The organism is Alteromonas sp. RKMC-009, assembly GCF_003584565.2.
GTDB lineage: Bacteria > Pseudomonadota > Gammaproteobacteria > Enterobacterales > Alteromonadaceae > Alteromonas.
Map to the genome: position 1 here is coordinate 2825903 of NZ_CP031010.1, position 115343 is coordinate 2941245.

Below are 115343 nucleotides of genomic sequence, written 5' to 3' on the forward strand. Positions count from 1 at the left end.
AGCCGGCCAGGTTCACCACCAGACTATTACTGATATCCCGCTGGGTAATGCCGGACAGCGCTGCCTGTTCACGGTTAATATCTATCTTGATTGCCGGTGCCTGCCGCGACTGATGAATACGGGCATCAACAACACCGGGCACAGCGCGGATATCTTTCAACATATCGTTTGCAAAGTCGAAGCTGGCATTCAGATCCCTGCCCCGTATCTGAATATCAATGGGTGACGGTGCACCAAAATTGAGGATCTGGCTGACGATGTCAGCGGGTAAAAATGAAAACGTCATATCAGGAAAGCGTTCCGGCAACACTTCTCTGAGTGTTTTGATGTACTCCGCGGTGGGCGCATGCTCCTGTGTCAGCGAAATATTGATATCGCCGTCTGAAGAACCAATCATGCCGGTATTGGCGTAAATGGTATTCATACTGGAAATATAGGTACCCACGTTATCAACCATGGCCGCCAGCTCTTCAGGCGGAATCACTTCTCTGATCACATCCTGGATCTCAGCAAACCTTGCAGCGGTTTCTTCTACCCGCATACCCACCGGGCCTCTTGCGTGCAGGGCTATTTGTCCGCTGTCCACATCAGGAAAGAAATTACGGCCGATGAAAGGCAACAACGCAAACGACAGCATGACGGCGAGCATGAACAAGGTAATGAACCGTTTTCTGCTTACGAGTGCACGGTGCAGTGCAGACTGATAGCGGTGCCTGAACCGGTGAAAACCCCGCTCGAAACCTTGTTGAAACCTGGCAAAAAATGAAGACGACAAATTGGCATCATCGTGTGGCTTTAACATGTACTTTGCCAGCGTAGGCACCAGCGTGCGCGACAGCAGGAAAGAAAACAGCATGGACAACATCACCGCTTCTGCCATCGGCACAAACAGATACCGTGGTACCCCTTCCAGGAAGTACATAGGTACAAAAACCACGCAGATACACAACAGTGAAACAAACGCCGGCACAGCTATCTGCCCTGCACCGTCTAAAATGGCTTTTTCTACCGGCTTGCCCTGTTCCAGGTGGTAATTAATGCTTTCAATGGTCACTGTGGCCTCATCAACCAGGATCCCTACGGCAAGTGCCAGTCCTCCTAATGTCATGATATTCAGGGTGTGACCCAGTAAGGACATCACCAGAATCGCACCGAGAATCGACAGCGGAATGGACAACGTCACAATCAGTGTAGAGCGCCAGCTACCGAGGAAAAGCAAAATCATCAAACTGGTCAACAGCGCCGCAATCACGCCTTCCACCACTACGCCATGCACAGCATTAAGCACGAACATTGACTGATCGCCAATTTGCTTAACTTCTAACGCTTCAGGCAACGCATCTTTGACTTCTTCGATACGCTGCTTAATGCCATTGATCACATCCAGCGTTGAGGTATTACCGGATTTAAATATGCTCATTAATACCGAGCGTCCGCCGTCCACATGCACGATATTCGTTTGTACCGCACTGCCGTCATAAACATGGGCAACGTCGCGGATGTAAACAATGGTGTCATTAATGGTACGAATGGGTAAATCACCAATCTCTTCGATGGTGGCAGGCGCGTTATTGATTTGAATGGCGTATTCATATTCGCCAATTTTTTGCGTGCCGGCAGGAATGATCACGTTCTGATCGGCCAGAGCATTGGCCACATCCTGACCTGAAAGCCCTCTTGCGCGAAGTGCGTCCGGGTCTAGATCTATCTGAATTTGCCGCGACTTCCCGCCAAAGGGCCAGGGAATTGATGCGCCCTGAACGGTAACCAGCCGTGAGCGGAGCTGATTCATGCCCAGATCGGCCAGTTGCTGTTCTGTGAGTCCTTTACCCGATAACGCAAGCTGAAGCACCGGTACAGTAGAGGCATTGTAGTTCATGATCAGGGGCGGCGCGGTGCCCTGTGGCATCTGGCGCAGCAACGTTTGCGCCACGCCTGTCACCTGAGCGTTGGCCATGTTGATATCCACAGTATCGTGGAAGAATATCTTAACAATGCCGAATCCCGTGTACGACGTGGCTTCAATATGCTCCACATCATTCACAATACTGTTCAGCGCCCGCTCGAAAGGCGTAGTAATACGGCCGGCCATTTCATCAGGCGGCAAGCCCCGCCACTGCCAGGCAACCGCAATCACCGGAATATCCACATTCGGAAAAATATCCGTCGGCGTCCGCATGGCCGACAACGGCCCCAAAATAAGAATAAGTAACGCCAGCACCACGAAGGTGTAGGGTTTACTTAAGGCAATTCTAACCAGTGCAAGCATCATATCCAGCCACTCAATGTGAATAATGACACTTTATCAGTGAGCACAATTCATGATTAGTAGGGTAAATCTGCATGTACTTATGAAGGTAATTAATGAATGGCTAGCTTTACGGAAACTCTACCGGGGTACGGTTGGTATATTCCCTGATTCATTTAGCATTAACCTGTTGTTCGCGGTCGAGCATTCATTTATATTCATATTGAATATAAATGAATGCATAACGGGAATTCTGATGGCAAATACAAGTTTAACGTTGGGTAAACATTGGGAATTATTCATTAAGGAAGAAGTAAAAAGTGGCAGATATGCGTCAGCCAGTGAGGTTGTCAGAGATGCTTTGCGTACATTGGAAGCAAAGAAAAATTATCAGCAGACCGTTCGGGAGCATCTCATTGAAGCTGAAAAAAGCGGTTTCAGTGAGTTGGATCGCGATAGTCTTCTCAAAGAGATAAAACAAACATTACAACGGAATGACAAATTATAAGATTTCAAATAAAGCAGAAAAGGATATCCGGGGCATATATTTATACGGATTTCAGCGATTTGGTGAAGCCAGAGCCGATGCTTACTACAAAGCCTTGTTTGAACGCATAGAGCAAATTGCAACACATCCCTACCGGTATCCGAAGGCGACGAATATAAGACAAGGCTACCGTAAGTCGGTTATTGCTAGTGAAACCATCTATTACCGCATTGCCGGAAATGATACAGTTGAAATTATGGCTGTGCTGAGGCGACAAAATATCCGGGATAATCTAGATGGACAGTAGAAATTGAATTTAAAGTTGGTGCCTGGATATTTGGTGCGTCTACCCTGACTCGAACAGGGGACCTCTACCATGTCAAGGTTATTTCAATGATTAACCATATAAACAACTAAAAACATAGGGAAACCACAAAACCAACAAAAACAACAACTTAAATATTAACCTTAGACCTCTACATGTTTTAGGTAGTATTTGATTGTATTTAGTTATTCATCCATAATGTTCCCACTTCGTTCCCACTTTTGGAAAAGTTAGCGATATGGCGAAAACTAGTGACACCTCAATCTCTAAAACATCCGCTGCCAAATTCATAAGTTCAGCAGTTAAAGACGCAGAACTCAGCTGTGAGAAGATCAAGGGATTCCATCTAAGGAAAACACAAAGGGGCGGTACCTGGCGCATTCGCTATACAGACTTTTCTGGCAAGGTTAGAAAACTCAGTTTAGGAAAATATGTTGATGGCACTACTGATCGTATTAGTGCCACGCAGGAAGCACTGAATTACCGAAATGAACTTAACAAAGGCTTCGACCCTAAACAGGAAATTGATGCTCGGAAAAAAGCATTTGTAGAAGAAGATTCTAGCCGTGACAGTAGATTAGTTGGAACTTATCTGAATGGGCCATACACGCGACACCAGGCTACTAAAGAGAACGGCGGCAAGCACACACTAGATATTATCAAAAGAGCTTTCACCAGCTTTCTTGATAAACCTATGAATGAAATTTCCAAGGTCGACATTCACCAATGGCAGGAAGATTACACAAATAGCCGAATTGACAAACAAACCAAGGAAGTTCAGCCGCGGTCTTACGAAACTGTTAGCCGGGCTTACTCAGCATTTAAGACAATGCTACGCCACGCCTACAAAAATAAAGTGATCGACGCTTTCCCTTTGGCAGAAGTTAGCCTTATAGAAATGAGTGCTTCAGAGAAAGAGGCCCTTCACAATAAAGAGTCGGTCAAGCGAAGAATGCTGACCGAATCAGAGATAAAAGGTCTTAACCGGGGCTTAGAGGTTTACAAGCAGCAGCTTATCGACGGAAGAGAGAATAGCCGTAATCACGGCAAGTCTCACCTACCCTCTTTTAAAGATGTAGCATATCCAAACTGGTTCTTCCCGTTCTTCAGGCTTGCGGCATACACCGGAATGAGACCCGGTGATCTTTATTCTCTTCAATGGCACCAGCTTAACCTTCAATTCAAACGGCTTGTGAAAGTGCCAAACAAGACACGCCATCACAAAAGCCCAGCCAAATTGGATATACCTCTTAACGAAGGAATCGTAAATGTAATGCTTGCATGGAAAGAGCAGATCCGGCCAAACGCAGAAAACGCCCTAGTATTTCCTTCTCCGGTAACTGGCAACGCTTTGTCTAAGGACGCACACGAAAAGCCTTGGGCTAATGTCTTGCGACTTGGCGAAGTAGAAGCAAAGCTGGACTTTTATTCATTAAGGCATCACTACATCAGCAAGCTTGTATCTAACGGCACCCCGCTTTTTACTGTTGCCAGGCTAGCCGGTCACAAGTCCACAAAGATGATTGAAGAGCATTACGGCCACCTTTCGCCACATCACGCAGCTGAAGCGCTGGATTCGATTTCAGCAGACTTTCAAGAGGCCGCATTATGAGCTTTAAAATTCCCGAAGTTCTGAACTGGTCCTTAACCAATCATAGTTACGACCTGATGGATTATTTAGATAAGCCGCAAATAATCTATCCTGATTTGTGGAGGAAATTTACAAGCCAAAATCCTCTTACAGAGAAATTTTGGCGGTTAGCTGAAGCGTTCGTGACAACAGGTAACTTTGTTCACCCAAATTTTGGTTGGAAGCTGTTTTTGCAACAAATTGAGATTGGATACACCGGGCTAGACCACTGGAGCCAAAAAACACCAGATGAGCGAAATTCGCATTTGAACGAGTTAGCCACGCTCAGCAAAACTCTAGCAAAAAAGATTGCAGTTACTCCGTTAAATCACGAGACACTGAAACTTTTTAATCATGAAGTTTATTACGCTGAAGCGGCCAGAAGGCAAAACACAAAATTACTTGAAGCTGAGCTGCCACATGACCGAAAAATAGAAACTCTAGGCTTTCATGCGCCAACTCTGGAACACTTCTTATCAGACTTAGCTGAATTGCTCAAAAGCTATTCTGAACGAGAACATGTGAGCGTTTCCAAAGTAAATGCTGATGATTCTAACGTAACCTATTTCGTGAGAAGCATTTCGGACTTCCTAGTCACAACTGGTGAGAAGCCTAGGCATGAGCTTGTAGCACTGAGTGCCGGCATAGCATTCGATTTGGATTTCGACACAGAAAATGTGCGAACGAAGTTAAAGAGATACTCAAGATCTGACCGGCTCCAGGAAAACGAAAAATACAACAAACTAATCTTCCAGGCATACAATCCAGTGACATAGATGGGACAAAACCCACCATTTAATTAAATTTTGTCCCTCTCCTATCGTTTGAAGTTTTTGGTTTACTTAAACCGTCAAAACGCAGGAGATACAAAAATGACACCAAACGATACAAATACCGAGTTAAAGCTTTTACTAAGCAACAATGAGGCAGCTACTGCTTTAAATATTGCCCCTATTACTTTAAGAATTTCAAGAAGCACTGGTTCACTTCTTGGGGTGCCCGCTCCGAAACACATCAAGTTTGCTAAGGCCGTACGTTACCGATTAAAAGACATACAAGAATGGCTAGACGCCTTAGACACAGATGGAAAGGAGGGTATGTGATGGAGAACGTTATCCCAAACTTTATCCGCAATGCGAGAAAGCGTTTTGAAATTTTTGGCGCCGGCCTATCACCTAATGATCTGAAAATGGTCGCAGAGAAGAACCATGAAGATGCTTTAAATCACATAAAAGCAGAAGCAGCCAACTACAAATTACTTACTCAGGAGCTGGAAAACTCTGAACAGCGTCTAACGGCTTTACGGCTATTTATAGCTGAGAACTTCGAGCAACTTATTGAAGCAGAAAACCAGATGGCAGAACGGGAGCAATAACATGAAAAATGAAGCCACCCCTAAGAGCGGCAACACTGAAATGAGCACTTCAGATAATACCGCAATCAAACCACCAATCAAGAAAGAACTTTGTTTGGCTCTGCTTATTCAGCGAGGCCAAAAAGGTATCACACAACCAGAGGCATACACTGCCTATCATGAGTCATGTCTTCATACGTCGATAAGCACCCTACAGCAACAGCATGGCCTGCAGATTAACCGGCTACCAGATAAGGAAACCATTGTTCACTACAGGCAGAAAGCTTTCAGCCGCTATTGGCTGGCTGATAACAATCAGATTGAGAAGGCTACTAACCTGCTTAATTACTATCGTTCTAAGCGTGGTTTAGCACCAATTACCCAGGATGCAGCGTAGCCCTTCGGGGCTACTTGAGGGGGCATTATGTGCGTTGAATTAGTTATAAGGGCGCTTCATACACAGATTCCTAAACCAGCAGGATCATCTGTTCAATCGCTTAAATTGATTCTCACCTTATTGTGTGAACATGCGAACAGCGATGGTGGCTCTTGCTTCCCTTCTCACAAGCGTTTAAAGCAATTTTCAGGTATGGGAAATGATGCCGTTAATAATGCGCTGAAGGCCCTGCAGGAACTTGGATTCATAAAAAAGAAGAGGACACAGTCCTCAAATCAGTATTTGATTTGCGTTGAAAAGCTAACTGCAGAAATTCCCAGAATCCTAAGAGCGGAATCCCATACTCCGGTAACCGGAATCTCAGAATCCGATAACCGGAATTCCAGATTCCCGAATTCAGGAAACGAACCTGTCATTAAACCTGTCATTAAACCTGTCATTAAACCTGTCATTAAACCTGTCATTAAACCTGTCAAGGAACCTGTCAAGGAACCTGTCATAAAGAATCACTCCATACCTGATGATTTTACTGTAACTGATGAAATGAAAAGTTGGTTTGCAGAAAAAGGGTTCACCTTGGATATACAGGAAGAGACAGAGGAGTTTATTGAATACTGGAAATCAGAAGGCGGCAAAAAGAAAAACTGGCAATTGACCTGGAAGAACCGCATGAGGGATCAGCAAAAAAGATATGGCACCAGCAAACCCAAAAGAGCAACGAAGGCCAGACCTGAAAACTTTGCAAATAAAGATTATGGCGAAACAAAGGTGAATTTCTAATGCGATACAAAAAACAAAAAGTCACATGCGCAACTCATGGTGAAATGGAAGTTGATGTTCATCTAAGGCCTGATGGAACCCCTTGGTGTAAAGCTGAGTGCCCTATTTGCTTAGAAGCTAGGCACAAAAAGCAGCTGGAAGAAGAAAGGCGCATAGAGGCACAGGAGCGCAAGGAACAAGCCCTGAAAAGCAGGCTTAGCACGCTGGCTATCCCGAAGCGCTTCAACACGGCTAGATTCGATAACTACCAGGTGGGAAGCAAACAGCAATCAGCGTGTCTGAATATTTGCAGAGACTATGCAAGCACCTTTGAAAAGCATAGAGAGCAAGGCACTAGCTTATTACTGCTAGGCTCAGTCGGAACAGGCAAAACGCACCTTGCCTGTTCAATAGGCCGGACAGTAGTTGAAAGCGGCTTTCATGCCCGATATGTGACACTGGCAGAGATAATCGGCGATATTCGCGCCACATGGTCAGGCACAATTACCCGCCGCTGTTCAACGTGGGGAATTGAAGAGAAGTTGACGGAAAGAGATGTTCTAGATGCCTATGAGCAATGCGACTTGCTTATCATTGACGAAATAGGCGTTCAGTCAGGAACGGATAACGAGAGAAACATTATTTTCGGGATAATAGACGCTCGTTACCGTGAAATGTTGCCGACCATAGCAATATCGAACCTGAATGAATCTGAGGTTGCCAGCCTGATCAGTGAACGCTCTGTTGACAGATTAAAGCAAGGTGGCGGCACACTTGCTTTCAACTGGCACAGTTACCGGGGCGCGGCTTAGTTGCTTTGCCCTAATTTCATTCTGCAGGCATCTTTAACCCACTCTGAAAAGCTGTCCGGCTTCCCACTATCAGTACAGTTCCTGGCATGGTCGATTTGCTCAATCATGTCATCTGGAAACCGGATGAATTTTTTTGTGGAACCTGGGCGATCATCACCCCATTTATTTTTTGTTTTTTTCTCTTGCATGTTGGTGCGCACCAATGTAGTTTAAAAAATGTCTGGTGCGCACCACTTTACACAACAAATTAGAAACTGACAAACGAGAAGGATTTTAGAAATGAACAATGCAACATCTAGTACAAGCAAGTTGGACCTGGCAGACAAGCGTTCAGCCAGTATTGCGAAAGCATTGGGCCTTGTTGCTATTTTGGGAGAGGCATCAAAGTCACCGGATGCTTTGACGGATAAAGACATGTCTAGTGCGTTATGGGCAATTGAAGATATTCTTCGTGAAGCAGCTGATGCTGACCACGCTTTAGAAACTGAATAAGGGGATTCATTATGCAACCTGTAGCCGTTAAATCATTAACTGAAGTTCAAGAGCCTGATATCAGAGATATCGGTTTGCGGTCAGTTGAGGAATTAGCCAGGGGCCTCCGTCTGTATTTGGATGAGCGTGCTTCTAATATACCAACGGAAAATTTAAGCGTTATTGATGCAATTCTTTCTCAGATCATAGTGGAGAGCAGCCAGTTGAACACCAACTGATTGCAATGGAACCAAACAAACCGTCCACATCAGGGCGGTTTTTTGTTTCTACTTACCCGAATAAAGGTAAGTTTTTACCCATTGTCGGGTAAAGAATCCTTATATCGAGACTGTTCTGTCCTGAAAACGGGACAGGCAACTTGAGGTTAGTACGACTTAAACGAGTATTGAAAGAAAGTGTGTCATATGCGTGACACGGAGCATTTCGAAAATTGATGTATATCCATTAATTTCATTGAGTTAGAGGGTTTTTGGGGTTTTCCAATAAGGAACACACCAGAGTCACAGGCATGGACAGAATATAATTCACAAAAAGCTATTAAAACCCACATTTAATACTGTTAAATGCCATTTTTGCAGGCTTTTATACCCCAAAAGTCTATAAAACACACAATTAAACATTGATACTGTATATAAAGCCAGTATAATTAAAAATGCTCACACACGTTGTGAAACGTCGAGCAACAATATTTTGCGGATACTTCCTGCTAAGTAGGTTAGTAAGGCGACACAAGTCCTTGCTTGGATGTGACAAGTGTCGCCGCCCTTTCTTCGATTTTGTTGCTCGAAGGGTTTACTTACTAAAATTACAGGAAGGTACATGAAGACACTTCTCGCCCTACGACAAGCCAAACAAGAAAAGCTGGAAACTCTAAATAACCTCATTTCCGGCGCACAAACTGAAAAACGTTCCCTCTCTGATTCCGAAATCTCCCAACAAGAAGCGCTGACAAGCGAAGTTCGCAATCTGAACAAGCAGATTGAAGCCGCTGAGTTGCTGGCAGACGAAGAACGCAGCCTGATCGGTGGCAGCAAAACAATCACCGAGAATGGCAAGCCCACCAACACAGAAGTACGAAACTTTGTCATGTCCGGCGAATCACGAAGCCTGAGCGCAGCGGTTGACGCAAGCGGCGGTTATACCGTTATCCCGGCATTGGATAAAGAAATCTACAAGCTGTTACGCGATCAGTCAGTCTTCCGCCAGAACGCAACGGTTAAAACAATTTCCACCCAGACCTTTGAAAAGCTGGTCAGCGTTGGCGGTACCACAGCAACATGGGCAGCTGAGAGTGACGACCGAAACGAAACCAGCACAAGCCAACTTGAAAAGGTTACCTGGTCACTGAATGCGCTTTATGCCTACCCAATGACTACAGAAGAATTGCTGGATTGGTCTGACTTTGATGTCTCAGGCTGGTTAACCTCAGAAGTGGCAGACGAAAGCGGCCAGAAAGAAGAAGCGGCATTTTGGAACGGTGACGGTGTTAAAAAACCAACTGGCCTTCTGACCTACACCACGACAGCTGAAAATGACGCGGTACGGGCTTTCGGTACAATTCAGGAAATCGAAACCGCATCCACGGCCATTGCAAGCGATGACCTGATCACCCTGGCACATACACTGAAGAAAGGTTACCGGGGTTCTGCTAAGTTCTTCATGAACGATGCAACCCAGGAAAAAATCCGCAAGCTTAAAACGTCCGATAATGATTATCTCTGGCGGGCTGGCCTGATGGAAGGGCAAGCCAATACGCTACTTGGAAAAGTCGTAGAAACGGCAGAGCAAATTCCCGATGATTACATCGTGTATGGTGACTTGGCAAAAGCCTATTACATCACCGATCACACTTCGGGCGTGCGGATGCGGAAAGACAACATCACGAAGCCCGGCTTTGTGAAAATGTACACCTCACGTTATGTCGGTGGCGGTCTGGTAGACAGCAACGCTATCAAGTTCATGAAAGTGGCCGCAGCATAAGGGGCCACCATGAAAATTGAACGCAGAGCCTTAGAGGGCTTGGAAGTAAAGAGCCGGACGATCATTGGCCGTCCAGTAGTTTACAACTCACGTTCTGAGGACTTAGGGGGCTTTGTTGAAGTCATTGCCCCTCATGCGTTCAGAGAATCAATGGGGCGTGATATACGCGCCCTCATTGAGCATGATCCCTCAAAACTGATTGGAAGAACCAGCTCCGGCACCTTGAGAGTAAAAGAGGATAGCCAGGGCATTCTGGTAGAAATCGACCCGCCAAACACCCGCACCGCAGACGAATTACTAGAAAGCATACAACGCAAAGACATTAGCGGCATGTCATTTGGCTTCAGTGTCCCGTCTGGTGGTGACCATTGGGACGTTGAACAAGCCCCGGCACTGAGAACGGTTAACGCCGCATTGCTTCACGAAGTCACAATAACAGCCCTGCCAGCTTACAAAGCGACTGATGTCAGTATCGCCATGCGAAGCTTGGAGCAACATCAAGGTGAGAAGCCGGTAGATCACACGCTCAACAACTTGTTGCAATTCATTGAGGTAAATAGCTTATGAACCCACTAAAACGATTATTCAAACGTTCAGAGCCTCAGACCCCCGAGCAACTAATGTCCTTGCTAAACAGTACACATACAACCGCATCTGGCGCGGCAGTAAACAAAGAAACGGCCCAAACATTGCCGGCGGTATATTGCGCAGTAAATACGATTGCCGAGGCTGTAGCCAGTATGCCTCTCCATGTGTTCAAACGGTCTGATGATGGGGAGAAGGAAAGGCAACGAACCCACATTATTGAAAAGCTGTTTAACCTGACGCCAAACAGCTATCAGACTTCCTTTGATTTTAAAGTCGCTCTAATGCGTTCAGTTTTGCTCACCGGTAACGGTTACGCTGAAATCATTTACGACAATGCCGGCCGCATTCAAAAACTCATACCACTCCACCCGAATGAAGTAACGGTTAAGAAGCTGGAAAACTATCGGCTTGGTTACCAGGTGACAGCGAACGGTAAGATTCGAGCACTCCAACAAGAAGAAATCCTTCACATCCGGATTAACTCTGATGATGGTGTTTTAGGTAAGAGCCCTATCACAGTTTGCCGTGAATCAATTGGATTAGAGATCAGCTCTAAAGAATGCGGAGCTGACTTATTTAAAAATGGCTTAAGGCCCTTCGGAGTCATTGAGGCTGAAGGTACTGTCAAAGAAGAACTTGCCAAACTAATTAAAAAACAGCTGTTACAGTTAGCTGGCAAAGGTGAAAGGTTCGCGCCTTTGGTTCTGACCAACGGATTGAAATATAACCCGGTTCAGATATCACATGAAGATGCAGAATGGCTGGAGTCAAGGAAGTTTGGAATAGCAGAAGTAGCCCGAATGTTTAAGATTAGTCCGATATTCATCATGGACTACTCAAACAGCACATACAGCAACTTTGCAGAAGCAACGAAAGCCTTTCTACAGCAAACACTTCACCCATGGCTTACCAACATCGAGTTAGCAGTGTTAACCACGCTGGTCCCCGAACGTAATCAATCCATGCTCACCATTGAGTTTGAGACAAAGAACACGTTAAGGCTAACCACCCGTGAACGCTACGACATTTATGATATCGCCATTCGTAACGGCCTTCAGAACCCGAACGAATGCCGACGAGCAGAGAACCTACCACCAAGAGAAGGCGGCGATGAGTACAGTCAGAGTTGGTTGCAGCAATCGCAACAGCAAGAACCGCAGACGGATCAGGTACCACTTTAATGCCAAGCCGCCCGGGTAAAGCCTGCAGAGTTCCAACCTGCAAAGAGATAGCAAAGGCAGGTCAACACAACGGCTTCTGTGAAAAGCATAAGGACCGTTCAGGATGGTTTAAGCGAGAGAGAGACAGAGGCAACCGGCATCAGCGTGGTTATGGTAGTGACTGGGATAAGTTACGCCAGCAAGTAATCAAGCGTGATGCTGGTTTGTGTCAATCGTGTAGACGACAGAACAAATACACTAAAGGCTCTCACGTTGACCACATCAAAGCGAAAGCGCATGGAGGTAGTGATTCATTATCTAATTTGCAATTGCTTTGTGTGGCTTGCCACAACCACAAGACAGCCACAGAGGGTACCCGTTATTTTAAAGACTAGGGGCTGAGTTAGCAGGACCGCCGCTCTGGGAAAATTTACGCACCGTCAGTCTCAAAATTTGGAAATCAGAACAATGACAGCACGAAAATCAGCATTAGAACTTGCACTTCAAGGAACAGCCAGAAGTGATCGAGCGACAGCCAAAGTCAAGCAGGATAAGGAATACAGCTTTCCACGTTGCCCGCGACACATTAAGGGCCAAGCCAAATCTGTTTGGCAAGATGTGTCAAAGGAAATGGACAAATATCAGGTGATTACCGGGGCAGACAAAGCTTTATTAGAGCAATACTGCCAACTTATGAGCCAGTTCAGGGCTAAACCGGAAGAGTTCACCGCATCGTTGCACGCGCAGTTGAAGGGCCTTGCTAACGATCTTTACCTGACACCAGCCAGCCGGACAAAGCTCTCATTTGAAGAGCCGGACGCAGCTGACGCGTTAAATAAAAAGTATGGGTTGTAACTTGCTCGCACTCAAAAGTGTCTTAACACATCTTTGTTTACTGTTTTAAAGTATCCAATCGTTCTGTAAACATCTGCAATCTCAATGACTCTAGGGTTGATGGTCCAAATAACTGCTCTATGGTAACCATCATTTAGTGAGGATGATATTGAGGCCAGAGTGCTATCAATTATTACAATCCTTTCCAGAATTGAATCAAGTACTTTGAGAAGGTTGAGCACATAATTCAGATCACCTGGCAATTTTGGAGTTTTCTTATCGAAGTCTCCAGCCTTGACATGTAAACTTATATGGTTGGTAAGTAACTCAACGGTAATCTTTATATCTTTCTGCTCGAAGATATTGTTTTTAGTGAGCGTGGACATGTTAAAAGTATCGTAGTCAATTGTGGTATAAGAAGCTTCCGATACCCACTTGCATTCGATCATAGAGCAAATATTTCTAGCTTCTTCTACAAGACTAGCCTGCCTGCGAAGGTTCGAGTCGATTTCTAGCTGAACAGCTAGATTACTTCGCATCCCTTCAAATTCTGTTTTTTGCAGATAATAAGAGCGAACGACAAACCAAAGAACTGCGGCTGCTATTAAGGGGTTTAAAAAGTTAGAGAATATTGATGAAAAATCAGCCCACGCTGCGGGATCTTCACTTCTATCCAATTTGACAATAAAGCCAAAGTAAATCGAATAGCTTAGGAATATTGTGACTACAATTACGCCAATCCCCGCCAACAAATAATTCGAGGAGTATTTTAACTTAGCTAGGGCCGCTTCTGACTGTCCGTTTTCCTTTGCATCCGACACTATAACTCTCCCTGTTTAAAAGTCGATTTTACGTGCAAAAAGCAGGGATTTTCAACCAGAATAAAAACGTTCCCAAAACATTCCCACTTCTGGCATTTTGATTTTTTTGTTAGTAGATACTTCGGCCGAAAGCCTTTAAAAATGGTGCGTCTACCCTGACTCGAACAGGGGACCTCTACCATGTCAAGGTAGCGCTCTAACCAACTGAGCTATAGACGCATTTGAGGACGTTCCGCGATTGCTTGGAACGGCGCGTATAATAGCGATGCAGTCTGGCTGGCGCAAGTAGTTTTTTTAAAGAAAAGCGCGGTCGCCGGTATAATGACCGCTTGTAGTTCATTCTGTACACACTTCTACTCTGCCCTGCTATCTTGTGCTAGTGTTCCCCTTGATTCTTTTCATTTTTCAGCAACGTTACACACCTATGAATTCAGATATTATTGACAGCCTGCTTGCGGACTGGGCGAAACAAAAGCCGGATATGGCGGGAACGGGAATGGCAGCCAGTGCGCGCATCATTCACCTTGGCAACCGTTTTGAACAGAACGTAAACCAGTTTCTGAAAACACATGGCATCAATTATACCGACTTCGACATTCTCGCTACATTACGTCGCAAAGGTAGTCCTTTTCAGTTGTCACCCGGAGAATTGCAAAAATCCGTTATTTTAACCTCAGGCGCAATGACAGCCTGTCTGAAGCGGCTGGAAAATAAAGGGCTGGTGAAACGCACGGTGTCAGACGGTGATCGCAGAGGCGTTAAAGTCACGCTGACAACAAAAGGTAATACACTGATAGAAGAGTCCATTGCCGGCCGGTTTGCGCTGGCAGATAAATCGGTCTGTGCGCTGGATGAATCAGAACTGTCCACGTTAATTACCCTCCTCAGAAAAATATCCCTCAGTTCCGGTTAAAGTACGGCGGCAGCACACTGTGCTGAATAGTTAATTCAATTGCGCACTTTTATCTTCATATGAAGATAAATAGCTCGAATCACTTTTATTTTGTGATTATGATAGAAAAAAAGACAAAGGTTAAAGTGAATGAATATCGTAACTGAAAACGCACCATCTCCCGGCGGGCATCATGTACAGGCGTTCAGGTCCGGCAATATGCTGTTTATTTCCGGACAGCTCTCCTTTCCCCCGGCAGGTCCTGCGGCAATCGCACAGGACTTCAAAAGTCAGGCCATTCAGGCTTTCCGGAATGTTGAAGCCATTTTAAAAGAAGCAGCATTACCGCTCTCCTCACTGGTTCAACTGCGAGCATACATAACAGGCGTGGAAAACTGGCCTGTATTCGACGAAGTCTGCGAAGCTGTGTTGGGAACGCATAAGTGTGCCCGTGCTGTAGTACCTGTGCCGGAACTGCACTATGGCTGCAAACTCGAAATAGAAGCAGTGGCGAGTTATGAAAATGCCACAGCGGAGACAGCACAATGACAGAGAAGCGAACACTCAACACCATAGACACGCCGTCTCTGATCCTCGATATCAGAAAAGTTAACGCCAACATTAAAAGGCTGAAAGACCATCTTTCCTCCTTCAATGTTTCGTTCCGTCCACACCTGAAGACCTCCAAATGCATTGAAGTCGCGCGGATGATGATGACAACGCCTTCTGGGCCGGCAACCGTTTCCACATTGAAAGAAGCGGAGCAATTTTCTGCAGGTGGTGTGACTGATATTTTATACGCGGTGGGCATTGCGCCGGGTAAGTATCAGCGTCTGGCTACCCTCGCAAGAAATGGCACAGGAATAACAGTGGTACTGGACTCCGTTGCACAGGCAAGAGATCTTGCAGCGTATTGTACCGCCAGTGATTGTGAGTTTGGTGTGCTGATTGAAATAGACTGCGACGGTCACCGCTCAGGCGTAAAACCTCATGATTCAGCCACGCTGTCCGCTATCGCCGGTGAACTGGCAGGAACGCCGGCAAAGCTTAAAGGGGTGATGACACATGCCGGTGCCAGTTACAGTGAGTCAACATCACAGGCGCTGATTGAATGTGCTGAACAGGAAAGAAAAGCAGTGGCCGGGGCTGCTGATATTCTCAATGAGGCCGGCTATCCCTGCGAAATCGTCAGTGCCGGCTCCACACCGACCGCCCATTTTGCCCGTGACCTGACCGGCGTGACAGAAATCCGCGCCGGCGTATTTGCGTTTTTTGATCTGGTCATGGCGGGGATCGGCGTATGCCAGCCTGAAGATGTTGCTCTGTCTGTGCTGACAACGGTTATCGGCCACCAAAAAGAAAAGAATTGGATTCTGGTAGACGCAGGCTGGATGGCTATGTCCCGGGATAAAGGCACATCAAAACAAAAAGTGGATCAGGGATACGGCGTAGTATGCGATATCCACGGCCATATTTATGAAGACTTACTGATGGTCGATGCTAATCAGGAACACGGTATACTGTCCCTTCGTAGCAGCAAAGGCACCCTGCCGGATTTACCAGTGGGCACCAGGCTGAGAATTTTACCCAATCACGCCTGCGCCACAGCAGCACAACATCCTCGCTATGAAGTCACAGAGGGTGAAAATTTAGCGGTAATTCATCAGTGGCAACGTTTTTATGGCTGGTAATAAATGCATCGTATAATTTCCGGATACCAGTAACACCTCTTTTCAATGAAAATGGTGCTGAATCAGTAAAAAAGTTGTCATCAACCTTTTGTGTTAATGACATTTTTCAAATTGATTTTTGAAACTGGTCGTAGATAACCATCACCTCATCGCACAAATCGTCTGCGAAGCTGCAGAAGCATAAAATGCCGCGAATACTCTCGCGTTAACATTTTTGGCTGTTTGCAGCGCGTCTTTCGACGCATTTCCAGCGACTACCTTCCCGTATACTGATTGTGGAAGGTTAGTCCGGGTGACAATCAGACTGCAAAAGCAGCGTAAAAACATAACACCGGAGTCCTTTTGCCGTTGAATATAAATACATGGAGAACAACGCGTGATGAAGAAACCCGGAATTTTTATGGTGTCTGTGCTGACAGCCTCTGTCAGCATGGCGCTTACGGCAAGTGTAAATGCTCAGGAAAAAAATGCATCAGCAGATGATGTTGAAAAAATTGAAGTCGTCACCCAGCGTCAGCCTTATCGTGGCGACGTTCCGTTAAAATCATTACCCCAGAATGTGGATATCGTATCCGGCGAGCTGTTAGAAGATACCGGTATTAATGATTTACAAAATGCACTGGACTTTACCAGTGGTATCGCCCGCCAGAACAGTTTTGGTGGCTTGTGGGACAGTTTTGCCATTCGCGGATTTGCCGGCGATGAAAACTTACCTTCAGGCTATATCGTTAATGGTTTCAGTGCAGGCCGTGGTTACAGCGGTCGCCGTGACACCTCCAACATTCAGTCTATTGAAGTGTTGAAAGGCCCGGGTTCAGCCCTCTACGGCCGCAGTGAGCCCGGCGGTACGATTAATATCATTACCAAAAAACCTCAGTTTGATGAAGAAGGGTATATTCAGGCGACAGTGGGCTCTTACGATCTCTACCGGATTGAAGGTGATTATACGAATGCCATTAACAAAGACGCCGCTTTTCGTGTAAACGGCTCCTATGAAGATGCCGGCAGTTTCCGTGATACTGTAGAAAGCAAGAAACTCGCCCTGACACCTTCTGTAACCTATAATTTTGACAGCGATACCAGTGTTACCTACGAACTGGAACTGTTGGATCAGGAAGCGCCGTTTGACCGCGGTATTCCGGTTCTCAACTACGAATTTGGTGCTGTACCCATAGAAAACTTTTATGGTGAACCAAACGACGGTCCCATGCAAATTGAGGCACTGGGCCATCAGTTAACAATTCAGAACCGCATTAACAGCGACTGGAATTTACTGGTTGGTCTGAATTACCGTGAGTCTACATTCGAAGGCTATTCCACAGATATCGAGCTTTCTGCCGGACGTCAATTGTTGTACACAGACGGTGAAACAGTTTCACGTCAGCGACGTTACCGTAATTATGAAGCGGACGATCTCTCCGGTCGTTTTGAGTTCAGCGGCACAGTAGAAGCTGCAGGCCTGACCCACCACATTCTCTTTGGTGCTGATGCCTACGATTACCAGTTAGACCAAATCCAGCAACGCTGGAGAACAGCCTGGCGTACAGGCGACACTACCTACTCTGTCGATTTGCAAAATCCGGTTTACGGACAGGAATTACCGGAAACATCTCCCATGTGGGATAACCGTGAAGAACAGAGCGCATACGGGCTTTACTTTCAGGATCAGATTGACTTAACAGAAAGCTGGAAACTATTGGGTGGCATACGTTTTGACGATTTCGAGCAAACCTTTTACACATACCTGACTGACACAGTTGCAGAGCAATCGCAAACGGCGCTCAGCCCACGTGTAGGTCTGGTGTATGAAATGTCTCCTCTTTATACCTTTTATGCCAGTTATTCTGAAGGGTTCAGACCAAACTCAGGTGCAGACATTAACGGCATGGCTTTCGAGCCGGAAGAAAGTAAATCTTATGAAACGGGCATGAAATTCAGCAATGAAGATGAAAGTTTCAGTGGTACGGTTGCACTTTTCCGTGCTGAAAAAACGAATGTACTCACAGCGGACCCTGTGAACTCAGGCTATTCAGCCGCACTTGGTGCAGCGGAAAGTCAGGGTGTTGAAATCGACATTAATGCTTTTATAGGCGCTGATACTACGCTGACGCTTGCTTACGCATACGTGGATGCAGAAACGTCGAATGATATTATCAATTTTGACTGGGGTGTTGAAATTCCCGCAGGCAGTCAGTTAATTAATATCCCAAAAAATAAAGCTAACCTCACTGCCATGCACTTTTTAAATGTGGCCGGACACGACGCTAAAATCGGCGCCAGTGTAACCTATGTCAGTGACAGATTAGGTGAGACCATCGATCCGGATTATGTGCTGCCCGCCTATACCACGGTGAAGCTGTTCGGCAGCATAAGCTTCTCTGAGCAGCTGTCGGTCAACGCCGATATTGATAACCTGTTCGATAAGGAATACTACGCCAGTTCCTACTCCGCACTGTGGACCCAGCCGGGACCTCCCCGTACAGCAAGGATCAGTGTGAACTACACGTTTTAAGTAGCAGATTATGCTGGTAAGCGTTGCTTTACGTTACTTAATACAGGTAACGTAAAGCCAGTTAAGTAGTAATCGGAGTATTTTATGGCGGGTACAAAGCTGGATCGTATCGACATCAACATTCTGGCCGAATTGCAGAAAAACGGCCGTATCACCAACACAGACCTGGCTGATGCTGTGGCATTGTCTCCGAGTCCCTGTCTTGCGAGGGTCAAGCGGCTTGAGAAAGCCGGTTACATCACCAGTTACAATGCAAAAATCGCCCTGCACAAATTAGGCGAAACAGCGACGGTATTTACCGAAGTAACGCTGGCAGATCACCACATGGAAGATTTTGCCAAGTTCGAACGGAATATCCGCACTATCGACGAGGTGATTGAATGCCACCTGATCAGTGGCGGATACGATTATCTGCTTAAGTTTGTGACCCGGGGTATTTCTCACTACCAGTCACTGATGGAAGAAATTCTGGAAGCCGATTTCGGGATATCCAAATATTTTAGTTACATCGTGCTGAAATCCCCCATCGAAAAATTGCATTATCCTCTGTCTACTTTATTTAAACCGGAAAAATAACGTGCCGCTGACGCTACTCTATAAAGGACCCGCTGCCCGCGGAGAATGCTGGCAAACAGCAATGGCTAAGGCGTTACCGGAAGTAAACTGGCTGACCTGGCCGGATGTGCCCGATGATAGTGCCGTGGACGGTATTATCACCTGGACGCTGCCGGAAAATGCGTTGTCGCGGTTTACAAATTTGAAAGCGATTTTCTCCGTTGGTGCCGGGGTAGATCAGTTCTCTCCGGCATCACTTTCTTCTGATATAAAGCTGGTAAGAATGGTCGATCCGGCCATCGCTCAGCAAATGAAGACCTATGTTGCCTATGCCGTGTTAATGCTGCACAGGCAACATCTGGACTATGCACAGGAACAACAACGTAAAACCTGGTCTCCCCTGCCTGTGGCCCTGCCACATGAATGCACAGTGGGTATTCTGGGCCTTGGAAATCTGGGCAATGAAGTCGCCACCATGCTTTCCGGGCTGGGCTTTACGGTAAGAGGCTGGAGCAGAAGCGCTAAAAACTTACCGAAAATTACGACATTTCATGGTGAAGAAAGTCTTCCGGCATTTCTTTCCGGATGTCATGTGCTGGTTTGCTTACTGCCACTCACAGAGCAGACACGGGGCATTCTTAATCATGACACGTTGTCGGCACTACCGGCCGGAGCGTCATTGATCAACACCGGACGGGGTGGACATCTGGTTGAAAAGGATTTGCTGGCCTTACTCGACAACGGTCATTTAAATTACGCCGTGCTGGATGTGTTCGAACAGGAGCCGTTACCAGAGTCACACCCGTTCTGGGCGCATCCGAAAATTCATATTACTCCCCACATCGCTTCATCGACAAGCAATGACACTGCTGCTTTGCAGCTTGTTGCTAACATAAAACGCTGGCTCAATGATGAAGCTATGGAAGGGGAAGTGGATTGCAGGCAAGGCTATTAGCCCTGCCTGCATGTGACAATTTGAAAAGAATAGAGCACCCTCTTCAAACTAAGCGGAATATTCAGGATTCCACGGCAGATTTAATCACATCTTTCGTCAGCGGTTTAACCAGGTGTTTTTCAAAACCGGCGTTTTTGGAGTCTTCCAGATAGCGGTCTGATCCCCAGCCACTTTGTGAATAAAACTTGACCTGATACGCCTCCGGCTGAATCTTCAGCACCTTACACAATTCATAGCCGTCAATGCCGGGCATGCCGATATCTAAAAACACACAGTTGGGTCTGAATGCCCTGAATGTTTCCAGCGCTTTAGTCGGGTCTGACACGCCTTTGGTTTTGTATCCCATGGACTCGGCCAGCATGCAATAGGTATCAACAAGGTCTGCATTATCGTCGACAAACATTACCCTGGTTTCTAACGTGACCTCATCTTCGTCAGAACCCACGGTGGTTTCATCATAGGCAATACGCGAAATTGGAAGACGGATAAAGAAGGTGCTCCCCTTGCCCGTGCCTTCACTTTCTACGCGGATATCGCCATGGTGCAGAGCCACAAGCTTGCTCACCAGAGTCAGACCGATCCCCAGCCCGCCCTTAGTATGGGTAGAATGGGCTTCAATTTGCGTGAACATATTAAACACATCTGCAAGCCGTTCCTGAGGGATCCCCATGCCATTATCGGCGATTTCCACCACAACCAGTGAGCCTTCTCCCCGCACCAGGATGCGAATATGTCCGCCATCTTCTGTATATTTGGCAGCATTATGAATGATATTGGAGAATATCTGGCTGAGCCTTGCTTTATCGCCGTAAACAGTGACATGCTCATTCGGGTATTCCACATCAATATGATGATTTTTAGCAGTAAGATGTTCGTTGACCATTTCCAGTGACTGGGAAATCACTTCATGAATAAGTAGTTTTTCGAACTCCAGTTTTACTTTCCCCTGCGTGATCCGCGACACATCCATGAGGTCGTTGACCAATTTGGACATGTAGTTTGCCTGACGACTTATAATGGCTGTCACACGCTTTCTGGTGGCTTCGTCGTCTACGGATTCCAGGATACTGGCACCGGACGTAATCGGCCCTAACGGATTGCGCAACTCATGGGCCAGCGTAGCGAGGAATTCGTTGCGGTAGCGATCCTGTTTTTCAAGCTCCTGAATACTGATATGCATTTTTTCCTGCACATCCAGTGCGTATACCAGGAACATACGATTCAGCCGGTTTGCTGTTTCAATATCGGCTTTGTCGAAGGCATGTGAATACCCGTTAATACGACGTTCGTTCACGGCAAAAGAGGTTCTGGGTTTTAACCGCTCCTCTTTAGGCGCATCTTCGTCTTTTTCATTTTCAACACCAACCCAACGCTGAATACGCGTCGTTTCCTTCCGGAACCATGCCGTAAAGTAGCGTTTCTTTTCGAACAATGGGATGATCATGATCCCCGCGATGCCAAGCTCACGGGCTTCCGGCCACTCTTCATATAGGTGGTCATTGGTATAGGGAAAGCCGTAACTGTGACTCACCTTAGTAAAAATAGATTTAACCAGTTCAACAGGCAGAACGTTCCCTAAAGAGATGGTTTCGTACTGAGAAAAATACAAAAAACCATCTGAATTTAACGCATCGAGAAACGCTTTCTCACCGCTTTTCACGACTCTGCCAATAGGGTTTGAGGGCCCGATTTTGTCCAGCATTAAATCAACGGCTTTATCCGTTTCTTCTTTTTTAATACGGGCAATTTCTTCTTCTTTCGCCCGCAAATGCCAGCTGAAAAGCTGACTTAAGTTCTCACATTGCAGGCGCACATCCTGAGGAATATAGCAAGGTTCGCGGTGATGGCAGGATATCAGTCCGTACAGCTCACCTTCGGTTACCAGAGAGACGGAAAAAGAGGCCCGCAGCCCCTGGTTACGGATGTACTGCAAATGAACAGGGGAAAAACGGCGCAGCAGAGAGCGGGTTAAATCCAGCGGTTCACGGCCGGTTTCTTCGCGCGACGGGATGAGTTCAGAGGCAGGTAATTCTGTATCCGGTGTCAGACGAACCCAATTAGTTTTATACAGCTCCCTCGCCTGTTTGGGAATATCAGTAGCTGGAAAATAGAGGTCCTGATATGAAGACATATCTTCCGCTTTTGCTTCTGCGATTACCTTACCGGAAAAATCGTCATTAAACTTATACAGTACTACTCTGTCCATGTTGGTGAGGTAGCGGATAGTTGATACCATTTCCGCAGCCATTTCATTTAACGTGGACATTTCTTTAAAACGGGGAGCCACAGACATGGAATACAGTTTAATAAACTGCTCTGCGCTGTACGTATCACGGAATTCAGTAGCCGGTTCCAGTTCAACCACGTAGTGATCTCCACTGTTATAAACTACTGCAAGATATTCGGCTTCGGCCCCTTCACAAAGCAACTTTTCATTTAACCGTATCTTAATAGGCAGCCTGATGTTGTTTTTTGAGACACGCTCAAAGGTATCCGTCAGAAATGATTTACTGTCAGTTTCCGGAGAGAGCAAAGACAGAAAAGCTTTACTTATAATAGAGTCAGCGAACAGGTTTTTTATATTCTCACTGACTATCGATACATCTAACGTCTCTTTCCCGAACGCGATGAGGAAGCCGTAACTCTGAATAGTTTCAGGGATATGGATAGGTTCATCTTCACAACGTTGAAATGAAAATGACGAATTTTGTGTTTGCATCGATACCCCTCTGCAAAGATATTTCATTAGACAAAAGTCTAATACGGAGAAACACGCTAACACATCGACACTCAAATTGATAAGAAAAAGGGAAATGAAAGCCTGCTTTATAGCCCGGCAACCTGTACATACGACGATTTCCGGTTTCAAACAACAGGAATGCTCATGTAGATGTTTCAGGGGGTATGAAATTGCTACCCTGAAAGGGATAACCATTTTGCTATTGAGTCTATAAAACATCTTATACCGGGCCACGTTCAAATACTCCCTCCACCGCGCTGTCCGCCTGCTGTGTGGCCTTTATACAAATGTTCTTTTTTATGGTCTGGTCATTTTTACAAGAAGGAACAAAAGATGCTTTTGAGAGATGATTTTAAAGTCCCGTAAATTAATAAAGGTAATGCAAAATGTCAGAAAATAGTAATATTGAGCTACAGGATCCACGCTATAAGTTTGACTCAGGTAATACCCGAAAAAATACTGGGCAACCTGACCCGGCATTGGATGCTAAATTGAAACCGGAAGCTGATCATGGAGAGTCGGACTATGTGGGATACGGCAGGCTTAAAGGCAGAAAAGCTTTAATTACCGGCGGTGATTCAGGTATCGGTAGGGCTGTAGCAATAGCCTATGCAAGAGAAGGCGCTGACGTAGTCATAAATTATCTTGAGAGTGAACGTATCGATGGTGAAAACACCCTTGCTATTTTAAAACAGGAAGGTATAAGTGCCTTTGCTATAGAAGGGGATTTGAAGGACGAAAAATTCTGTAACCAACTCGTCCGGGAAGCAGCCAATTCACTCGGTGGTTTGGATATCATTGTAAACAATGCCGGCAAGCAAATTTTTGTAGAAAATATTGAGGATCTGAGCACGGAACAATTTCGTTCAACCTTTGAGACCAATGTATTTTCAATGTTCTGGATAACAAAAGCTGCTGTCCGTTTTCTCCCCCCCGGTTCAAGTATAATTAACACTACATCAATACAGTCTTATCAACCTTCCGCCGGCTTACTGGACTACGCTTCCACGAAAGGAGCAATCACATCCTTTACAAAAGCTTGCGCAAAAATGCTCATTGAAAAGGGCATAAGGGTAAATGGTGTTGCTCCGGGCCCGATATGGACCCCGTTGCAACAAAGCGGAGGTCAGCCTGCCGACAAACTGGAAACTTTCGGTCAGAACACGCCCATCGGACGCCCCGGGCAACCTTCCGAGCTCGCTTCCATTTATGTTTATCTTGCGTCCGGTGAATCCAGCTACGTCACTGCAGAAATCATGGGCGTAACCGGCGGCCAACATTTACCATAATGATGAGTGATACGTTGCTGTTATTCCTTAATCTGGCAGGGATCGGATTTTTTGCCATCTCCGGCACGCTTCTGGGCGAAAGGAAAAGTGTAAACGGTTTTGGTATTACTGTACTCGCCACATTGACGGCAACAGGTGGCGGAACAATCCGCGACCTGTTGCTCAATAAACCTGTGTTTTGGATCGAGGACTCCATCTATCTGCTTACCAATTTTGTAGCAATTATGGTGAGTATTCTGTTTATCCGCCGCTTTCCTTCACCGGACAACCGGTATTTTCTTATAGTCGATGCAGCAGGCCTCGCTCTGTTCAATATTATCGGTATTTTTAAGGCCACTCAGGCAGATGCAGATTTAGTGGTGGCATTGACAATGGGTGTTATCACCTCGGTCTTCGGGGGAATTTTGCGGGACGTAATTTGCAGAGAAGTGCCGGTTACGTTGAAGAACCAGCTGTATGCCACAACCTGTATAGCCGGCGGGCTGACCTATGTCGTTACAACGAATTTAGGTTGGAACACTTATATTTGTGTAGGTATGGCTTTCAGCACCACGTTTGTCATGCGTATGTCTGCAATATATGAAGGATGGCGACTGCAAATTTTTAGTCAAAAGTCTAATGGCTGATTTAAATAGCTACTGCTAGATTCAATGTGGGCTATAGATTAGGTGTGTTTATGAGCAGTAAGATTGAAAGTCCCGCAAGTAATCAAAAAATGTCAGTTTTAGATGGCGTCTCATTCTTTTGTAAAAGTAAACTTGTTCACATTAAAGAGTTTACCGGAGATGTGATTGGCAATAATCTCGAAGCCACATTGACTGATTCCGGCCGTGTCCGTTTTGTATCTGCAGGCCATAATGTACTGGCAGTATCGATGATATCTAATTTTGTCAGTCAGCGATTTTTACTCAAGTTTAATGAGAATAAGTGGGTAATAGAGTCTGAAGAGGCTGCATAAATCACATACAGCCGTTTATCTGTAAAATCAGATAATTTCGTATTGGATGGGTTTATATTTGAAATTGTTCGACTCGCCGGCAGAACAGGCTGTCAGCCCTACTATCATATCCATTTTAGCTTCGAAAACTGTGTAATCGCCCTGCCCGGATTTTGGTGGCAACACACTTAATTTGCCGTTTTTAGCAATTTCTACATTCATAAATGTGTTAAAAGTTGTTCCGATAAGATGAGCAGGTATACCGTATTCCCTGAATGCGTTTACGAGGTTACCGTGGCAGCCGGGTACCGGCTCTTCTTCGGGGTAAAAATGTATAAAAGTGTCCACGCTGCAAGGAGTAAGCAAAAAGTCGTGGTCTTCAACGGTGTCCTCACAAATTTCAAACATCACATGACTTTCATTTGAATATAAAAGCGATGACTTTCCGAAATTAACGCTTTCATTGTAGTCGAGAGAGCGACCTGAAGATAAGTACTCATTATGATTGTCGCTGTTAAAAGCGTACAAGTCTGCTACCTGCTCGCCTTCGGGATCAATCACTTTCAACTTCTGTCCTTTCTTAAGTTCAAACGCTACACCACTTCGCGGTGGAATCGTGTTAATCATAATTTGTCCTTCCTGAAATTAAACGGGCATTGCCAGTTGCCCTCTAAAAGTCTTCCGCTGTACTGCCTGGCTTCTGAATCTGTACCATGATTTTTAAGCATTGGATTAGGTTTGCCATTGAATTCTGCATCTTTTTTCCGGATATGGTCCCTGAAAGCTTCGAACTTTCCTTCATCCCGAAGCTGTTCAAATTGCTGGTGCAGATTGAGAACAATCGCCGGCGAATGAAACCGGCGACTTTTTCGCTTGCTTGCCGGATTTAAACAAATGACAAAAAACGCTTTCCCTCCCAGGCTGTAACCAAAATCTGGTTTTTCCGGGTTATAGCTCACGGAGTCGTCCCAACTGTGTAACGCGATATCGATATCATGCAGTTGCTGTAATTTATTCCACAACATTTTCTCGTATTCTCTTTCACTGCAGTCGTCGGGTGTGTCGAAGGCGAGCACGAGGGATGAAAACATATGTTGCCGTATATCAAACTGCTCGATGAACCGGTAGATTTGATCAAGTATGTCGGGATTTTCCCGTTCATCGGTAAGAGAGGAATATAACCGGACGGTAATTTGCTTTTTGTTAAGAGCTGTTCTGGCTCCGGCACAAGGAAAACCCTGTTGTAAGATGAAGTCTTTTACTGAGTGGCGGGCATCAACACTATCAATCAACATTGCTGACTTCTCCCGCAACTCTTATCAGCCGGCTGAGTTTGAGATTTATCAGCCGGGTTGCAAAGGCAGAAATTACAAAAAAGTAAAAAATTTGTCTCTCGCTTCATAGCAAACCCTCATCCCGAATAGTTGCGAAGGGCCCTGCAAATATTTAGCCGCTGAGGAAAAATGCAAAATAACAAATTATAATCAACCACTTAATGAATTAGTTCAGAATCATACAAAATGAGGTTGTAGAAAATTTTTTCGCGGAACATGAATTTTTTTCAGTTTATTGCGGTTATCAATACAACCCAATTTTATTACAACTGAATAATAATCTTTTAAACACATATGAACGTAGAGGACAGGTTGGCTTAAAGAGAAAAAAGGATATTTACATGAAAAATGCGGATGTTATTCCTGCGACTTATGCTTTTCCGGGCTCTGCCGCAGAGCAAATTTTACAAATAAAGCAGGAGAGGATCTGGATTGAGAGTTTTCGCACTTGCTCTGCATGCAATAGTGTAGGAGAAACACTGACGTTGTACCGGTTTCATGACGGTAGTCAGATCCTCCTCGATTCAGCTTTCCCCTTTCCCCGCCCGGTCTTGTCTGAACAGGGCGATTAAATCTTAGATGCGGAACCCTCAGTGGTTCCGCATTTCCCTGCAATGATTACAGTACTTACCGCAAATTTTCCATTTCACATTTTATAGCCTGTACGGTTAATTAATAAAAAACCCCGATATTTCAAAAGCTTTTCTAGTGGTACGCATATTGCTGATTGCTCACACAAGCAATTCAGGATCAGGACTACACCCATGTTAAAAATTACAGCGATATATACAGAACAAGCATTGCAGGGAGAAGTTGATCAATCCGGTCTGTACGGCTCTTTGCAAGCATTCTTGAACGCATTTCCCGGAGGGACTGCTGTTATAGTGACAAATGCTGAATCGGGCAAAATACAGGACAAACTGGCAAACCAACATTGGTGTAAAGACAGATGTTTTATTGTGCCTTATGCGGGTAAATGCCCGGCCCTGGCATTCTGTCATGGCCTTGCTTATTGTTCTGAAGGCTATTTCACCATCCCCCAACTTTCTGCTTCTGACTTTACTTATTCAGTACACAATATCGCTGATGCATCTGGCCATTCACCTGTCATCACTCTGACCACCAGCGGACAGTCAAATCATAAACTCAGCACCCGGGAGTTTCTTTCTGGTCCTCTGGCATTCAGTTCTGCATTGCTGGCCAGTTATCCTATTCGACGGGCAACTCCGGAAGGACTTGAAAAATGGCTCAGCACCATTATTGAAAATGAGCCCGTAGTGGATGCCTGCCAGATGTCAGAAGCTCAGTCTTTAAAGGTTGCGTAGACTTAACCGATAGATGGAACACAGGTGATGCCGGGATGAGTAGCCATATTAAAAAATTAGGTATAGTCGGAGCAGGACCTGCAACAGTATATTTGTTGCATTATTTGAGTTCCCTGAATGAACGGTATTCTATTACCATACTGGAGCACCAGCCTGATGCAGGGCGCGGCCTGCCCTATTGTCAGGCAAACTCACCCTACTCTCTGCTTTCAAATTTGTTGCCGGATGAAATACCCCCTACTGTTAAAAGCTTCCGGGAATGGTGTTCGGGTAATAGCATCGCTTTAAAAGATGAGCCGGTTCCCCGCTATCTTATCGGACAATTCCTGCATTGGAGTCTTACCTGTCTGATAAACAAAAGACCCGGTGTTACGCTTATCAATTCATGCCGTGTCAAATCAGTGAATCTCAATAATTGCGGCACCTTCACGGTTTTCACAGAGACTTTTGAGCAATTCGAGTTTGATGATTTAGTGCTCAATACTGGTCATGGAATTACACCCACGGGATCTGACGTGCAGTTTGCTTACCCTCTCAATGAATTGAAAATAAAAGAAGCTGTCAAATACGTAAACTTAATTGGTAGTTCTATGACGGCCATTGATTGCGCATTATTTCTAGCTCAAAAGTATGGCTCTTTTCAGTGTGAATCAGATAAGTGGCTTTATATACCTTCGAAGCCAGTCGAAATAAAAATGCATTCTACGTCAGGACTGTTTCCCTTACCTTTTTTCCGTAGCCGGGATCTCCAGCCAGAAATAAAAAAACTGATCGAAGCCAGTGACTTGAGCGGAACTTCCAGACGTTCACTGGACCGGTTATACCGGACTGTTCTGCTGCGATTGCTGAAAAAATATGCTCCTCGTATCTATCACCAAAGCAATACAAGAAATTTTCGGGAGTTTATACAAAAATGGCAAAGTTCTGTATTTCATCAGCGTGCTGATACTTCTTTAAAACTTGGTATGTTCATGAACAACAGATGTGAAGAGTTCTCTGTAGTGCTGGCGATATTCGAAGTATTTTTTGACAGTCTATGTGACTTGAAAATCACTTTTACTCCGGAAGACCAGACATTTATTTCAAGCGTTTGTATTCCGTTTCTGGCAAAAAATAATGGCGCTTTGCCTTCCACTTCAGCAAATAAAATTCTGGCGCTGATGGAATCCGGCACTCTCTCTATTAAACGGGTTCAAAAAACGTCGTCTGAGCCGCAGTTACCGGGAATTGATGGCACCACAGTGACCATCGATTGCAGGGCTGCAGGCAGAACACAAAGGGATCCCTTGATACAAAACCTGGCTGGTAATGGCCTCGTCAGGTTAACCGGACAAACAAACTCCCGGAGTATAAAACGGATAGAAACAGATAATGAATATCGCGCCTACATATCGCCAGGGACTCAGGCCACTATATATGTCAGCTCTGCTCCACTACTTCGTGCGACATCAAATACGTTGCCGGGAATGTCAGTAACCGCAAACATAGCAAAGTCTATCGCAGATTCCTTAGCTGGCGCCCATCAAAAGGAGTGCGCCTGATTAATCAGACGAACTGATGCGCAGCCATACCTGCCGGTACAACACCGACAGTCTTTAGAACTGTGAAACACGTGCGACAAAAAATGTTAACACTGCTCTTCATTGTATACACACACATACACTTTTTTATAAGTTTCTATCGTCCGCCACGTACCACGGTAACCGTCTTCCATGAAGAATGTATCGCCGGCACTGTATCGCTTCGGTTCACAACCGTCTTCAGTGAGTTCGATTTCACCTTCAATCATGTAGCAAAACTCAAGCATGCCATTTTTTGCCGAACGGTTAACACCGGGTTCGCCGGACATCACACCAATTTTCACTTTTTTAGAAGCCGACAAATAAGGCGCCCACAATTGTAAAAGCGGATTACCTTCCAAAAGGATGTCAGGATTTACAAAACGCTCTTCCGGTTTTTCCGCAGGGGACTGCTCAACGGTATTCAGTAAAGTCATAATGATTCCATATAAATTCTTGGCAGAAATTCTATCCCGGCTCTTCCCGCAGATTAGGCTCTTCACTTCCGGTGTGAAGGCATAAAATAGCTAAATCCGCGGTCAAATCTGCTTATTTCGCTGAAAACCCTGAAGGCATTCACACGCTTTGACGAAACAGGTGAAACCGGCAATGTTATCGGGAGGTGAACTAATCCTTACCCGGCACTGTACCCATCATCTGAAGGCTGTCTTTAAAGGCACGAAGATGCACTGTCATTGTTAAGGATAAGATATGAAAGAAAAGGCGACCCGCTCCACCATACTCATTCCGGTATTCTTGCCGGCTGTTACCATTATCTTATTGCTGGTCGCCGGCACCATCAGTAATCCGGAATTAGCCGGAGAAGCTTTTGACAGCACGTTAGCGTGGATCACCAAAACCTTTGGTTGGTTTTACATGCTGTCAGTCGCACTGTTTCTTATGTTCATTGTGGCGGTAGCTGCCTCGGGTTGGGGAAACATTAAACTCGGGCCGGATCACGCCGAACCGCAATACAGTTTTCCTGAATGGTTTGCCATGCTGTTTTCAGCCGGGTATGGCGTTGCCCTTCTCTACTTCGGCGTTGCTGAGCCGGTGTTGCATTATGCCTCGCCACCGGCCGGCGCACCGGAAACCATTGATGCCGCTAAACAGGCGATGCAAATTGCTTTCTTTCACTGGGGATTTCATATCTGGGCCATTTACGGCCTTGTAGGCCTGGTGCTGGCTTATTTCGCATTTCGTCACGGGTTGCCCTTGTCTATCCGCTCGGCCCTGTACCCGCTTATCGGCGATAAAATTTATGGTCCCCTCGGACATGCCGTAGACATTTTCGCGATTCTGGGCACGCTATTCGGTATTGCCACCACCCTTGGCCTTTCAGTAACGCAAATTAATGCCGGGCTGAACTATCTGTCATCCGACATTCCCATCAATACCACCGTGCAGATCATTACCATTGCAATGATTACACTGGCAGCAACGGTATCGGTAGTTGCCGGGATGGACAAAGGTGTGAAGCGCTTATCAATATTGAACATGGTTCTGGCGGTCTCTCTCATGAGTTTTGTTTTTGTGCTTGGCGAGACGGTTCATATCCTCGAGTCTTATTTACAAAATACCGGCAGTTACCTGAACGGCATTGTGGCCCGGACATTTAATATTCAGGCGTACAGCCGCAGTGACTGGATTGGCAACTGGACCTTGTTTATCTTCGGCTGGACGATTGCCTGGGCGCCTTTTGTGGGCATGTTTATCGCCAAAATTAGCCGTGGCCGTACTATCCGTCAGTTTGTTGTCGGTGTAATGCTTGTACCTACCCTGTTTACCTTTTTGTGGTTTTCGGTATTCGGTGATACAGCACTCAACGCCATTATGAACGAGGGGGTCACCAGCCTTATTTCGGAAGTACAGGCAAACCACGCCATCGCATTGTTCAAGCTGTACGATCAGTTACCGCTATCGTCATTACTATCGGCGCTCACTGTGGTGCTCATCATTACCTTTTTTGTCACCTCATCAGATTCAGGTTCGCTGGTTATTGATTCGCTGGCTTCCGGCGGCAACCCTCACAGTCCGGTGTGGCAACGTGTATTCTGGGCCTTCCTGGAAGGGACTGTGGCAGCAGTACTATTGTTGGCCGGCGGTCTGAGTGCTCTGCAAACCATGACCATTGCCAGTGCACTGCCTTTTGCTGTGATCATGCTGCTGGCAGCAACCGGCCTGTGGCGGGCGCTGGTTATCGAGGGCTACAGAAATAACAGTCTTCAGGCGCATACGCTGAACAAAAATAACCGTAGCGGTTCCCAGTGGCAACGCCGCCTGGCGTCTATGGTGGATTATCCTGATAAACAAACCGTGCATGAATTTATTAAGGATACTGTCGTGCTTGCCATGAATGATGTCCGTGATGAGCTTAAATCGAAGGATTGGCATGCCGGTGTAACGTTTGACGAGGAATTAAGCCGTGCGTGGTTAACGGTTGAACGTCACGACCACATGGATTTTGTGTACGATATTCGTATGACAGAACATCTGGTACCGGGCTTCAGTTACGCTGAGCTCAAGCCCGAAGAAGATGAGTCGGAAAAATATTACCGTGCGGAGGTATTTTTACGCCGTGGTGGCTTGTCTTACGATATTTACGGGTACGCAAAAGACAACATCGTTAAAGATATCCTTGACCAGTTTGAAAACTATCTGCACTTTCTGGACAACAGCCCGGGTGAATTGCCCTGGAACATGGATGATCATGACGATATGTTGAAAAAGCCTGAGCAGTAAAAAGAACGAGAAACTGCTGCTTTGAAAAACACCGGTCTGCACTTTGCACACCGGTGTTTGTATTTACCTGTCAGCGTCAGGATTCAGCTTTATTCTCACGGATAAACCAGGGATAGAAAACAGGCAGAACCACCAGCGTTAACAATGTGCTGGTGATGAGACCACCAACAATCACTGAAGCCAGCGGTTTCTGAATTTCAGCGCCAATACCGTTTGACAGCAGCATGGGCACCAGACCCAGCGCCGATGTTGCTGCCGTCATCAGAACCGGTCGCAATCTGGAAGCTGCACCGGCCAGTACACTTTGGTTGAGATCTGTACCGCTCTGCCTGCGCTGATTGATACTCTCCACCATGACCACACCATTAAGCACTGCAACCCCGAACAAGGTGATAAAGCCAACTGAACTGGGCACAGACAAATAATGCCCGCTGACAAACAATGACAGCACGCCACCCACAGCCGCCAGCGGCACGTTCAGCATAATAAGCAACACCTGATCCACACGCTTAAACGCAAAGAACAGTAACAGCGCAATGAGTACCAGTGACAACGGCACCACCACCGACAAACGCTGCATGGCCCGTTGCTGGTTTTCAAACTGACCACCAATCTGCACGGTGTATCCGGCGGGTAACATCACTTTGCTGTCGATCTGCTGGCTGATATCAGCAACCACGCTGCCCATGTCACGGCCTTCCACGTTGGCCTGAATAACCACCCGCCGCTGAACATCATCCCGGCGGATTTGAGGCGGGCCTGATTCAATTTCGATACTTGCCACATCTTTCAGGCGCACCCTCGCCCCCTGAGCGGATAACAGACGTAATTCCTCCAGAGCGGGAATGTTGTCACGATAAGGGCCGGCGAACCGCACCATAATATCGTAACGTTCGTTACCGTTAATGATCTGACCGGCTTCCTGACCGCCAAGTCCCTGCTGTACCAGCCCCATCACATCAGCCACATTCAGACCGTACTGGCTGAGCGCCCGCCTGTCGGGACGGATAACCAGCTGGGCTTCACCGGATATTTGTTCAAGGGCTACATCCCGTGTTCCGGCAACCTGCGCAACCACATCGTTGATTTGTTGCCCGTAGCTGGCCAGTTCTGCAAGATCCGGCCCGAACAACTTAATAGCAAGCTGCGCTTTAACGCCGGATAACAGTTCGTCCACACGGGTGGCAATGGGTTGAGAAAAGTTAAAGAGTAAGCCCGGATGAATTTCCAGCTTTTCTTCCATGTGTTTTTGCAGGCCGGTACGGGTATCCGCTGTTGTCCAGGACGATTGGGGCGTCAAGCCGATATAGATTTCAATATTGTTTACCGGCTCAGGGTCACCACCAATTTCAGCCCGGCCTATCTTACTCACCGCATAGGTGACTTCCGGAAACTCCAGCAATAAGGCTTCCAGTTTCGGGGCCACGTCCAGTGCGGTTTGCAAGCTGGCAGACGGCGCCAGCGTCACCCGCAGATTAATTGTCCCCTCTTCCAGCTCCGGTGCGAATTCGGTGCCCAGGCGTGGAATAATGAACGCAGTGATCACCAACAAGCCCGCCATACCGGCAACGAGCAGTTTCCGTCGATGCATTGCTTTTTCAAGCAATGCTTTGTAGCGCAATTCCAGACTGTTCAGGATCCGGTTTTCCCGCACACGTACGGGTCTGAACGACAACACGTACGTCGCCAGAACGGGTACAAAAATCAGTGCCACAATGACCGCGCAAATCAGTGCCAGCATAATGGCTACGGCCATGGGCTGGAACAACTTGGCTTCCACCCCTTCAAAGCTGAATAATGGGGTAAACACCACCAGAATGATGAGTGTAGCGAAGAATACAGGCCGCGCGACTTCTTTGGTGGCCATAACCACTGAATCCGCCATGGATTTTCCGGGCTGTTCACGCAGCCGTTGATAAAGGTTTTCAACTACCACCACCGAACCGTCTACCAGCATACCGATGGCCACGGCAATACCGCCGAGGGACATTAAGTTTGCCGAAATGCCCAGCAAACTCAGCACACTGAGTGCGAAAGCAATGGAAACCGGAATCGACAGCAATACCAGGAAAGTAGCGCGGGCGCTGAGCAGGAATAAGGCCAAAACCACAACAATGAAGCAGAATGCCAGAATTAATGCCTGAACCACCGTGCCGACCGCCTGATGGATAAGATCAGCCTGATCGTAATAAGGCTCAAAGGTGACACCTTCCGGCAGGGCCTTTTCGATGACGGGCAACCGCGCATTAATTGCATTGATTGTCGCGTTAGTGTTGGCCCCCATTCTTTTCAGCACAACGCCTGAAACCACTTCACCACGATTAATGATCCGGCCGTTGTCGTCTTTGACTGACATGGTTACCGCACCCTGACGGATCTCGGCGCCCATTTCGACATTTGCCACATCACCTACGGTGACCAGCGCCTGCCCCTCGTTTTTAAGCGGGATCTGGCGCATGGCGGCCAGTGCGTCTTCGCCACTACCCAGCCAGCCGGTCCCTCTGATAACAAGCTGTTCCGGGCCACGGTCCAGATACCAGCCGCCGGCGTTATTGTTATTTTTCTCCAGTGCGCTAATCACGTCCTGTTGAGTAAGGTTGTAAGACAACAGCCGGTTTGGATACACGTTTACCTGGTACTGCCTCACCTCACCGCCGAAAGACAACACATCAGTGATCCCGTCAACGGGCATCAGCAACAGTTTCAGCAAGTAGTCGTTCAAACTGCGCAGTGCTTTACTGTCATAACCGGAGCCCGGTTCTGCAATCAGCAAATACTGATAGACCTGCCCTAACCCGGACGTATTCGGGCCGATAACCGGTTCTCCCACACCTTCAGGGATCATTTGTGCCGCCAGTTGCAGGCGTTCAAAAACCAGTTGTCTGGCAAAATAAATATCGGTGCCTTCCTTAAACACCACCGTAATACCGGACAAACCGGTTTTAGAAATGGACCGCACCTCTTCCACATCGGGCAACGCATACATCACAGCCTCAACCGGATACGTAATGAGTTGCTCAACCTCTTCAGCAGCGAGGCCGGGGGCTTCAGTATTAATTGCCACCTGAACATTGGTGACGTCCGGAAACGCATCAAGGTTTAATTGCGGTACCATGGTGGCGGCTAATCCGCACAGTGCAATGAGCGCAAGTAAAAACAGTGCGCGCAGACGCACCACATTATCAATCATGTTACTAAACACGGCGCTCTCCTAGTGATTATGCGGGTCAAAACCGCCTTTAGCGATTTCAGATGCCACAAAGAATGCGCCGGATGACACATAGATAACACCGGATTCAACACCGGAAATTTGCTGAAATTCACCGAATCTTTTACCTAATGTCACGGTTTGTGCCTGCAACGTGCCGTCCTCACCGGTAACAAATATTTGCCACTCACCGTCTGCATCACGCATCAGCGCAGACTCAGGTACAGCGAGAACGTTTTCAGCAAAGGGGGACTGAAAATAGATATCGGCAAACATGCCGGCATGAAATTGATGGCGCAGGTTATTCAGATCCATCCTTACCACCCGTGTGCGGGTTTGCGGATCGATGGTATGCGCTTCCTGAGTGATAGTAGCAATGGCCCGCAGGCCGCCGGCCATGACCACCGCTTCCGTGCCTACTTTCAACGGCAGATCGTTGTGCGCAGGCAGCCGCGCTTCAACCCATAATTTTGCTTCATCCGAAATCAGCATCAGTGACTGGCCGGCTTCGATACGCTGGCCCTGATTAAATTCATCCTGCATCACCACACCGTCAGACAGCGCAGAGAGCGTATATTCACCCAGCGGATAGTCGTCCTGTCCGGCAATAGCATCAATAGTATCGTTACGCAGGCCAAACGCTTTCAAACGGCGGCTTGCCGCATTGAACTGCGTCCGTGCACTGACAAAGCGCTTCTCTCCCACCGCCTGCTGACCAAGCTGCTTTACCCGGAACCATTCGGTCGCCGCCTGTTGCAGTGCACTCTGGGCGGTCACCATCTCTTCACTGAACAGGCCCACCAGAGGCTGACCTGCTTTCACGTGCTCACCTAACGCAGCATACCGTGTGGTAACCACTGAGCTTACCCGTGGCGACACGATGTAACTTTGATAACCGTTAGCTTTAATTTCCCCCGGCGCATAGGCAGAAGCACTTAACGTCTGCAGGTTTAACGTATCTAAACGGATCCCTGCCATTTGCCGTTGAGCCTCAGACAAAACAACTGCTGCTGACTCGCCATGCTCATCATGATGGTCTTCATCGTGCCCGTCTTCGTCATGACCATCTTCTTCATGAGCAGCGTGCCCATCTTCTTCATCAAGCTTTTCATCCTGATGCTCCCGCGCTTCTTCGTGAGAATGTTCTTCAGCGTGGCTGTGCTCCTGCGCTGTCGCTGTGAACGAGAAAAGTATGACTGACAGAGAAAATACCGTGCGACGCAGCGATAACCCCGTAAAGCGGAATAAGTGACTTAATTTATTCATTATCGTGTTCCTTCTGCGCCCGGTTTATGTGCCGGCATTGCGGTAAGTAATGAGGGTAATGTTGCAGTGACCTGCAACCAGGTGAGATGACTTTCTTTAAAGGCGGTTTCCAGCGCCAGCGCGGCCCGTTTTCCCTGGCGTAACTGCGTGATCTGATTCTGATAGTCCGCCATGCTTAAATCACCCTGCGCATAACGGGATTGCAACACACTGAATTGCTGATCGAGCTGACCTGCTGACAGCTGCTGCCAGCGCTGAAAACGCTGACGGTGCTGAAGTGCATTCCGGTACGCCAGAGACACGGCGCTTTTTTGTGCCTGTAAGGTGTTTTTAAACATCAGCTCAGCCGACAGCGCCTGCTCATTCGCGGCGGCATTAGCATCACTGAAATCATTACGCCACTGCAGGGGCACAGACACATTCAGTGAAACCAGTCCTTCTCCGGCTTGTTTGCCGGCGCCAAGACCAATAACCGGAACGGGTTTATTTCCCTGACGTTCGTTCGCGGCCTGTTGCTTTGCCACCAGCCAGCTGAACCGGGCAACCTGTGATTGCGGCAAAGCCATAATGTCACTTCCCTGCAGTAACGCCGGCTCATCTTGCCAGACAGCATCCGGAATGGCGGGAAAAACCATACCTCTCACACCAAGTTGTTCCAGTGTTTGCTCTGCCTGCAACACCGCAAAGCTGGCTTCACCTTCCCATACCAGGCTGTCAGCCAGAATAGCCTTCGCAATGGCAACATCGGTTTGTGCAATCTCACCCGCTGCCAGTTGCCGCTCGGACAAAGACAACATGGCGTAATCACGGCTCACCTGCTCAGATGCCAGCGCCAGTGCTTTGCGCGCCAGATAGCCATTAAGCTGCGCATCAACCAGCCGGGCAAGCAGCTGATTTGTCAAAGCGGAAAGCTCAGCCTCTGCCAGTGAGAACTGCGCCTCTGCCACATCAGTACGGGTTTGTTTTACATCCCACCAGTCAATCTGCGAGGACAGTCCGATTTGATAGTTGGTTTCTACCCCTTCCCGCTCCACACTGGTTTGCAGTTCAGGGTTAAAAAGAGGCCGGGATGCGGCTTTACGCCCATACCGGTTCGCTGACACCGCACGCTGTTGCGCCTGTAACTGCGGGTTTCCGTTTATGGTGCTAAAGGTCATACTGGCCCAGTCTGCAGATTCATTTGCAGACGCAGACGGATAAACAATCATGAATGCACAGGCGGCGACAACACGCGCAGCCGTAGTGACACGTTTTTGCATAGTTTTTCTCTTAATTCTGTAATTAACGCTGTCTGTTGACATCAACAGAGCTGTAAACAGGCGCTGTGATTGCGCCGGAATTAAGCAGAAATAGGAGGCCTTAACAGGTTGGAAAGGTAGCCGTCACCGGCTGAAGAAGGGTTGCCACGGGCCCGGTGTTTCATGGCATCTACATGCAATGATGATAACACCACGGGCAGGAAAACATGATGACCACCATGACAGTGGCAACAATGATGGCAGTCATACGCACCGCCATCTTCACTGATATCAAAGGATTGAGAAAAACTCACATCACCGCCGGCATCGTCGTCGTGACCATGTTCGAAAGTAAGGTGTTCAGTACCGGACTGATGGGCTTCGTGATTATCAAACGCCGACGCCATGCTCTGACAACAAAATGCCATAAGCAGAACGACTATCAACGATCTTAACCGGGTTGAAACCACACTGAGCCTTCTCATCAAATTCTTAGCCAAACGCCTGTGAGGCTAAAGCAAACACTTTGCGGGAGCCGTCACACTGTGACTTTTCACCTTTTTGCATTACGCACACATAATCGACTTGCTGAAGTCCTGCATCCATAAGCCAGGTTTTCACCCCTTCTGCACAGCCGGTTAAGTCGAAACGTACAAAACCTTCAACATTCTCAAGCAATGTGAGAATTAGGGCTTCTGCCACATCTTCTGATGCTGCTACTACGGGGCCGATTGTCTGACCACGGCCACTGGTACGTAAAAAAGCAAAGCCTGTCAGGGCGTCACCGTCTCTCGCTACCACACCCTGTGCCAGCGGGAAGAAACTTCCGAGCAGTTTACTGCGATCGCACTGATAAGCAAGGGCATCGAAAGAAAAAACATCTTGAATATCATCCTGTTTCATGGATGATATAACATCCGGCACATCAGGTTTCATTGGCAACCCCGTTAGTGTCCCCTGCACCTGAGTGACGTTATCAGTTACTGAAAAGCCGCATTGTTCGTACAGGCGCTTACCCGCTTCGGTTGCCACCAGCATTAATGTTCTGTCACCGGCCTGTGACATCACAGTGTTCATCAGCCGGCGGCCGAGGCCTTGTCCCTGCATATGATCCGGCACAACAACAAGACCTACGGTTGCGCAGTTGTCGTAATCCCACCACAGAATACAACCAACGATGTCATCATTCTCACCGGTTATTACGCTGCCGTTACCGGTTTCATAATGCAGTTGCCAGTCGATATCGCGGTGTGGCCACTTAACGGCCTGCGTAAATGATAAACAAACCGGTAAATCCGTTGCCTGCATGGCTCTGACTGTGAATGGGCTTCCCGTCATAGTTACATCCTCTGCCTGATGGGGATAAACGCAAAAACTAAGTACCTGCGTTTTCAATCAACTTTCTTAAATGATAATACCTCTCAACAAGCATGTTATGTTGAAAACACTGCCTGTCACCGCAGATATTGCTCCGCCAGCGCACAATGCAGAGAAACGCCGGTTGCCAGCACATCATCATTGAAGTCGAACTCAGGATGATGCAACGGAACATGCTTGTCAGGTTTGCCTTGCCCTAACCAGATATACGCGCCTTCACAGGCTTGCAGCATGAAAGAAAAGTCTTCAGAGGTAAATGCAGCTTCCGGCGCTGCAAGGGCCTTTCCTGCTGCACTGGCCGCCACCAGCGCATCTTCTGCTGCCTGCTGATGATTAATGGTAGCTGGGTAGTAACGGTCATACTCAAGATTAATGTCAGTACCGCTGGCCTTCGCTGTGCCCTCTATAATTTGCTGCATTGCCTGCTCGATGACGTTTTGTACCTTTGGATCAAACGTACGTACGGTACCGGTAATACAGACTGTAGCCGGTAATACATTGTGAGAATGGCCGCCCTCTATGCGGGTCACCGACACCACAGCCGTCGCCGTGGCAGGAATACGCCTGGCAACGATGGTGTTGATCTGACTGACTAATTCACTGGCCGTAAGAATGGCATCAGGTGTCTGGTGAGGTAATGCTGCGTGGCCGCCTTTGCCTGTTACGGTGATCTCAAATTTGTCTGCCGCCGCCATGATCGGGCCGGGACGGGTAGCAATGGTGCCGGCGGGTAAATCCGGCCAGTTATGCAAAGCATACACCCTGTCGCAGGGGAATTGTTCGAACAGCCCGTCTTCAATCATGGCCCTGGCACCGGCCTTGCCTTCTTCCGCAGGCTGAAAAATAAACCGGACGGTGCCGTTAAAATTGCCGGCGCGGCTGAGCTGCTGTGCCGCCCCGAGCAACATGGCGGTGTGTCCGTCATGGCCGCAACCGTGGAATACACCGTCGTGGCAACTCGCATAAGGTAAACCGGTATTTTCCTGAATTGGCAGTGCATCCATATCGGCGCGCAAACCCAACGTTTTCTTTCCGTCGCCTTTTGTCAGAGTCGCCACAATACCTGTTCCGCCGATATCTGTCGTGACGTCTAAACCCAGCGCGCGTAGGGCCTCAGCCACTTTTTCAGCGGTGCGGTACTCTTTATAAGCCAGTTCAGGGTGCTGATGAATGTCCCGTCTGAATGTGACTAACGACGGTATCAAATCATCGATGGAATTGCTGGTGCCCATGGGTTACTCCGCTGCGGTATACTTTGCTGTTTCACACAGTTTACCGTATCTCTTACAGCGCATTCGACGTGTTTAGTGAGTCTGCAGCAACATTTTTTGCTGTGACATAGTTATCTGCGGCAACCTATGCTTTTGTAAAACAGGTAGACTTTTCACCATCAGTATTCAGCCGGATTTCTTATGCAAGTGGCAACCTCCTCTCTTATTCAGGATTTACCTGTTTCACAAAGCTACATCAACGGAGCCTGGGTCGACACACAAGGCACAGCCTGTGTGGATGTTATCAACCCGTCTGATGAATCAGTGTTAACGTCTGTCCGGATGGGTAGTCAACAGGATGTCGACAACGCCGTCGCCGCAGCGCGGGCCGCCTTTGAGAGCTGGTCTGAAACTACCGCTGAACAACGCCTTGCTCTGCTGGACCGCTTGTTAGCACAATTTGATATGATGGCAGAATCTTTTGCCAGATTGATTTCTGCTGAAATGGGTGCCCCGCTCACCTATGCACGTAATGCTCAGGTGCCTCTGGCCAAAGCCCACATCCAGACAGCGCGGGACAATCTGCAGCGCTACCCGTTCACACAGTTACGCGGCACCACCGCCATCGTCAAAGAGCCCATTGGTGTAGCTGCACTTATAACGCCGTGGAACTGGCCTTTGTATCAGATCACCGCCAAAGTCGCCCCGGCGCTGGCTGCCGGTTGTACTGTGGTTTTAAAGCCCAGTGAACTTTCTCCGTTAAGTGCTCTTGCCTTTGCACAGGCGATTCATGAAGCAGGGTTTCCGGCCGGCGTGTTTAATTTAGTGAATGGTGATGGTGCAGTGGTGGGTACAGCCCTGTCTGAACATAGTGATGTGGACATGATTTCTATCACCGGCTCAACCCGGGCTGGTATTCTGGTGGCACAGGCCGCGGCAAAGACAGTGAAACGTGTCGCTCAGGAACTGGGCGGTAAATCACCGAACCTGCTGTTACCGGATGCGGATTTTAATACTGCAGTACCGGCTGGTATTGCAGCCGGCATGCGAAACTGCGGACAGTCCTGCAGCGCACCAACCCGCATGCTGGTTCCCCGTGAGCGCCTTGAGGAAGTAGAAGCGTTAGCGGTTGCTGCGGTGAACGGGTTTATTCTGGATGTGGCAGACAATGAAAATGCGACCCACGGCCCCCTTGCCAATAAGGCGCAGTTTGACCGGGTGCAGACAATGATTCAAAAAGGGTTAGACGAAGGAGCACGTTGCATTGTTGGCGGCACCGGAAAACCTGACCATCTGCCAACAGGCTATTTTGCCAGACCGACGGTATTCAGTGATGTCACCACCAATATGGCCATTGCACAGGAAGAAATTTTCGGTCCGGTGATTTGCTTAATCCCCTACGATTCACTGGATGAAGCCGTTTTAATCGCAAACGACACCGTTTACGGGCTGGGCGCACACGTTCAGTCACAGGATCTGACGCTGGCCCGCAAGGTCGCAAGAAAAATCCGTAGCGGTCAGGTGCACATCAACTATCCGGCCTGGGACCCGCAAGCGCCGTTTGGTGGGTACAAACAATCCGGTACAGGCCGTGAATACGGCGTGGAAGGGTTAGAAGAATATCTGGAAACCAAAGCCATCGTCGGCTACGCACAACCCGAATAACGTTATCACGTTAACCTGATAAAATTGGAAAAAGCATGTCTCCACAGTTAAAGCACATTGCCAGCGATGACACCTTACCTTCACACGCCGATGTGGTGATCATCGGTGGCGGTATTATTGGTTCATCAGCCGCCTATTTTCTGGCTAAACAAGGCTACCGCGTTGCGCTGGTAGAAAAAGGACGGGTTGGTGCAGAACAATCCAGCCGTAACTGGGGCTGGTGCCGCCAGCAAAACCGTGATGCCCGTGAACTGCCCACATCAGGCCTCTCTATGCGCCTGTGGGACGAAATGTCCCGTGATATTGGTGAAGATCTTGGTTTCAGACGTTGCGGCCTGATGTATGCCACTGACGATCCTCAGCAGCTTGCTGAATGGGATGCCTGGCGTGAAACGGCAAAGCAGTTTGATGTAAACACCCGCATGCTGAGTGCAGCAGAGGCTAATGAAAAAATGCCGGCCAATGGCAGAAGCTGGCTGGGCGGTGTGCATTCTGTTGATGACGGCAAAGGTGAGCCTGCCCTTGCTGCCCCCATGATAGCGGAGGGTGCACGGGCACTGGGTGCCACCATTCATCAGCATTGTGCAGCGCGGGGTTTAGATATCACCAGCGGTAAAGTGAGCGGCGTCATCACTGAAAAAGGCACCATTCAAACTCAGCGGGTACTGTGTGCTGCCGGTGCATGGGCTTCCATGTTCTGCCGTCATCACGGTATTATCTTTCCCCAGGCCAGTGTGAGACAAACCGCATTCCGCTCCAAACCCATTAAGAACATCGGTGAAGCCATTTACACGTCCGGCGTGGCGTTAACCCGTCGCCTGGACGGCACGTATACCGTCGCCCTCAGCGGCACAGCACTGCTTGAATTTACCCCACAGGGCATACGTTTTGCCAAACCCTTTATGCCCATGTTTATTAAGCGTTTAAAAGCAGTTCAGGCCGGGATCGGCAGTTCGTTTGTCTCCGGCCCTGAAGCAATTAACCGTTGGAAAAACTCGCAGATGTCCCCCATGGAAAAACACCGCATTTTGGATCCGGCACCAGTGAAAAGTAATCTGGAAAAGACCTTACATGCGGTCAGAACCATTTTTCCTGAATTGGCAGACATGGAAATCGGCGAAAGCTGGGGTGGTTATGTAGACTGTACACCGGATGCCATTCCGGTGATGTCTGAAGTCGATGGCCTGGAAGGTTTTTATCTCGCTGCAGGCTGTTCAGGTCATGGCTTCGGTCTCGGGCCCGGACTAGCGAAAGTTGCCGCCGATTTGGTAGTGAACAATACCCCTGAGGTAGATGCTACCGCCTATCGTTTATCACGGTTAACTGACGGTTCAAAAATTGAAGTAGGTGCGATCTAGCCGCCCGCAGACGGGCATGACTTACCGGACTTATCAGAGAATGGTGCAGCTTTTGCACCGTTTACCGGCAAAAGCAGTAAACAAACCTGTTCTGCTATTGCCGGAAGTCCTTCAATATGACGATACCTGCATTTCTTAAGACTCAGGAAGCAATGACCCTGGGCGCACTGTTGTGTGTCATTGCACTACTCTTCATCGCCAAACGCATTATCCTGGTGCGGTTAACCCGAAAAGCCCGCTCTCAGGACAGCTCCATGGCAGGTATTTACCGCATTCTTGTGCTGTCTCTGGATGCGCCTCTTACCCTGTTTATCTTCCTTGTTATTATTGTACTCGGCCGGTTTCTGCTCATATGGCTTGGTATCATAGACAAAGACATTGCAGCCATTGTGGATCACGTGGTGAAGGCCGGTCTGATCCTCACGTTGTTTCTGTTTTTTGAGCGCTTTTTTACCTATTCGTTACGGCGCTATCAGAATCAGTCCACGCTGGTTAAAAATACCAGCGGCATTGCCGGCGGCGCCATCCGCGCCATACTCGTGTCACTGGCCCTGCTGATAATTTTAAGCACTATGGGTGTGTCTATTACTCCGGTCATTGCGTCACTGGGGATCACTTCTCTGGCAGTGGCTCTGGCCCTTCAGCCTACCCTGGAAAACTTCTTCTCCGGCTTGCAACTGGTAATTGATAAACCTATCCGCATCGGTGACTTTATTGAGCTGGATTCAGGTGAACAGGGCTTTGTGGAAAAAATTGGCTGGCGTTCCACCTGGGTGCGCATGCTGCCAAATAACATTGTGATCATGCCAAACAGTAAACTGTCGAATTCAAAACTGATCAACTATTACTATCCCGAGCGGGAATTGTCTGTGCCCGTGGAAGTGGGCGTGCACTATAATTCTGACCTGGATAAGGTGGAAGATATTTGTCTGGAGGTAGCGAATTATACGTTAAAACACCACGAATACGGCGTAGAAACCTACGAGCCGTTTGTGTTGTTTCACACCTTCGATAATTCCAGTATTAACCTGACAGTGATGCTCAGAACAAAAGAATACTTTAACCGCTTCTTTATCAAAAGTGCATTCATCAAGATGCTGAAAAAGCGCTTTGATGAGGAAGGTATTGTAATCCCCTTTCCTATTACGGCGCTTAATGTGGATCAGGAGAATGCGGCAGCAATACTGGCTGCAGCGAAATCTCCGGAGGCAACAATGCCGCCGGAGAAATCATCATAAATCAACCGCAGGTTGGATTGGGGTTGGTACAAACAGGCCGGGGCTGCTGTTTCTGACGCAGTTGCATATAGCTCAGTGCCCACATTACCAGGCCGCCCAGGAACAATAAGGCAGAGGCATAGCCAGTTTCATTGAAGGTAGCACCTGTAGCCAGCAGAGTACCGCCGATCATGGGGCCGATGGCGTTAGCCGTGTTAAATGCGCACTGTACCAGTGCACCAATCATGGCATGACCGGTTGGGGATACATCCAGCAACATGGACTGAATAACCGCCGCCAGGCCCACACTGGCACCAAGGCAAAATACGGTCACATATAACCAGTAAATGTTTGACGCCGCGAAAACATACATCACCGCAATCCCTACGCTGCAAAGCAGTGCGATGCCGGTGGTAGCAATGGGCGATTTGTCTGCCAGCCGTCCGCACACCCAGTTACCGATAGTAGTACCGATACCGAACATCATCATGGCGATGGAAATTGTCACTTCAGGGGCTTCAGTTACATTAATAATCGTGTCTGCCAGATACGTGTAAATGCAGAACACACCGCCGAAACCCACGAAAATAATGCCGGAAATTGACCATACTAATTTGTTCTTCAGCACGCCGAATTCTTCGCGTAACCGGGTAGGCGTTTTCACCGGACTGCTTGGCACAACAAAATAAATCAGTACTGCAGTAATAAGGGCCAGTGCGGCAACAATGCCCATACAAACCCGCCAGCTCATAGCCTGCCCCACCAGAGTAGCCATGGGCACACCCACAATCGTTGCAATGGTAAGGCCCATAAACACTTTGGACATAAAGCTGGCACGCTTACCTTTTGGTGCCATGTCTGAGGCTACCAGTAATGCTGTACCAAAATATGCACCATGAGGTAAACCGCTGAGTACGCGGTAGAACACCATTTCCGGTAAAGACGTTGCAATAGCACTGAGGCCGTTTGCCACAAACATCATCATCACGAATAAAATCAGCGATGTACGCCTGTTAGTTTTGTTTGTCAGCAACATGAAAAGCGGTGCACCGATCACCACGCCGATGGCGTAACCACTAATCACATTACCTGCCATCGACGGCGTTACGTCAAATGAAGCTGCAATCAGCGGCAACATTGACATAGACGCAAATTCAGTCAGGCCGAGGGTAAACGTTCCCAGTGCCATAATGAGAATTGGCCAGAAATGAGACGTCTGCGATGTCCCGTTATTAAATGACATAGATACCTTCTATCAGGATAGTGTGTAAATAAAGCCGGCAAAGCCACTGCCTGTCATCGCTTTACATCGCTGATGATTTAGCAAGTTCTCCTACCGGATATAGAATGTGAAATACAGGTGTAAGGTGTATCTGCGATAATTCGGTTAAAACAGAATGTAGCCGGACTTCGCAGTATGATGTTTTAATGATGATATTGTTCAGTGTTCAGGCCGATCCATCGGAACAACGTTATTATACCGCATTGTGATGGCTGTTGAACAACGTTGTTTGTCATACTATTTTGTTGATTCATCACTGCAATATGCGTTTTTTTCAATATAAATATAGATTACTAACAGCAACTTAAAAACTTTTACGAATAATTGATTTTCCTCTGTGCGGCGTTGTTCATAATGGTTATCATTACCTGCACTTAGCGGATAAAAAATTGACATTTCCCGTCACTGGCTCGCTCAGGATGAACAGCCCGGACGGAACTGCTTGCCGGCATCGCTTCTTTAATAAGCCGGTTTGATTAAAAAAAGAAAAAATAATTACCATGTACAGTAAATTATGCGCTCTGATGACAGCGCTCACGTTATTCGTGCTGTCCGGAATGCCGGCCTCTGCGGCAAACACAGTCGATGATGTCATCAATAAAGTACGGGCGCCGGCTTATGATTGCCCGGATTCTGCCCTGTTTGATGAACTGGAAACCACACTGAGTGATGAGTCTATAACCGCTGAGCAGCGTTTTTCCCTGCTCAGCGCGAAGGGCCAGTTTCTCATCTGCAGAGGTGATTACGAAAGCGCACTGACCATGCTCAAATCCCTGATCGCGCAAGAAGATGCAGATGACACCTCCTACGCTTACGTTTCAGCCATCAACCAAATTGGCTTTATCTACGATGCCCAGGAAAGTCCTGCACGTTGTCAATATTACCGTCAGGCCAGATCACTGTCTTCACCGGAACGCCACAGCGATATTTTCACCTTCGCTTCATTATCACTCATTACCTATTGCTCAGAATCGTCTACAACCGGAGAGCGTCTAGGCAAGATGTTTACGGTACTGGAGCAGAATGCCGCATCAGGAAACCCCGGCGTACTGGCCCATATCCACAACGCCATCGGCCTGCTCTACGGCAGCCTGGGGCAACATGCTCTGGCAGCAGAGCAATACATCAAAGCTCATGAAATGGGCCTGAAGGTGTATGAAGGCAGCAATAAACTCAGTATTCTCATCAGTGCCATTGTGTCGCTGATAAGCAGCGGGCAAACCGAAGAAGCGTACCGGCGGATCATGGAATACGGCGCGCTGAACCGTGAAATTAACACACCGCTGACTAACTACCACTACCATTACGCCCTGTCGTATTACTATCGTAAAACCCGGGATTTTGACCAGCTTGCAGCCACGTTGCCGGATTTCAAAACGGCGATTTCAGCCGTTTCCAGTTCATTCGGCCTGCTGATGTACAACTGGCACGAAACGGAAGTCTGTTTGTACCATCATGATTTAACCTGTGTGCAGAATTACATAGACAGCTTAAACAAAGGTGATAATTACATTCCGCCCAGATTCAGAACCAATCTGGATTATCTGAGCTTCAACCTTGCCATGTATCTGGCACTGGGCGACATAGAAAAAGCCCGTATTGCCAATGAAGTGTTTGCCGCTGAAGCTGAAAATAAACGCATTCAACAACAAAACTCCGCAAATATTCTGAGCGCAGCGAATCTGTACAACCGGATTTACGACCTGGAGGGCGAAGTTGTTGAAGCGAAAAAGGAGCGCAAACAAATTCTCGCCATAGTGACCGGGATTTTCCTTATCACTGCTGCGCTGGCAGCCTATGTGCTGCGTAAGAAGTTCCTTGCTTCTAAAGCCATCGACCCGGTCACCCAGTTGTTAAATGCTGATACCGCCATCAGCCGAATAAACAGACTGAATGCCCCCGGTAAAAACCGCGCCATTGCCATCGCTATTTTTGATATCAGTAATCTCCGGGAAATCATCCGGCTGCTGGGCTCTACCAAAGCGGACAGTGTGCTGAGAAAACTGGCACAAACATTACAGCTCACCACCCGGGGGAATGACATTCTTGGACGCTTCGGTACTGAGCAATTCATCATGTGCCTTCACAATATTGAAGAACGCAGCGCACGTTCTTATTTTGAGCGGGTACAGACCGCGCTGGACAATACACTGGACAGCGGCACAAAGACCGGCAACGTTGCCGTTGAGTCAAGTATGAGCGTGTTTGTCTCTCACGAAAAGATTACCGATTTAAGTGATATTCTGGATGAAATGGTCATGTCTATTGATATGGAGAACCGGTAACCTTCCCCGCCCGTAGTCTGAAGTTTGCGGGGTACAGTAGTGAAATAAGGTTAGTTTGCAGCGTTTTCTCTGTTAACCGTGACATACTGGTTAAAATAATAAAGGGAACATAATATGAAAAAACTGGCACTACTCACCTTTACGGCAGCACTGACTGCCTGCTCGGGTCCGGGTGAACAAACCGGGTCAGACAGTCAGACTCAACCTCAGAAATCAACGACCACTCATTTTGATATGTACCTTGGCGGTACAGACGTGGGTGATATGGATATCACCCGTACCGGCAATAAAATAGACATTGATTACGGTTTCTCAAACAATGGCCGCGGGGCCAGCAGCACTGAAACCATTATTTTGTCTGACAACGACATTCCTCTTTCCTGGTCTGTTGAAGGTAAAACTGTGTTCGGGAATGCAACGCAGGAGAATTTCTCGGTCTCAGGTAACACCGCCACGTGGCAATCTAAAGCCGAATCCGGTGAAGCCGGATTTGACGGTGCGCCTGTGTACATTGCACAGAACGGCAGCCCGTTCAGTGAGTACTTGTATGCCCTGCCGTTGCTGAATGACAATCTGACAAAGTATCCCGCCCTTCCCTCCGGTCACATTACGCTCAGTAAAAAACAGGATCTCACGCTCTCCGCCACCGGCGGTGAAATCAAAGCCACACTTTATGCCACTGGTGGGATTTCCATGAACCCGTCTTATTTCATCATTGATGAAAACAAAGCGTTAGTGGGGCTGGTCAGCCCGCGTACAGCGATAGTTAAACCGGAGATTGCCGGGGAAGAAGCGCGCCTGCGGGAATTAACCGCGCAACTTAATGCACAGCGGTATAAAGATATTGCCAGCCGCTATCTGCACGACTACGAAAAGCCGGTACGCATCAATAATGTCCGTATTTTTGAGCCACAAAGTCTTTCTCTCAGTGAACCGAAGTCTGTAGTGATCACCGGTAACACAATCACTGCAATCGAAGCAGTCAGTGCTGCACCGTCAGACGACGAAGTGACCATTGAAGGCAACGGCGGCACACTGGTAGCCGGACTCTACGAAATGCACGGCCATATGAGTGATAACGATGCGCTGCTAAACGTACTTGCCGGTGTTACTTCCGTAAGAGACATGGGCAACGAAGTCGATATTCTGCAGGGTATTACAGACAATATTGCCAATGGCATACTGGTAGGCCCGCGCATTGCTAAAAGCGGCTTTATTGAAGGTAAAAGTCCCTTCAGTAACTCCACCGGTGAACTGGCCGCCAGCGAAGACGAAGCCGTTGAACTGGTCCGCAAATATGCCGGTATGGATGATTATATTCAGATAAAGATCTACAGTTCAGTGAACCCGGAATGGGTGCCGGCCATGGCAAAAGAAGCACATGAAAACGGCCTTCGGGTTGCCGGACACATTCCGGCTTTCGCCAAAGCAGATGAAATGATCGCTGCCGGTTATAACGAGATCACTCATATTAACCAGTTAATGCTGGGCTGGGTGCTCGACAGAAAAGAGGATACCCGCACGTTATTCCGCATTACCGGCATGAAACGCTTTACAGATTTGGATCTGAACAGCGAGCAAGTGAATCACACACTTACGCTGATGAAGGAAAATAACATCGCGCTGGATCCCACAACGGTGATCCACGAACACGCCATGACCTCCCGCAACGGTACGGTAAGCCCCGGCGTGGTGGACTATATTGACCACATGCCTCTCAGCAGTCAGCGTGCCGCAAAGGTCGCTATGCTGAATGTGGCGGATGAAGCAGAAGATAAAGCTTACAAAGATGCCTACGCGAAGATTGTAGCCACACTGAAGAAAATGCACGAAAACGACATTCTTCTGGTGCCCGGTACGGATATGGGCGGCGCATTCCGTCTGCACCGTGAGCTGGAGCTGTTTCAACAATTTGGTATGACACCGGCAGAAGCTTTGAAACGGGGCTCGTGGGACATGGCCGAATACATGGGTCACGATGACAAACTGGGCAGCATTGAAACAGGCAAACTGGCTGACTTCTTCCTCATTCCCGGCAACCCGGTGGAAGATTTAAAAGCCATTAAAACCATCGCCATGGTCGTCGCTGACGGGCGTATTCTTTTCCCTGATGAAGTGTACCCCGAGTTTGGCATTACACCGTTCACCACCCTGCCGGAAGTAAAAGGCGAATAACCCCGCTATCTTAACAAACAAAACAAGACAGCCCCGTTAACGGGGCTGCTTAATCAGTTAACTTCTGCCGGCAATATTCAGGCGCCCTGAGGCATAAATGCCGGTGAACTCACCCTCTGTGCTTCCGGCTCCGGCGTAATATTAAACACAATAAACATTAAAAATGTGCAGTACATGCTTGCAGCGAGCAGCAAAAATGCGCTCCAGTCCTGTTTCAGCACAATCGCCAGCGGAACAAACAAAGCCACAGGCAGAAAGGCTGCCAGGGTTTTCCAACGCAACATCAGCGACAACCAGATATGCTCTCCCTGTTTGCGGGACAGTGAGAAACTGTGACAAAAATGAGCCAGGATGTAGGGCATCAATTGGGCCACACACACCAGCGCACCGCCAATGACAATCCCCGTCAACGTCATCCCATCATAGGCCACCGCAGCATTTCCGGAGGCTGCCGGCATTAACTCTGATAGTAAATCAGCGGCAAAAAATGCCAGCCAGCTTAAAGCAGTGATCCCCAGAATAGCCGGCAATATCAGCCGCTGATGAAAGTTCAGTTCGGCGGCTAATCGTCTGAGCGAACCATACCGGTACTGAATACTGACCACACAAACCACAAGTGACACCAGCAACGCACACGCGCCCATGCGTAGCGGAAAGAAAGAAAACGGCACCACAGTAACAAGCAGAGCCAGCAGCAACATCACACCACAGATCACAGGTGACCGGGCAATGAAACGGCACATTTCCTTGTAGCCCCGAAGATAGTCCTGTACAGAAAGATTGGTATTGATTTGCATAAGAACACCTTTTGAAGATAAGCGTCTATTTTATGCGCAGCACTGAAGAATTGAAGTGTATGAACATTAAACCGGGTATCAGATTGTATGACAGGGTATGTTTTTTAATACGAAGGGTAGTGTTCAGGTACCGGATATTCACGGCACCAATATCAAACAGAGTTCCCATCCCACTCGTGTTTAGCGTCCGGTACAAAGGTAACCCCTGCCCCTTGAGTGTTACTCACTGTAACCAGCCAGCCGCCGGGAATTTTTGTACGATATGTGTGAGAACTGCTCCCGTTCGTATTTTTCAATGCTTCCCAAATTAACTCTGGTGACTGACTGTTTCCGCTTCTGAATAACCCCAATACGCTGACCTTAAACTGTTCATACTTAAGCCAGTATACGCAAAAAATAATTGTGACTTTAATATTTGCGGTTATTGGTCAAAAGCGGACATTAGCAATACCGTGAAGGACTGGTAAGCGTAGGTAAATTTCAAAGTTCAGAGTTTTGTTCGAAAATATACTGGGAATAAAGCAAGTCAGCAAAATCTGACTCATCAATTTTTCCAATGACTAAGTCTCTGATCGCATCTGCGAAGAGATCATTGTCAGCGGTTAACTCAAAATCATTGAGCGACAAATACTCCAGCGCGACGGCCAGACCTGTTCGCTTGTTAGCATCAGGAAGTGAATGAGAAAGCGCTATTGAAGCGGCATATTTTGCAGCAATTTCGAAAACGTCATCTAAACCTGAATAGGCAATAGCATTATCGATTCTGCCTAAGGCACCCTGAAGTTTGTTAACATCAGCGGCGCCCTTCATGCCAGGTTCGTTTTCGAGAATGAACACGTTAATCTCTATCACGCGTTCAAAAGGGAAAAAAATAAGATCCATTACATATCAGCGAGTTTTTCAAACGTACGCTTATGCGTTCTTAAAACCAGCTTAGTTTCAGACTTCACAATTTGCTGACCAGACTCACCGGATAAATCAAGTTTCTTGCTGGCAGCTATTTTAGGGCGCTTAACAGCTTTAACGCCGTAAATTTCAATCTTTGTATTCATGAACACCTCTATAATATGACAGCTAGTATACATCTGATTCAAAGATAAGAAAATCAGGCAAACAGGTACTAATTTAGTGGTGTTTAGTTTACAGCGTATTTGAGAGAAAAGAACATCACAACTGCTTGTTTCTAGACTTCCGGCCCATACTATATTTTATTGATTGCTGGGAGATTGCTATGACAGCCGCTAGCAAACCTTGGAACAAACACCGAATTATTGGACAGAAACGACCGCTCAAGATCTCTCACATATGGGGGATCCGAATCCGATTGAAAATGGAAGACAACAAACGCGATTTAGCATTATTCAATATGGCACTGGATAGTAAACTTCGCGGCTGCGATTTGGCCAAGCTGCTCGTATCGGATGTCATGTCGGGCGGCGTGGTAATGCGACGCGCACTTGTGACACAGCAAAAAACAGGCTCTCCAGTTCAATTCGAAATTACTGAGGGGACAAGAAAATCGGTTCTGGACTGGGTCACTTTTAAGGGCCTCAACTACAGCAGCTATTTGTTCCCATCAGCAAAAGTCCCTGGAGAACACATCTGCACCAGGCAATATAACCGTATATTCCACAGTTGGATTGAAAAACTAGGTCTCGATCGCACTCTTTACAGCACGCATACCATGCGAAGGACTAAGGCTTACCTGATTTATAAGAAAACGAAAAATCTACGCGTGGTTCAGTTGCTACTCGGTCATAAGAAGCTTGAGAGCACCGTGAGGTACCTTGGGATCGAAGTTGATGATGCTCTGGATATTGCTGAATCGCTTGATATTTAGCAAGCAGGCAAGAATTTTCCTTAATGCGGCAGTCTGATTCCTGCTTTATAGCTATCTATCTACTTTCAAACGCCCACTCTCAAAAGCTACTTAAACTACTGATATATAAATGGTGTTTTCATATTTAGATGGGTGAGAAATATCGGGAATATCATTTAGCAGACATATTGCTCAATCTAGTCCAACAGTTAAAAAGTGCTGAAGGATATCCCTATGATTAATGGTGTAAGCAACTCGCAAAATTATATTTACGGACTTCAAAGAAATGATGCGGTGTCTGTTAAATCCAATGACTCTCTGGAATCCTCAACAAGTTCAAATGTAAGAGAGCATGACAGTCGGGCAAATGCTCTGGCTTTCATCGAATCTGCGTCACCGGAAGAGTTAGCAAAAAAAGTAGATTCGTTAAGTGGGGGAATGCCCACATTAGCTGCAATTAATTTACGAGAAATTTTAAATTCCGGGAACGAGGAAGATGTACTTGGCAGAATTAGGCGCTTGCAGGCCAGGTTTGAGGATGAATCAAAGTCAGTCTTCGCGCTCCAGCAGAATATAATTAACGAAGGCAGAGCTTCAGGTAAAACGGACAAAGATATTTTACTCGACATCGTTAAAATGAAAGATGAGCAGTCTGACCTTTATAAAATGGGGACCAGGTGGGGCGATAAAGGGTTAAGCGCCCCAGAAAATTATCAGAAACTAGTAAGCCTGACTCCCGATTATGTGAATACGTACGCATAGCGTTTTTAAATTTCAGATAACGAACGATACCAATTGCCTTTGATACTGACATGTCCTCGCATGTCCGCTACTCGCTCATTCCGGACTCCGGGCTTTAACTAGCCAGTCCACTTATTGAGCAATAAAATAATCTAAAGCACCCCAAAACCATTTTTACCCCGACAATATTGATCAAATTCCAAACACCTGCTATTTTTACCCTGGTAAAAATAAAGGGTACAAATCTGTGGGTGACATCTACATCACAATCCATAACAAAACTCTCATCGCGCAGGGTGAATTGCCGGCGGTTATTCGTGAAACAGTGAAACAGTTTCCCGACGCTGAGCCTTACTTATTTAAGTTAGATGACGGTAAACGCACTGATATCGACTGGCGGGGCGATGCTGAAGAGGTTATCAGCCGTTTGCCTGCTTCACTGATGCCGCAGGTTAAAAAGCGGGGACGCCCTAAGCTTGGCGTGAAATCAAAAGAAGTGACGCTGTTACCTGAACACTGGGAGTGGCTGTCGTTACAGCGTGGCGGCGCATCGACGACGTTACGCAAGCTTATCGACGCAGCCATGGCTCAGATGAAACCTGAGCAGGCACGTCGCATTAAGCAGGATCAGCTCTACAATATGATGCGGGTATTTGAAGATGAAGCCGGTTTTGAAGCGGCTTCAAGAGCACTGTACCGGCTGGATAAAACAGCTTTCACGCAGGCAATAGCAAACTGGCCTCAGGCGCTGCAGGCAATATACAAGGACAAGTTCACAGGCTTGCATTCTACAGGTAAAGATACAAATGACGGAACAAACTAGTTACAACCCGTATGTCACCCCGCCCCTTACACGGGTATTTTTAAAAACTGCTCTGCCCATCATTCTGATGATGGTAGTAAGCGGCTCGCTGAACCTGGTAGACGCTTACTTTATTGGTGTATTTGTGGGGTCGGATGCGCTGGCAGCGGTCACGGCGATGTTTCCGTTATTTATGGTTCTGATTGCCCTGTCCACCTGGATTGCCAGCGGATTCGCCAGTGTAATGGCCCGCCTGCTGGGAGCAAACCGGTATGATGAAGCCCGTAATGCCTATGCGCAGGCACTTACGCTGGCACTGGTGATAAGTGTTCTGCTGATGATCGTATTCAGCCTGTCAGGTCAGTCACTGGCGCTGGCCAGTAACAACGATAATCCAGCGCAGGCAGCTAGCAGCTTTACCTATATGGGCATCATTATGTATGGTGCTCCGTTATTTTTCTGGCTGGCCATCGCTTCAGACAGCTTGCGCAGTGAAGGTCACATCGGCTTTATCGCACTGGTTTCGCTGATAACAACGGTGGGTAACGGCGTGATGAATTACGTCTTCATTGTACTGTTGGAAATGGGTGTGGCAGGGTCTTCTTACGGCACGGTAGCCTCACAAATGATTGCGTTATGTGCTGTGTGGGCATTTCGCCGCAGCCATAAAAACCGCACCGGTCTGCCGCTGTTCGCCATCACAGGTGTACGTAACAGATGGCGTGAGTTTTTGTCTCTGGGCGCACCATCCAGTCTAACCTACGTAGGCGTGGCACTGACTTCCGGGGCTATTTTGTTTAGCCTGCAACAATGGCTGCCGGACAACTACGAAGTAACGGTAAGTGCTTATGGTGTGATCACACGGGTTCTGACCTTCGTGTACTTACCACTGCTGGGGCTTGGCCTCGCGATGCAGAGTATTGTGGGCAATAACGTGGGCGCGCAGCAATATCAGCGGTCTGACCGCAGCTTGTGCATCGCTGTCGGCGTTGCGCTGTTTTATGGCGTGGCCACCGAAGGGTTATTATGGTGGCTGCGGGCTGACTTTGGTCAGTTGTTTGTGGACGATCCCGCCGTCACGGATGAGATAGCCAGATTACTGCCTGTCGTCAGTCTAGCCTTATTCCTGACAGGCCCCTTAATGCTGATAAGCTTTTACTTTCAAAGTATTGGTGATGCCAGACGGGCGGGAATATTAACGATTGCAAAAACGTACCTGTTCGCCCTGCCGTTAATTTTTGTGTTGCCGCTTATGTGGGGAGAATGGGGAATCTGGTATGCAGGCCCGGCAGCTGAATTTCTCGGGCTGATGCTTACCGCAGGTATTTTGTATCACCGTGCACTTAAGGGCAATCACCGCTTTGGTTTGCTGTATGCTGAGCGTCAAGCTGAGCCACAAGCCGGAAAATAGAAACAGAACATTATGACCTCAGAATTTATTGATAGCCTGCATGATGTATTTTCAACGCTGCAACCGGTAACAACACGGCGGATGTTTGGCGGTACCGGCCTGTTTCACAGTGGCCTCATGTTTGCCATCGTCATTGATGATTTGCTGTACCTGAAAGCGGATAAGGAGACCAGCCAGCAATTTATTCATGAAGGCTGTGAGCCGTTTACTTATAGCAGGCAAGGCAAACAGGTTGCACTGCAATACTACAGTGCACCTGATTGTATTTATGATGATCCCGACGATGCCGCTCGGTGGGCACAGCTGGCCTTTTCCAGCGCCTTACGCAGCAGGCGGTCTTGAGTCCAGCCAGCCCGGATCTAACGTGGGAACACTGGCCACCAGTTTCTTCGTGTAATCATGGGAAGGCGCTGTACTTACCGCCTCACCGCTTGCGTACTCCACTGCATTACCTTTATAGAGAACCAGCACATCGTCACACAAAGTACGTACAGTAGGTATATCGTGGCTGATAAATACAATGGCAATATTCAACTTCGCCTGCAGATCTTTCAGCAGCTCTAAAATGGCTGCGGCAACAACAGTATCCAGCGCTGATGTCACCTCGTCACATAAAATAACCGACGGTTCCGCAGCCAGCGCGCGGGCCAGGTTAATACGTTGCTTTTGCCCGCCGGACAGCGCGCCGCATTTACGCTCAGCCAGTTCAGCGGGTAATTGCACCAGCGCTAGCAGCTCTGCCACACGGGCACGTTGTTGTTCCCCTTTCATGCCATGGAAGAAAGCTAATGGCCTGCCAATAATATCCCCCACTTTCTGCGCCGGATTCAGCGCAGTATCCGCATTCTGGAACACCATCTGCACACGCTGACACTCACTTTTGCTTCGGGATGAAACAGACGCAGGCAGCTCCTTTCCGTCCAGCAACATATAGCCTTTCGCTGCGGGAATTAAGCCTGCGATAACACGTGCGAACGTTGATTTTCCGGAACCGGACTCACCGATAATGCCTACGGTTTTGCCCTTCTCCACTTTAATAGATACGTCATGCAAAACAGGAATTTGCGGTAAATCTTCTGCGGTGATTTTACCGTAGCCAGCAACAATATTGCTGACCTCAAGGACTGTTTTTGCGGTTGGCCGGTTTAATCCGGACGCACCGTGAGACACCGCTGCCAGCAACTGACGGGTATAGGGCTCTGCTGCGTGATTTAAGATTTCAGTGGTGGTGTTGTGCTCGACCATTTTGCCGTGTTGGAGAACGAGGATCTGATCGGCCATCTGGGCAACCACAGCCAAATCATGGGATACATACACAGCCGTGGTATTCCTGGCTTTCACCGCGGCTTTAAACGCTTTGAGCACATCCACCTGAGTGGTGACATCCAGTGCAGTAGTCGGCTCGTCAAAGATAACCAGTTCAGGATCACAGATAAGGGCCATCGCTGCCATCAACCGTTGCAACTGACCACCGGATACCTCGTGGGGATAACGGTTCCCGATGGTATCGTAATGAGGCAACGACAACTGCCTGAACAGCTCTGTGGCTTTTTTCTGTGCGTCAGCCCGGCTCATGGCGCCGTGAATTAATGCCCCTTCAATCACCTGCTCCATGATTTTCCGGGAGGGATTAAACGCTGCTGCCGCACTTTGTGCAACATATGCCACTTTCCGGCCCCGCAATGACGCCAGCATAGTATCGCTCAGCCCGAGCATACTCTGCCCGCCCACCGCGACTTCACCACCGGTGATATAGCAGCCCGGCCGGGCATAGCCCAGTAACGACATGGCGATGGTTGTTTTGCCCGAGCCGGATTCACCGATAAGGGCCAGCACTTCTCCGCGCTCTAGGGTAAAGCTGACATCTTTTACGATTACTTTTTTGCTGTCGCCCTTCCCCGCGGAGACTTCGAGTTTATTAACCGAAACATGAGATGACATATTATTTATCTCCTGCGGAATAGGTGGCGCTGCCACGGAAACTGTCGATAAACAGATTCACTGCAATAGTAATGGTCGCGATGGCTAGCGCAGGAACGATGACTGCCGGCGCACCCTCTGCCAGTCCGGAAATGTTCTCTCTGACCAGCGAACCCAAATCGGCTTCGGGCGGTTGTACGCCCAGCCCCAGAAAACTCAGGCTACTCAGCAGCAGCACGACGAACACAAAGCGCAGACCAAAATCAGCCAGCATGGGGTGCACAATGTTGGGCAAAATTTCTTTTACCGCGAGATAAAGCTTACCCTCACCCCGTGTTCTGGCAACCGTAACAAAATCCATATTGGCAACATTAACTGCTAACGCTCTGGCAATACGAAACGCGCCCGGCATATAACTCACTGCAGTGATGGCTAATAAAATAGGGATTGATGAGCCGAACGCAGCAATCATCACCAGAGCAAAAATCTTACTTGGAATGGAAATAAGTGCATCCATAAAACGGCTTATCAGCTCATCGACACGTTGATGACTGACAGATGCGTACAGCGCAATGAGCGTGCCTGCAGAACATGCCAGTGCAGCAGCGAGTAGCGGAATAAAAACGGTAAAACGTGCACCGTCCATCAAACGGCTGAGCACATCACGTCCGATGTAATCAGTGCCTAACAGGTATTCACCGCCAATGGGTTCAAATACGTCCCAGGCTACAATTTCTTTTGCACTGTGTGGCGAGAGTAAAGGACCAAATACGGCAATAAATATCCAGAAACTCACAATGGCTGCGCCAATTTTACCCGATAACGGGAGATTCTTTATCGTTGAGAGCATGGCTCAGCCTCCTTTACGCAGTTTGGGGTTTGCCACAATGGCGGCCAGGTCAGCAATCAACACCAGCAACAGATACCCGAGACAAAACAACATGGCACAAGCCTGAAGCAATGGCATATCCCGGTTTGTAACCGCATCAACCATCAGGCTGGCCAGCCCCGGATAGTTAAAGATCACTTCAACAATCACCACGCCGCCCAGCAAATAGGACAAACTGAGGGCAACCGCATTAACAATCGGGCCAATAGCGTTAGGAAGTGCATGACGCAGCACAGCGCGGGAAAGCGTGGAACCTTTAAGCAGAGCCATCTCAACGTAGGGCTGAGACAACTGTTCAACGACTGCCGCACGGGTTAAACGGGCCATCTGCGCAGACAGTACGATACACAAGGTTAATACCGGCATCGCAAAGGCACGGAAATAGTCGTATACGCCGGCATCACCGGCTATATAAGACAGTGACGGTAACCAGTTAAGCTCGACTGCAAAAATCAGAACGAATATCGTTGCCAGCAGAAATTCAGGAACCGCGACCATAGACAACGTGAAAAGATTTATTGCACGGTCAACCCGGGAGCCGCTGTACATTGCCGCTGATATACCAAGGATCATGGCAAAAGGGACGGCAACGACTGTGGTAAACGCCGCAAGCAACAGAGACTTAGATAGCCGCTCCTTAATCAGAGAAGAAACAGGTTGCGCATTCGCCAGAGAGACACCGGCATCACCCTGAACAAGCCCCCATAACCACTTGCCATAGCGGGTTAAAGGCGGATCGTTCAACCCGTAAGCCTCCCGAAGTTCAGCGACAGCCTCAGGCGTGGCGCTCTGCCCCAGCATTTCCTGTGCAGCGTCACCGGGAAGCAGATTTGAAATACTGAAGACCACAGCAGATACCAGTAGCAGTGTTATTACTGCTGTGCCTAATCGTTTTATAATTATTGGTATTAAAATGTTCACCGTGATACTCCCGTCAGGCGTCCAGCCAGATATGCTCGGCAAAGGTGTACCCCATAAACCCGCCGGTAGGGATGGGATAAAAGCCTTTGATCCGCTTGTCGTATCCGTCAATGATGTTAATGAAGACCGGAATACTCACGCCACAATGCTCACTGATAAGCGCCTGCATATCGCCATACATTTGTTTGCGCTTAACTTCGTCCCCCTCGCCTCTTGCAGCCAGTAAAAGCTGGTCGAATTGCGCGTTCTTCCATCCTGATTCATTCCACGGAGCATCAGACTTATAAAACAATGTGAACAGTTCATCCAGCGACGGCCTCGGATTGATATTGCCGAAGCCCATAGGGTGTTTCATCCAGTGATTTGACCAGTAACCATCTGCCGGCACACGGTTAATCCCAAAATGGTAATCGCATTCAATACCGGACAATTGCAGAAGTGCGGCCATATCTACAGAACCTTCTGCAGCAGGACTGGCAAAGACAGGAAAACGCGCTCCGCTCATACCGGCTTTTTTCAGATGATACTTTGCACGATCAATATCGTAGGGCCGTTGAGGCAAATCTGCGTTGTAATATTTGTGCGAAGGCGGAACAGGATGATCGTTTGCAATGGTGGCATATCCCCGGAACAACGCCCGTTGCACCAGAGGCCGGTTCATCATGTACTTCACTGCCAGAACAAAGTCCGGATTATTTGTAGGATAAGCATCCTGGCGCATAATGAGATTTGTGTACAGACCAGATTCAGTCTGCATGATGTCGCAGGTGCCGGATGCTTTGATCCGTTTGGTTGAACGCGGATTAAGGGCAATGCTCATTTGTACATCACCTGATAATAACGCATTCACACGGGACGATTCGTCTGCAATTCCTACCAGTTCAATTTCATCCAGATAAGGCTTGCCGGGTTTCCAGAAATTGCGGTTCTTTTCTCCCACAGTACGTGTGCCCGGAAAGAACTCTTTAAGCTTGTAAGGACCTGTGCCATTTGCTTCCCGGCTGAAGTCTGTGGTGCCATTTGCAACAATACAGAAATTTGATGATGCCAGAATGACCGGTAAATCGGCATTAGGCGACTTAAGAGTCAGCGACAGTGTAAGCCTGCCTGTCGCTTTGACAGAGTCAAATTGCTGAGCAATTGCCGCGGCTCTGGACGTCACTGCCGGGTCTTTATGACGCCGTAATGAATACACTACATCGTCTGATGTCAGTGACTTACCGTTATGGAAAGTAACACCATCACGCAAGGTGATAAACCAGTGCTGCTGGTCCTCACTCTCCATCTTTTCAGCCAGCGCGAGATCCGTTCCCAGGTCGCGGTTAAACTGCGTCAATCCGCTGTAAAGCATATAAATTCTGGCGTAGTCGGTCCCCAACGAGGCTTTTGCAGGATCTAAGGTATCTTTTGTGGAAATAGACATACCGGCCACACGGATCCGGCCGCCATAAACGGGCTTATCCGTTGCCGGGGTTCCGGCCATAGCAGCCAGAACATGCTGAGGTAAGATCAACCCGCTGGCCGCAGCAATACCCGCAGCGCCCAGCCCTTTTAATAATTTTCTTCTGTCGTGTTGCGACACAGAATGCAGAGAACGTCGTTCTTTCATGTTGTAACACCTTCCGTCATGACACGTAACGTTCTACGCTTAATGAAGTTTATCCTGAAGCTGGTAATACAAGCCGACAAAAGGCAAAAACCAGGGCTTTCCAAAATGCAGTGGCACCGCTGGCCAGTCGTTGGAAATCCAGGGACAGTGCGAGGGTTTGCCCTCTATTAAATCCGCCATGGTTTCACCCATGTGCACAGCCATCTGAACGCCATGACCGCTGTAACCCATGGCATAAAAAAGGCCATCGTGCTGTCCGACTTTCGGTAAGCGGTCTGCGCTCATGTCCACCGTTCCGCCCCAGCAATAATCAATTTTTGTGCTGGCAAGCTGCGGGAACATGTCATCCAGAGACTGACGCAATATCACGCCGCTTTTGGCATCTGATTTAGGGTTAGATACGGCAAATCTGGCGCGGCCACCGAACAGCAAACGCTGATCCGGCGTTAAACGGAAATAATTACCGATATTTTTGCTGGTCACGTAGGAACGGTTGCCGGGGAACAATTCAGCCACCGTTTCGTCTGACAACGGTGCAGTGGCAACAGCAAAACTGCCCACCGGCACAATACGGCGGCGAAACCAGCTAAACGGACCGGGGCCACTGCCGCCGGTGGCAACCACAACCTGCTTTGCCTGTAGTGTTTGCACCGGCGTAGTCACCTGCCATGACTGATTATTCAGCTTGCGGACCTGCGTGACTGGCTGATGCTGAAACAGCATGGCGCCTGCCTGCACACAAGCCTGAGCAAGGCCCATGACCAGTTTACCCACATGCAGTTGCACACCATTGGGTGTCAGCAACCCGCCGTAAAACGAACCGGAACCGATTTCTTTTTCAAGTGCGGATTTATCGAGTAATTTCGCATCAGGATCCACTGACTGGATCAGCGCAGCATGTGTTTTTTCCAGCTTTTCCATGTGTTCAGGTTTAGCTGCCAGTTTGATTTTTCCGGCCACTCTGAAATCACAGGCAATCTGATGTTCCTGCACAATGCGGGTAACAGATCCAACAGCATCATTATAAAACGTATAGAACGCGCGGGCTTTTTCTTCGCCGTATGTTGCGACAAGCCCGGCATAATCCTGCGCCGTACCGTTATTACACTGCCCGCCATTACGGCCGGACGCTTCTGAACCGATAGTCCCGGCTTCAACCAGAGCTACTGTTGCGCCCCGCTTTGCTAAAGCCAGCGCGGTGGACAAGCCGGTAAAGCCGCCGCCAATCACCACGGTATCCACTGTGGCATTGGCCGGACTTTCCGGGAGTGAAAGCGTGGGTGCTGTATCTAACCAGTACGACGTATTTTTCATATTTTACAGTCCGACTACGCCCGGTAATCCGCTGATGTCTTTAATTTCGGTGTAGCCATAGAACGGGTTAGCCGGCTCATGGCCACGGTTTACCCATACTTTATTTTTGATGCCGATGTCATGCGCTGACATCAGGTCATAACGGAAGCTGGAGGAAACATGAAGAATGTCTTCAGGATTACAACCCAGGTTATCAATCATGTATTCAAAGGCTTGTAAACGGGGCTTATAAGCCTGCGCCTGTTCTGCTGTATACACAGCGTGGAAAGGCGCTTCAAGATTGGCCACATTGGAATTGATTTGCTCGTTTGCCGCGTTGGATAAAATGACCAGCGGGATCTCAGCAGCCACTTTCTTTAACGGTTCAACCACATCAGGGTGTGGTCCCCATGTTGGCACAGCCTTGTAAATGGTTACGCTGTCTTCGTCGCGATACTCAATGCCCCATTTCTTACACAAACGGGTAACGGCATTGCGGACCACTTCAGAGTATGGCTTCCACGCGCCGAGTACTTCATCTAAGCGGTAGGCTGAAAAGTCTTTTACGAACTGAGGCATTTGCTCCGGTGTGATCCGGTCTGCAAACAGTCGCTGCGCAATGGGCGCCATTTCAAAGTAAATCAGGGTGCCGTAGCAGTCGAAAGAAATATATTTAGGTTTAAATGCACTCATTGTTGGTTCCAGCTATGTAATTTTTATGTCGAATCTATTACACCACGCGGTAACGGTATAAAAATACCAAAATGAAATGTTACCACGGGATGATGCGTCTGTTTTATTTGTACAATCAGCAGAGTATGCCGCATCGTTTCATTTGCTTTTCAACCGGCCAGAACGCCTGAAAATGGCCCGTTTCCCGTGACATCGCTTGTACAGTGCTACGGTTTAAAACAATGCTGCTGTCGCATCACTCCTGCTTAATCATCATGCCGCATTAATTGCAGCATATTTTGCTGAGAAGCTGACAAAAACAATATTTCCACACCTTTATCTCAAATCGTTCGAAAGATAAACGAACTGGTGCAGCGCTACTATTATCAGGCTGAATTTGCTCTGCGTTTCTTTACCTCCGTCTTTTTTCTCGCCGGATAAATCACGCAGATGTCTTACAAAATCATAAACATTGAGCGGCGCGCACACTTCGCTTAATAAATACAAATATGGAATGTCATCATGCAAACCTCTGCCCTGAAAGAACTGGACAGCCAGTACCTGATTCATCCGGTATCTGATTTCCGTGGTCACCAGCAAAAAGGTGTCAAAATTTTACAATCCGGCAAAGGCCCCCGGGTGACCGACAGCGAGGGAGAAACCTATCTGGATGCATTTGCAGGCTTATGGTGTGTGAATGTAGGTTTCGGGGAACAACGCATTGTCGATGTGGCCAGCAAACAAATGTCGGTACTTCCTTATGCCACAGGCTATTTCGGATTCGGCAGCGAGCCGGCAATCAAACTGGCAGAAAAACTGGTGTCCATTACGCCGGACTCATTACAGCATGTTTATTTCTCCTTAGGTGGCTCTGACGCTGTAGATGCTGCGCTGCGTTACATTACCTATTACTACAATGCCATTGGCAAACCTCAGAAAAAGCACATTATCGCGCTGAAGCGGGGCTACCATGGTTCTTCTTCGGTGGGCGCAGGGGTAACCGGCTTACCAGCTTTTCATGCTAACTTCGATGTGCCGCTGCCGACACATCATCATATAGCCTGCCCGTATTTTTACCGTAGCGACTTCGACACCGAACAGGCGCTCATCGACGCGTCTGTACAGGAACTGAAAGATAAAGTATCAGCACTGGGCGCAGACAATGTGGCTGCGTTTTTCTGTGAACCGGTTGTGGGTTCCGGTGGCGTAATCGTACCCCCGAAAGGCTGGTTAACCGCCATTGCCAAAGCGTGTAAGTCACTGGGTATTTTATTTGTGGTCGATGAAGTCATTACCGGCTTTGGCCGCACGGGTAAAATGTTTGCCTGTGAACACGAAAATATTCAACCCGACATGATGACCATGGCAAAGGGTTTAACATCAGGCTACGTGCCGATGGGTGCCGTGATGATGTCAGATGAAATATTCAAAGGCATCGCCGACGGCCCGCACCGTTCAGCGGTAGTCGGCCACGGCCAGACGTATTCAGCCCACCCGGTCAGTGCCGCTGTGGCACTGGAAGTGATCAGTATTTACGAGGAAGGCCTGCTGGAACACGCGCAGGCCATGACGCCGTATTTCGAAGACAAACTGCAATCGGTACTCAGCCATGCTCTTGTGGGCGATGTGCGAAATCAGGGCTTGCTGGCTGCTGTAGAACTGGTGGCAGATAAATCCACGAAACGTCAATTTCCGGCAGAACTGGGTTTGCATGAGGTCATTGCTGATATTGCCTGGAAGAACAAACTGATTTTCCGTGCATTTGGCGACAATATTCTCGGGTTTGCCCCGGCGCTCTGTTACAGCAAAGAAGATTTTGATGAACTCTTTGACCTGTTACAGAAAACCCTCGATGAAGTGTTGTCTTTAGATATGGTTAAGAAGGAAATGGCCCGCTAATGAAACCGTTTAATATCGCAGTAATTGCCGGTGATGGCATCGGAAAAGAAGTCATGCCTGAAGGGCTGAAAATTGTTAAAGCGGCTGCAAAAAAATTCGGCATCCCCCTTAACTTCCAGGAATTCAAATGGGGTGATTGCGACTACTACGCCGAATATGGTCGTATGATGCCGGAAAACTGGAAAGAGTTAGTATCAGACATGGATGCCATTTATTTTGGTGCCGTTGGCTGGCCGGCGTCTGTGCCTGATCATATTTCACTGTGGGGCTCCATTCTGACTTTCCGCCGTGAATTCGACCAGTACATCAACATGCGCCCGGTGCGTACTTTCGAAGGCGTAAAATGTGCCCTGTCGACGCCCCGTGCTGATGAAATCGACTTTGTGGTTGTACGGGAGAATACTGAGGGCGAGTATTCATCCATTGGCGGTATTATGTATGAGGGCACAGAGCGTGAAGTGGTATTACAGCAATCAGTGTTCAGCCGTCACGGAACCGACCGCGTTTTAAAATATGCTTTTGAAACCGCGCGTCAGCGTGATGCGAAGAAACTGACAGTAGCCACGAAAAGTAACGGTATGGCCATCAGTATGCCCTGGTGGGACTCCCGTGCCGAAGCCATAAGCAAAGACTACAGTGATATTCAGTGGGACAAACAACATATCGATATTCTTTCAGCACGTTTTGTCATGAATCCGGAGCGGTTTGATGTGGTGGTTGCCTCCAACCTGTTCGGTGATATTTTGTCTGACCTGGGGCCGGCCTGTACCGGCACCATTGGTCTTGCACCTTCTGCGAATCTAAACCCTGAAAGAAAATTCCCATCCCTGTTCGAGCCGGTACACGGTTCGGCACCGGATATTTACGGTAAGAATATCGCCAACCCCATTGGTATGATCTGGTCAGGTGCTTTGATGTTAAAGTTCCTTACTGAAGATTCAGGCTCCGGTGCAGAGGCCCACGATGCTATCACCAAAGCCATAGAAACCGCTCTAAAAGGCAACATTACCACTCCGGATCTGGGCGGCAATGCCAGCACACAGTCCATGGGTGACGCCATTCTTTCTCACCTTTAAGGGTTTAACAGCAACGTGACGACAGAAACAGGAATGACGCTGAAAAATCAGACACTACTCAGCACGCAAAATTACATTAACGGAAAGTGGCAGAATGCGATTTCCGGCATGACGTATCCGGTTATCAATCCGGCCACAGGTGAACGGATTGCCAGTGCGCCCGACAGTGACGCCATTGATGCTGCCCATGCTGCCCGCTCTGCACAAAAAGCTTTTCAGAGCTGGAGTAAAACCAGTCACCGTGAACGAGCCACACTGCTTGAGAAATGGTACGCCGTCATCAATGAAAATATTGATGATCTTGCACTTACCATGACCACAGAACAGGGTAAACCGCTGGCAGAAGCAAAAGGCGAAGTGGCTTATGGCGCTTCTTACGTAAAATGGTTTTCTCAGCAAATCATGCAGCTTCGGGGCGATATTTTACCTGAAACCGGCAGTGGCAAAGTGCAAACCGTTGAAAAGCGGCCGGTGGGCGTTGTTGCGGTTATCACGCCATGGAATTTCCCGTTTGCTATGCTGGCCCGGAAAATTGCGCCTGCACTGGCAGCTGGCTGTACCGTAGTGGTTAAGCCGGCAGAAGATACCCCGCTGACAGCCCTGATGATGGCAAAACTTATCGATATGGCAGGCTTCCCGCCGGGTGTGGTGAATGTGGTCACAGCCAGTCGTGAACAAACTGCTATTGCCGTTGATGCCTGGCTTAAAGATCCGTTAGTGAAAAAGCTCAGCTTCACAGGTTCAACGCAGGTAGGCCGCTATCTGGCGGAGCGCTGTGCCAGTACGCTGAAAAAGCTGTCTTTAGAATTAGGCGGTAATGCCCCCTTTATCGTGTTTGCAGATGCAGATTTAGATGCGGCGGTTGAAGGCTTAATGGCTGCTAAACTCAGAAATGGCGGGCAGACTTGTGTGTGTCCTAACCGCATTTATGTAGAAGACAGTATTTATGATGAATTTGCCAGCCGGCTGACGGACAAAGTGACAGCGTTAAAAGTGGGTTCTCCTCTGGACGAAGATACCCGCATCGGCCCGATGATTAATCAAAAGGCTGTAGACAAAATTAACGCCCATATTGCTGACGCGGTGGAACAAGGCGGCGTTGTACTGTGCGGGAATAAAGCGCCTGACGACACCCTGTTCGTCGAGCCCACCGTCATTGCCGACGCAAACAATGCCATGCGCCTGTTCACTGAAGAAACATTCGGCCCGGTGCTTCCTCTGTTCCGTTTTCAGTCAGAAAGTGAAGCTATTGAAGAAGCTAACAATACCGAATATGGTCTGGCGGCATACTTCTACACCCGTGACCATTACCGGATTCACCGGTTGAAAGGTGCTCTGCAGGCGGGTGTGATTGGCGTCAACGAAGGTGCAGTTGCCAGCGAACAGGCACCTTTCGGTGGTATCAAAGCATCAGGCTATGGCCGTGAAGGCTCTCACTATGGCCTGGATGACTTCTTGTATATTGCTTACTTCTGTGAAGGCGGGTTTTAACACCCGCTTATCCCGTCCCGATCTTTCCGGCGCTGATAGTTGCTTCACTCAGCGCTGATACGTCGCTTCCAGAGTGGCTTTCCCTAATGCATTCATGTTTACCATGTACCCTGTCAGTGCGCCTGACGGATTGTCCGGCAGTGACAATTTTTCCGGTAATGCGAATACCGTGAATTGATAGCGGTGCGCTTTATGACCTTCAGGCGGACACGCGCCGCCGAAGCCGGCATAACCGAAATCATTCACTATCTGCATACTGCCTTCCGGTAATACCATACTCCCTGCACTGCCCGCGCCGGTGGGTAATTCACTGGTACTGGCCGGAATATTGACTACCTGCCAGTGCCACCAGCCACTTCCGGTAGGAGCATCAGGATCGTATACGAAGAGTGCGTAGAAATTTGTTCCCTCCGGTGCGCCATGCCACGAAAGCTGAGGTGACAAATTATCTCCGTCACAGCCGAAACCTTTAAATTCCTGCTCTTTGGACATGGGCTCCCCTGCTGCCATGTCTTCGCTGGTTATTGTGAAACTCGCAGCGGTTACTATAGAGGTGAATGACAGCCCAACAAAGCAGGCCATACCTGCAACCGTTTTCAACGTCATGATCTGTTCCTTATCTTTATAGGTGTAGGAGCGCTGGTTGTAGCTGGCCATAAGCGATTTCAGCTATCTGACACTCTGCTTTGTGGCATCTTGCGGCATAATTCAGCATTAAATTTATACTAACGGAAGGACAGGCGCTGACAACTGATTTTTCACTCAGATGAATACTGTTTCAGCTTTTGAGGCAGGCAAGAGAACATTGGTTTTGTGTAATTCCCCTGCGCAAAATCGCAGGGGAAATAAGGCGCTTACTACATCAGAAATATTTAACCAGCGGGTTGGTACTGTTGTGTTTAAAGCGTGAAAATGCTTTTGTGGGGAAATACAACACCACTGCCATAAACGCCGCGACCAGCCATACCTGCCAGATATAATCAAAGGCAAATAAATCGCCATAGTTCGGACCGGCGAGCTCAAGTACAAGGTTGTAACTGACTAGTAGCACAAACAGATGCACGATATAGAAAAACATGGGCGCTGAGCCAAATGACTCAATGACCTGTGTGAATTTATTGTTCACTGTATCTAAAGCAAACAGCACTAAAAATGCCCCGCCCAGGGTGAGTAACACGAAATCCAGTGACGGCGGATATTTGGTAAAATTAATGAAATCCATTGCGGTCTGAATGGCTGTGGCCTGCGTTTCCCATGGCATGACTTCTCCATAGATATTGAAGCCCCTCATGACCAGCAGTACTCCCCACATGGATAAAGCCAGACCCAGCAATACTTTTTTACGCTGCGGCGAGGCAACATTGCGGGAAAATACCGGCCCCATGCTGTAACCCAGCAGTATCACACCTATCCACGGAAGCACGGGATAAGACGCTTTAATACGGAAGGCTTCAGAAGTAAATATAAAACCGCGGTCATGCAAAATAGCCCACAGGGTGTAGCCGGTTTCCCCCGGCGCAAAGCTGATTGGTGATAACAGGTTATGACCACATACAATCAGAAGCCCCAGTGCCAGAATCAGTTTTGCCGGTAAATGACAAAGCACAGAAAGTACAACCATACTCACACCAATTGCCCACATTACCTGCAACCACAATGTGTCGTAGGTGCCCATCCACAACCAGTTGATCACTGCAATCTCAATAAAAATAATGAACAGACCCCGTTTAAATAAGAACGGTGTTGCAGAGCGTGCAGGCTTGTTCGCAGGGTGGGAATACAACCACGCAGACAAACCGGTCAGGAATACAAATACCGGTGCACAGAAATGCGCGCTGATGCGGGTAAAAAATAATTGCGGGCTGGTGATGTCCACGTCCATGGGATCACCAACCTGCTGATGATAGAAATACCGTTCGCGAACGTGATCCACCAGCATAAACAGCATCACCAGCCCCCGGAGGATATCAATAGACGCGATACGTTTTGCATGGTTCGCCGCAGAAGTTTGCATTGTTGTCATTTTTATCGTTCTCATGCTCAGGAATTGATTGCAGCACAGACACTTCAATCATTTCATTCGTTGTTTCAGGCAAGACTGCCATAGATAAAATACGGTCGACAGGGGTTTCTGACTGTGCCGGAGCTATTTGGCATATCTTGCTGAAGCCATGCTTAGTCATGAAAAGATCTGCCAGCCGGGAGCAGGAAGATGAAGAACCAAAGAGAGAAGAGCTGCCCGCTCCTGTAAATAAAAAACGGGCTTTCTGAGTTATCCGTTCAACATCGGAAATGGCAGTGGCTTGATTTCATCCATGATTTTTCCGCTGGCAGTAATACCCATAAAGTACTCGCCCAGCCGGTCGGTCTCGCTAAGTACGGTTTGCCAGTATTTGATGCGGGTTTGGGGATCAAGGGCATCGAAATCTTTTCTGTCAGGGATTTTGCCGTAAGGTAAAGATGAAACAAATTCTGCCGACGGTACAAGCATCACCACATTATCGTAACTACTGCGGTGTGGTACCCGTCTTTTCAGGCCTTTATCAAACCAGCCCGGTACCGGCTTGTCATAAAAATGCGGATAAAGCACCAGCCCTTCACGGGGACCGAAAGACAAGTCAAAATGATAGTCGGTGATACCGCCGTCCCTGTACACCCCTTCAGGTGCATCAACGATTTTCTCCACGCCTTCCAGCACCAGAGGAATAGAACCGGATGCCAGTAACGCATCCCGGGTATTCACAATACTCAGTTCTGTCCGTTCAGTGTTCAGGTTGTACGGATCGTGAATAGTAAAATCGCTGTCCGGTGCGGAAAAAATATGACGGGTATAAAAGCGGTTAAGACCACGTCTTGAAACAGCGTTGGCAGCAGCACTCATGGCAAGGCCATGGAACTGGGTAATGCGCCCACGCGATGCCATGGCCCGATGACAGCGTACGGCGAAGATATGCGCCTTAAAACGATGGTTCAGCAGAATATCGTCAATACCCTCTTCACCCAGCACATGACTGATGAGTTCACGGGCTTTAACGGTAATTTCATTTGCTGACGGTTTAGCAGAATACACCGTGTGTGAATAATGGTGTGCCAGCCGGTTGATGGCCGCCAGTGGGTCTCTCTGGACAGCACATGCAGCTCTGAATGCCCCGGCAGATGAGCCAATCACCTGCACCTGACCTCCCCGTTCATCGAACCACTCCGGGAACAGCACCCGATCCAGCCCCGCCAGTACGAACCATTTAGGTCCGCCGGACGCGCCGAGAAAGTAATTGAACAGCAGCGGATAGAAACCGTGCTCCTTTAATGTGGCCAGTGCGCCCGGGCCAGCGTAAATATTCAGTGGCGCAGTCAACGTGTTATCCCTTCACTTCTTTTTATTTGTGAGTACTTTAGCAGTTGATGGCGGTCATGTCATGACTGCAAAATCCTTTGCTGAATTATGACCCGCTGCCATCGCTGTAAAGTGCAAAACAAGCGCCGGAGGGATCTTTAATATACACAAACCTTGCCGTACCATGTGTTCTTACGGCAGTCAGTTGCTCCCCGCCACATGCCGTAACCTGCGATAAAGCTTCATCAAACTCACCGGTGGTAAAGTACGGGATCCAACCTGCGGGCACGTCCTGATTCGGGCCTTTCCGGTGACAAATGCCACCTTTTACCTGTCCGTCTGCATCTTTCATAACAAAGTCATTGTAGCCGCCCATGTCCAGAGGCTCTTTTTGCCATCCCAGTACCTTTTCATAAAAGGTGCTGGTTTCCACTGCATCTGCTACTGTTAAATCCCGCCAGTCACCTGCTGAGTCGCTCATGATTTGCTCCAGACTAAATATGAAGTGTCAATACACACAGCTTAAAGAAAACCCTGTTTTTTCCAATATTTTTTTCACACAAAGGTAGACACAGCTTGTGGAAAATGCTTGAACTATGGCAATAGTTATCCACTGACCATTGTTTGACCAGTATTTTTTATCAAGTAATTTCATGCAGTTACAATTCACACACATACTACTCAACAAACTTATCCACAGATAAAGTGGATAACACGTAGAAGTTATTCAAGTATGATGATTTAATAATATGACATGTTCCGGACGATATCAGATAATGAAAAAGCAGACGTTAGCCGTCATTGACGGTGAATTTACTATCCATGCCTTCGATCCTAATTCCGCCATCCCGGCCCCTGTTTTGAACAGTGATTTATTTTTCATTGGCAAGACGGAAGATACCTTGTCAGTTGTCGTGCCCTCCTCTGTTAATCTTGTGTCACTGGAATCTGATAAAGGCTGGCGGGCGCTTGAATTATTAGGACCGCTGGAATTGTCCATGGTAGGGATCATGGCGAACCTGGGAACAGTGCTGGCAAAAGCCAAAGTCAGTATGTTTATTGTCTCTACATTCGACACGGATTTTTTCCTGGTCAAAGCGGACAAACTGCATGACGCCGTTACTGCACTGCAGGAGGATGGCTACACCATCGTCGGACAATAACGGCATCCCTGCATGAATTTTACTTCTGAAAAACCGGCCACGTTCAACCGCGAAATTATTCTGCGTGCGCCGCTTAACGGCACCCGTACGGATTTGGCTTCGATTGATGCACCGCTTTATGCCGCCGGTATGTGGGGCCCGGCACTGGCATTTACCTACGCCGGACATACTTTGTACGCACCTGCAGACTGCCTGATAAAAAGTATTCCCGAAACCGGCTATGCGGTCACCATTAAAACCCGTCACGGGCTCAGACTACACATTAACCTCCTGCCGGCTGGTCACGCTTTGATGGGCGAGCGTTGCATGCGTCTGGTAAAAGCCGGTGAGAAAGTTAAAGCCGGACAACCGCTGATGTCTTTTCAACCGCAATGGCTTAAACAACAGGGCCTGCCGCTTAACGGTGTGTGCTGTGTGATGAACGGCGAAAAATGTAAAGCCGTGGTACATAGTCATAACCGTCAGTTCATGGCCCCCGAAGATCCGTTGATCTACGTTTACATTTAATCTGTCTCAAACAGGAATTATTTCATAGCCGTGCAATCTTTATTCGCGTAAACATGCTATACATTTTATACAGCTCGTTTAGTCAGGTTTAACCGTGAAGAACTACCAGTGCGAATGTGGCAACACTCTGTATTTCGCCAACTCAACTTGTTTGTCCTGCCAGCGGCCGGTGGGCTTCATCAGTCAGGAAATGACATTATCTGCCTGTGAAATTGATGACAACGGTTACTGGATAAGTTGTCTGAACGGTAAAGCGTACCGCCCCTGTACCAACTACAGTGAGTATCAGGTATGTAACTGGCTGATTCCTGCAGAAGAGGACCATTCGCTGTGCGAGTCCTGTCAGTTAACGGAAACCATTCCGGATCTCTCCAAACCGGACAACCTGTCATTGTGGTTCCGTATGGAGCAGGCCAAGCGCCAGTTAATTTATACCTTAAGTAAACTGGGACTGGACGTGTGGAAACACGGTGTTGAAAACGCAAACGAACTTCGCTTCCGCTTTCTTGAAGATGAAATGGAAGAAGACGAATATGGCGAAGAGCTCACTGTAAAATCAACAGTCATCACCGGGCATTGTAACGGCGTTATCACCTTAAATCTGAAAGAGGCTGAAGACGCTTCACGTCTTAAAATGCGTGAACAGATGAATGAACGCTACCGGACACTAATCGGTCATTTCCGTCATGAGTCCGGTCACTATTACTGGGATACGCTGATCCAGAACTCCCCTCACCTGGAAAAATTCAGAAGCCTGTTCGGCGATGAACGACAGGATTACACCAAATCGATGCAGCTCTATTACGCCAACGGGCCGGTTCAGGGCTGGCAGTCGTCATGGATAAGCGCCTATGCCAGCATGCACCCCTGGGAAGACTGGGCTGAGAGCTGGGCGCACTATCTGCACATTGTGGACACGCTGGAAACTGCTACCGAATACAGCATCAATATTTTGCAGAACCGCCTGGGTAACCCGCTGGCAGAAACCTACCGGCGTGCGAGTGAAACGGATTTCCAGCGAATATTTGAAGACTGGTGCAGGCTGACCACAGTGTTAAATGCCCTGAACCGCAGCATGGGGCAGGACGACGCGTATCCGTTTGTCATATCCTACCCGGCGCTTGAGAAGTTGTCGTTCATACACGACTTATTGCATCAGCGGCTTTAAGATTACTTTTGTGCAGACCCTGTTTCCGCTTTCTTTTCCCATTCAAAACGGGGTAATCGGTTGAACGTGCGCTTCAGCCCCTGAGTCCATTGCTTTTGCATGGATTTATACATGGGGCTGTTCAGGGTAAACGTTTGATGATACGGCGCTTCCACCTGATTTGCTGTCAGCATAGCCAGCTCCACCGGCGGCCCCACCGAAATATTACTGCGGATGGTGGAATCCAGCGATACGATGGCACAGCGGGCAGCATCTTCCAGAGACGTGGCACCGGATAAAATTCTGTCCAGAATAGGCTTGCCATACTTGTTCTCACCAATTTGCAGATACGGCGTATCGTCTGACGCAGAAATGTAATTGCCCTGCGGATAAATCAGAAAAATTTCGTGAGGCTGACCAGCGATTTGACCGCCAATGATAAAATTAGACTCATTGCTGCTGCCTGATCTTTCCATGGCTTCGGCATGTTGCTTCTGCTCTGCCTGACTCAGCTTGCCAACGTATTCTGCCAGTTCATGAAGATGTTTTCCTGCGCGCAAATTAAATTTGGCTTCCGGATTTTCCAGATCACGCTTGATGGCATTCACCACCGCCTGAGACGTTGCCAGACTTCCGGACGTCAGTAACACAATAGAACGTTCGCCGGGCCAGCAAAAACGCCACATTTTGCTGTACGTCGCAATGTAGTCCACACCCGCATTGGTACGGGAATCAGAAGCAAACACCAGTCCCTTGTTTACTTTTATAGCAAGACAATAAGTCACAATTCACCTTTCTCAAAAGTGATAAAACACAATATAGCATGGGGCTAAGCATGCATGCCCGGCGCAAGATACGCAATCAAAATCTTGTCACTAAATTGACATATTAGCGATTGATTTTTGGTCAGAAACACGATTAGATGAGTATAAATAAAACACAAAAAAATGAAGGATCAGGCCATGGCAATCAGATGGGGAAATTATGCTACCGGCCCGTTTTATGACGAGCTGATTCAAGGCCGTAATAAGCCAAGAGAGGCAGCAAAATCATTGTGCTCTTATTTAAGAGACTTATCCGACAAAGATATCGAGGAATATAAGGTGGCCGCCAGCACGGCAATCCACGTGATGGGGATCACCTTTACCGTTTATACCGAGGAAGAAGGCTCCATCGACCGGGCCTGGCCATTCGATATTATTCCCCGCATCATCGATAAAAAAGAATGGTCACAAATTGAGCTTGGCCTGAAACAGCGGGTAAAAGCGCTGAATATGTTTATCGACGATTTGTATAACGAGCAGAAAATTCTTGATGCCGGTATCGTTCCCGAAGACATTCTTACTCAGTCAAAGAACTTCCTTCCGGAATGCCTTGGCGTTAAACCGAAACACGGTGTGTGGGCGCATATATGCGGCTCAGATTTAGTCCGTGATCAACACGGCACCGTTTATGTGCTGGAAGATAACCTGCGGGTGCCTTCCGGCGTCTCTTATATGCTGGAAAACCGTCATGTTATGAAACGGGTTTTTCCTGACATGTTTGAAAAGTACAACATCCTGCCGGTAGATGATTATCCGTCAGAACTTTACGACATGCTGTGTCAGCTTTCTCCCCGGAAGACGAAGCAACCGGAAATCGTTGTACTCACCCCCGGTATCTATAATTCTGCGTATTTTGAGCACGCCTATCTGGCTCAGCAAATGGGTGCAGAACTGGTAGTAGGCAGCGATCTTGTAGTGGGCGACGACGATATCGTCTACATGCGCACAGTGGAAGGGCTGGCCAGGGTAGATGTCATTTACCGCCGTATCGACGATGCGTTTCTCGATCCTGAAGTGTTCCGTGAAGACTCCATGCTTGGTGTGCCCGGGCTGATGCGCGCCTGGAAGGCAGGTAATGTGGGGCTGGCGAATGCGCCCGGCGCCGGTGTGGCAGACGACAAAGTGGTTTATGCCTTTGTGCCTGACATCATCCGCTTTTATCTGGATGAAGAACCCCTGCTGCCAAACGTGCCTACTTACAAATGCATTAACAAAGATGAGCGTGACTACGTCATCGAACACATTGATGAGATGGTGGTTAAGCCCGCCAACGAGTCCGGCGGTTATGGCATGTTAATCGGGCCCCATGCAACCAAAGCGGAACGGGAAAAGTTTGTCAGGCTCATTCGACGCGATCCCCGCAATTATGTTGCACAACCGATGCTGTTGCTGTCTACAGCGCCCACATTAATCGATAATAAAGCCGAAGCAAGGCACCTTGATTTGCGTCCGTTTATTTTATCCGGCAGTGATATTTCCGTTACCACAGGCGGTTTGACCCGGGTAGCAATGCGAAAAGGTTCTACTGTGGTGAACTCCTCCCAGGGCGGAGGAAGTAAAGATACCTGGATTGTTGACATGGAGGACGAATAAGATGCTGTCACGTGTTGCCAATCATCTTTACTGGATGGCCCGTTATCTTGAACGGGCTGAGAATACTGCGCGCCTGATTCAGGTAAATACTCACCTGTTACTGGATTTACCCCGAAGTGTCACCCTGGGCTGGGAACCGATTGTGGATATGCTTTCCATCCGCGAGAGTTTCTATGCAAACTATGAAACGGCTGATGAAAAAAGTGTTATCCGTTTTATGGTAACCGACACCAGTAATCCCGGCTCTATCATAAATTCGCTGGCAGAAGCACGGGAAAATGCCCGTATCGTGCGGGAAATCATTCCATCTGAAGCCTGGGAGGAAATCAATAACGTCCATTTGCAGGCGAAGGCTGACAGCCAGAGCGTACTGACCCGTCGTCACCGTTTCACCTGTTTAAACAAAATAATAAAAGGTAACCAGACAATCACCGGTCTTGTCGGCGGCACGATGAACCGCGATCAGGCGTATGCCTTCCTGCGGCTTGGCAGGCATCTTGAGCGTTGTGATATGACCACCCGGATCATCGATGTACGGTCAGCGTCATTGCTCCCTGATGTGTCAGAAGAACACTCTGCGTTTGAAAACATTCAGTGGATGGGTGTACTGAAGTCTTTATCGGCCTATCAGGTATACCGGCAGGAAATGCGCTTACGGGTTCAGCGGGCTGACATACTGGAATTCCTGTTAAAGCGGAAGTCCTTTCCCCGTAGCATTAACCATTCTCTGGGCCAGGTGGAAAAATGTCTGTCGGAACTACCTGAACCGCAGGACATCACCAGCAAGGTCAAAGAAATATCTGCCATGCTCATGGAGCTTGAAACCAGAGATCTTAAACAGGATGCGCTGCATCAACTGATAGACGATATACAGGCGGCACTTATTGTCATTCATGACTCGGTAAAGAAAGCGTATTTCTGATCCACACCGCTTTGTGCATTGATTGTTCGCGGTACAGACCACAGGGACTTACCGCGAACAATCGTTTAACTGACCATTTACGACCAGTTCCTGTCCCGCCCCTTCTGATGACCCGTTGAATAACACCGCATTTTGTACAGAAATGAAGTAAACTACGGCCAAATCCGGCTGAATGAAAGAATATCGTGGCGTTACACTGGTTCCCGGGGCACATGCACAAGGCCCTGAAAGAAATAAAAGAAACCTTATCTCAGGTTGATGTGCTCATTGAAGTACTGGATGCCCGCATCCCCTACTCCAGCGAAAATCCCGAAATCGCTAAAATTCGTGGCGATAAGCCTTGCCTGAAAATCCTCAATAAGTTCGATCTGGCCGATCCTGAACTGACCGCGGAATGGCAGGCTTACCTTGAAAGTGAACGGGGCGTGCGCACCATCACCACCAATACGGGAGAGCCGGGAAACACTAAGCACATTTTGAGTATGCTGAAAGACATGTTTCCTCAGAAAGCCGGCCCCGGTAAAGCCATTCACGCCATGATCACCGGTATCCCTAATGTGGGTAAATCCACGCTGATAAACATTCTGGCTGACAGAGTGATTGCTAAAACCGGTAACGAACCGGCGGTGACTAAAACCCAGCAAAGGATCAATCTGGGCAGCGGCATTATTCTGTTCGATACCCCGGGAGTACTGTGGCCAAAGCAGGAAAACCCGAATTCCATTTACCGGCTGGCTGCATCCGGCGCGGTTAAGAACACCGCAATGGAGTTTGATGACGTGGGCTTTTATGCCGCCGACTATCTGATCAAAGCGTATCCGGACGTACTGAAAGACCGCTTTAAGCTGGATGAAATAGCAGAGACAGAGATTGAATTTCTCGAAGATGCCGCCCGCAAGCGTGGTGCAATCATGACAGGTGGCCGTGTGAACCTGCATAAAATCTGTGAAATACTCCTCACCGAATTACAAGCCGGAAAATTGGGCCGGATCACACTCGAAACGCCCGCTATGCTTGAAAAAGAGAAGATAGAAATCGCAGAAGCCGAAGCGAAAAAAGCGGCGAAGAAAGCCGCCCGGAAACAACACTTTAAAGATGGCTCAGCGACCCCTGACAAACACGACAGAAAAGAAAAGCGTAACGAAAAACGCGCAGCACAAAGCAAGCGGATGCGTAAGTCTTAGTTAAATTGCCGGGGCCTGACAATTTGGATACCGCAGAATGTATTCACTTCCTGCGGTTTCCCTGATGCCCGCTTAAATTAATCAGCTCACCGAATCAATGAAATTTCCCAGCCGGTTGGCACCAGTCTGGAGTTGGTTGGCAGCCCTGCCAGTTTGCTGTTCAAGGGCCTGTGAAGCTTCCTGTAAGTCTTGCGAAACCTGCTCATTGTCGCGGATGTTCTGCAACTGACGCAGCACGGCCACCTCAGCCCGGAGCAACTGAATCGTTTCGTTAATTTCTTCCTGTGATGCCGGCTCATCCGTCTGCGAACTCTCAATATCAGCTTGCTCTGACGCTTCCTGTTGCCGGGTCTGCGACTGTTGCTGCAGCTGTAAACGTTGCTCTCTGAGTTGAACCTGTTCTTCCTGCAACGAGGCCAGGCGCTCTTCCTGAAGTAATGCTTCCTGCCGTCTTTCTTCACGACGGGCTTCTATTTCACGCAACAACGCTTCCCTGTCCTCTTCCCGCCGGAGCTGGCGCTCTTCAATCACTGCCGTACGCTCTTCGCGCCTGTATGCTTCACGCTGACGCTCTTCCTGCAGCGCTTCCTGACGATACTCCTGTTCCAGTCGCTCTTCGCGGCGTATTTCCTGCTGACGTTCATCCGCCTCGCGCTCACTGTCGCGGACCTCTTCAGCCCGCTCAGCCGGAGAGACAACTGATGACGACTCACTCACGCCCCGCTCTTCAGCCCGTCTTTTGGCCTCAAGCTCTTCAAGTGCTGTAGCTGGTAATTGATTGATCGTCATAATGACCTCCGCTGACTGAACATAAAGTACGCTGCTTACGCAGTGCATATTTAACAGATGCACGGTAAATGCCAAACGTGGAAATAGCGGACTGCCCTATCTGGGCAAGACATTAAAGCTAGTAGTTACAATGTGTTAAAAAACATTAAAGAAAAGAATCCGGTAATAAGACGACGACTTCATTAATGATGAATAGTGGAAATTGTGTAACTTTTACGCGACAGGAATAAACCGGGGAATGATTCCCCGGTTGTAGGTTTTGAGTTTATAACACCTTAAAAAGCATTGTTATCAAAACTGCTTTTCGATACTGGCATAGAAGTAACGTTTGTAAGGCAGATACAGGTTAGCCAGATAATTGCCCGATGAGTTTAACGGCGGATTTTTATCAAACAGGTTTTTCACACCGGCTTCCACGATAAATCCGCCAAAGGTGGATTCATCCAGCTCGTACTGGAACGACGTATTCCACAACGTTGTTGATGGTACAACGAAGTCATCACCGTTGGCGTAACGGCCATCTACCACACTGTCGGTGTAAATGGCTGAAATACGGTATGCAAAATCTTCGTAGTTCCAGCTAAAACGTGTGGTTGCCCGCCACTCAGGCTTCATGCCGTCCTGACCCACTTCATCAGAAGATGTAATCGAGATGAAAGAGTCCAGCAAACCCGCTTCCTGTGCTGCTTTGGCTGTTTGCATTTGCGGTGTCAGTTCCTGCTGGAAGCTGCGCAGCTGCGAAGCACTGAAGTTCAGGTTAAACCGGCCAAAGTCTGTTGCCACACTTCGCCAGTCAAACGTAAAGTCCATCCCTTTAGCTTTCAATGAGTTCAGGTTGGAGTAGTTGGTATTCATGTAAAGCACTTCGCCGACAGGATCCAACCCTGTACCTTCGAAGCGGGCAATGTCGTCCAGCGTCGGGTCAGCACGGATAATCCGCGGATCAGAGGTGCCTTCTACGGTGCGTAAGTAAAGATCGTAAATCAAAACATCCTGAGAGTGGGCGACACCGATTTGGTCATCCAGTTGAATTTCCCAGAAATCCAGTGTGACACGGAAGTTACCCCAGTCCTCTGGCAGGAACTGCGGAATTAACTGGAAACCAAATGACTGGTTAGTTGATGTTTCCGGTTTCAGTTCGCTGTTACCTGCCATATGCCAGGTCACCGCGTAGCTGTCAGTACAGGCAGAATAATTCTCGATAGCACCTTGTCTCAGCGCAGCTTCACAGTAAATGTAGTCAGTACGGGTGTTATATCTCGCCATTTCAGAAGCGTTAAGTACTTCCAGGTTCGGGGCTTTAAATCCTTCTGACCACGAACCCCGCAGAGTGAGGTTTTCATCGACGCCCCAGGCCAGCGCAATTTTAGGGGTAGAAATATCGCCCACGTCGCTATAGCTCTCGTAGCGTCCGGCTAACTGCATATCAAGGGTTTCCATAAGCGGAATACCGAAATCAGGCCCGACAATGGGAACCGCCAGTTCAACATAGGCCGATTTTACATTACGGCTTCCGTAAGAATCCGGCGTAGGGCTTGAGCCCCCAAGATTACTGTTAAAGGACTCGCCGGTATACCAGTTAATATAAGGGTCTGTGCCATCAACCAGAGGATCGCGGTCATCTTTCAACGATTCGTAACGCACTTCTATACCGGCGGCAAACCCGAGATCACCTGCTGGTAAACTCATCAGTTCAGAGTTATTGATTTTAAAATCCCAGGATGCCAGTTGAGAGGTGCTCTCCCGCACAGAGATATCGATAAATGAATTAATGACTTCTTCGCTGTTAAATCCGCTGTGACCGTAGTTCACGTGGGAAGTGTTACCGCCGGAGAAAATGTTGTAGGCATCTGCTGTTGTACCTGAAATAGCAGTAACCATATCATTCACATTGATCACTTCAGATTCATCCCTGGCTTTACCCTGCGAATAAAGAACGGCAGATTCCCACTCGAAGTTGCTGCCAAACCATCCTCTCAAACCGGAAAGCAGGCGGTACTGACGATTCTCCACATTAACTTCCATATTGCCGATGTCGGTGAACCGGTAAGCCAGAATGCGTAAATCGAGACCTTCTTCCGGCACGTTATCCAGGCCGGCAATACGGTTTGGATTCAGTGTGCCATCCTCCAGATAAGTCGCGCCAAGCGGGTTGTAATAGGCGTTGGCAGGAATATAAACTACCTGGGAACTTGAAAACACAGACGGTCCGCTCATGTATTTACTTTCCGCGGCATAGATCCCGGCTTCGCCGAAGAATTCAAGATCAGGGTTGATAAAGTAATTAAAGGTTGAGAACAGGTTCATCCGTGTGACCTGAGGGGTCACATAACTGTCTTCACGTGCACTGTCTGAACGGTAATCTGTGGGAACGGTGCCGGAGGCATAACAGGTTTCACTGGTGCTGCCTTCTGTCAGACAGTCAGAGGATGAGGCGAGTTCTGAGTGAAAATAACCAGAAGCTGTGGTGATCGCTTCGCCATTTTGATAAATCTGATAGGGCGCCAGATAATTACCCCATGGCGTATAGGAACTGCGCCCATCCAGCGCAGCAGTGCCGGCGAGATCGGTGCCCGGCAGGAAATCCCGCCGGTCAGAGGTTTCAGTAAACCACATATCGGAAGCTTTCTGCGCTGTTCTGTGAAAGGCATTAAACATCAACGAGAAATTACCTTTGCCGTCGTCGATATCTGTGCCGTAGTAGCCGGTTAAATCCAGATCAGAACGATTAGAGCCCTGCGCCTGACCATATTTCAGTTTAACGGCCCCGCCCTGCAAATTATCTTTCGTCACAACGTTCACAACCCCTGCGATGGCGTCTGAACCATAAATCGCTGCGGCACCGTCAAGTAAGATTTCGATGCGATCCAGGCCATACATGGGGATGGCGTTGGAGTTAAATGTGGTTGTCGACACACTGCCGTCAACCGTAGCGGTTGTGGGGTGAATAACAGAACGACGTCCGTTCACCAGTAGTAAGGTATTTGACGCCCCCATCCCTTTCAGGTTCATCGAGCCCATGTCGCCGCGGGCGGCGTTACTGCTTCCCGGGATAAAAGACTCGTTCCAGGTAATATCCCCCATTTGAGGCATACTTCTTATCAGTTCGTTACCGTCTACAGAGCCAAGTGCTTCGATGGCTTCCTGCCCGATAACCGCAACCGGTAATGCTGCCTCCGTTCTTTCACTGCCGATTTTGGAACCTACAACAGCTATTTTTTCCATCCGCTGCTCTTCAGCAATCTTCTCCTGCCCGTCGCCGGCCGGTGTTTCCTGGGCATAAGCCTGCACGCTCATCGCTGAAATTATCGCTGTTGACAGTGCCAGCTTTCTGAAACCTCTGAGTTCCTGTATCTGCATGATTAGTTCCCGTTGAATGATTTTATTGTCTTATCTGTGTGTGATATTGCGGGATTCACACTTCACTCACTAAGACGAACCACTTTGAATTAACGGAACTAACTTCTCCTAAAAAACACTAAAACTCACGAAATGCCGCCATTTGTTACGAAAAGGTTTAATTTTAACATTTCAACGGCAACACTTAGTCGTCCAGAACGTTCTTAAATATTTCACCATCTTTCATAATGAACTTAAGATTCTGGCTGTAATTCACAACAACCTGCTCTTCAATTAACGGGTTGCCACTGTAAATCAGAATATCTGCGTACGCTCCGGGCTCAATGACACCCAGTTTTCCTTCGGTGTAAGGATTTAATTTACCGGACATGGCAAACAGACGGGCATTCTCTGACGTGGCCTGTTTTAGCACTTCCAGTGGCGTAAACCATTTCACCCGTGACGTAAACTCATTCAGCGCCCTTTTCTCATTTCCTAAAGATCCGAAAACATCGGTGCCATAAGCCAGATTGACCTTATATTTCTTTGCCAGCGTCATTTCTCTGTTTATGCCCTCTCTGACCATGAGCGATTTCTTTTCCCGGTCAGATAATTTTTTGCTTAAATCCGGAGCAGGCCTTAAACCCCAGTGGCTTTGCGGCACCAGCCAGGCATCTTTCTCTTTGACCAGTTTCATCGCTTCTTCTGAAATAAGCTGACCGTGATCGATACTTTTCACTCCGGCTTCCAGTGCACGGATGATGCTTTTTTCGGTATACGCATGCACAGCAACATATGTGTCCCAGTCTTTGGCAGCTTCCACTGCTGCTTTTATTTCTTCCGGCGCAAATTGCACCGAATGAATAGGATCATAATCAGAGGCGATGCCGCCACCAGCCATCACTTTAAGCTGAGTCGCACCTTTTCTCAGATTTTCTCTCGCTGCTTTGCGAACCTCCGCCTTACCGTCCACCAGATAGAACCAGTCCTGCTGGTCCATTGGCATCACCGGACCACCGGCGATGACACGGTTAGGTTCATTGTAATTGCGGAAATCGCCATGGCCGGATGTTTGCGATATAAACGCACCGGAAGGATAAATCCGCGGACCGGGAATAAGTCCTTCATCAATAGCCTGCTTTACTCCAAAAGAGGGACCGCCGAGATCTCTGACGGTGGTGAAGCCCAGCATAAGAAAATGTTTTGCCGTAAGTGCAGATTTGATCCCCACGTACATCCAGTTCTCGTCGTTGCGCATACCGGTAATTGACGGCGACGTTTGGGCAAAATGGGTATGCGCATCAGACAAGCCGGGGATCAGCGTCTGGCCTTTGCCATCGATAATGACCGCATCCTCTGGTGTGTCGATTTCCTTTTCAACGGCAGTGATAAGATTACCGGTAATCAGCACACTGTAGCCTTGCTTAAGGGAATCACTGGTACCGTCCCACACATTAACATTTCTGATGAGGGTCAGATTTTCAGCACGTGACGTGACAGGAGCAAGTAAGGCTAAACACAGGCAAATTGTGTTTATAAGCGTTCTGAAAGCGTTAAGATTTGAAGAGACCGGGCGGTGTGAAGCGATGAAGGTTTGCATCTTTGTAGTCCGTAAAAGTGATGTCTCCTGCTATAACGGAAAACCTCACTTCTGCGGAACCTTAAAACATATCAAATCAGGAAAGAAAACCGGTGATGCCGGACGGCATCACCGGTTAAAAACGGCTATTCTCCGTGATAAGTCATATCCAGCAACTGTTCCTGCGTGTAAACGCGGCCATTGGTGATAACCGTGTTCACCTTTGATGCATTGTAAACATCTGCCAGCGGATCAGCGTCGAGCAGAATGATATCAGCCAGACTGCCCGCCTTGATCCTGCCGGCATTGAGACCCAGTACATCAGCCGGTACCGAGGTTGCAGATTTCAGTGCTTCATAAGGAGTGAAACCCGCTTCATTCACATAAAAACCCAGCTCGCCGTGCAGATTCATCGCCAGTACCAAATCTGTACCCGCTGTGATGGTTGCCCCCCGGTCATAGAGTGTTTTTAAGGTTTTCGCCTGCTCTTTCAGGCTGGCAAGATAGCTGGCAGGAAACACCATCGGGTTTTCTACACCTTTTTGCGTCCACAAAGGATAAAGCGACAACCTTTTATCCTTTTTCAGTTCAGGATGCTGTGCAATCAGCATATTTAATGACCCGAACATGGTAGGTGTAACTACCTTATTCATCAGTTGCAATGCATCGTCATAAGCCCTGCCACCTATTTGCTTGGGGCTGTACCCGCGGCGGCTTGTTGCGCCGAGATGTTCAAGGCGGTCAACGCCACTTTTCGCAGCAGGGTAGATCTCATGAGTGGTCACTCCCACGCCCATCTCATCATGGGCAAAATCCGTTACCCGTTTTTGCTGGGCATCGGGTAGTCTGACGTAACTTTTAAGCAGATCGTACTTTAATGCTTTTGCCCGCTGCAGTTCTTTTTCCAGATGCGCCGGCCCGGCAATCGCAACACCCATTTTGTAGTAAACCCGTTGCCATTCCATCAAATGGCCGGTGGTATAAACTCTCGGGCCTACTCTCACACCGGCTTCACTGGCCTCACGATCTTCCACACCATGATAAGGCTGGTTGCCCGGGTCCCTGAGCGTTGTAATCCCATAAGCCAGCCAGCCTCTGTGCGCCCCCTGTCCGAAGTCTTTCTGCGGATGCACATGACTTTCAATCAAACCGGGCATGGCATATTTGCCTGTTCCGTCAATAATTTCATAGCCGGATGTGGATTTACTGTTGCGGGGGACAATATCTGTGATCGTATTGCCGCTGATAAAGATGTCCCTGTCTTTTTGCAAAGTATCCGTTTCGCCGTCAAACACATAAGAGACTTGTATAACTTTTTTACTTGCCGGCTTTGCCAGCACGTACGTCATGTCGAAGGGTATCGTCTCAATGTTACCGGTGAAAAGATTCACCATTTTTAACTTATCATCTGACTGGTAGAGGATAGTTGCTGAGTCACCCGACCAGGTGGGATTGTGCGCAATTTCCGATGTATAACTTCTTGGCGGGCCCAGAGGTTCGCCTTTATCGTCAACAGGCCACACATTCAGTTCACCACCGTAGATACCCGCCATTTTTGTTCCGTCCGGCGACCATACTGGCCCGCCTCCCCCTCTGGTATCCACTGACAAATTCTCTACCGGCGCACTCCAGTATGGCTTTTCACCGTTTACCGGAAATATATAGGCCTGGTTAGTCCCTTCACGGAAGCTTGCAGAAAACTGATCAGGCAGAGCAACCATGATCCGGCTGCTGTCAGCAGACCATGACGGTTTTCCCGGCTGTTTAAGCGTCTGGCTCATCTGAAAAGCGGATTTTGCGTCGAGATCGTACATGCCAAGACTGGCTTCGCCCCACATTTTATCTACGCTCAGATAGGCAATTTTACTCCCGTCCGGTGACCATGCCGGTCCGAGAGGTTGAGTATCCAGTTCAGTTAGCTGCTCAGATTTATTAGTAGCAATGTCATGTACCCACAATTGCATTTTATCGCCACCGCGATCCGAAGAATAAACCAGTGACTTGCCGTCAGGAGACCAGGCAGGATCCGCTTCCATGTAGTGGTCTTGGGTAAGGTTTATGGGCTTTTCACCTATCTTCATGAGATACAGGTCTCCCACAGCGATGAAAGCGACGTACTTGCCGTCCGGAGATAAAGACGGCCGCATGATCCCTAAAACAGGGCGGGGCTTGTCTGATGTAAAATCTCTTTCTGCTTTGGCATATTCCGGTTTAAAAACGGTCAGATTTGCAGTAAACGGAATATCAGAAGCAGCACCGTCAGCGGCCAGTGTTTTAATCTTACCGCCGGCAACGTAAGTTACCTCACCGGAAGCCGAAAGACTGGCTTTGAACTCAAATACTTCTTCACCGGATGCAATTACCCTGCTTCCTCTTTTCATCACGGTCTGGTTGTCACCACTTGCAGCAGCATAAACCAGCTCGCCCCTATCCCAGAGCATAGGAGTAAGCGCATGTTCCGCTTCCTGTTCGATGGTTTCGTTGCCTTTGGCATCTATGGTGACCAGTAAATGGCGTCCTTCCCGCATTGTTGTGTAAGTCAGCGCATCGCCGGATGATTTCCAGACTGGCATCCGGTTCTCGTACTTATCGTCAGTCAGTTGGGTGATGACACCGGAAGCAAGCTCCAGCTTGTATATGTCGTAACTGTTAAAGCTGTTTTTGCGGTCTGAAGCAAAAGCCACAAACTTCCCGTCAAACGACACAGCGGGCTCCCTGTCATCATAAGGCCCCCAAGTCAGGGCGGTCATATTTTCGCCGCTTCTGTCTACCGACCAGAGGTCATAACCGCCATCTTTAAAAGAGAAAAATACAATGGTCTGATTGTCAGGCATCCACACCGGTTGCCTCGCATCCTGATATTCGCCGGTAATACGTGTAGCTTCACCGCCGCTGACCGGTAAAGTCCATAAACTGCCCTGTAAATCCATCACGATGGTTTGCCCGTCAGGAGACACACTGGCAGCCATGGCGGTGCCTTCCGTCACGGTGATACTCTCAGATTGTCCGCTTGTTGCGGCAGCCGGCAGAGTCAGTCCCGCTGACACTAACAGGCAGCAAAGCAACGCGCTTTTCGCGATATTCATGTGTTCATCCTGTGAAAAATAGTAGAAAAAAAAAGTAGCGCATCAGAAACGTACCTCTGCGCTGGCGTAAAAGTAACGTGAAAAAGGTAAGTAGAGGTTTGCAAGGTAATCACCGGACGCATTAAGAGGCGGGGATTGCCGGAACATATTCCGTACTCCCACTTCTGCATCAACAGCACCTGCAGGACTGTCATCAAAGGTATATTTGACGGACGCATTCCATGTCGTCATCGAAGGCACTTTAAAATCAGAGCCGTCTGCGTATCTCCCGTCATTAAGATGGTGGGTATATTGCGCTGATAATCTGCATATCAGTTTCCGGAATTGCCACGTAAATCTGGCAAGGCCTTTCCATTCAGGTTTTTTACCGTTCACTCCTGTTTCATTGCCATTACCGATAACGACAAACCCGTCAATAAGTCCGTTATCCTGTGCGGCCTTCACTTCTTCCATTTCTGCTGTCAGTGCCTGCTGATAACTGATCAGCTTCGATGCGGCCAGATGAAAAGAAAAGTCGCCCCACTCCAATGATTTGTATGCGCCGTCCATAGCGAAATCGGCGCCTTTTACTGACAGTGAGTTTTGGTTTTGATAATCGGTCTGGATAAAGAGGATCTGTCCTGCCGCCTGCAAACCGGTATTTGTAAAAAGGCTCTGCTGTTCGCTATTCGCATCGTTTCGCACAATGCGGCTATCCTGCGACTGCATGGTAGTGCGCAGATACAAATCACGGGCAATGACGTCTTCCACGGGAGCCACGCCAACCCGGTCAGTAATGTCGATTTGCCAGATATCTGCTGAAAATGACATGTTCCCCTTGTCACTGTACATACCCGGGATCCTGTAAACCATGCCGGCTGTGCGGTTTACCGAGCGCTCCGGCTTCAGGTTTTCATTTCCCGCAATATGCCAGGTCACTGCGTAAGTGGCTGAACAACCGGCGTAGCTTTCAATATAGTGTTGACGCTCAGCCGCCTCACAGAAAATATAGTCGGTATGATTGTTGTACCTGGCCATTTCACTGGCATTGAGCACTTCCAGATTAGGCGCTTTGAATCCCTCAGACCACGAACCGCGGATAAGTAAAGAATCATTGATCTGCCAGACTGCTGCCACTTTCGGCGTAGCGATACTCCCGACATCACTGTAACGCTCATATCTGCCGGCAATTTGCAGATCCAGAGCGTTTATAAAGGGCAAATCAAATTCAGGTGAAACAAGCGGCATCGCCAGTTCACCATAGACAGACATCACCTGCCGGCTGCCTGCTGAATCCGGTGTTGGACTGGTTCCTGCCAGGTCACTGAGGTACTCATATCCGGTATACCAGTCGGTATAGGTTTGCGTTCCGTCCACCAGCGGATCTCTGTCGTCTTTCAGAGATTCATAACGAAACTCAGCACCGGTAGCGAAACCCAACTCCCCCGCAGGGAGTTTTATCAAATCAGGTGATGTTATTTTTACGTCCCATGACGCAATTTCAGACACGCTGTTGCGGTGTGCTTTTACTGCAAAATCAGAGCTGTCCGCCTGAGCATTCAAACCGCCGGAAAAAGGATTATATGCATCGCTGCTGCGCCCGGAAATGGCTTCTGCAAATGCCGACACACTGTAGCCGTCTGACGTATCGGCTGCATGGCCTTTTGAATAGAGGAGCGCAGACTCCCAGGACAGACCCACGGATGTCAGTCCTTTTAATCCGGCGAGAAACCGCGATTGTGTATTATGTACGTCAACAGTGCGCAAACCACCACCGGTAAACCGGTATTGCCTGATTTCAACAGGCACGCCATCATCAGGCACATTATCCAGCCCGCTTATCCGGTTTGGGTTAATGGTGCCGTCAGCGAGAGTCGATGCCCCGAGGGGATTGTAATAGGCGTCAGCAGGCACATAAACCGGCGTATTCACTGAAAAAAAACCATGACTGGTCACGTAATCCGATGCCGCTTTGTATAAGGCAATTTCGCCGAAGATTTCCGTGTCAGGCAGCCATTGCCAGTTGAATATGGAAAAAAGATTAACCCGTTCTACACCGGGGGTAATGTAAGTACCTGCAGCGGCAAAGTCATACAAATAGTCACCTGCTGCACTACCGGACGCATAGCATGTGCCGCTGTAACCTTCAGCGATGCAGTTATTGCTGCTTTCTGCCTCAGTATGAAAATAACCGGCGGCACTGGTGAGTGGCTGACCATTAGCAGTAACTTGCGCGGGCGCAATAAAGTTACCCCACGGGGTATAAACACTGCGACCATCCAGCGAAGCGGCATTTTCCAAATCGGTGTTAGCAAAAAAGTTGCGGTGGTCTGATGTTGCGGTGTACCACTGATCGGCGGCATATTGGGGAGTTCTTTTGACCACATTGAACATCAACGACACATTTCCCTTTCCATTGTCAAAATCCGTTCCGGCAAAACCGGTAAGCTCTGAGTCTGTCCGGCCAGTGCCCTCTGCTTTGCCATAACGGAGCTTTAACCCCGCACCTTCAATATTTTTTCGGGTAACAATGTTAACCACTCCGGCAATGGCATCTGAACCGTAAATCGCAGAAGCACCGTCAAGAAGGATCTCCACTCTGTCCGAACCGTAAAGTGGAATGGCATTGGTATTGAATGTGGTAGTGGAAATGCTGTCGTCCACGGTTGAAGTGGTGGGATGAATCACGGAACGCCTGCCGTTAATCAGCAATAACGTGTTGGACGCGCCAAGATTTTTCAGATTCAGCGAAGCGGTATCTCCCCTCGCTGCGTTACTGCTTCCCGGGATCCATGACTCATTCCAGGTTATATCGCCCATCTGCGGGATCGCTCTGACCAGTTCGTTGCCGTCAGTCACTCCGGTGGCATCAAACGCATCCGTACCGTAAACAGCAACAGGCAAAGCGGACTTCAGACGATGGCTGGCAATGGCGGAACCGACAACAGAAATCCTTTCAAACTGTGCCTCACCGCTTTCGTCTTCGCCGGTGATATCCCTCGTTTTTGAATCATGCTCATTTTTTGCTGACGCCCGCCGCTGAGAACGGTTAATAGCGGACGTCAGAGATGACTTTCCCTCAGAAGAAGCCTTTTTAATGACAATGGTTTCTTCTCCGATTTTTTCGAATGTAAGTGCATTTTCACCCAGTAAATGTTCAATAGCGCCTGCACTTTCATACATGCCTGACACTGACCGGCTTTTGATATTTTTGATGAGACTGGCATTGACCGCGACCTGCAGGCCAGACTGCTCAGAAAATTCGATCAATGCAGCGTTCATAGGTTGCGACGGAATATCAAAGGCAATCCGCCTGTCTGCGGCATCGACGCTGTGACAGATCAGACCGGCTGACAACACTGGCAGTATACCTGTCAGCCGGAATTTTCTTTTTCTCATCCGGTACCCCTTAAATGAACAGGGCAAAACGCATCATGCTTCCAGTTAACAGCGGGGAATGTCACGTTATATTGCCCCGGCATGCACAGACAACACGATTTCCGAGTCACCGACATAAGACACACTAAGCGGAAAAGCATGGGGCAGCACTTCGACCCACTGCTCCAGATTGCCGGTAAAAACAGTACCTGAGTAAAGAAACTCCTTGGCTTCCTCACCGGCGAAACGGATTTTAATTTTCGAGTAACGGTTAATATCTTCAACCACATACATGAGCTTTTCCTCCATGTATTGAAGCTTGCCGTCTTTCCATGCCAGGGATGCATTCACAGGAGACTCCGCAATATCAGAAAGGTGTTCTTTGTCGTAAAAGACCCGCTGCCCTGCCGTAAGATAGGCATCAATGGTATTACCGGTTTTGGTTTCATTCTGCTCCGGTGCAATACTGATTTTGCCCTCAGCCACAATGACAACAACCCGCTCAGCCTGTTTGGAAATATTGAATTCGGTACCCACCGCAGTAACAACACGGTTGCCGGTGACCACAGAAAATGGCCTGTCAGCATCCTTTGCCACATCGAAATAAGCCTCCCCTCTTTCCAGCACGATCTGACGGCGGCTCTTGCTGAATGCCACCGAAACCAGGCTTTGGCCACCAAGAGTAATGACCGAACCGTCTTCCAGCAGCACTTCACGGTTTTGCCCGGTTGCAGATTCATAGACAGCAACGTCAACGGGATAGTTACCGCTGAAATCAGAAAGGTTGACGATAGCGATACAGAACAGTGCGGCATACACCACAGACAAGGTGGATACCTGAAACGGCCGCCAGTCATATAATTTTTCAAGACTGAAAACGCTGAACGGATTGAAGGCGCGTTTTTTTGCCGGTTTTTTCCAGCTTTCTATCTTTTCTTCTCCGTCGTAATCATCAGCCAGCAAATCTCTGTCGTCCGGCCACACCAGGCCTTCCATATCACCTGACAGGTTCAGCACCTCTTCAACCCGTTCGTATTCGCGAATATTTTCGGGCGATTCAGCCAGCCACTTTTGCCATTCCTGAATCTTTTCCACGGCAATATTCGGGTCCTGTAATTCGTAAAACCATTCGGTAGCGATCTCAAAACGTGTCCTGTTTTCAAAATTCACTTCAAATATCTCCTTGATGGCTGTCCAGTCTGTCACGGCAATATTCCGTGGCGCGGACAAGGTATTTTCTGACCATCCTGTCTGAAATGTTCATCAGACTGGCAATTTCACCGGATGACAGCCCGTGTAACCGGCTGAGCAAAAACGCTTTCCGGCATCTGGGAGGCAATTCATTGATAAATCCGGTCATCAGCTTGAGCTGTTCTTTTTTTAACGCATATTGCTCTTCGGACGGGTGGTTACTTTCAACAAACGTCAGTGGTTTGAAGACAGTGTTATGCTGCTTGGATCGCAGACGGTCGATAGCCAGATTAGATGCAATTTTAAACAAATAGGCTTTGAGGTAGCTGATTGCATCCGGTTTATCGAGATCCAGCAGTTTTACATAGGCTTCCTGAGCCACTTCGTGGGCATCGGCATCGGAGCGGAGCCTGGCTCTGAGAAATTTGATCAACGTATCATTATGCTGCCTGAACAAGTCAGCAATGATTTCTCTCTGACCTGTAATGGCTTTCTGACAAGGTAGCGCAGTCTCTTCCAGTTCGTGTTTTTCTATGGCTCTTCCCATAAGCGCCTTCTTCTCAGTTTATAACGGACAATGACTAAGACGGTGATGTCCCGGTCAGCGGAACTTTTTTGTGAAAAAAAGTGAAAATCCGTCAACACAGTTGCGGATATGTCCTGAAAAGAAAGTATGCCGGTACACAGAGACTGGCAGAGGATAAAACGGAAAATGATTATTATTCAGAAGCAGGCAAGTTTCTGATTACCTGATAACTTTTGCATGCAGGCCACTGCGGGGTCAAGGTCTTTCTGCATTCATAGCGGGTGATTTCTAAGTGCTGATAACGAATGAATAGAGAACGCCCGTCTGCAAACATACACATTTATTCACACTGAGTGGTTCCGGAATTACCGGCGCACTCGTTATAGCCATTTTCTCCAGGTACCCGGAACCTTCAACCATGACAGCCAGCCAAAAATTGTTTTCATTCCGCTTTCCAAAGCGCCAACTCATCCGTACTTTCTCTCTCTCACTGGCAATCGGCTTAACCGGCACAGTTGTTATCCCCGCAAACGCTCAGGAAGCGGCTTATCCGCTGCAGATGAGCAGTTCCCGCACTATCCACCGTCCGGAAGTGCCGGGACCAAACGGCCTGGTGACAGCGGGACACCCTCTGGCATCCATGTCAGGACTGAAAATTCTCATGGATGGCGGCAATGCGGTTGATGCTTCTGTTGCGGTACTCGCTACGTTAAATGTGGTACGCCCGCAAATGTCAGGCGCCGGCGGCAATGGATTTGCTACCTATTATGATGCAGCAACAGATAAAGTCTGGTCGCTTAGTGCCACGGGCGCAGCCCCACTTGCACTGGACGCAGCTCCACTTGAACCGGAACAGTTAAATAAAGGGATCCACGCAGGGGCTGTTCCCGGCCTTTTTGGCGGATGGATCAGCATGCTGCAAAAATACGGCACAAAGAGCCTGGCTGAAGTGCTGGCGCCGGCTATTGAATATGCCGAAAAGGGGCATCCGCTGGAAGCATCAGTTTCCAAAGCAATCAGTTACGACGAAGAATTGTACCGCACCATTCCTACCAGTGCGGATATGTTGTTGCCGGGCGGTAAAGTGCCGGCAGCGGGAGAACTGTTCTACATGAAAGATCTCGCCGCCACATTCAAAAAAGTAACAGCAGCAGAAGCCACGGCACTGGCACAGGGAAAATCCAGAACCGAAGCACTTCAGGCCGCTTTTGATCGTTTTTACAAAGGCGATATAGCAAAGGAAATGGCCCGTTTTTATCAGCAAAATGGCGGTGAGTTCACTGAAGAGGATTTCGCAGCCTATCAACCACAATGGGTAAACCCCGTGCATGTGAATTACCGTGGTTATGATATTTACACCTCCACTCCGACCTCACGGGGAGGTCTTGAAGTCGCCATGCAACTGAAACTGGTTGAAGCTTTTGACCTCAGTCAGTATGCCCCGGATGACCCCCGCGTCACCCACATTCTTGCTGAAGCCATTAAGCTGGCGAAAAGTGATGTTTATCATTTCGTCGCCGACCCGAACAAATTTACTATTCCGCTGGAAGGCTTACTCTCTGATGAATATATCGCCTCACGCGTATCTTTACTGAAGCCTGCTGAAGCGATGATATTTCCTGATCACGGTGAACCGCCGGGGAATGCGCAGTCATCAGCCTATCTGGCTTCTCTTGATGGGCCGTTACTGGTAGATGCCAGCCGCGAAAAATCCTTTGCCGGAAGTACCACAAGTTTCTCGGTCATGGATAAAGCAGGCAACGTCGTTGCCATGACGCCTACCCACGGCGGTGCGTTCGGAACGGGCGTTGTTGTAGGCTCTACAGGCTTAACATTTAACAACGGCACTCGGGTCGGCTCCACGTCCCCCTACCCTGACGATATTAACTACGCCCGTGGTGGTCAGATCCCCATTCTGAATAACTCCCCGGTTATTGTCATGAAAGATGGAAAATTCCTGATGGCATTTGGTACGCCGGGCGGTGAAACCATTGGTCAGACACAGTTTCAGGTGCTGGTAAACGTACTGGATTTTGGTATGGGTGTTCAGGAAGCCATTGAAGCACCGCGATTCAGCATTTTTGCTGAACCTAATTTCTATAAACCCGGTGCAAAAATTACCATGCGTATTGAAGACCGCATCCCTGTTGCTCAGTTTGAAGGCCTCAAAGAGCGGGGTCATGATGTCACTCTGGCGCCCTCTTATTCACTCGGCAGCATTCAGGCAATTCTGCGTCACCAGACCTTTGGCACAGTGACGGCCGGTGCTGATCCCCGGCGTGCCGCATATGCAGTAGGCTGGTAAATCCCGCTAAACAGTGTGAATTCTCCTAAAACAGTTTTATCAGGAACATAACTATGAAAATCATCAGAAGCGGACTGCATCTCAGGCATGTTATTTTATCAGCAATGGTTCAGACCAGTTTGTTCACCACATCCGCATATGCTGCAACCACAGAAATCCAGACATCAGAGAACGTGGTGTTACAGGAAATCCGGCCGGAAAAAGGCGGCCTGCACGGTGCAGTGGTATCTGAGCACCCGCTGGCTTCCCAGGTAGGCTACGATGTACTGAAAGCCGGTGGGAATGCCGTAGACGCCGCCGTCTCAATGGCAGCAATGCTGTCGGTTGTCAGACCCCACATGAACAGCGTGGGCGGCGACACTTTCGCTTTGTTTTATGACGCTGAAACCGGTGAAATTACGGCACTGAACTCATCAGGCAAAGCCGCAGGACTGGCAGAACCCGGGTTTTTCACATCGCAGGGACTCGAAAGACTGCCGTTTACCGGTCCGCTCACAGTGACCGTGCCGGGTACCGTGGCGTCATGGGAAGCCTCGCTTAAACGTTTCGGTACAATCAGCCTGAGTGACGCACTGCAACCGGCTATCGAAGTGGCACGGGACGGCTTTATGGTCAGCACAACGTTAGCTGCAGATCTCGCCAAAGCCGGACCGCGACTGAACGAAGCGGGCAAAGCGGTATTTTATCCCGCCGGTGCTCCATTAGAAGCGGGTTCAATACTGAAAAATCCTGATTTAGCCGGCAGCCTTTCTGCGATAGCGAAAGACGGTGCCTCAGTGATGTACGAAGGTAAGCTCGGACAAAAGATGGCAGCATTTCTGGAAGCCGAAGGCAGTCCTTTACGCGCTTCAGATTTTGCCAGTTTCAAACCTGAGTGGACAACCGCGGTAAGTATGCCTTTTCAGGGTAAACACGTGCATACTGTAAAGCCCAACTCCCAGGGCATTGTGCTTTTGCAAATGCTGACAATGGCCGGCAATATGCCACTTAAAGAGATGGGCCAGAATTCAGCCCCGCTGTTACACAATTTAATTGAAACCACCAAAATTGCCTTTGCCGACCGGGACCGCTGGGTGGCAGATCCGGCGTATGCTGACGTACCTGTTGACGGATTACTCGATCCTGCTTATCTGAAAAAACGGGCTTCGCTTATCAGTAACAAAGCGAGCGCAGATTATATCTCAGGTTTATCTGTTCCCGATGAAAAAGGAGCCTTACTGAACGAGGACGGCGATACCGTATTTTTGATGGTCGTGGATGAGAAAGGCAATGCTGTAAGTTGGGTTCAAAGCCTGTACTCCAGTTTTGGTTCAAACCTTATGGTGCCGGGAACAGGCATTGTACTGCACAACCGGGGTGCCGGTTTTTCACTGGAGGAAGGGCATCCGAACCAGATTGCGCCGGGTAAGCGACCTTTTCATACGTTGATGGCTGCCATGGTAACTGATGACAATGGCAAGTTTGAAATGACCATAGGCACACCCGGTGGTTCAGGGCAACCACAGTTTATTACTCAGGCGCTTATCAACAGCTACGTTTTTGATATGTCACCGCAACTGTCCATCGAATCCCCCCGCTACCGCATTGGCTCCGGTACTGCCGTGACTTTAGATGAACGCCTGTCTGACAGTGTGATCCGTTCCCTGACTGAACAGGGTCACGACATCACACTGAGTGAAAGCTGGGTGGCCAATTTTGGTAGTCTGCAAATTATCCGCCGTTTACCCAATGGCGTGTTGCGTACCGGTGCAGATATGCGCCGTGAAGCAACCGCGCTGGCGTGGTAACAAACGTTAAGCAAACACTGCCGGTGTGGTCTTTTCAGCCCGCCGGCAGAGTTATTGTGAAGCGGGTGCCTTTAAAAGGTGTTTGTACTGTCCGTCCCGATGGCGGCGATTCGGCGGTGATCTTTCCATCGAAACTGGTGACAAAGGTTTTCACAATATTCAGTCCGTAGCCAATGCCCAACTCAGACTCTGTTCCCATAGAAGACACGTTCTTTTCCACGGTGAACAAGCGGGCAAGTTTTTCTCCCTCAATGCCGGTTCCTTCGTCTTCCAGAGTAATAGCAACGGTATCGCCCTTCTCTTCTGCATCCAGTCTGATGGTGCCGTTGTGATAGGAAAACTTCACTGCGTTGGACAGCAAATTAGCCATGACCTGATGGGTAAACAAACCGGGATCCACGTTAATCCGGATTTTCGATAACTTCTCTTCGTCATAGGTAAACGTGAGGGATTTATGCTGCAGTTTCATCTCAAACAACGATGATAACAGGCCGACACAATCAACCAGGCTACAGGGTTGCTTTTTGATTTCAAGGGATTCATTGGCCAGCAAATACATTTGCTGAACACGCTTTGTCATATCGGTCAGTGACTGGCAGGCAACATCAATATTATCAATATAATGTTCCGGAGCCCCCTGCCGGGTTTTCAGCGCCCAGCTGGCTGCATTGATACTGGCTACCGGCGTGCTCATGTCGTGAGTCAGTACCTTCAGTAACATACTGATGTTAGCGTTCTGGGCAGACAGTTTCCGTTCGTATCGTTGCTGCATGATCAGATGAGCATACATCATGGTGGTGTTGATAAATATCCAGCCGAACACCATCAGCGACTGGAAAACCGGCGACATGATACCGTCACCACTGCCCGGGAAATTAAAGCCATTAATGTCCATGAGAAGCAGCACCAGGCATACGCTGGTGGTAAGTGTTGCCCAAAGCACCAACCCACGCATACCGGAGATGATCCCCGCCAGGCTTGGCAAAATCCCGAACCAGATCAAAATATAGCTGTTGAATCCCCCGGAATAAAACGCTGAAACCAGTTGGTGGCTCATACCTGCCAGCAACATGATGTTAGAAATTAAAAAGACGCGGTTAGAGAACCGGTAAAATAACGGACTGATCAGGTGCACGATGGATGCAACGAGGCTGATAACCTTGGGGGTAGTGCTGCTCATAAAAATGAACGACACTGCGACATAAGCCCACATAAGAACACCGGTGCACAACACGGTAATAAGATGCGCGTGGATAACTCTGGGATCGAGGTCGTTTTTTTTCAGCCTGACGGCGGCGATGTAATTGAAAATGTGCCAGTAGAGTTTACGCAGGACACCTTGAGACTCAGTTCGTTTTACAGACATCGTATTTCAGTTATGATTAACGAATAATCTAATTTACGGGTTTTGCCCCGTTAATTCCATAAATCCCTGCCCTGAATGTGTACCTTCTACATTCACCCTGCCTTCATAGTAGGAAAAGCGTCCTTCGTTCCACTGTCCGGCCTTAAAGGGACTGATATTCACATCAAGATTTTTTGACGGGATCTTCATGTTCCAGCGAACCTGAGCTGTACGGCCATGGAAGGTTTCGGCTCCGTCCGGAATCAGAGATAAATCCTCCTTCGACAAGGTTTCAGACCGTCCGTCAGAAAAAATATAGGTGCCGGTGACATAAGGAGGCTGATTGTTTACATGCATTCTGAACGCCATCACTTTATCACCATTATCCAGGTGCAGTGAGAACCATTCCCAGCCTAAGGCATCGTCACTGGCCAGCTGACTGCTCCATTCATGATCGAACCAGCCGGACCCTGTCACTTCCGTCTTTTCACCGTGACTGTTTATCACCCCGTTTGCCTGAATAAATGGCTGACTGTAGTAATAAGACCGGTATTGCTCACTGGCTGATTTGGTGCTGTAGCCCTGCTGTCCGTGAAGCACGGGGGGACCATTTGTGGTCAGGCTGAGGGTAATATCCATATGCCGGTTTATGGTGAATTTGAGCTCAGACGGGGTAAGAGCACTCCCTTCTGCCTGCCAGCGCCAGTTGTCGATAAAGGCACTGAACGGTGCAGTTGTCACACCGGCCAGTCCGGTGCCACCGGCAGCGAATCGTTCTTCAAACTCATGACTGACAGTACTGTGCAAAGAGGCATGCCCCATCCACCATTGGTTATCCGCCCAGTTATTTGGCTCATATCCGTCATTAATGAATCTGAAGAGTGTGAATTGCAGCCCGTATTTGTCCGGTCCGGAGCCGGCCTCAGGTTGTGCGTTCTCCAGTACGAACGTGAGATACCACCATTCGAGGCGAAATGCCGGGTGACTGCCATGATCATCAGGCAGAACGACAGGTCTGTCAGCGCTGACTGTTGCACTTTGAGGAAGTTTCCGGCTTTCATGCATATTCAGACCGCTGAAAATGCCACCGGCTCTCGCTGTGTCAGCGGCCTCGTCAGTATCTGAATCACCGGAACCGGTTATCAACAGAAACGCCGGCAGGGTGACCAGAAACAACGCAAAACTGATTATCAGCACAAGTACAGCCGGCTTTCTCACAGTCCTTCCTCCTGCCTGAGATCCACTTTTGCGTTCATTTTGCCCAGAGGCAATAACAGAATAATAAACACCACAGCCATGCTAAGCATAAGACCGGACAGCAAAACGTCCACTGACACATTCAGCGGATAAACCCAGTAGAACGCGTACCGGTTTACCTGAAAGATAAATACATGAGCCAGCACAATACCAGCCGGCAATGCCATTAACCCGGCCAGCAAGCACAGCAACATATACTGGAATATCAGTACCAGTCGTAACCGCCACTGGCCAACCCCCATGGCCCTCAGCACATTCAGTTCAGGCCGGAGCTCAAGAGTAAGCACACTGACAGAAATGGCAAAAGCGAGACCGGCCACCAGCAGGGTTGCCACGTTCAGCGCATCGGTAACGACAAAAGTACGGTCGAAGGTGGCCATAGAACGGGTGATCAGTTCGCCGGTAAAATACAGTGTTCCGGCACTGGCCAGTTCGCTTAAATCCGGTTTCTGCCCGGAGAATGCATGATTATTGTAATAAATCGCCGAAAGTCCGGCATAGCCTGACGGCGGTGAAAATACCGGCAGGGGCAATAAAAGCTGCGCTTCAGGATTGCCATAATCCGGATAAATTCCGGCAATCAAAAAAGCCTCACCGGATGACTTGTCAGGGAGGCTGACCAGGGTGCCATCATCAGTTTGAATATCGCTTAATACCACACTGTCGCCGGGCTTAATATTTAGCCGGAATGCCAGTTGCTGATTAACAAAAATCCCTTGCCGGGATCTAAACTGTGACCAGGCTTGCTCAGCGAACGAATATAATGCAAGGCTTTTACGGGCAATGTCGTCAACCGGGAAACTCTTCACTGAAACCGCCAGGCGTCTTTCAGTTGAAGGTACATTAAGACGAATAGTGCCCCGCCCTTCATAGACTGAACGGGTTTGAATCTCATCGTTAATTAACTCCGGAGGTGACGGAGCGTCTGAATAAAAGTATGCCGGTGCGGACAACCGCTGCATCAGCCAGTCTTCAGTGGCCTGCCTGAAACTGTCTGTCATCACATTCATGCCAGTATTCGCGGTGAGGGCAATAAAAAATGCACAAACAGCCAGTTTACTCTTTGCAGAAAGTCTGTGCGTGCCCGCTGCCACATAAGACAATACAGGCATTGAAGACGGCACCAGCCTGCAAACCATTGCTGTAAGTGCCGGCAACCACAATATAACCAGCACACAGCCACTTAATAACACTGCGCCGGTGCTGACCAGCGCGGTCAGCGTACTGTCTGCATTAAAAACAAAACCTGCCGCAATGCCAGTGACTATTACTGTAGTAAACAGGCGTCCGGTAACAGACAGTGTTGTCTGACTCTCACTGAAACGGCGCAGCGACAGTGCACCGGATAGCTGTTTAACCGGAATAACAAAAAAAATCGCCAGCGCAATCACGCTGATAAGCCAGGCCAGCAGCACCATCTGCACAATAAAAGGTGAAGGCGAAACAAATACCCCGTCGAACAGGCCGGCAAACACAGACTGCAACACCGGAGTTAAACCTCTGGTAAGCCCGAGCCCGCACAACACACCAGCCGGCGCGGCGATAAAACAATACAGAATAAGTTCTGCGAACAGCGCAGTGAGTATTGTCTGCTTTGCTGTACCCAGTTGCCTCAGCCGTATAATCGTTGCCAGCCTGGCACGGTACATCAGCATGAGTGCATTTAAAATGATGAACAAAGCCACTACCGCCATAAGCATACCCATGGCCTGCAAATTCAACCTGAAACTGGCTGACAACGTGCCTGTTTCTGCCTGAACCGGCGGCGGTATAAAAGTAAGATGAGCAGGTAGTGCAGATTTTAGCTGTGCGATTTGTTGATCATCCGGGTCGCCTGCAATAATCAGCGCAGACAGAGGGGTGTTGTCAGGCGTAATCTCTTTCCGGTAAAAATTTTGCAGACCAGTTACCAGCATATCCTCCGGCAGCCCCTGCACAGAGACAGGCTGCCGGACAGCCGTACCATCGCCGTACAGCATCTGATTGTCACAGGTAAAGCCTGTCATAAACCCCGGTGCAGCATAGCTGACAATGCCTGATGTATTTCCCCGGTTGCCGGGTTCAAATAATACAGAACCACCGGAAGCACTCTTGAACGTGCGGGACTGAACAGTCGTGTCAGGTAATGACATGAGGGCTGTTTCATCAATACCGGTCAGGGTGACAGTTTTTGCGTTTTTACTTTGCTTTCTGTCGTTCCCGGTACCACCGCAGGAAAGTGTAATATCCCGCTGACTGATACCAATCAGCCCGGTAAACCCCTGCTTTCTTAACCGGATATAGTCTTGTTTCGTTAACGGCTCAACGTCAGAGCGCGGCGACACCGTACCGGCAGCAAAGAACCCGGGACTGCCGGAAGCCAGCTCCCCCTGCCTTGCGCCTTCATTAATTAACCAGACGGCAGAGAGCCCGCCGGTGGCGACAAGTAATGCCATAAGAATAAGCAACGGCTGCCATGGCCGGGTCAGCGCCATTCTCAGAAAAACGTGCAGCACAGGAAACAAACCGTGCATGCCTCAGTCTTCCAGCTTTCCGTGACGTAACCAGCATTGCCGCTGCGCGAGAGCGGCTACTTCATTACTGTGTGTTACCACAACCAGCGTAGTGTTCAGCTCACAGCACAGTGCATATAAAGCAGCAGATACTTTTTCACTGTTGTCCTCATCCAGATTGCCGGTAGGTTCATCTGCCAGAATGAGGGAAGGTTTATGAACCAGAGCACGGGCAATGGCAACCCGTTGCTGCTCACCGCCTGAAAGTAAGGCTGCAGACTTACCGGCCAGCGCGCTGATCCCAAGCCGTTGCATAATGTGCTGCTGATAATCAGGATCCACATTGCCTTTTAACCTGGCGGTAAAGGCAATGTTATCTTCAACAGATAAACAACTCAGCAGATTGAAACTTTGAAACACCACTCCAAGGTGTTCTCTGCGAAAGCGGTCAGCCTGCTTTTCTCCCTTAAAAGGCAGAGTAACGTTATGAACAGTAATGGAGCCGCTGTCCGGTTCATCAAAACCGGCAATCAACGAAAGTAATGTAGACTTACCGGAACCGGATGCGCCGCGAATACTGACAGACTGCCCGGTGTCCAGAGATAAATCAAGATCGTCAATAACAGGTTTGTTGCTGTCATCGAATTGCTTGCTTAGGTGGTGAATTTTCAACATGTCTCTGCACTAACCCAGCACCTGAAAAGGTGTCCTGAAAGGTGAAGCACCGGAAAATCAGCGCCCGCCTTCATTGCTGTTTGCTGCAGCTACATGCGCCTGGGTACCCCACAGCGGCACAGTGGATAAACTATGTTTGAAGCTACCGGAAGTCTCTTTCGTAGAATATGCCAGATACATCAGTGTCTGGTTTTCAGCGTCGAGAATGCGCCGGATTTTCATTGACTTAAACAATATGCTTTTGGACTTGGTAAACAGCACATCGCCGTCTTTTCCCTTGTCGATTTTATCTATCATCTCACGGGTGATCGGGCCGGTCTGACGGCAGGCAATGGAACTGTCTGACGGGTCGGAAAAATCCAGATTGGCTTCAATACTGGACACATGGCAAGTTACACCGGTGACCACAGGATCGGAAAAGGCGTCCAGCTTAATATCTTTGGTGGTGAAAACACCCAGCGACACATCACCAACTTCATTTCTGTCACAGCCACTTAATAATAAAACGGCTATAATACTGACTAACACCCGCATACCTGCTTCCCCCGGTTAAGTTCATAGTTTTCTGCATCTTAGTACTGTTAATTCAGTATGGCGGATTACACCGGCTATATTAAACCCTTTTCAGTTTGAACCAACCCTCAATTGTGCCGTATCAGAAGCAGCACTCAGGAGAATACCGTGAAACAACCTTTACCTATGCAACTATTTGAGCTGTGGACACTGGCACCTCAGGTTATCGCCACCCGGTTAATGCAAATGGCCACCACGTCGTACCCGGCAAAAAAATCCGAAGTGCGTGAAATGAATGAGATGTGGACAGAAAAGGTACAGGCCGTGGTCAGTGCCTGTCAGGCTGTAACGGCAGAATCCATGCGTTTTCAAACGAAGATTTTTTCCGCAGTTGTCGGTAGTGCCATGACCCCTGCACTCATTCCGCAAACCACAGCACAGGCAATGCTTCGCTACGGACCTGCAGCGGGAACGAAAATGACAGAGAAGCTGGTTCAGCCTTTTCACAAAAAAGTGAAATCAAATGCCCGGCGTCTGCTATAGCACCGGTCATCCTGTGCTTCAGCCTTGTGACACCGGATGTAAATAAAGAACGGTTTAGCCGGCTGCCAGCCAGATCCCGACACCGATCATCAGGGTGCCGGCAATCCGGTTCATCAACCTGACATTACCGCTCTTCATCAGCAGCGACCTCAACGAGCGGCCACCGGATGCATAAATCAGCAGGCAGGTGAATTCGAGCAGGAGAATAATCGCAATCAGGCTGACCAGCTGAGCTGCCAGCGGTGAGCCGGTATCAAGAAACGGTGGTAACAGCGCAACAAAAAATGCCCACCCTTTGGGGTTAGCAATGGCCGTGATAAAACCCTGCATAATTAACGCTTTTTCCGTGGCCTGTGCCGCACTATCAGTGCTGATGGCCATTTTGCCCCGTGACATCCACATTTGTATGCCGGTATACGCCAGATAAACCCCGCCGGCATATTTCAGTACGGTGAACACATCCGGATAATTTAATAACAGTGCTGCCACACCGGCGGCAGAAAGGGTTGCCACCAGACCGACGCCGGCCAATTCTCCCAGCATCATCCACAGTGCCCGCTTAACGCCGATACTCATGCCCAGTGTCATCGCCAGCGTCATACACATACCCGGCGTCACAGAAACAAAGAAGAAGGTGGGAATAAAAACAGACAATAAGCCGGTGTTCATAAAATAATGTCCGCAAAAAAAGAGCATGGGAAATTGCCAGAAACCTTTGCAAAACGCAACGACGAGCCGGCAAAAATGAGGCAAATATACGCTTTGTCATGACCGTTTGCCCCTGCGCCGGTTGCGCCGGCCAGCACAGTTAATTAGACTGACCGGCAACGTATTATCACGATGAACACTATGAGCACTACTCTTTACGGTATCAGTAACTGCGATACCATCAAAAAAGCCAGAAAGTGGCTTGAACAGCAAAATATCCCTTTTACTTTTCACGATTACCGTAAAGACGGTCTGGACGAAGCCTGGCTTAAAGAAACAGAAAGTCATCTGGGCTGGGAAAACCTGCTGAATAAACGGGGCACTACTTTTCGACAGTTACCGGAAGAAGACAAAACAGATCTAACCCGGGACAAGGCTCTGAGCCTGTTACTGGCAAATCCGTCGATGATCAAACGCCCGGTGCTTATTCACAACAACAGCTACCATCTTGCTTTTAAACCTGCTCAGTATGAGGAGATTTTTGCCTGATGAGTACTGTTATCGATGTTGCCAAAAATCTGATCAACCGCCGCTCAGTCACACCTGAAGATGCCGGTTGTCAGGATTACATGAAAGCCTGGCTGGACGAGTCCGGTTTCAACCATGAAACCATGGTTTTCGACGATACCACGAATTTATGGTCCCGACGGGGCACTGAAGCTCCACTTTTGTGCTTTGCCGGTCATACCGACGTTGTCCCAAGCGGGCCGGAATCAGCCTGGCAAACCCCGCCGTTTATCGCTACTGAAAAAGACGGCTATCTGCATGGCCGTGGTGCAGCAGATATGAAAGGCAGTCTGGCAGCGATGATGGTCGCTACCCGCAGATTCGTTGCTGACTATCCAAATCACAAAGGCAGCATCGCCTACCTCATCACCAGTGACGAAGAAGGGCCCTTTATTAATGGCACCACCCGCGTTATCGACACGCTGGAAGCCCGGAACGAGAAAATAACCTGGTGCATCGTGGGCGAACCCTCCTCCACTTCACAGGTGGGAGATGTGGTGAAAAACGGCCGCCGTGGTTCTCTTACCGGCGATATGACAGTAAAAGGTATTCAGGGTCACGTGGCGTATCCGCATCTGGCTAAAAACCCGGTGCACGATGCCGCCCCTGCGCTGGCCAGCCTGAGTCAGGCACACTGGGACAACGGCAACGAATTCTTCCCGCCCACCAGTTTTCAAATCTCCAATATTCATGCAGGAACAGGTGCAGGCAATGTCATTCCCGGCACCTGTGAAGTGTGTTTTAACTTCCGCTTTTCAACAGAAGTCACCGACCGGGAATTAATTGAGCGGGTCACCACCATTCTGGATGGGCACGAACTGGACTACCATATCGACTGGACCTTCAACGGTCAGCCGTTCCTCACAGACTCCGGGGATCTGGTTGAGGCGACACAGGCTGCCATCAGTCACGTGACCGGCAGAGAAACAGAGTTATCGACTGCCGGCGGCACCTCTGACGGCCGCTTTATAGCGCCTACCGGCGCACAGGTTGTTGAACTGGGTCCGGTGAACGCCACCATCCATAAAATCGACGAATGCGTGTCTATGGCCGATCTGGAAACGCTGACTGATATTTATTACGACATCATGGTCAGGTTGCTGGCATGAGCATGACGGCATGGCTGGGTATTGACAATCCGTTTCTGGTTCCTCTTGATGATAAGTTCTCCATACACCGTGATGTAAAAGAACCATGGCTTGCTTTGCAGCGGGCCGCACAGAAGGAGGGGCTCGATTGTCAGCTGGTCAGCAGTCACCGCGACTTTACCCGCCAGCTGGCGATCTGGAACAGAAAATGGCGTGGTGAAGCCACCTTGTATGACGCGCAGGGAAAGGCCCTCAATCACAGCGCCCTGTCCGATGATGAAAAAATTGATGCCATCCTGACCTGGTCAGCATTGCCCGGCGGCAGCCGTCATCACTGGGGATCAGATATTGACGTATTTGATAAACAGGCAGTACATGAATGGGGACAACCCTTCGAACTGGTGGACAGTGAATACCGTGAGTCCGGTCCCTGCTTCGGGCTGGCCTGCTGGATGGATGAAAATCTGCACCGCTTCGGTTTTTCACGCCCGTTTCTGGAAGACAGAGGCGGCGTGGCTGTGGAATTATGGCATCTGACTCATACGTCAACAGCCAGCACATTTGAACAACAACGCCGCGCAGGTGCGCTGGCAGACGCCCTGAAACAGGCAGACATGGAAGGCAAAGAAGCAGTGCTCAAACGCATTGATTCGCTGTTTGAGCGTTATGTACTGAATAAGGGGATAAGATGAGTACCGGATGGTTAATTCTCATCATTTTACTGGCCGCCGGCTTTATCATCGGCAACATTTTACTGCTTAAGTCGTCGTCAAAGTTCAGAGTACCGAAAGACTTCACGCCGCGAAAATGGGATGACGAAGAAGACAAATAATCGTCTTCTTCTCATTATTACCCGTTAACCCGTACCGCAGTGCCACTGATACTGACCATCAGCATACTGCCTTTTTCACCGATAACTTCATAGTCGATATCAATACCCACAACCGCATTTGCGCCCATGGCACGGGCTTCCTGTTCCAGCTCTGCGAAGGCCATTTTACGTGCTTTGGTGAGCTCGTCTTCATAGGAACCTGACCGCCCGCCGACGATATCGCGGATTGAAGCAAACAAATCTTTAAAAATGTTCGCGCCCATGACCGCCTCGCCGATGACGATACCGTGATATTGCGAAATGGTTTTACCTTCAATACCGGGTGTTGTTGTTAAAATCATCTTTTTTCCTCCGTTGAAAAAGCGTTTTTCAATGCCTCAATGCGTGCTGCCAGTTCACTGTCACCATAAGGTATAGCAGGCTGCCTTCCCCACACAGGCGCAGGCCAGGCGATATCCTCTTCATAACGGCAAAGGTGATGAATATGCAGTTGCCTGACCACATTACCCAGTGCAGCAATGTTCAGTTTATAAGGCGCATACAATGAGGATAATACCTTACAACATAAGCGGGACTCCTGCACATACTGCTGCATTTGCCGGTCATCAAGCTCGTGTAACTCTGCCAGACCTTCGACACGGGGAACGAGGATAAGCCAGGGAAACTGACTGTCATTCATCAGCAGCACGCGGCAAAGTGCTAAATCGGTTACCAGCACCGTATCGTTTTGCAAGCGCTCATCGAGTTTAAACATTAATGTACTCCAGTGAAGCCGGAACGACCGTGAGAATAGCACGCTGCCCGATAGCCACATTGGCGTTGGGAAACACCACTGCTTCGCCGTCCTGTTCAGCAAAATATTCTGCGCCGGTTTCAGATGCCAGCTTATCGCCTTCTGCAAAATCCATGAAATTGGGTGTATCGTCAGCAAAATGCAGTACAAAATCTTCAGCCTGCTTATTGATCACCTGATTAACCCGGTAAATCACCATATCAGATAAATCGTCATTCAATGATATTTGCTGCTCACACACCAGCGAGATAAGCGCATTTCTCGCCTCTTCAAACCGCGCCATGTCGTTCTGACCAAAGGGCTGCACTTTTCCAAGCTCAACGGTAAACGAATGGGCGCCGTGATTCAGTGACGAGTGATAGCTGTAGGTGGTAGTCGGTGACTCTGAAAGTAAAATCGTTTTTACACCACAGGCCTTCATAAACGACAGTTGTTCACGGCTATAGGGTTTGCCATGGAGAAACGGATACACTGCGAATTTTTCGTTTTTAGATTCACGGATAGCAGTGTGCAAATCATAGTGCAGTTTCTCGGCGTTATCTCCGGCATCAGCGAAGAATGCCGCCATGGTATCTTCAAGTTGCTTCGCACGGATACGCTCATCATTCACCAGCCCTTCTCCGGCTGAATGCGCACCACAGAACAGGCGGTTCATATTTTCTTCGGTGAAGCGTTTCGCAATGGCCATAGCATCCAGGTTCCCGAATTGAAACAGCACCGCATGCGCAGGAACAAGAGAACCGGTGAACAGGCGTTTTACCATGTCATCACAGATTTCAATGGGGGCAGTTTCATTGCCGTGAACGCCGGAGGAAAGCACAATGTATTTACTGTCAGCATTAAGCGTTTGAGGGTAAAAAGCGACAATGCCGGGCGCAATAATGTGAACACGCACACCGTTTTCAAGTTGCAAAGTCTGAGGTTCAACAATATCAGAAGAAAAACGGGAGAGATTGAGAAAATCGCCGTGGGCGAGCAAGCGGGTACGCATGGATATCCTGTCGTTTATGCAATTAATACCGCAGGATTCTATCTATTGTGCAGCTAAAAAGCCAAACCTGACCGGTTTACACCAGCATCCTGCGTAAAGGAGAGTCACCAATCATAATATCCTGGTGGGCAAGACTGATAAATTCATTAAGTGGTACAGCGCGGGAAAACAGATACCCCTGCCCTGTCAGAATGCCTATTTCTCTTAAGGTATGCAGCTGTTCTGTTGTTTCCACCCCTTCTGCAATCACCTGGCAATTTTTTGCTTTGCCGATAATTTTAGCCGCTTCAATAATGGCACGGTTCACCGGGTTGTCTCCCAGTTCCATCACAAATGACTTATCAATCTTGAGAGCATCAATATTAAGTTCCCGGATAAACGCCAGGTTGGAATAGCCTTTCCCGAAATCATCCACTGCAATGCCGATACCCAGAGCACCCAGCTCATGCAGTTGCTTTTTCACCATCAATGAGTTCGTCAGGGCAACGTCTTCTGTCAATTCCAGTTCAAAACGACTGAGATCCAATGCGTATTTATCTCTGAGACGGACCAGCGCGGGAATAAGTTTACTGTCGTACAGCTGTGTCGGCGAAATGTTTACCGACAATGAAACATTCAGACCCTGTGCATCCAGTTTCACCATGTTCTGAAATGCCTGTTCGAACGTCCAGTAAGCCAGTTCATTCATCATGTTGTAGGATTCAGCTGCTTCAATCAGCGGACCCGGAAACAACACACCATCCAGCGGATGATTCCAGCGTAATAGACATTCTGCACCGGTAATTTGCAGTGTATTCAGATCAACCTGAGGCTGGAAATACAATTCCAGCTCATTTTGTTGCAGTGCCCGCTTGAGATCGGCTTTCAGTGCAAGACTGCGTCCTGTCTCCGCTTTTTCATCCATGGACATAACATGGAAATTTTCATACTTATTTTCTTTTGCCTGCTTGAGGGCTGCTTCTGCACGGGAAACAAACGCAGTAATATCGAACTTGTCCTGCTTACCACTGACCGCCCCGACATTAAAATCAGCAATAAAAGCATGATTGCCGTGATGCATGGGGGTTTTGAAGTGTTCGACGATATGCTCAAACGTAGCACGAAGTTCTTTCTGTTTGATTTTGTCAGGAAAAACGATACCGAAAACATCACCGCTGATGCGGCCGAAACGCAGGTGTTCATCAAAGAGCAGAATGATCCGGTTCGCAATTTCCAGCAAAAACTGGTCTGCGACATTGATACCAAGACTGGTGGTCACATCGGAAAAACGCACCACGTCGATAAGCATCAGGGAGACATGCTTATGTTTTTCCGCACATTGCTCTATGGTATCGATAAAGGCATAGCGGTTTGGAATTGTCGCCAAACTTTGATGTAGACGGCTCATATCAGGTGGCAATCCGGTCACTGAAATTTTCTTTTATTATTTATCTATAAAAACATGCGGGAGCCAGTCCCGCAACCATTCTTTTGTATTAACGCATATATAAGAAAGTACCTGAACATTTAATCAGACAAATGGTGTGTTTACCAAGTTAGATAGTCGTAAATGTTTGCACTTTAGTATAAAACACTCCTTTCGCCGTAAATGACTTATTTTACTCTTTGGCTGAGTTTACTTATTCAGACAATCGGGGGTTGTCCCAAAGCAGCAAGTTTTTGCTTCCTGCCCGCAAGCAGGCTGCCAATCGAATTGACTACGAGCGCAAGAAATATAATTGCCATACCTGTTAAAGCCATTGTATTTAACGACTCATTGAGCCACCAGGCACTGAGAATAGCTACCCAAACCGGTTCGAGGGTCATCACTATCGCTCCCTGCCCTTCCGGAGACATGCTCTGTGCTTTCAATAAAAAGAAAAAACGCAGGCAGGTAGCAAGCACAATGCTTAACACCAGCCACTGCCACACTTCTGAGACGGATTGTGTCGCACTCTGCTCTGTGACCAGATAGGCGATAAAGCAAATGGTGCCGGCTGAGATGAGTTGAAAGCACGTTTGTGTGACGGGTGGTATATCTGAGCAATATTTGCCATTAACGTTAAAATACAGTGCATAAAGTACAGCTGAAACCAGAAACAAAATATCAGAAGGCACGAGTACAAAGCCGTTTCTCAACGCAAGAAAGATCAGCCCCGGCACCGCAATTGCTACAGAAATCCATGTGTGCCTTTTGGCACGGTAACCAAAAAATAATCCCGTCACCGGTATGAGAAGAAAACTCAGGCTAAGCAAAAATGCGCCTGCCCCCAATCCTTCAGACAATAACAGACCCGCTCCCCAAACTGCGGTTTGCACGCCCAGCAAACATCCTGTCATGAGTGCCCGCCGGCGCTTCTGCATGGAGGTACCCAACACTTGACGGGGCTTCAATCCTCCGACCATCAGACCCGAAATGACAAATCGTATAGCCAGGAAAAACATGGGTGTCATGGCAGAAATAACAAATTTTGAAAATAACCAGCCGGAGGCTGCTAATAGCGTGACGACAATAAGAAGTGTATGAGCATAAAGCTCTGTGTTAACCGGTTTATTTTGCAATTGACGAAAGTCCTTTATTAACCAGCCTGTCAGACTGGTGTTTGCATTCGATAAAAATGAAGGGGAATAATGGAATGGTTAGTTTACCGCACCGGGCGCTGTTAATGCACAATCAATAAACGCAGAAATGGCACTGGATGGATTGTCTTTTCTGTACACCAGATAGGTTGGTGCAAAAGCGATATCTTCATCTACCGTTTTCAATGTTAGCCCTTCAGTTTGATGCAGTGCCAGTACTGAGCGGGGCACCATGGCAAGTCCCATTCCGGCGATAACACAGCCAATCATGGTGAAGTGACTGGGGATCTCCGTGACTCTTTCGCAAACATGATTGTGTCTGGCGAGCCACTTTTCCAGTCGATGTCGATACGAGCAGCCGCGGCTGTAGCCAACCATGGTTAACGTCTCCGGCAGTGCAGAGCTGCTTTCCCACTCACGGGGCAAGATGAGCACTAACTCTTCTTCAAAGCACTTCACCCGTTCCAGCCTTGGATCGTCAGGCGGATCCGATGCCATCACCAGGTCAAGTTCACCGCTGAGTACTTTCTCCACCAGCGGCATCGATGCATTGGCTGTCAACTCGAGCTGTACCGCATCATACTGGCGATGGAAACGGGCAAGAATACCGGGTAAACGGGAAGCGGCACTGCTCTCCATTGAACCCAGCCGCAATAAACCGCCCGGTTCTGCAAGGGTTAATTCAGCGATGGCCTGTTTCTGAAGTTGTAATATCTTGCCGGTGTAATCCAACAATCTGAGACCGGCAGAAGTTACGGTTAAACGGTTACCTTCCCGCAAAAATAAATCTACGTTCAACTCCCCTTCCAGCTTCTTTAACCTTGCCGTGACGTTGGACGGCACCCGGTGAAGAGATTCTGCCGCCCGGCTGACGCCCTTATGCTCCACAACAGCCTTAAACACCACCAGATCTGAAATGTCCATCCGCACCTCACTTCAATTATTATGAAAGAAATCTTCTCATTTATTCATTATTAATGAAACAAGTAATCCCTTATACTTTTGCACAAGGGTTAAGGCAATGATTGCCTGATACCGGAAAATTGCACCACGGAGAACTACCATGACAGCGCAAAACAGCGCCAGCCAGAACACACTGAAAGGGTTAGGTTATGCCCTTGCTGCTGTCCTCATATGGACAGGATTCATACTCATCAGTAAAGCAGGAGCCGTATCATCCATGGCAGTGCCGGATATGCTGATGGTGCGCTTCGGTACAGCTTGCCTGCTGTTCTCTCCGTTCATTTACAAGCACCGCAAGGTAATATTCCAGTGGCGTATGTTTGTGCTCGGCGCGATTGGCGGCGTGGCATACGGCGTATCGGTTTTCACCGGTTTCGCCCTTGCGCCGGCTACCCATGCCGCATTACTGCTACCCGGATTAATGCCTGTCATGATTGCAGTACTGGCCTATTTCATCGCAAATGAGAGACATCGTCTTTCGTCACAAATCGGTATTGCACTAAGCAGCACAGGAATTATCGCTTTGCTGTCTGAAACGTTGCTCGCAGACAGTCACTACTTGTCCGGCGATCTGAGTTTTGTCATTGCCTGTTTGTTCTGGGGAATTTTTACGGTATTGCTAAGACGGTGGCAGTTTGCGCCCTGGCACGCCACGCTGGGTATTATTGCGACCACAACAATACTGTTCGCGCCGGTATACATTCTGTTTCTGCCACATAATATTGCGCAGCAAAGTTTTGAAATGCTGGGCCTGCAGGCTTTTTATCAGGGTGTAATGGCTACAACCGTTCAAATGGTATTGTATGCCCGCGCCGTGCATATTCTCGGAGCAACCAAAATGGGTGGCTTAATGGCACTGGTGCCGGTATTTGCCAGTACGCTGGCTGTGCCCATGTTCAACGAACAATGGACAACTGGCCTGTCTGTTGCCCTGGTGATGATATTAGCCGGCACACTGGTAAGTAACCTGCCCGCATCGTTTTTCACCAGAAAGCGTAAGGCCGCAGCCGCCTGCTGATCGGGGCCGACTTTTAAAGCCAAAAAAAGCCCGGTATCTTTTCAGATCCCGGGCCTTCGTTGTTGTTCGTTCTATAAATTTACTTTACAGAACAGGATGAAAGCTTCCAGATACGCTCAACATAATCATTGATTGAACGGTCTGAAGTGAATTTACCCATCTTCGCTGTATTGATAATGGCCATTTTCGCCCAGCGCTCTTGGTCACGGTACGCCTCATCCACCAGGATCTGCGCGTCGGAGTAAGCACGGAAATCAGCCAGTACCATGTACGGGTCGCCGTGATCCAGCAAGCTTTGTTTGATGGACACTAAGGCACCCGGCTTGCCAGGCGTAAAGTAGTCAGTCTCCAGCCAGTCCAGTACCGCTTTGATTTCAGGATCACGGTAATAGTAATCCAGCGGCTTGTAGCCTTTTTCTTTCAGCTCATGCACTTCATCAACGGTGAGACCAAAAATGAAGATATTTTCATCACCCACTTCTTCGGCGATTTCGATGTTCGCGCCGTCCAGCGTACCAATAGTCAGTGCACCGTTCAGAGCCAGCTTCATATTACCGGTACCGGATGCTTCTTTACCTGCAGTACTGATTTGCTCAGATAAGTCAGAAGCCGGAATCATTTTCTCAGCTAACGACACGCGGTAATTCGGCAGGAATACCACTTTGAGTTTACCGTTCACCCGCGGATCATTGTTGATTTTATCAGCCACTTTGTTGATAGCGTAGATGATGTCTTTCGCCAGTTTGTAACCGGGCGCTGCTTTCGCACCGAAAATAAATACACGCGGGTGCATGTCGTAATCAGGATTTTCCAGCAGACGACGGTACAGCGCCATGATATGAAGCAGGTTCAGGTGCTGACGCTTGTACTCATGCAGACGTTTAATTTGCACGTCGAAGATAGCATTCACGTCAACATCGATGTCCAGCGATTGCTTGATTTCCTGGGCCAGCAGCTTCTTATTTTCCAGTTTCACTTTCATGAACTGTTTCTGGAATGTTTTGTTGTCAGCGTACTTAGACAAACCATCCAGCTTTTTCAGATCCAGCGGCCAGTCTTCACCGATTTTTTTATCGATAAGGTTAGATAACGCAGGGTTACATGCCTTCAACCAGCGACGTGGCGTAATACCGTTGGTCACATTAGTCAGTTTACCCGGCCACAGCGCATCAAACTCAGGGAACAGGTTCTTTTTCACCAGCTTAGAGTGGATTTCTGCTACACCGTTAACGGCGAAAGAGGCAATAACAGACAAATTACCCATGCGAACCATCTTCTCATTACCTTCTTCGATAATAGACAGTTTCGCTTTTTTCGCGTTGTCACCCGGCCACTTTTTGTCAACTTCAGCCATGAAGCGGTGGTTGATTTCGTAAATGATTTCAAGGTGACGGGGCAGGATCTTCTCGATCATGCGTGCAGGCCATTTCTCCAGCGCTTCCGGCAACAGGGTGTGGTTTGTATAGGCAAACACTTTAGTACAAATGCCCCAGGCGGTATCCCAGTCAAGCTCTGCACGGTCAACTAAAATACGCATTAATTCAGGGATCGCGATAGCCGGATGGGTATCGTTAAGCTGAATAACGACCTGATCAACAAAACGGCTCCAGTCATCACCGTGAGCGCGCTTGTAACGGCGGATGATGTCTTTTAAAGAGCATGAGCAGAAGAAATACTGCTGGATAAGACGCAGTTCTTTACCCGCTTCGGTTTCATCGTTAGGGTAAAGTACTTTAGAAATGGTTTCTGCCTGTACGTTCTCACGTTGGGCATCCACATAACCACCGGCATTAAATACGTCCCAGTTGAAGTAATGAGATGATTCACTCTTCCACAGACGCAGTACGTTAACGGTATTACCGCCGTAGCCTACAACCGGGATATCCCACGGTACACCTTTTACAATTGAGCCCGGGTGCCATTCTTTTTGAATGCGGCCATTGTCACCGTACTTAGTTTCAACATAGCCATACAAGGATACTTGCTGAATCGATTCAGGACGACAAATTTCCCACGGGTTGCCGAAGTCACGCCAGCTGTCCGGACGCTCAATCTGTGCGCCGTTTTGAATTTCCTGACGGAACAGGCCGTGCTCGTAATGAATACCGTAACCGATTGCCGGTAATTCCATGGTCGCCAGAGAGTCGATAAAGCAAGCAGCGAGACGGCCCAGGCCACCATTACCCAGTGCCATGTCAGGCTCTTCTTCCATAACATCAGCAAGTTCTACGCCTAACTCTTTCAGCGCTTCATTGGCAACATCATACAAACCAAAATTCTGTAGATTGTTGGAGAGTAAACGGCCCATCAGGAATTCTGCAGAGAAATAATGGACAGCACGTGTATCGTTTAAGTAATGGGTTTTCTGGGTTTTACGTAAACCCTC

General features: G+C 48.5%; 104 protein-coding genes and 1 tRNA gene (2 of these 105 running past the window's edge). 56 read left to right on the forward strand and 49 right to left on the reverse strand.

What is annotated here, in order from left to right; translation table 11 throughout:
• Positions 1-2272, reverse strand: partial view of an efflux RND transporter permease subunit gene (locus tag DS731_RS12480; protein ID WP_232373360.1) — the 5' portion only. Its footprint begins 887 nt before the window's first position; the window shows 2272 of its 3159 coding nt (coding positions 1-2272); its start codon is at positions 2270-2272; its stop codon lies off the left edge, out of view.
• Between the two features lie 232 nt (positions 2273-2504).
• Here DS731_RS12480 and DS731_RS12485 point away from each other — a divergent pair, with 232 nt between their 5' ends.
• The 9 genes from DS731_RS12485 (at position 2505) to DS731_RS12525 (ending at position 8012) form a co-directional block, all read left to right on the forward strand.
• The gene (locus tag DS731_RS12485) at positions 2505-2756 is read left to right on the forward strand and encodes a type II toxin-antitoxin system ParD family antitoxin (RefSeq protein ID WP_119503415.1); all 252 of its coding nucleotides are present in this window, start codon (positions 2505-2507) and stop codon (positions 2754-2756) included.
• Positions 2743-3042 carry a type II toxin-antitoxin system RelE/ParE family toxin gene (locus DS731_RS12490; protein ID WP_119501636.1) on the forward strand — a complete coding sequence of 100 codons (300 nt, stop codon included), beginning with the start codon at positions 2743-2745 and terminating at the stop codon, positions 3040-3042. The genes DS731_RS12485 and DS731_RS12490 overlap by 14 nt, the downstream gene beginning before the upstream one ends.
• Positions 3043-3298: 256 nt before the next feature.
• On the forward strand, positions 3299-4672 hold the full coding sequence (locus DS731_RS12495; protein ID WP_119501637.1) for a tyrosine-type recombinase/integrase: 1374 nt from the start codon (positions 3299-3301) through the stop codon (positions 4670-4672).
• Positions 4669-5466 (forward strand): hypothetical protein, encoded by a 798-nt coding sequence (locus tag DS731_RS12500; RefSeq protein WP_119501638.1) that lies wholly within the window; start codon positions 4669-4671, stop codon positions 5464-5466. The genes DS731_RS12495 and DS731_RS12500 overlap by 4 nt, the downstream gene beginning before the upstream one ends.
• 96 nt (positions 5467-5562) lie before the next feature.
• Positions 5563-5793: a hypothetical protein gene (locus tag DS731_RS12505; protein ID WP_119501639.1), complete on the forward strand. Its 231-nt coding sequence runs from the start codon at positions 5563-5565 to the stop codon at positions 5791-5793.
• Entirely contained in the window at positions 5793-6065 is a 273-nt protein-coding gene (locus tag DS731_RS12510; protein WP_119501640.1) for a hypothetical protein, read from the forward strand. The genes DS731_RS12505 and DS731_RS12510 overlap by 1 nt, the downstream gene beginning before the upstream one ends.
• Position 6066: 1 nt before the next feature.
• A complete protein-coding gene (locus DS731_RS12515; protein WP_119501641.1) occupies positions 6067-6441 on the forward strand; it encodes a hypothetical protein in 375 nt (124 codons plus the stop codon).
• A gap of 27 nt (positions 6442-6468) precedes the next feature.
• Positions 6469-7221, forward strand: coding sequence for a helix-turn-helix domain-containing protein (locus DS731_RS12520; protein WP_119501642.1), 753 nt, complete (start codon positions 6469-6471; stop codon positions 7219-7221).
• Positions 7221-8012: an ATP-binding protein gene (locus DS731_RS12525; RefSeq protein ID WP_119501643.1), complete on the forward strand. Its 792-nt coding sequence runs from the start codon at positions 7221-7223 to the stop codon at positions 8010-8012. The genes DS731_RS12520 and DS731_RS12525 overlap by 1 nt, the downstream gene beginning before the upstream one ends.
• Here DS731_RS12525 and DS731_RS12530 read toward each other — a convergent pair.
• Positions 8009-8200 (reverse strand): DUF3950 domain-containing protein, encoded by a 192-nt coding sequence (locus DS731_RS12530; protein WP_119501644.1) that lies wholly within the window; start codon positions 8198-8200, stop codon positions 8009-8011. The two genes, DS731_RS12525 and DS731_RS12530, sit on opposite strands and share 4 nt — an antisense overlap.
• Before the next feature lie 91 nt (positions 8201-8291).
• On the opposite strand from DS731_RS12530, the gene DS731_RS12535 reads away from it, so the two are divergent.
• From DS731_RS12535 to DS731_RS12565, 7 genes are all read left to right on the forward strand, one after another.
• Complete coding sequence (locus DS731_RS12535) at positions 8292-8504, forward strand: hypothetical protein (RefSeq protein WP_119501645.1); 213 nt, start codon at positions 8292-8294, stop codon at positions 8502-8504.
• 11 nt (positions 8505-8515) lie between these two features.
• Positions 8516-8722: a hypothetical protein gene (locus DS731_RS12540; RefSeq protein ID WP_119501646.1), complete on the forward strand. Its 207-nt coding sequence runs from the start codon at positions 8516-8518 to the stop codon at positions 8720-8722.
• Positions 8723-9323: 601 nt separating this feature from the next.
• Complete coding sequence (locus DS731_RS12545; protein WP_119501647.1) at positions 9324-10484, forward strand: phage major capsid protein; 1161 nt, start codon at positions 9324-9326, stop codon at positions 10482-10484.
• A gap of 9 nt (positions 10485-10493) precedes the next feature.
• Entirely contained in the window at positions 10494-11051 is a 558-nt protein-coding gene (locus DS731_RS12550) for an HK97 family phage prohead protease (RefSeq protein ID WP_119501648.1), read from the forward strand.
• A complete protein-coding gene (locus DS731_RS12555) occupies positions 11048-12253 on the forward strand; it encodes a phage portal protein (RefSeq protein ID WP_119501649.1) in 1206 nt (401 codons plus the stop codon). The genes DS731_RS12550 and DS731_RS12555 overlap by 4 nt, the downstream gene beginning before the upstream one ends.
• On the forward strand, positions 12253-12627 hold the full coding sequence (locus DS731_RS12560) for an HNH endonuclease (RefSeq protein WP_119501650.1): 375 nt from the start codon (positions 12253-12255) through the stop codon (positions 12625-12627). The genes DS731_RS12555 and DS731_RS12560 overlap by 1 nt, the downstream gene beginning before the upstream one ends.
• A gap of 73 nt (positions 12628-12700) precedes the next feature.
• Positions 12701-13087: a P27 family phage terminase small subunit gene (locus DS731_RS12565; protein ID WP_119501651.1), complete on the forward strand. Its 387-nt coding sequence runs from the start codon at positions 12701-12703 to the stop codon at positions 13085-13087.
• Between the two features lie 11 nt (positions 13088-13098).
• On the opposite strand, the gene DS731_RS12570 is transcribed toward DS731_RS12565, so the two are convergent.
• Positions 13099-13887 carry a hypothetical protein gene (locus DS731_RS12570; protein ID WP_119501652.1) on the reverse strand — a complete coding sequence of 263 codons (789 nt, stop codon included), beginning with the start codon at positions 13885-13887 and terminating at the stop codon, positions 13099-13101.
• A gap of 142 nt (positions 13888-14029) precedes the next feature.
• Positions 14030-14106: transfer RNA gene (locus DS731_RS12575), tRNA-Val, on the reverse strand.
• A gap of 205 nt (positions 14107-14311) precedes the next feature.
• Here DS731_RS12575 and DS731_RS12580 point away from each other — a divergent pair.
• The 6 genes from DS731_RS12580 to DS731_RS12605 all read left to right on the forward strand — a co-directional run bounded on the left by DS731_RS12580 (position 14312) and on the right by DS731_RS12605 (position 20492).
• Positions 14312-14800 carry a MarR family winged helix-turn-helix transcriptional regulator gene (locus DS731_RS12580; protein ID WP_119501653.1) on the forward strand — a complete coding sequence of 163 codons (489 nt, stop codon included), beginning with the start codon at positions 14312-14314 and terminating at the stop codon, positions 14798-14800.
• A gap of 129 nt (positions 14801-14929) precedes the next feature.
• The gene (locus DS731_RS12585) at positions 14930-15328 is read left to right on the forward strand and encodes a RidA family protein (protein WP_119501654.1); all 399 of its coding nucleotides are present in this window, start codon (positions 14930-14932) and stop codon (positions 15326-15328) included.
• The gene (locus DS731_RS12590) at positions 15325-16470 is read left to right on the forward strand and encodes an alanine racemase (RefSeq protein ID WP_119501655.1); all 1146 of its coding nucleotides are present in this window, start codon (positions 15325-15327) and stop codon (positions 16468-16470) included. Before DS731_RS12585 ends, DS731_RS12590 begins: the two co-directional genes overlap by 4 nt.
• Before the next feature lie 379 nt (positions 16471-16849).
• Positions 16850-18982 carry a TonB-dependent siderophore receptor gene (locus DS731_RS12595; RefSeq protein WP_119501656.1) on the forward strand — a complete coding sequence of 711 codons (2133 nt, stop codon included), beginning with the start codon at positions 16850-16852 and terminating at the stop codon, positions 18980-18982.
• Positions 18983-19066: 84 nt separating this feature from the next.
• Complete coding sequence (locus DS731_RS12600) at positions 19067-19558, forward strand: Lrp/AsnC family transcriptional regulator (RefSeq protein ID WP_119501657.1); 492 nt, start codon at positions 19067-19069, stop codon at positions 19556-19558.
• 1 nt (position 19559) lies between these two features.
• Entirely contained in the window at positions 19560-20492 is a 933-nt protein-coding gene (locus DS731_RS12605) for a 2-hydroxyacid dehydrogenase (RefSeq protein WP_119501658.1), read from the forward strand.
• A 61-nt stretch (positions 20493-20553) separates the two neighbouring features.
• Here the strand turns inward: DS731_RS12605 and DS731_RS12610 are convergent, their stop codons facing one another.
• Positions 20554-23211 (reverse strand): ATP-binding protein, encoded by a 2658-nt coding sequence (locus DS731_RS12610; protein ID WP_232373361.1) that lies wholly within the window; start codon positions 23209-23211, stop codon positions 20554-20556.
• A 407-nt stretch (positions 23212-23618) separates the two neighbouring features.
• On the opposite strand from DS731_RS12610, the gene DS731_RS12615 reads away from it, so the two are divergent.
• From DS731_RS12615 to DS731_RS12625, 3 genes are read left to right on the forward strand one after another with little or no spacing between them, the layout of a single operon-like run.
• Positions 23619-24521: an SDR family oxidoreductase gene (locus DS731_RS12615; RefSeq protein WP_119501660.1), complete on the forward strand. Its 903-nt coding sequence runs from the start codon at positions 23619-23621 to the stop codon at positions 24519-24521.
• On the forward strand, positions 24521-25147 hold the full coding sequence (locus DS731_RS12620; RefSeq protein ID WP_232373362.1) for a trimeric intracellular cation channel family protein: 627 nt from the start codon (positions 24521-24523) through the stop codon (positions 25145-25147). The genes DS731_RS12615 and DS731_RS12620 overlap by 1 nt, the downstream gene beginning before the upstream one ends.
• A gap of 50 nt (positions 25148-25197) precedes the next feature.
• Entirely contained in the window at positions 25198-25479 is a 282-nt protein-coding gene (locus tag DS731_RS12625) for a hypothetical protein (RefSeq protein ID WP_119501662.1), read from the forward strand.
• A gap of 27 nt (positions 25480-25506) precedes the next feature.
• Here the strand turns inward: DS731_RS12625 and DS731_RS12630 are convergent, their stop codons facing one another.
• Positions 25507-26085 carry a DUF1989 domain-containing protein gene (locus DS731_RS12630; RefSeq protein WP_119501663.1) on the reverse strand — a complete coding sequence of 193 codons (579 nt, stop codon included), beginning with the start codon at positions 26083-26085 and terminating at the stop codon, positions 25507-25509.
• Entirely contained in the window at positions 26082-26753 is a 672-nt protein-coding gene (gntA, locus tag DS731_RS12635; RefSeq protein ID WP_119501664.1) for a guanitoxin biosynthesis heme-dependent pre-guanitoxin N-hydroxylase GntA, read from the reverse strand. Before gntA ends, DS731_RS12630 begins: the two co-directional genes overlap by 4 nt.
• A gap of 380 nt (positions 26754-27133) precedes the next feature.
• On the opposite strand from gntA, the gene DS731_RS12640 reads away from it, so the two are divergent.
• The 3 genes from DS731_RS12640 to DS731_RS12650 all read left to right on the forward strand — a co-directional run bounded on the left by DS731_RS12640 (position 27134) and on the right by DS731_RS12650 (position 29658).
• Positions 27134-27364: a hypothetical protein gene (locus tag DS731_RS12640; RefSeq protein ID WP_119501665.1), complete on the forward strand. Its 231-nt coding sequence runs from the start codon at positions 27134-27136 to the stop codon at positions 27362-27364.
• A 192-nt stretch (positions 27365-27556) separates the two neighbouring features.
• On the forward strand, positions 27557-28117 hold the full coding sequence (locus DS731_RS12645) for a hypothetical protein (protein WP_119501666.1): 561 nt from the start codon (positions 27557-27559) through the stop codon (positions 28115-28117).
• Between the two features lie 35 nt (positions 28118-28152).
• Positions 28153-29658: an FAD/NAD(P)-binding protein gene (locus DS731_RS12650; RefSeq protein WP_119501667.1), complete on the forward strand. Its 1506-nt coding sequence runs from the start codon at positions 28153-28155 to the stop codon at positions 29656-29658.
• 86 nt (positions 29659-29744) lie between these two features.
• On the opposite strand, the gene DS731_RS12655 is transcribed toward DS731_RS12650, so the two are convergent.
• Positions 29745-30113 (reverse strand): cupin domain-containing protein, encoded by a 369-nt coding sequence (locus DS731_RS12655; RefSeq protein WP_119501668.1) that lies wholly within the window; start codon positions 30111-30113, stop codon positions 29745-29747.
• 274 nt (positions 30114-30387) lie between these two features.
• Between DS731_RS12655 and DS731_RS12660 the strand changes: the two genes are divergently transcribed.
• Positions 30388-32418, forward strand: a complete 2031-nt coding sequence (locus DS731_RS12660) for a BCCT family transporter (protein WP_119501669.1) — start codon at positions 30388-30390, stop codon at positions 32416-32418.
• A 76-nt stretch (positions 32419-32494) separates the two neighbouring features.
• Here DS731_RS12660 and DS731_RS12665 read toward each other — a convergent pair whose 3' ends face one another.
• The 6 genes from DS731_RS12665 to DS731_RS12690 all read right to left on the reverse strand — a co-directional run bounded on the left by DS731_RS12665 (position 32495) and on the right by DS731_RS12690 (position 40739).
• The gene (locus DS731_RS12665; protein WP_119501670.1) at positions 32495-35620 is read right to left on the reverse strand and encodes an efflux RND transporter permease subunit; all 3126 of its coding nucleotides are present in this window, start codon (positions 35618-35620) and stop codon (positions 32495-32497) included.
• A gap of 9 nt (positions 35621-35629) precedes the next feature.
• The gene (locus DS731_RS12670) at positions 35630-36892 is read right to left on the reverse strand and encodes an efflux RND transporter periplasmic adaptor subunit (RefSeq protein ID WP_202980660.1); all 1263 of its coding nucleotides are present in this window, start codon (positions 36890-36892) and stop codon (positions 35630-35632) included.
• On the reverse strand, positions 36892-38151 hold the full coding sequence (locus DS731_RS12675) for a TolC family protein (RefSeq protein ID WP_161599152.1): 1260 nt from the start codon (positions 38149-38151) through the stop codon (positions 36892-36894). Before DS731_RS12675 ends, DS731_RS12670 begins: the two co-directional genes overlap by 1 nt.
• A gap of 80 nt (positions 38152-38231) precedes the next feature.
• Entirely contained in the window at positions 38232-38576 is a 345-nt protein-coding gene (locus DS731_RS12680) for a hypothetical protein (protein WP_150154285.1), read from the reverse strand.
• A 46-nt stretch (positions 38577-38622) separates the two neighbouring features.
• Complete coding sequence (locus DS731_RS12685; RefSeq protein ID WP_119501673.1) at positions 38623-39468, reverse strand: GNAT family N-acetyltransferase; 846 nt, start codon at positions 39466-39468, stop codon at positions 38623-38625.
• 116 nt (positions 39469-39584) lie between these two features.
• Positions 39585-40739 (reverse strand): M20 aminoacylase family protein, encoded by a 1155-nt coding sequence (locus DS731_RS12690; RefSeq protein WP_119501674.1) that lies wholly within the window; start codon positions 40737-40739, stop codon positions 39585-39587.
• A 180-nt stretch (positions 40740-40919) separates the two neighbouring features.
• On the opposite strand from DS731_RS12690, the gene DS731_RS12695 reads away from it, so the two are divergent.
• The 3 genes from DS731_RS12695 (at position 40920) to DS731_RS12705 (ending at position 44979) form a co-directional block, all read left to right on the forward strand.
• Positions 40920-42383 carry an aldehyde dehydrogenase family protein gene (locus DS731_RS12695; RefSeq protein ID WP_119501675.1) on the forward strand — a complete coding sequence of 488 codons (1464 nt, stop codon included), beginning with the start codon at positions 40920-40922 and terminating at the stop codon, positions 42381-42383.
• A 35-nt stretch (positions 42384-42418) separates the two neighbouring features.
• Positions 42419-43741: an NAD(P)/FAD-dependent oxidoreductase gene (locus DS731_RS12700; protein ID WP_119501676.1), complete on the forward strand. Its 1323-nt coding sequence runs from the start codon at positions 42419-42421 to the stop codon at positions 43739-43741.
• Positions 43742-43893: 152 nt separating this feature from the next.
• Positions 43894-44979: a mechanosensitive ion channel family protein gene (locus DS731_RS12705; RefSeq protein ID WP_442858463.1), complete on the forward strand. Its 1086-nt coding sequence runs from the start codon at positions 43894-43896 to the stop codon at positions 44977-44979.
• Between the two features lies 1 nt (position 44980).
• Here DS731_RS12705 and DS731_RS12710 read toward each other — a convergent pair whose 3' ends face one another.
• Positions 44981-46201, reverse strand: coding sequence for an MFS transporter (locus tag DS731_RS12710; RefSeq protein WP_119501678.1), 1221 nt, complete (start codon positions 46199-46201; stop codon positions 44981-44983).
• Between the two features lie 539 nt (positions 46202-46740).
• On the opposite strand from DS731_RS12710, the gene DS731_RS12715 reads away from it, so the two are divergent.
• Together DS731_RS12715 and DS731_RS12720 are read left to right on the forward strand one after the other, a co-directional pair.
• The gene (locus tag DS731_RS12715) at positions 46741-48525 is read left to right on the forward strand and encodes a diguanylate cyclase domain-containing protein (protein WP_119501679.1); all 1785 of its coding nucleotides are present in this window, start codon (positions 46741-46743) and stop codon (positions 48523-48525) included.
• A gap of 114 nt (positions 48526-48639) precedes the next feature.
• On the forward strand, positions 48640-50700 hold the full coding sequence (locus DS731_RS12720; RefSeq protein ID WP_202980661.1) for an amidohydrolase family protein: 2061 nt from the start codon (positions 48640-48642) through the stop codon (positions 50698-50700).
• A gap of 77 nt (positions 50701-50777) precedes the next feature.
• Here the strand turns inward: DS731_RS12720 and DS731_RS12725 are convergent, their stop codons facing one another.
• The 3 genes from DS731_RS12725 to DS731_RS12740 all read right to left on the reverse strand — a co-directional run bounded on the left by DS731_RS12725 (position 50778) and on the right by DS731_RS12740 (position 52549).
• Entirely contained in the window at positions 50778-51497 is a 720-nt protein-coding gene (locus tag DS731_RS12725; RefSeq protein WP_119501680.1) for a hypothetical protein, read from the reverse strand.
• 480 nt (positions 51498-51977) lie between these two features.
• Positions 51978-52379, reverse strand: coding sequence for a type II toxin-antitoxin system death-on-curing family toxin (locus DS731_RS12735; protein ID WP_119501682.1), 402 nt, complete (start codon positions 52377-52379; stop codon positions 51978-51980).
• Positions 52379-52549 carry an acetyltransferase gene (locus DS731_RS12740; RefSeq protein WP_105934978.1) on the reverse strand — a complete coding sequence of 57 codons (171 nt, stop codon included), beginning with the start codon at positions 52547-52549 and terminating at the stop codon, positions 52379-52381. Before DS731_RS12740 ends, DS731_RS12735 begins: the two co-directional genes overlap by 1 nt.
• A 179-nt stretch (positions 52550-52728) precedes the next feature.
• On the opposite strand from DS731_RS12740, the gene DS731_RS12745 reads away from it, so the two are divergent.
• The 5 genes from DS731_RS12745 (at position 52729) to DS731_RS12765 (ending at position 56612) form a co-directional block, all read left to right on the forward strand.
• Entirely contained in the window at positions 52729-53337 is a 609-nt protein-coding gene (locus DS731_RS12745) for a tyrosine-type recombinase/integrase (protein ID WP_119501683.1), read from the forward strand.
• A gap of 213 nt (positions 53338-53550) precedes the next feature.
• Positions 53551-54078 (forward strand): hypothetical protein, encoded by a 528-nt coding sequence (locus DS731_RS12750; protein WP_119501684.1) that lies wholly within the window; start codon positions 53551-53553, stop codon positions 54076-54078.
• 226 nt (positions 54079-54304) lie between these two features.
• Positions 54305-54880, forward strand: a complete 576-nt coding sequence (locus tag DS731_RS12755) for a DUF2239 family protein (protein ID WP_119501685.1) — start codon at positions 54305-54307, stop codon at positions 54878-54880.
• On the forward strand, positions 54864-56270 hold the full coding sequence (locus DS731_RS12760) for an MATE family efflux transporter (RefSeq protein ID WP_119501686.1): 1407 nt from the start codon (positions 54864-54866) through the stop codon (positions 56268-56270). The genes DS731_RS12755 and DS731_RS12760 overlap by 17 nt, the downstream gene beginning before the upstream one ends.
• A 12-nt stretch (positions 56271-56282) precedes the next feature.
• Positions 56283-56612 (forward strand): TfoX/Sxy family protein, encoded by a 330-nt coding sequence (locus tag DS731_RS12765; RefSeq protein ID WP_119501687.1) that lies wholly within the window; start codon positions 56283-56285, stop codon positions 56610-56612.
• Here the strand turns inward: DS731_RS12765 and DS731_RS12770 are convergent.
• From DS731_RS12770 to DS731_RS12795, 6 genes are read right to left on the reverse strand one after another with little or no spacing between them, the layout of a single operon-like run.
• Positions 56592-58211 carry an ABC transporter ATP-binding protein gene (locus DS731_RS12770; protein WP_119501688.1) on the reverse strand — a complete coding sequence of 540 codons (1620 nt, stop codon included), beginning with the start codon at positions 58209-58211 and terminating at the stop codon, positions 56592-56594. The genes DS731_RS12765 and DS731_RS12770 overlap by 21 nt on opposite strands.
• A gap of 1 nt (position 58212) precedes the next feature.
• On the reverse strand, positions 58213-59040 hold the full coding sequence (locus DS731_RS12775) for an ABC transporter permease (RefSeq protein ID WP_119501689.1): 828 nt from the start codon (positions 59038-59040) through the stop codon (positions 58213-58215).
• A gap of 3 nt (positions 59041-59043) precedes the next feature.
• Complete coding sequence (locus DS731_RS12780; protein ID WP_119501690.1) at positions 59044-60000, reverse strand: ABC transporter permease; 957 nt, start codon at positions 59998-60000, stop codon at positions 59044-59046.
• A 13-nt stretch (positions 60001-60013) separates the two neighbouring features.
• Positions 60014-61609: an ABC transporter substrate-binding protein gene (locus DS731_RS12785; protein ID WP_119501691.1), complete on the reverse strand. Its 1596-nt coding sequence runs from the start codon at positions 61607-61609 to the stop codon at positions 60014-60016.
• Between the two features lie 39 nt (positions 61610-61648).
• Entirely contained in the window at positions 61649-62923 is a 1275-nt protein-coding gene (locus DS731_RS12790) for an NAD(P)/FAD-dependent oxidoreductase (protein WP_119501692.1), read from the reverse strand.
• Positions 62924-62926: 3 nt separating this feature from the next.
• Positions 62927-63595, reverse strand: a complete 669-nt coding sequence (locus DS731_RS12795; RefSeq protein WP_119501693.1) for a haloacid dehalogenase type II — start codon at positions 63593-63595, stop codon at positions 62927-62929.
• A 501-nt stretch (positions 63596-64096) separates the two neighbouring features.
• Here DS731_RS12795 and DS731_RS12800 point away from each other — a divergent pair.
• From DS731_RS12800 to DS731_RS12810, 3 genes are read left to right on the forward strand one after another with little or no spacing between them, the layout of a single operon-like run.
• Positions 64097-65473, forward strand: a complete 1377-nt coding sequence (locus tag DS731_RS12800; RefSeq protein WP_119501695.1) for an aminotransferase class III-fold pyridoxal phosphate-dependent enzyme — start codon at positions 64097-64099, stop codon at positions 65471-65473.
• A complete protein-coding gene (locus tag DS731_RS12805) occupies positions 65473-66549 on the forward strand; it encodes a tartrate dehydrogenase (protein WP_119501696.1) in 1077 nt (358 codons plus the stop codon). Before DS731_RS12800 ends, DS731_RS12805 begins: the two co-directional genes overlap by 1 nt.
• 33 nt (positions 66550-66582) lie before the next feature.
• Positions 66583-68040: an NAD-dependent succinate-semialdehyde dehydrogenase gene (locus DS731_RS12810; RefSeq protein WP_119501697.1), complete on the forward strand. Its 1458-nt coding sequence runs from the start codon at positions 66583-66585 to the stop codon at positions 68038-68040.
• Positions 68041-68088: 48 nt separating this feature from the next.
• Here the strand turns inward: DS731_RS12810 and DS731_RS12815 are convergent, their stop codons facing one another.
• The 4 genes from DS731_RS12815 to DS731_RS12830 form a co-directional block, all read right to left on the reverse strand.
• The gene (locus DS731_RS12815) at positions 68089-68646 is read right to left on the reverse strand and encodes a YbhB/YbcL family Raf kinase inhibitor-like protein (RefSeq protein ID WP_119503418.1); all 558 of its coding nucleotides are present in this window, start codon (positions 68644-68646) and stop codon (positions 68089-68091) included.
• 256 nt (positions 68647-68902) lie between these two features.
• Positions 68903-70063, reverse strand: coding sequence for a DUF1624 domain-containing protein (locus tag DS731_RS12820; protein WP_232373363.1), 1161 nt, complete (start codon positions 70061-70063; stop codon positions 68903-68905).
• Between the two features lie 249 nt (positions 70064-70312).
• Complete coding sequence (locus DS731_RS12825; RefSeq protein WP_119501699.1) at positions 70313-71395, reverse strand: patatin-like phospholipase family protein; 1083 nt, start codon at positions 71393-71395, stop codon at positions 70313-70315.
• A gap of 85 nt (positions 71396-71480) precedes the next feature.
• Complete coding sequence (locus DS731_RS12830; protein WP_119501700.1) at positions 71481-71855, reverse strand: VOC family protein; 375 nt, start codon at positions 71853-71855, stop codon at positions 71481-71483.
• Between the two features lie 295 nt (positions 71856-72150).
• Between DS731_RS12830 and DS731_RS12835 the strand changes: the two genes are divergently transcribed.
• From DS731_RS12835 to DS731_RS12845, 3 genes are all read left to right on the forward strand, one after another.
• On the forward strand, positions 72151-72537 hold the full coding sequence (locus DS731_RS12835) for an ACT domain-containing protein (RefSeq protein ID WP_119501701.1): 387 nt from the start codon (positions 72151-72153) through the stop codon (positions 72535-72537).
• A gap of 12 nt (positions 72538-72549) precedes the next feature.
• Positions 72550-73044: a PTS sugar transporter subunit IIA gene (locus DS731_RS12840; protein ID WP_119501702.1), complete on the forward strand. Its 495-nt coding sequence runs from the start codon at positions 72550-72552 to the stop codon at positions 73042-73044.
• Between the two features lie 94 nt (positions 73045-73138).
• Complete coding sequence (locus tag DS731_RS12845) at positions 73139-74212, forward strand: zinc-binding metallopeptidase family protein (RefSeq protein WP_119501703.1); 1074 nt, start codon at positions 73139-73141, stop codon at positions 74210-74212.
• 2 nt (positions 74213-74214) lie between these two features.
• Here DS731_RS12845 and DS731_RS12850 read toward each other — a convergent pair whose 3' ends face one another.
• Positions 74215-74976 (reverse strand): peptidase, encoded by a 762-nt coding sequence (locus DS731_RS12850; RefSeq protein ID WP_119501704.1) that lies wholly within the window; start codon positions 74974-74976, stop codon positions 74215-74217.
• A gap of 177 nt (positions 74977-75153) precedes the next feature.
• Here DS731_RS12850 and DS731_RS12855 point away from each other — a divergent pair, with 177 nt between their 5' ends.
• The 3 genes from DS731_RS12855 to ylqF all read left to right on the forward strand — a co-directional run bounded on the left by DS731_RS12855 (position 75154) and on the right by ylqF (position 78714).
• The gene (locus DS731_RS12855; RefSeq protein WP_119501705.1) at positions 75154-76608 is read left to right on the forward strand and encodes a circularly permuted type 2 ATP-grasp protein; all 1455 of its coding nucleotides are present in this window, start codon (positions 75154-75156) and stop codon (positions 76606-76608) included.
• A 1-nt stretch (position 76609) separates the two neighbouring features.
• A complete protein-coding gene (locus DS731_RS12860; RefSeq protein ID WP_119501706.1) occupies positions 76610-77530 on the forward strand; it encodes an alpha-E domain-containing protein in 921 nt (306 codons plus the stop codon).
• A 185-nt stretch (positions 77531-77715) separates the two neighbouring features.
• Positions 77716-78714: a ribosome biogenesis GTPase YlqF gene (gene ylqF, locus DS731_RS12865; RefSeq protein WP_119501707.1), complete on the forward strand. Its 999-nt coding sequence runs from the start codon at positions 77716-77718 to the stop codon at positions 78712-78714.
• 81 nt (positions 78715-78795) lie between these two features.
• On the opposite strand, the gene DS731_RS12870 is transcribed toward ylqF, so the two are convergent.
• The 7 genes from DS731_RS12870 to DS731_RS12900 all read right to left on the reverse strand — a co-directional run bounded on the left by DS731_RS12870 (position 78796) and on the right by DS731_RS12900 (position 92602).
• Positions 78796-79503, reverse strand: coding sequence for a hypothetical protein (locus tag DS731_RS12870; RefSeq protein WP_150154287.1), 708 nt, complete (start codon positions 79501-79503; stop codon positions 78796-78798).
• A gap of 291 nt (positions 79504-79794) precedes the next feature.
• Positions 79795-82863, reverse strand: a complete 3069-nt coding sequence (locus tag DS731_RS12875; protein WP_119501709.1) for a TonB-dependent receptor plug domain-containing protein — start codon at positions 82861-82863, stop codon at positions 79795-79797.
• Between the two features lie 184 nt (positions 82864-83047).
• On the reverse strand, positions 83048-84442 hold the full coding sequence (locus tag DS731_RS12880) for a metal-dependent hydrolase family protein (protein ID WP_119501710.1): 1395 nt from the start codon (positions 84440-84442) through the stop codon (positions 83048-83050).
• Positions 84443-84567: 125 nt separating this feature from the next.
• Positions 84568-87507, reverse strand: a complete 2940-nt coding sequence (locus DS731_RS12885; protein ID WP_119501711.1) for an amidohydrolase family protein — start codon at positions 87505-87507, stop codon at positions 84568-84570.
• 42 nt (positions 87508-87549) lie between these two features.
• Positions 87550-90885, reverse strand: a complete 3336-nt coding sequence (locus DS731_RS12890) for a TonB-dependent receptor domain-containing protein (protein ID WP_119501712.1) — start codon at positions 90883-90885, stop codon at positions 87550-87552.
• Positions 90886-90951: 66 nt separating this feature from the next.
• The gene (locus DS731_RS12895) at positions 90952-92070 is read right to left on the reverse strand and encodes a FecR family protein (RefSeq protein WP_161599153.1); all 1119 of its coding nucleotides are present in this window, start codon (positions 92068-92070) and stop codon (positions 90952-90954) included.
• Positions 92036-92602, reverse strand: a complete 567-nt coding sequence (locus DS731_RS12900; protein WP_119501714.1) for an RNA polymerase sigma factor — start codon at positions 92600-92602, stop codon at positions 92036-92038. Before DS731_RS12900 ends, DS731_RS12895 begins: the two co-directional genes overlap by 35 nt.
• Before the next feature lie 397 nt (positions 92603-92999).
• Between DS731_RS12900 and DS731_RS12905 the strand changes: the two genes are divergently transcribed.
• Both DS731_RS12905 and ggt read left to right on the forward strand, forming a co-directional pair.
• A complete protein-coding gene (locus tag DS731_RS12905; protein WP_119501715.1) occupies positions 93000-94886 on the forward strand; it encodes a gamma-glutamyltransferase family protein in 1887 nt (628 codons plus the stop codon).
• 53 nt (positions 94887-94939) lie between these two features.
• Complete coding sequence (gene ggt, locus DS731_RS12910) at positions 94940-96673, forward strand: gamma-glutamyltransferase (protein ID WP_119501716.1); 1734 nt, start codon at positions 94940-94942, stop codon at positions 96671-96673.
• A gap of 34 nt (positions 96674-96707) precedes the next feature.
• On the opposite strand, the gene DS731_RS12915 is transcribed toward ggt, so the two are convergent.
• Genes DS731_RS12915 through DS731_RS12935 form a run of 5 tightly spaced genes read right to left on the reverse strand, consistent with a single transcriptional unit; the run spans position 96708 to position 102976 of the window.
• Positions 96708-98039 carry a sensor histidine kinase gene (locus DS731_RS12915; RefSeq protein ID WP_119501717.1) on the reverse strand — a complete coding sequence of 444 codons (1332 nt, stop codon included), beginning with the start codon at positions 98037-98039 and terminating at the stop codon, positions 96708-96710.
• A 33-nt stretch (positions 98040-98072) separates the two neighbouring features.
• The gene (locus DS731_RS12920; protein WP_119501718.1) at positions 98073-99236 is read right to left on the reverse strand and encodes a lipocalin-like domain-containing protein; all 1164 of its coding nucleotides are present in this window, start codon (positions 99234-99236) and stop codon (positions 98073-98075) included.
• The gene (locus DS731_RS12925; RefSeq protein ID WP_119501719.1) at positions 99233-101788 is read right to left on the reverse strand and encodes an FtsX-like permease family protein; all 2556 of its coding nucleotides are present in this window, start codon (positions 101786-101788) and stop codon (positions 99233-99235) included. Before DS731_RS12925 ends, DS731_RS12920 begins: the two co-directional genes overlap by 4 nt.
• Positions 101789-101791: 3 nt before the next feature.
• Complete coding sequence (locus tag DS731_RS12930; protein WP_119501720.1) at positions 101792-102442, reverse strand: ABC transporter ATP-binding protein; 651 nt, start codon at positions 102440-102442, stop codon at positions 101792-101794.
• A gap of 57 nt (positions 102443-102499) precedes the next feature.
• Complete coding sequence (locus DS731_RS12935; RefSeq protein WP_119501721.1) at positions 102500-102976, reverse strand: CreA family protein; 477 nt, start codon at positions 102974-102976, stop codon at positions 102500-102502.
• Positions 102977-103123: 147 nt separating this feature from the next.
• Here DS731_RS12935 and DS731_RS12940 point away from each other — a divergent pair, with 147 nt between their 5' ends.
• Positions 103124-103498 (forward strand): hypothetical protein, encoded by a 375-nt coding sequence (locus DS731_RS12940; protein WP_119501722.1) that lies wholly within the window; start codon positions 103124-103126, stop codon positions 103496-103498.
• Between the two features lie 54 nt (positions 103499-103552).
• Here the strand turns inward: DS731_RS12940 and DS731_RS12945 are convergent, their stop codons facing one another.
• The gene (locus DS731_RS12945; RefSeq protein WP_119501723.1) at positions 103553-104167 is read right to left on the reverse strand and encodes a LysE family translocator; all 615 of its coding nucleotides are present in this window, start codon (positions 104165-104167) and stop codon (positions 103553-103555) included.
• A gap of 180 nt (positions 104168-104347) precedes the next feature.
• Here DS731_RS12945 and DS731_RS12950 point away from each other — a divergent pair, with 180 nt between their 5' ends.
• Genes DS731_RS12950 through DS731_RS12965 form a run of 4 tightly spaced genes read left to right on the forward strand, consistent with a single transcriptional unit; the run spans position 104348 to position 106633 of the window.
• Complete coding sequence (locus DS731_RS12950; RefSeq protein WP_119501724.1) at positions 104348-104695, forward strand: ArsC family reductase; 348 nt, start codon at positions 104348-104350, stop codon at positions 104693-104695.
• Complete coding sequence (dapE, locus tag DS731_RS12955) at positions 104695-105822, forward strand: succinyl-diaminopimelate desuccinylase (RefSeq protein ID WP_119501725.1); 1128 nt, start codon at positions 104695-104697, stop codon at positions 105820-105822. The genes DS731_RS12950 and dapE overlap by 1 nt, the downstream gene beginning before the upstream one ends.
• A complete protein-coding gene (locus DS731_RS12960) occupies positions 105819-106493 on the forward strand; it encodes a M15 family metallopeptidase (RefSeq protein ID WP_119501726.1) in 675 nt (224 codons plus the stop codon). The genes dapE and DS731_RS12960 overlap by 4 nt, the downstream gene beginning before the upstream one ends.
• Positions 106490-106633, forward strand: a complete 144-nt coding sequence (locus DS731_RS12965) for a DUF2897 family protein (RefSeq protein ID WP_119501727.1) — start codon at positions 106490-106492, stop codon at positions 106631-106633. Before DS731_RS12960 ends, DS731_RS12965 begins: the two co-directional genes overlap by 4 nt.
• Before the next feature lie 17 nt (positions 106634-106650).
• Here the strand turns inward: DS731_RS12965 and DS731_RS12970 are convergent, their stop codons facing one another.
• The 6 genes from DS731_RS12970 to DS731_RS12995 all read right to left on the reverse strand — a co-directional run bounded on the left by DS731_RS12970 (position 106651) and on the right by DS731_RS12995 (position 111900).
• Complete coding sequence (locus tag DS731_RS12970; protein WP_119501728.1) at positions 106651-106974, reverse strand: heavy metal-binding domain-containing protein; 324 nt, start codon at positions 106972-106974, stop codon at positions 106651-106653.
• Positions 106971-107387 carry an HIT domain-containing protein gene (locus tag DS731_RS12975; RefSeq protein ID WP_119501729.1) on the reverse strand — a complete coding sequence of 139 codons (417 nt, stop codon included), beginning with the start codon at positions 107385-107387 and terminating at the stop codon, positions 106971-106973. The genes DS731_RS12970 and DS731_RS12975 overlap by 4 nt, the downstream gene beginning before the upstream one ends.
• The gene (gene astE, locus DS731_RS12980) at positions 107380-108417 is read right to left on the reverse strand and encodes a succinylglutamate desuccinylase (protein WP_119501730.1); all 1038 of its coding nucleotides are present in this window, start codon (positions 108415-108417) and stop codon (positions 107380-107382) included. Before astE ends, DS731_RS12975 begins: the two co-directional genes overlap by 8 nt.
• A gap of 76 nt (positions 108418-108493) precedes the next feature.
• A complete protein-coding gene (locus tag DS731_RS12985) occupies positions 108494-109804 on the reverse strand; it encodes a putative bifunctional diguanylate cyclase/phosphodiesterase (protein ID WP_119501731.1) in 1311 nt (436 codons plus the stop codon).
• 236 nt (positions 109805-110040) lie between these two features.
• Positions 110041-110682 carry a DMT family transporter gene (locus DS731_RS12990; RefSeq protein ID WP_232373364.1) on the reverse strand — a complete coding sequence of 214 codons (642 nt, stop codon included), beginning with the start codon at positions 110680-110682 and terminating at the stop codon, positions 110041-110043.
• A 354-nt stretch (positions 110683-111036) separates the two neighbouring features.
• Entirely contained in the window at positions 111037-111900 is an 864-nt protein-coding gene (locus DS731_RS12995; protein WP_119501733.1) for a LysR substrate-binding domain-containing protein, read from the reverse strand.
• A gap of 139 nt (positions 111901-112039) precedes the next feature.
• Between DS731_RS12995 and DS731_RS13000 the strand changes: the two genes are divergently transcribed.
• On the forward strand, positions 112040-112957 hold the full coding sequence (locus tag DS731_RS13000) for a DMT family transporter (protein WP_119501734.1): 918 nt from the start codon (positions 112040-112042) through the stop codon (positions 112955-112957).
• A 79-nt stretch (positions 112958-113036) separates the two neighbouring features.
• On the opposite strand, the gene DS731_RS13005 is transcribed toward DS731_RS13000, so the two are convergent.
• Positions 113037-115343, reverse strand: the 3' portion of a protein-coding gene (locus DS731_RS13005; RefSeq protein WP_119503419.1) for a glycogen/starch/alpha-glucan phosphorylase. The gene runs 183 nt beyond the window's last position; 2307 of the gene's 2490 nt are visible here — the last part of the coding sequence; its start codon lies beyond the right edge, outside the window — the gene reads right to left on this strand; it ends in the stop codon at positions 113037-113039.

What these genes read in the sequence shown, in the direction of transcription:
- DS731_RS12485 (WP_119503415.1), top strand. Translation starts at nt 2,505, where the DNA reads ATGGCAAATACAAGTTTAACGTTGGGTAAACATTGGGAATTATTCATT.
- DS731_RS12490 (WP_119501636.1), top strand. Translation starts at nt 2,743, where the DNA reads ATGACAAATTATAAGATTTCAAATAAAGCAGAAAAGGATATCCGGGGC.
- DS731_RS12495 (WP_119501637.1), top strand. Translation starts at nt 3,299, where the DNA reads ATGGCGAAAACTAGTGACACCTCAATCTCTAAAACATCCGCTGCCAAA.
- DS731_RS12500 (WP_119501638.1), top strand. Translation starts at nt 4,669, where the DNA reads ATGAGCTTTAAAATTCCCGAAGTTCTGAACTGGTCCTTAACCAATCAT.
- DS731_RS12505 (WP_119501639.1), top strand. Translation starts at nt 5,563, where the DNA reads ATGACACCAAACGATACAAATACCGAGTTAAAGCTTTTACTAAGCAAC.
- DS731_RS12510 (WP_119501640.1), top strand. Translation starts at nt 5,793, where the DNA reads ATGGAGAACGTTATCCCAAACTTTATCCGCAATGCGAGAAAGCGTTTT.
- DS731_RS12515 (WP_119501641.1), top strand. Translation starts at nt 6,067, where the DNA reads ATGAAAAATGAAGCCACCCCTAAGAGCGGCAACACTGAAATGAGCACT.
- DS731_RS12520 (WP_119501642.1), top strand. Translation starts at nt 6,469, where the DNA reads ATGTGCGTTGAATTAGTTATAAGGGCGCTTCATACACAGATTCCTAAA.
- DS731_RS12525 (WP_119501643.1), top strand. Translation starts at nt 7,221, where the DNA reads ATGCGATACAAAAAACAAAAAGTCACATGCGCAACTCATGGTGAAATG.
- DS731_RS12530 (WP_119501644.1), bottom strand. Translation starts at nt 8,200, where the DNA reads ATGCAAGAGAAAAAAACAAAAAATAAATGGGGTGATGATCGCCCAGGT.
- DS731_RS12535 (WP_119501645.1), top strand. Translation starts at nt 8,292, where the DNA reads ATGAACAATGCAACATCTAGTACAAGCAAGTTGGACCTGGCAGACAAG.
- DS731_RS12540 (WP_119501646.1), top strand. Translation starts at nt 8,516, where the DNA reads ATGCAACCTGTAGCCGTTAAATCATTAACTGAAGTTCAAGAGCCTGAT.
- DS731_RS12545 (WP_119501647.1), top strand. Translation starts at nt 9,324, where the DNA reads ATGAAGACACTTCTCGCCCTACGACAAGCCAAACAAGAAAAGCTGGAA.
- DS731_RS12550 (WP_119501648.1), top strand. Translation starts at nt 10,494, where the DNA reads ATGAAAATTGAACGCAGAGCCTTAGAGGGCTTGGAAGTAAAGAGCCGG.
- DS731_RS12555 (WP_119501649.1), top strand. Translation starts at nt 11,048, where the DNA reads ATGAACCCACTAAAACGATTATTCAAACGTTCAGAGCCTCAGACCCCC.
- DS731_RS12560 (WP_119501650.1), top strand. Translation starts at nt 12,253, where the DNA reads ATGCCAAGCCGCCCGGGTAAAGCCTGCAGAGTTCCAACCTGCAAAGAG.
- DS731_RS12565 (WP_119501651.1), top strand. Translation starts at nt 12,701, where the DNA reads ATGACAGCACGAAAATCAGCATTAGAACTTGCACTTCAAGGAACAGCC.
- DS731_RS12580 (WP_119501653.1), top strand. Translation starts at nt 14,312, where the DNA reads ATGAATTCAGATATTATTGACAGCCTGCTTGCGGACTGGGCGAAACAA.
- DS731_RS12585 (WP_119501654.1), top strand. Translation starts at nt 14,930, where the DNA reads ATGAATATCGTAACTGAAAACGCACCATCTCCCGGCGGGCATCATGTA.
- DS731_RS12590 (WP_119501655.1), top strand. Translation starts at nt 15,325, where the DNA reads ATGACAGAGAAGCGAACACTCAACACCATAGACACGCCGTCTCTGATC.
- DS731_RS12595 (WP_119501656.1), top strand. Translation starts at nt 16,850, where the DNA reads ATGAAGAAACCCGGAATTTTTATGGTGTCTGTGCTGACAGCCTCTGTC.
- DS731_RS12600 (WP_119501657.1), top strand. Translation starts at nt 19,067, where the DNA reads ATGGCGGGTACAAAGCTGGATCGTATCGACATCAACATTCTGGCCGAA.
- DS731_RS12610 (WP_232373361.1), bottom strand. Translation starts at nt 23,211, where the DNA reads ATGCAAACACAAAATTCGTCATTTTCATTTCAACGTTGTGAAGATGAA.
- DS731_RS12615 (WP_119501660.1), top strand. Translation starts at nt 23,619, where the DNA reads ATGTCAGAAAATAGTAATATTGAGCTACAGGATCCACGCTATAAGTTT.
- DS731_RS12620 (WP_232373362.1), top strand. Translation starts at nt 24,521, where the DNA reads ATGATGAGTGATACGTTGCTGTTATTCCTTAATCTGGCAGGGATCGGA.
- DS731_RS12625 (WP_119501662.1), top strand. Translation starts at nt 25,198, where the DNA reads ATGAGCAGTAAGATTGAAAGTCCCGCAAGTAATCAAAAAATGTCAGTT.
- DS731_RS12630 (WP_119501663.1), bottom strand. Translation starts at nt 26,085, where the DNA reads ATGATTAACACGATTCCACCGCGAAGTGGTGTAGCGTTTGAACTTAAG.
- gntA (WP_119501664.1), bottom strand. Translation starts at nt 26,753, where the DNA reads ATGTTGATTGATAGTGTTGATGCCCGCCACTCAGTAAAAGACTTCATC.
- DS731_RS12640 (WP_119501665.1), top strand. Translation starts at nt 27,134, where the DNA reads ATGAAAAATGCGGATGTTATTCCTGCGACTTATGCTTTTCCGGGCTCT.
- DS731_RS12645 (WP_119501666.1), top strand. Translation starts at nt 27,557, where the DNA reads ATGTTAAAAATTACAGCGATATATACAGAACAAGCATTGCAGGGAGAA.
- DS731_RS12650 (WP_119501667.1), top strand. Translation starts at nt 28,153, where the DNA reads ATGAGTAGCCATATTAAAAAATTAGGTATAGTCGGAGCAGGACCTGCA.
- DS731_RS12655 (WP_119501668.1), bottom strand. Translation starts at nt 30,113, where the DNA reads ATGACTTTACTGAATACCGTTGAGCAGTCCCCTGCGGAAAAACCGGAA.
- DS731_RS12660 (WP_119501669.1), top strand. Translation starts at nt 30,388, where the DNA reads ATGAAAGAAAAGGCGACCCGCTCCACCATACTCATTCCGGTATTCTTG.
- DS731_RS12670 (WP_202980660.1), bottom strand. Translation starts at nt 36,892, where the DNA reads ATGAATAAATTAAGTCACTTATTCCGCTTTACGGGGTTATCGCTGCGT.
- DS731_RS12675 (WP_161599152.1), bottom strand. Translation starts at nt 38,151, where the DNA reads ATGCAAAAACGTGTCACTACGGCTGCGCGTGTTGTCGCCGCCTGTGCA.
- DS731_RS12685 (WP_119501673.1), bottom strand. Translation starts at nt 39,468, where the DNA reads ATGACGGGAAGCCCATTCACAGTCAGAGCCATGCAGGCAACGGATTTA.
- DS731_RS12690 (WP_119501674.1), bottom strand. Translation starts at nt 40,739, where the DNA reads ATGGGCACCAGCAATTCCATCGATGATTTGATACCGTCGTTAGTCACA.
- DS731_RS12695 (WP_119501675.1), top strand. Translation starts at nt 40,920, where the DNA reads ATGCAAGTGGCAACCTCCTCTCTTATTCAGGATTTACCTGTTTCACAA.
- DS731_RS12700 (WP_119501676.1), top strand. Translation starts at nt 42,419, where the DNA reads ATGTCTCCACAGTTAAAGCACATTGCCAGCGATGACACCTTACCTTCA.
- DS731_RS12705 (WP_442858463.1), top strand. Translation starts at nt 43,894, where the DNA reads ATGACCCTGGGCGCACTGTTGTGTGTCATTGCACTACTCTTCATCGCC.
- DS731_RS12710 (WP_119501678.1), bottom strand. Translation starts at nt 46,201, where the DNA reads ATGTCATTTAATAACGGGACATCGCAGACGTCTCATTTCTGGCCAATT.
- DS731_RS12715 (WP_119501679.1), top strand. Translation starts at nt 46,741, where the DNA reads ATGTACAGTAAATTATGCGCTCTGATGACAGCGCTCACGTTATTCGTG.
- DS731_RS12720 (WP_202980661.1), top strand. Translation starts at nt 48,640, where the DNA reads ATGAAAAAACTGGCACTACTCACCTTTACGGCAGCACTGACTGCCTGC.
- DS731_RS12725 (WP_119501680.1), bottom strand. Translation starts at nt 51,497, where the DNA reads ATGCAAATCAATACCAATCTTTCTGTACAGGACTATCTTCGGGGCTAC.
- DS731_RS12735 (WP_119501682.1), bottom strand. Translation starts at nt 52,379, where the DNA reads ATGGATCTTATTTTTTTCCCTTTTGAACGCGTGATAGAGATTAACGTG.
- DS731_RS12740 (WP_105934978.1), bottom strand. Translation starts at nt 52,549, where the DNA reads ATGAATACAAAGATTGAAATTTACGGCGTTAAAGCTGTTAAGCGCCCT.
- DS731_RS12745 (WP_119501683.1), top strand. Translation starts at nt 52,729, where the DNA reads ATGACAGCCGCTAGCAAACCTTGGAACAAACACCGAATTATTGGACAG.
- DS731_RS12750 (WP_119501684.1), top strand. Translation starts at nt 53,551, where the DNA reads ATGATTAATGGTGTAAGCAACTCGCAAAATTATATTTACGGACTTCAA.
- DS731_RS12760 (WP_119501686.1), top strand. Translation starts at nt 54,864, where the DNA reads ATGACGGAACAAACTAGTTACAACCCGTATGTCACCCCGCCCCTTACA.
- DS731_RS12765 (WP_119501687.1), top strand. Translation starts at nt 56,283, where the DNA reads ATGACCTCAGAATTTATTGATAGCCTGCATGATGTATTTTCAACGCTG.
- DS731_RS12770 (WP_119501688.1), bottom strand. Translation starts at nt 58,211, where the DNA reads ATGTCATCTCATGTTTCGGTTAATAAACTCGAAGTCTCCGCGGGGAAG.
- DS731_RS12775 (WP_119501689.1), bottom strand. Translation starts at nt 59,040, where the DNA reads ATGCTCTCAACGATAAAGAATCTCCCGTTATCGGGTAAAATTGGCGCA.
- DS731_RS12785 (WP_119501691.1), bottom strand. Translation starts at nt 61,609, where the DNA reads ATGAAAGAACGACGTTCTCTGCATTCTGTGTCGCAACACGACAGAAGA.
- DS731_RS12790 (WP_119501692.1), bottom strand. Translation starts at nt 62,923, where the DNA reads ATGAAAAATACGTCGTACTGGTTAGATACAGCACCCACGCTTTCACTC.
- DS731_RS12795 (WP_119501693.1), bottom strand. Translation starts at nt 63,595, where the DNA reads ATGAGTGCATTTAAACCTAAATATATTTCTTTCGACTGCTACGGCACC.
- DS731_RS12800 (WP_119501695.1), top strand. Translation starts at nt 64,097, where the DNA reads ATGCAAACCTCTGCCCTGAAAGAACTGGACAGCCAGTACCTGATTCAT.
- DS731_RS12805 (WP_119501696.1), top strand. Translation starts at nt 65,473, where the DNA reads ATGAAACCGTTTAATATCGCAGTAATTGCCGGTGATGGCATCGGAAAA.
- DS731_RS12810 (WP_119501697.1), top strand. Translation starts at nt 66,583, where the DNA reads ATGACGCTGAAAAATCAGACACTACTCAGCACGCAAAATTACATTAAC.
- DS731_RS12815 (WP_119503418.1), bottom strand. Translation starts at nt 68,646, where the DNA reads ATGACGTTGAAAACGGTTGCAGGTATGGCCTGCTTTGTTGGGCTGTCA.
- DS731_RS12820 (WP_232373363.1), bottom strand. Translation starts at nt 70,063, where the DNA reads ATGACAACAATGCAAACTTCTGCGGCGAACCATGCAAAACGTATCGCG.
- DS731_RS12830 (WP_119501700.1), bottom strand. Translation starts at nt 71,855, where the DNA reads ATGAGCGACTCAGCAGGTGACTGGCGGGATTTAACAGTAGCAGATGCA.
- DS731_RS12835 (WP_119501701.1), top strand. Translation starts at nt 72,151, where the DNA reads ATGAAAAAGCAGACGTTAGCCGTCATTGACGGTGAATTTACTATCCAT.
- DS731_RS12840 (WP_119501702.1), top strand. Translation starts at nt 72,550, where the DNA reads ATGAATTTTACTTCTGAAAAACCGGCCACGTTCAACCGCGAAATTATT.
- DS731_RS12855 (WP_119501705.1), top strand. Translation starts at nt 75,154, where the DNA reads ATGGCAATCAGATGGGGAAATTATGCTACCGGCCCGTTTTATGACGAG.
- DS731_RS12860 (WP_119501706.1), top strand. Translation starts at nt 76,610, where the DNA reads ATGCTGTCACGTGTTGCCAATCATCTTTACTGGATGGCCCGTTATCTT.
- DS731_RS12870 (WP_150154287.1), bottom strand. Translation starts at nt 79,503, where the DNA reads ATGACGATCAATCAATTACCAGCTACAGCACTTGAAGAGCTTGAGGCC.
- DS731_RS12875 (WP_119501709.1), bottom strand. Translation starts at nt 82,863, where the DNA reads ATGCAGATACAGGAACTCAGAGGTTTCAGAAAGCTGGCACTGTCAACA.
- DS731_RS12880 (WP_119501710.1), bottom strand. Translation starts at nt 84,442, where the DNA reads ATGCAAACCTTCATCGCTTCACACCGCCCGGTCTCTTCAAATCTTAAC.
- DS731_RS12885 (WP_119501711.1), bottom strand. Translation starts at nt 87,507, where the DNA reads ATGAATATCGCGAAAAGCGCGTTGCTTTGCTGCCTGTTAGTGTCAGCG.
- DS731_RS12890 (WP_119501712.1), bottom strand. Translation starts at nt 90,885, where the DNA reads ATGAGAAAAAGAAAATTCCGGCTGACAGGTATACTGCCAGTGTTGTCA.
- DS731_RS12900 (WP_119501714.1), bottom strand. Translation starts at nt 92,602, where the DNA reads ATGGGAAGAGCCATAGAAAAACACGAACTGGAAGAGACTGCGCTACCT.
- DS731_RS12905 (WP_119501715.1), top strand. Translation starts at nt 93,000, where the DNA reads ATGACAGCCAGCCAAAAATTGTTTTCATTCCGCTTTCCAAAGCGCCAA.
- ggt (WP_119501716.1), top strand. Translation starts at nt 94,940, where the DNA reads ATGAAAATCATCAGAAGCGGACTGCATCTCAGGCATGTTATTTTATCA.
- DS731_RS12915 (WP_119501717.1), bottom strand. Translation starts at nt 98,039, where the DNA reads ATGTCTGTAAAACGAACTGAGTCTCAAGGTGTCCTGCGTAAACTCTAC.
- DS731_RS12925 (WP_119501719.1), bottom strand. Translation starts at nt 101,788, where the DNA reads ATGCACGGTTTGTTTCCTGTGCTGCACGTTTTTCTGAGAATGGCGCTG.
- DS731_RS12930 (WP_119501720.1), bottom strand. Translation starts at nt 102,442, where the DNA reads ATGTTGAAAATTCACCACCTAAGCAAGCAATTCGATGACAGCAACAAA.
- DS731_RS12935 (WP_119501721.1), bottom strand. Translation starts at nt 102,976, where the DNA reads ATGCGGGTGTTAGTCAGTATTATAGCCGTTTTATTATTAAGTGGCTGT.
- DS731_RS12945 (WP_119501723.1), bottom strand. Translation starts at nt 104,167, where the DNA reads ATGAACACCGGCTTATTGTCTGTTTTTATTCCCACCTTCTTCTTTGTT.
- DS731_RS12950 (WP_119501724.1), top strand. Translation starts at nt 104,348, where the DNA reads ATGAGCACTACTCTTTACGGTATCAGTAACTGCGATACCATCAAAAAA.
- dapE (WP_119501725.1), top strand. Translation starts at nt 104,695, where the DNA reads ATGAGTACTGTTATCGATGTTGCCAAAAATCTGATCAACCGCCGCTCA.
- DS731_RS12960 (WP_119501726.1), top strand. Translation starts at nt 105,819, where the DNA reads ATGAGCATGACGGCATGGCTGGGTATTGACAATCCGTTTCTGGTTCCT.
- DS731_RS12965 (WP_119501727.1), top strand. Translation starts at nt 106,490, where the DNA reads ATGAGTACCGGATGGTTAATTCTCATCATTTTACTGGCCGCCGGCTTT.
- DS731_RS12970 (WP_119501728.1), bottom strand. Translation starts at nt 106,974, where the DNA reads ATGATTTTAACAACAACACCCGGTATTGAAGGTAAAACCATTTCGCAA.
- DS731_RS12975 (WP_119501729.1), bottom strand. Translation starts at nt 107,387, where the DNA reads ATGTTTAAACTCGATGAGCGCTTGCAAAACGATACGGTGCTGGTAACC.
- astE (WP_119501730.1), bottom strand. Translation starts at nt 108,417, where the DNA reads ATGCGTACCCGCTTGCTCGCCCACGGCGATTTTCTCAATCTCTCCCGT.
- DS731_RS12985 (WP_119501731.1), bottom strand. Translation starts at nt 109,804, where the DNA reads ATGAGCCGTCTACATCAAAGTTTGGCGACAATTCCAAACCGCTATGCC.
- DS731_RS12995 (WP_119501733.1), bottom strand. Translation starts at nt 111,900, where the DNA reads ATGGACATTTCAGATCTGGTGGTGTTTAAGGCTGTTGTGGAGCATAAG.
- DS731_RS13000 (WP_119501734.1), top strand. Translation starts at nt 112,040, where the DNA reads ATGACAGCGCAAAACAGCGCCAGCCAGAACACACTGAAAGGGTTAGGT.